The sequence below is a fragment of the Acinetobacter sp. GG23 genome, assembly GCF_057766365.1.
Genome location: NZ_JBYMDJ010000004.1, coordinates 139,614 through 254,956 on the forward strand (window position 1 = coordinate 139,614; position 115,343 = coordinate 254,956).

Sequence of the window (115,343 nt, forward strand, 5' to 3'; positions counted from 1 at the left end):
CAGCAATCAAATGGTTCAAGCGTAGTACCCAATGCATTAGGAAATGTTCAGCGTCCAGGTGAGTACTTACGTCAAATTCGAATTGCACAAAAGCGTGAATTAAATGACGCTGCCAAAGATTTGAACATGCAAGTGAAAACTTTGACAGCTTTAGAACAAGATGATTATAAAGCTTTGCCTGAAGCGACCTTTATTAAAGGTTACTACCGTATTTATGCGAAATATCTAAAGGTCGATGCAACGTCAATTATTCAGCGTTTTGATGAGATTTATCAAAATGATACAGGATTACTGCCTAACCATGCCTTAAACAATTCACCGATTAAAATCATGGGTAAATTGCCTGGTTCGAATAGTGATCGTAATAAGAAATGGTTAAAACGTATTATCATTGCTTTAGTGGTGCTGTTTGCTATCGCTGTTGCTGTGATGGCTGTGCAAAACATGTCATCAAATAAAGATGATAGCCAAGAAATTGCCCCAGCAAAATCCGATGTGGAAGTGTTGAATTTAGACAATTCAACGGCTGTATCCGGTGATCAGCTGGAACTTGACTTTAGCCGTCCAACCTCGGTTCATATTGTAGACTCAACCGGTAAAGTCCTGGCAACAGGTCGTCAGGCATCAACAGTGAAATTGAATGGTGAAACACCGTTCCAAATTCGTCTTGATGATGCATCAGCTGTAACCTTAACCTTGAATAATGAAAAGATTGCGTTGTCACCTTATACAGTGAATGGCAAGGCAGACTTCCGTTTGTCACGTTAATGGGTAAAGAGAAGAGCGATATTAATGATTGAAAATCCGATTAAGCGCCGTTCCACTCGCAAAATTCGTGTTGGTTCCGTCTATGTAGGTGGTGATGCACCGATTAGCATCCAGAGTATGACCAATACCGAAACCTGTGATGTTGCGGCAACTGTTGCACAAATTCAGCGCTGTGCTGATATCGGTGCGGACATTATGCGTGTTTCTGTACCTTCAATGGAAGCAGCAGCAGCATTCGGTGAAATCCGTAAGCAAGTCAAAGTACCCTTGGTTGCCGATATTCATTTCGATTATAAAATCGCTTTGGCTGTGGCCGATGCCGGTGCAGATTGCTTACGTATTAATCCGGGCAATATTGGTTCGGAAGCAAAAATTCGTGAAGTGGTTGCTGCGGCAAGACATAACGATATTTCAATGCGAATAGGTGTGAATGCCGGTTCGCTAGAAAAAGATATACAGAAAAAATATGGTGAGCCGACAGGTCAGGCCTTGCTTGAATCTGCGATGCGTCATATCGATATTTTAGACCGTTTGGATTTCCATGAATTCAAAATTTCGGTAAAAGCATCGAATGTGTTTTTAACCATGGATGCCTACCGTTTATTGTCAGCGCAAATTGATAATCCCCTGCATTTGGGTGTCACTGAAGCCGGTATTTACCGTACCGGTTCAGTGAAATCAGCGATTGCTCTGGGTGGTTTATTAATGGAAGGCATTGGCGATACCATGCGTATTTCCTTGGCGGCTGAACCTGAAGAAGAAGTGAAAATTGGTTTTGATATCTTGAAATCATTGGGGCTTCGTTCTAACGGGATTAACTTTATTGCCTGCCCAAGCTGTTCGCGCCAGGAATTTAACGTGATTAAAGTGATGCAATCACTGGAAGAGCGTTTAGAAGATATTCGTACCCCCATGGATGTATCGGTGATCGGGTGTAAGGTGAATGGTCCGGGCGAAGCCAAAGAAGCCGATATTGGCGTTGTAGGTGCAAGTCCGCGTTCACTGGTATATCGTAATGGCGAGAAAAGCCATTTAATCGATACCAATCAACTGGTTGATGAAATCGAAACGATGGTTCGTCAACGCGTTCTAGAGCTTGAAAAAGCTAAATCTAAAGAGATTATTCGCACAGGTTTTTCTGAGTAGATCATGAGTTCAATTGTCGCAATCAAAGGTTTTAATGACATTCTCCCAAAGCAAACTGCTGCGTGGAGACGTCTTGAGCAACATTTAGCATCACTTATGGATGCTTATGGCTACCAGCAAATCCGTTTGCCGATTGTTGAACAGACCAATCTGTTCAAACGTTCAATTGGTGATGCGACGGATATTGTTGAAAAAGAAATGTACACCTTCCTGGATAAGGGTAATCCACCTGAGTCTTTGACTTTGCGTCCTGAAGGGACTGCAGGCTGTGTACGTGCCATGCTCGAACATAATTTGCTTCGCGGTGCGACACCTCGTGTGTGGTATGTCGGACCAATGTTCCGTTATGAAAAGCCACAAAAAGGCCGTTACCGTCAGTTCCATCAATTTGGTGTGGAAACATTTGGTGTGGCTACACCGGATATGGAAGCAGAATTGATTTTGATGACTGCACGTTTGTGGAAACGCATGGGAGTTGCCGACAAGGTTCAGCTTGAATTGAATACTCTAGGTGAGTCTGATGAGCGTGCTGCATATCGTGCTGCATTGGTAGATTTCTTGGAATCGCACAAAAGCGATTTAGACGAAGATTCACAACGTCGTTTAGAAACCAACCCACTACGTATTCTCGATTCTAAAGATGCACGGACTCAAAAAATTCTTGAGAATGCACCAAAACTTCACGACTTTATGGGTGAAGAAACTTTGGCTCACTTTGCTCAATTGCAGCAGTATTTAACTGATGCAGGAGTGGAATTTGTAATTAACCAGAAACTGGTCCGTGGTCTGGATTACTACAACAAAACTGTCTTTGAATGGACAACCACACATTTGGGTTCACAAGGAACGGTATGTGCCGGTGGCCGTTATGATGGTCTGGTAGGTCAATTGAAAGGTAAGGCGGATCAGTCTGTACCTGCAGTTGGATTTGCGATGGGGATTGAGCGTTTACTTCTTTTACTTGAACAAGTTGAAGACAATACACCTGTACGTGATTGTGAAGTATTCTTGTTGTCGGATCCTGCATCACAAGGTAAAGCCTTAGTACTTGCAGAACAAATTCGTGACCAGCTGGAAGCGGCAAATAGCAATATTCGTCTGAAAGTAGGTTCACAAGGTTCGATGAAATCTCAAATGAAAAAAGCGGATCAATCAGGCGCTCTTTTTGCCGTGATTGCAGGTGAACGTGAGTGGGAAGCGCAGCAATTAACTGTGAAAGAATTGGCGACCGCTGAGCAAACTGATGTTGTTGTGGCGAATATTGTGCCATTCTTCATTGAAAAATTTTCTTCAAAATAAGCTTAAAAACATAAGGAAAAGGTAATCACATGAACGCATTGAGTGATGAAGAACAACTTGATAGCTTGAAATCTTTCACTAAGAAATATGGTTCTGCCATGATTAGTGGGATTTTAATTGCGTTGATTGCCTTTTTCGGATGGGAATATTGGCAGAAGAAAAACCTGGCTGAATCTCAAATGGAAACAGCCAAGGTTCAACAGTTGATGGATGATGCTAAAAATGCGCAAGGCAATGAAAATGCATTTAATGCCTTATCTGCAACTGCAGATAAAATTGTAAAAGAAGCGCCCGATTCTGCTCAAGCTATTCAAACGCAATTGCTAATGGCTAAACTTGCGTATGACAAAGCAGATTATGCGCATGCAGAAAGAGCATTAAAAAAAGTTGAAAATTCCAAGCTGGATGATGCAGGCTTGGTTCAGCTGGTTAAGCTGCGCCTGGGTTATGCTCAACTTGCCCAAAAGAAATATAATGAGGCATTAAAGACATTAGCGGCAGTAAACGATCCAGCTTTTAAAGCGACTGCTGATGAAGCGCTGGGTGATGTGTACGTGGCTAAAAATGATATAGAAAATGCTAAAAAGTCGTACAAGAGTGCATGGGATGCGCTGGTTGAACGTCAGCAAGAACGTCAAATTTTACAAATTAAACTCGAAAGTGTTGGCGTTTTAGTTGATGATCCTGAGGTAGAACGACCAATTTTAGAAACACAAGTGGATGAGTCATGATGGATAGAAAATACAAAATACCGTTTGCGCTGACAATTTTAACATTTGCATTGGTTGGCTGTTCAACCAATAAAATTAAAGTGGAAGAAGCCAAACCGAATCCATTACCTAAATTGGTCCAAGCCAAAAGTCTTGTTCCAGTATTTTCTCAAAGTGTTTCATCAACCTCGACAGCGGATCCATTACGTCTACGTTTAGATGCGGATAACGGTGTAATCTTTGCATTAGATCCAAAAGGTGAAGTGGCAGCTTATCAAGGTAAGCAGCGCATCTGGGAGAAAAAAGTTTCTAAACAGGGTTTAAGCTCTGGTGTAGAGGCGGGCGAAGGCACAGTGGTTGTGGGCAATCACAAAGGTCAACTGTTTGCTTTAGATCAGGCGACAGGCGAGCAAAAGTGGACTGCCCAGTTGTCGGGTGCCATTTTATCTGCTTCATTGATTCAATCAGGTCGTGTGATTACTGTCAGTAATGACGGCACTGTTTATGCGCATGATCTTGCCACTGGTCAGCAAGTTTGGACATATAACCTTCCTAATGTACAATTTAGCTTACGTGGAATGGCATCACCGGTTGCACTCGATCCGCGTACGGTATTGATTGCTTCATCCAATGCTTATGTTTATGCCCTGGATATCATCAGTGGTGTACCGCGTATGCAGCGCCGTGTTGCAGTAAGCGAAGGCCGTTCAGATATTCAACGCCTCAATGATATTGATGGCGATCCAGTTGTTGCAGGTCAGTTTCTTGTAACAACCAGTTTCCAAGGACAAGTGACTGTTACAGATTTAGCTTCACAACAAGTCGTGTGGAGTGAAGATGCAAGCAGTATTCAACGTCCAGAAGTAATGAATAATACCGTTTTTGTTGCACAAGCAGATGGCAAAATCACTGCTTATGCACTAACAACAGGTGAGCAATTATGGCAAAACGATAGTTTGCTCAATCGTCAGCTCAGTAATCCTGTTGTTCTCGGACAAGACCTTGTAGTTGGTGATCTAGATGGTGTATTACACTTAATCGATCCAACTTCCGGGCAACTCATTGGTCGATCAAAAACAAGTGGTGAAGTACGTTCACTACGCGAAATTGATGGACAACTATATGTCTCCACCAGAAAGGGCGCGTTAAGCGTTTGGCAGAACCGTTAATTTATGAAACCCGTAATTGCGCTAATTGGACGTCCGAACGTCGGTAAATCAACGTTATTTAACCAGATTACCAAGAGTCGTGATGCACTCGTTGCTGACTTTGCTGGTCTTACTCGTGACCGCAAATATGGCGATGCAGTATTCCAAAATAAATCCTTCATTGTAGTCGATACAGGCGGTATCGGTGAAAGTGAGGCAGGTATCGATTCATATATGGCTGAGCAATCAAAAACAGCCATCAATGAAGCCGATATTATTGTTTTTGTTGTTGATGCGCGTGCGGGATTACTAGCGTCAGATGAACAGATTGCACGTGAACTTCGTACTCTAGGGAAAAAAGTTTACTTGGTTGCAAACAAAGTTGACGGCGTACATGCCGAAGCTGCGGTAGTTGAGTTTTATCAACTGGGCTTTGGTGAACCGTTGCATGTTGCAGCAAGCCACGGTCGTGGTGTGGCTCAAATGCTGGAAGATGTGCTTGCAGATGTTCCTGAGGATGAAGATCCTGAATTGCATGACCAGAACACCGGTCTACGCTTAGCTGTGATTGGTCGTCCAAACGTCGGCAAATCGACTTTGGTCAACCGTTTACTCGGTGAAGAGCGTGTTGTGGTTTATGACATGCCGGGTACTACGCGTGATTCTATTTATATTCCATATGAGCGAAATGAGCAGAAATACACCCTGATTGATACTGCGGGTGTACGTCGTAAAGGTAAAGTAGATGAAATGGTTGAGAAATTCTCAATTGTGAAAACTTTACAAGCCATTAAGGACGCTCACGTTGTGGTTGTGGTATTGGATGCGCGTGAAGGCGTGGTTGAACAAGATCTACATTTGATTGGCTATGCTTTAGAAGCAGGCCGGGCAATGGTGATTGCGATTAACAAATGGGATAACATGACGGAGTACGACCGCAAGCAATGTAAGCTTGATGTCGATCGTCGTTTTGACTTTATTCCATGGGCCAAAGTGCATTTGATTTCAGCATTGCATGGGACTGGTGTCGGTGAGCTATATCCGTCCATTCACCGTGCCTTTGATTCTTCACATTTGAAAGTTTCGCCTGCGAAATTAACCCAGATTCTGAATGATGCAACCGAAGCGCATCAACCGCCAATGATTAGCGGTAAACGTATTAAAATGCGTTATGCCCACATGGGTGGTCAGAATCCACCAACGATTATTGTGCATGGTAACAAGGTCGATAAAACACCTGCGGATTATCGTCGTTATTTGGAAAATGTATTCCGTCGCGTCTATAAACTGGAAGGCACACCGGTTCGTATTGACTTTAAAACCTCTGAAAACCCGTTTGAAGGCCGCAAGTCACAAATGGACGAACGCGTGGCAGCACGTAAACGTCGTTATGTGCAAAAGTTTAAAAAGGCTGAAAAGAAATTTAAGCGTTAATTGATTTTTGTCGATGCTGATAAAAAGCCTGAAGTTTACTTTGGGCTTTTTTCTTTTAATATGTCATTATATTTTGGAATAAGGTGGTATACGTGACCAGAGCAATACGAATAGCAGTCGATAAAATTGAGCGTATTGTCCCTCTAGCTAAAGAATTGGATCGCAAGACCAAAATTCAGCAGCAAAAACAGGCTATCTATCATTATCGAAATCAATTGCTCTCCCAACAATTACACGCCACCATTCAGCAAGAAGATTTTGCTACCAATGAACATGGCAAACCATATTTAATCAAATTCCCTCAGTTTTATTTTAATCATAGCCATAGCCAAAAAAATTATGCTTTAGCCACCAGCTCTCATATGCCAGATTTAGGTGTGGATCTTGAGGATTTAGATCGGAAAGTACGCTTTGAGGCTTTGGCAGTACACGCTTTTCACCCCAATGAATTACGATACTGGAACGAACTGGAACAAGATCGTGAGTATTGGTTTAAAGTCTGGACGACTAAGGAAGCGGTATTAAAAGCATCTGGCTTGGGTATACATCTAAATTTAAATGAATTAGAAACTCGGGTGCATCCTATTTATGATGGAGGATTATGCAGTCATCCTTCAATCGGAACATTTGCGTATCAAAATTTCAATTTAGGTCATGCCATATTAACGGTTGCGTGGCGTTCAGAATCCTCCTGTAAAGGTTTTGCTTTTCCCGAAATTAAAATAATTTTTTCCTCTTAAAGAATTTTTTAAATAAAATTGATGAAGCATTGAGTGCTTTAAAGAGCCTGATCATCAGGCTCTTTTTTATTTTGATTCCGCTTGCTTTCTTTTCGCTAACGGCATATGGCTCATCCGGTTAATAAATTATTGGTTGAGATTGGAAGGCGTCTTTTAATGGTTATCTTGGTTTCAGAAAAAGCCTCTCAATTCATTCTTCACCTCCCATTCTTCTTTTGATTATGACCTGTTGGGTTCGAATCTGCTTTATTGGTCTTACCCGAGTATATTTAAAAATATTTTAAAAAATCACTAAAAACTCTGCCTGAACATAAGGTTTTTTTGTTTAGAACCTCTAAATAATAAGTTAAATATTTATAATTTGTTGAAAATAAATAAAAAATAAAATTATGTGATAGAGTTAATATTAAAATTTGTTTATTATTTGTTTGTTTTTTGTAGATTTATAAATTACGTAAAAAATAAACACAATGTAAGAGTTGCTGCACCTAAAAAACTTTAGTGAAGAAGGTATAAAAGATGAAAAAAACCGTATTGACACTTATGTGTATGTTTGCAGGACACGTTGCCAATGCAGAAATCATTAAAGTAAATGGTGAGGGTAAAGCACCTATTATCAAAAAAGATCCGAACGGTACACGTAACCAGGCTTTCAGTAATGCGAAAACAGATGCCGTCATTGCAATGATCAAAAAAATAAATGGTCCACAGGCCATGGGTGAAGCACAACAGTATTTAGATGAAATTGTGAAGCAAGTTGATCCGACTTATGTCATGAATCGTGGAAGTTCAACTCAAGGCAATAATGAATTAGTGACTCAAATTAGCTTGGAAATGGATGATCAAGAATTTCGTTCTATTCTGAATGATTTTGGTCTTTCTAAAAAGAATAGTCGTTCAAGCCCAATCATGATTGTCATGGACGAATATTTTGGTGTACCCAAAGATAATTCTAAACCGGTAAAAGAATTTACTTCTTATTTTTCCGATCGTAGCTATAGCTATGATGAAGATGCAAGCTACAAAGCCAGTGAAAGTGCCAAAGCAAGCGATAGTAGTTCTTATTCTTCTAAAGGGAAATCTGCAGCGGCCTCAGGTTATGCCTATGGCAATTATTATGGGGCGGGCGCAGGCGTTTCTGCACGTTCAGCAAGTCATAACAACTCAGGTAAATCTGCATCTTCAAGCAGTTATAACGCCAGTGAATCGGCAAATTATAGTCAGTCTGAACGTCAGAATGATATTCAGAGCTTTGTAAAATATGTGGAATATCAGACACCAAGTACTAAAGCTGAACATGACAATCAAACCTTAAATGCGATTGCAGCTGCAGCTTCCCGTTACGATTTACGCTTGTTGGATTCCGGTATTTTTCGTAGTACCTACCTCAAAGGTCGCAGCCTGACCATTCAACAGCTTTTAAGTGATACAGAGCTTGCAAAACTGGCAGTTGCGGCACGCAAGGAAAAAGCCGATTGGTTTATGGCGGGAAGTTCGTACATTTATGACCGTGGTCGTTCACCCGCAACAGGACAGTTTGTTTGCGATGGCGCAGTTAGTTTTAAAATTTATTCTGTAGATGACGGCACTTTAATGGGCGGTGAAACGCGCACTGAGTCATCGACCGGTGCGACTACAGATTCATGTCGAACCAATGTAGCAAAAAAACTGGGTGATTTAGCGATTAGCCAGGTGGGGCCACAAATTCTTGCCTACTCTAAAAATCGTTCAATGTACGGTAAAGAAATCACCATTTTTGTGAAAAGTGTTTCCGGCAATGTCTCTACACGTTTAGGGGATGATTTGTATGTGGCACTTGAAGAAATTGAAGGTGCAGAAAACATTGATGTGCGTACACAGGATGGCAGACTAGTCGAACTGACCATGACTTATAAGAGCAGTAAACCGATTACCGGAGAGTTGGCAAAAGCCCTACGTAAAGTCAATCCGACACTTTCAAGTGCAGAACGCTTGCAGGCAGGTAATACAATTACACTTTGTATTGGTGGTACACAATGCAAGTAAAAGCTAATGCACTATTGTTTGCAATGTCGATGCTTTCGATATCTGCTGTACAAGCAAATATACAAATCTATCCATCTCAAGGTGTTTTTGGGTTGGAGCAAGGTTGCCGTACAGATCTCAGCAAGTATGAAGCCAATGGTTCTTCAATTGACTGTGATTTTAGTCGGGCAATTGATAATCCTGCAATACGTAAACAAACAGAGCAAATTTTTTTACAAAGTTTAAAGCAAAATTTTGGGACTCAAATTGTCGATACCATTTCGCAAAAAACTAAAAATCGTACCTATATTGCATCGCTAGAGGTTTTACGTGCGAGTCAATATATTGTAAAAAAGGATTCGACCGCAGAAATTTTCCTGCCTGTCACCTTAAGCTTAAAGCTGACCAATGTATTGTCGGGTGAAGTCATTTATAGCGACAGTGCAACCTTATCTCAACCGATTCAAGTGCTCACTAGTGAAATTGAATCTGCTGCAACAAAAGCGGCGATTAAGCAAAAATTTCAAAGTACTTTACTGAGCTTGACGCAACAGGTCACTCAGGAATTAAAGTCGAAACTTAAAATTTCTGAAACCGAAACTCAAGTGATTGATCAATGGAAATCTTATCTGGTTCTAGATAAAGGTTTTAATCAGGGGATTGCTGCACAGGATGAGCTGAGTTCGGTAGACGGTGATTTGATTCGTGTGGTTCATGCGGACAGTGATTATGCTGTGGCTTTGCCCGTATTAATGTCTGGTAATAGTAAACGTTTTAGCAAAGTATCTACTAATACGCGTCAGGCCATGAATAAGCCAAAGGCTTTGGTGGTTGATGTACTGACTTATCAAGGTGAGTCGAAGGATCTAATCGAGCAAATCTTTTCTGATGCGGTGGGTGAGCAAGCATCTTTTACTTTAACCCCTGTCAATCGACGCTATAGTGCCATGGCGCAAAGTGTCAGTGAACAGACTGCCTTGGCGCAAAGTGAAGATATCAATCAGCGTGAATTACCTGAATTCTTTATTCGTATTAATGTTGTTCCAGTGATTGCCTATCAACAGCAGATTGGCAAAATGACTCAGCAGCAGGTTTTTCATAGCGAAGTCTTTGCTGAAATGATTGATCAATCCGGCCGTGTTATTTATTCCGCCCATGCAACAGATGATATTAAAGACGTTATTTCTGAAGGAATGGGCTTTTCTTTAGAGGCGCGTAAGGAAGTGGTACTGAAAAATGCGCTTTTAAAACTAGGTCAAAAATTTCAAAAAGGGATTCAATTTACCCGGTCTGATTTAAAAGTCTCGGGTTCAAGTGGTCAGAGCATTACCATTGATGATGCGGGTGAGCGTTTAACTACTGGCATGAAAGTTCATGTCTATCATCAAGATAAAGCAGCAGGGCGTAATATCCTGATTCCGACATGGGAAGCTACTGTACTGGAACGTCAAGGTGCGAAAGTCAAAGCGCAATTAGATTTCCCAGTCAGCAGCAACGATCGTTTACCGGTGCGTTCTGGCGACAGTATTTTGCTTGATAGTTCTGCTCCAGTCGGCGATTCAAAACAAGCCCGTGTTTTATGTCCAGGCTTGCATACCGAACAAGTCGGTGAAATTCCTTTCTATGGTTTTGGCTCTTTGATTTATCACGCCTTTACCAGTCAGTCGAAACGACCATTTTATGCTACAGGTTCAGGCTTTAAAGGCCAGACTTCGCTGAAAGATTCAGTGATTAGCATGACTGAAAATGCCGGATTTAAAAAGGATATGAAAGTCAATTTCCATATTCCGCAAAATGAATGTCTGCAACCGGTGTTTAAGATCGAAGTGAAACAAGACAGCATTAAATGCAATGCAGATAAAAGCAACTGTGATGCCACCTTGGTCATGGCGAGTGGTGCGCGCAGATTTAATGATAAAGCTGAAAAAATTGGTGCCTATGGGTTACAGCAAGAAATTGGATTGAAGGGAATCGATCACCAACATCGCCATGAAATGTACAACATCCAAATGTTTGAAGCTTTACCAAAAATTTTAAATCAAATCGTGCAAAAAGCCGATTCCACACAATAAGGGTAGTGACGTATGAAAAAAATTGCGATTGTATTGGCAGTAACTGCCTCCATGGGGGCTTCAAGCGTCTATGCAGGTTTTGGTTCACTGAGTAGTCTTGCTTCAAACTTGACTGAATCTGCAACTGGTGTATCTTCTTCAAATATGGATTTGAATGGGTTTTTTACTCAAGCCAAAGCCACTAATCAAATGTTTATAGAAAGTCGTGCTGCACTTGCTTATGTGCTCGCCAATAAACAAGATGCTGAAGAGCTAAAAACCAAATTAAATAGCTTTAAAACCACATCTGATCTCAAAGAAAAACAGGCTATTCAGCAAGAAATTACCAAGCTGTCTGCAACTGTATTAGATGCATCTAAAAAAGATGAAGAAAATACAGTGGAACAGCTTGCAGCTTTAAATAGCGAGAAAAAGCAGCTTCTATTGAAATCAATGTCTAACTTCGTAATTGCAGGTCTATCCGCGCGTGAGTTAGTGGTAAATAGCAAACAAGTATCGATGAGTTTGCTTTCTAATCCTACCGGCTTGTCCAATACAGGCTTATCTTTGGTTGATGCTAAAAGTCTATTAGGTGATGTATCGGGTATTGCTAAAAACTCTACAATGGTTATTGTGGAATATCCTAAATTATTGAAAAAAGCAGGAATTGAATTTAAAGTACCTGAATCATCCGCATCAAAAACACAGGAAATTACCCTTTAATTTTTAATATCTGAGCGATTTTCTGGACAGTATAAGATACAGTCGAGAGATGGAAAAAATGAAAAAGTCTGAAGTTTTTTCAGACTTTTTCATTTTTACGCTGAGCTAAAAACATTGTACTGATCCGGTTTACAAACTGCGGACTGACTTTAGACAAATTAAACATAATTTTGGTCTTGAACCCTACTGGTTCATGGGTTTTGGTAAATACAGAATCTTTCGCTTGCACACGTGTGTAAATTGTCTGTGCGACATCTTCAGCAGTTAAATGTACTCCCATATTTTGAATGCTGCCTGCATCCATATCTTTAACCATAGCGGTTTGAACAAATAAGGGCATGACATCCAAAACCCGAATACCATATTTCTGCCATTCAATATCTAGCCCTTCGGTAATACCGCGAACTGCAAACTTACTGGCTGAATACGAGACTAAATCAGGTTGTCCATAAATGGCGGAAGCAGAGGATAGGTTAATCACACGTGCAAAAGATGCCTGTCTTAAAAAAGGTAAAGCAGCATGGCAACCGTTTAAAACCCCGTTAACGTTGATATTGAAAGTTCGTTGATGCGCTGCAATATCGGTCTGCTCAAAAGCCCCTGAATAGAGAATACCGGCATTATTAACTAATATATTAATTTCTCCTGCCCAAGCCTGAAATTCATTTAAAGCCTGTTGCCATTGTTCATAATGACAAACATCAAGTAGACCAGCTTTAGCATTTGTTCCTAGGCGTTGGGCAAGTTTTTGCGCTTGAACAACATTGATATCATAGATGCCGACTTTATAACCATATTGATAAAACAGCGTTGCAATTGCGGCCCCAATTCCTTGTGCTGCACCACTAATAAAGATACTGTGCATATATTTTTCCCTTTCAGTTTTGTTTTTGTAGCGCTTAATTGTTAGCGATTTTAGCTTGAGCATAACAAATATTGACTGCGAAAAACGAATTTTTTCAAAATGACTGGAGTGATGAAAACATGGATAAATTATTAGCAATAATGCGTGAGTTACGTGAAAAATGTCCATGGGATCAACAGCAAACACCACAAAGCCTGACCAAATACGCCATCGAAGAAGCGTATGAGGTAGAAGCAGCGGTCAGGGAAGGAAATACAAACGAGATACGAGATGAACTTGGTGACTTGCTCCTGCAAGTGGTTTTTCAGTCGCAAATGTATAGTGAAGTTGGGGCCTTTGATTTTAATGATGTGGTAAATGCGATTACTGAAAAGTTAATTCGTCGTCATCCACATGTATTTCAAGCAGAGCAATTTTCACAACTTAGTTCTGATGATGTGGCGGTACTTTGGAAAAAAATTAAACAAAAAGAAAAACAGGGCAAAGCCCAATCCCGTTTAGATGACATCAAACATGGACCTGCAATTCAGCAAGCGCATGAAATTCAAAAAAATGCAGCACAAATTGGCTTTGACTTTCCTGATGTAGCAGGTGCTTATGGCAAGCTGAATGAAGAGTTGGCTGAATTACAGCAGGCTATCCACAATCAGAATTCCGACGAAATACTCGATGAATTTGGTGATTGTTTATTTTCACTTATCAATGTTGGACGTAAACTGGGACTTTCCAGTGAAATGGCGCTTTTAAGCACTATTCATAAATTTAGAACACGTTTTGCTTTCATTGAAGATCACGCTCAGCAACAACATAAAAAAATTGAGAAGCTGTCTTTAGAAGAAATGGATCGACTCTGGGAGCAGGCAAAACAACAATTAAAATAAAAGGCCTAGAATGAAAAAAATAATACAGATCCTAAATGCCATTTTTTATCTTGGTACATTGATGTTAGTGCTAAGTGGAACGACTGGTTATGCTCAGCAATTTGACCAGCAATACTTAAAATGGAAGGCTGAGCAGGAAGCCGAAGATGCACGCTTAAAAATACCGCATGTATCTCCGCCAAAAAATTACTATTTGGCGAAACCTGCCTTACAGGCATCTACGGGGTCTAAAATAAGTTTGAACCAAGCCAACCTGCAACAGCTACAAGAGTTGTCCGGGGTCGGTGTAAAAAAAGCGGAAGCAATTATTGCCTATCGTCAAAAAAATGGAAAATTTAAAAACATTGAGGAATTACAGCAGGTCAAGGGGATTGGACCGGCTTTATTTGCCAAGAATAAAGATCGATTAGCCTTATAATTCGTGGCTCAAGCAGTCAACAAGGGACAAACAATATATTTAGCATCGAGATAATCAAATTGCCCTTTGATTGTGTTAGATATATGATTAGCGTCATCTTAGATATTTTACGTTCAGACGTAGGAGACAGCGTCTTTTGCAAACTTTGCGCGCGTCAAAATGTGGTTTATCAACCGCTCAATTACCTTCTTCCATATTAGATGTTATCGATGCCTTAAATAAGGCAGGCTTTGAAGCTTATATCGTCGGTGGTGGTGTCCGTGACTTAATGTTGGGTCTTAATCCTAAAGATTTTGACGCAGTCACCGATGCAACACCGGCGCAAGTGAAAGAAGTTTTCGGACGGCGTTGTCGTATTATTGGACGACGTTTTGAGCTTGCTCATGTCTATTCAGGCCGAGAACTGATCGAAGTTGCGACATTCCGTGCACCGCCTAAAAAAGCAGTCACTTCTGCTTCAGGCATGATTTTACGTGACAATAATTGGGGCACGATTGAGCAAGATTTTGCCCGCCGTGATTTTTCCATTAATGCGATGTATTACCAACCGCGTAAAGGGATCGTGCTCGATTTTTGTAATGCAATTGATGATATTGAAAATAAAACTTTACGCTTATTGGGCGATCCGACTTTACGTTTTGAAGAAGACCCAGTGCGTATGCTGCGTACTTTGCGTTTCGCGGCAAAATTAAATTTCAGTATTGCACCTGAAATTTTAGAGATTTTCACTCCGGAAATGACCCAGTTGCTGCGTGATATTTCTCCGCATCGTTTGTATGACGAGTCGCAGAAATTGTTCACCATGGGGCATTTGAATCGCGTGCTGCCGATGCTGATTGATTTTGATATCTGGCGTCAGTTGTTTGCTGATATCCGGCCAGAAATTTCCACATTTATCGAACGCGCTGCCATCAATACCGACCAGCGTATTCAAATTGGTAAAACCATTAATCCTGCATTTTTCTATGCGGTGTTGCTGTGGAAACCCTTTTTAGAGCGTTGCGAATTTTATCTCAGTAAAGGTGTGGTTGCTGCAGAAGCACGTGCACAAGCGGGTCTGGATGTATTAAAACGTCAGGCCACCCGTACCATCATCCCACGTTTTGCAGAAACCTTTATTCGTGAAGTTTGGGAAATGCAAACTCGTTTGCTGAATCCAAAACCACAACAAATCCAAGCTTTATCATCCCATGCACGTTTCCGTGCCGGTTTCGATTTTCTGCTACTTCGCGAAAAGTCAGGGGATAACACTACCCAAGGTATGGGCATGTGGTGGGATTCATATCAGTTAATGAGTACCGATGAAAAAGAACGTGCCATTAGTCAATATAATCGTCAACGTGCAAAAAGTCGTCGTAAAGCTGCAACAGAAGATACAATTGAACCTAAATCCGTCTCTGTAGAAATTGAACCGTTGGTCAACGAACCTGAACCACGTCGCCGTGAGCGCAAGAGCAGAACCAGACCTGACAGACCTGTTCAAACAGTTTCTGCAGGTGGCTCAGAGATTGCATATGACCATCCAATTCTAAAACGTAAACGGGTAAAACGTGATTTAAATCACGTTGTTTTTGGGCCGACACAATGACCACAGTCACCTATATTGGCTTAGGTAGCAATTTGGGTGATTCACGCCAGATTTTGCTTGAAGCTGTGCAAAAACTGGCAACACTTGGAACCGTGAAAACATCCAGATTATATCAAAGTCCACCAATGGGCCCCCAAGATCAGCCGAATTATTTAAATGCGGTGGCGCAGCTAGAAACTGATTTAGCGCCTTTGGTCTTATTGGATGAGTTGCAACGTTTTGAACAAGAGTCGGGTCGGGTACGTTTACGCCGTTGGGGCGAGCGTACCTTGGATCTGGATTTATTGATCTATGGCCAAGAACACATTCAAAATGATCGTTTAACTGTTCCACACGTGGGACTGTTCGAACGTGATTTTGTGGTCATACCCTTGTTAGATTTAGATGTAAATATACAAATTAAAGCACAACGATTAAAAAATTTACCCGTGGTTCAACATCCGACAGTGTCTGTTTTGGATGATGAAACTTGGTCAAATATTTAATTTAGACATGTGGAAAGCATGGGTTAGAGGAATATCTTGATGATTAGTCTCAGCGACTTAAGAAAATTTAAAACTGATGGACGCAAATTTTCTTGTTTGACTTGTTATGATGCAAGCATGGCAAAAGCGATGGAAATTGCCGAAGTCGACAGTATTTTAATTGGTGATTCTTTAGGGATGTCGATTCAAGGGCGTGATTCCACGCTGCCGGTTACTGTAGAAGATATGGCTTACCATACTGCAGCGGTACGTCGTGGTAATCAGCATGCCTTTATTATGACTGATTTGCCATTTATGAGTTATGCCACTCTAAATGATGCCTTACTTAGCTCAAAAACCGTCATGCAGGCGGGCGCACAAATGGTCAAAATGGAAGGCGGGGCCTGGCTAAGTGAAACTGTCACTGTTTTGACCCGAAATGGTATCCCTGTGTGCGTCCATTTAGGTTTAACGCCTCAATCCGTACATGTCTTTGGTGGTTATAAATTACAAGCTCGTACTCGTGAAGCCGCGGATCAATTAATTGCAGATTGTAAAGCCGTGGTTGAAGCGGGTGCTGCATTATTATTATTAGAATGTGTACCTGCACAATTGGGTAAAGAAATTGCTGAACTGTTCCCGCATATTCCTGTAATTGGGATTGGGGCAGGCGCAGATACTGATGGTCAAGTACTTGTGGTTCAAGATATGCTTGGGCTGACCTTTGGTCGTGTGGCTAAATTTGTACGTAATTTTATGAAAGAACAAGCGGGGGAAACTGCAATTTTGGATGCTTTTAAAGCCTACCATGCTGCAGTACAAGAGGGTTCTTTCCCTGCCAAAGAACACACTTTTCAAGTCGAGCTGTAAACATGAAAACAGAAACCACCATTCAAGGATTAACGGCTTCACTTAGTCCAGCTCGATCGGCACGAAAAATTATTGGTTTTGTTCCAACCATGGGTAATTTACACGAAGGTCATTTAAACCTTGTACGTGAAGCGCGTAAATTATGTGATGTAGTGGTGGTCAGTGTTTTTGTCAATCCAATTCAGTTTGGTCCAAATGAAGATTTTGAAAATTATCCGCGTACTTTGGAACAGGATAGCCGTTTGTTGGCAGAGGTAGGCTGCGATATTGTTTTTGCGCCAAGCGTTGAGCAAATGTATGGTAATAAACCCCGTTTAACCAATATTAGTGTCTCTGAAATCACCAATGATTTGTGTGGTTTACAGCGTCCGGGTCATTTTGATGGCGTAGCCGTTGTTGTGACTAAACTGTTTAATATGGTGCAACCAAATTTTGCATTCTTTGGACAAAAAGATTATCAGCAATTGGCGGTGATTCGTCAGTTTGTACGTGATTTAAATATTCCATTGGAAGTGATTGGCGTACCGATTACCCGTGCTGAAGATGGTCTGGCACTGAGTTCGCGTAATGGGTATTTAAGTGAAGAACATCGTCAGATTGCACCGACCATTTACCAAAGTTTAAAAGCTGCTGAACAAGAACTTCAAAGCGGTATTGAGCTAACGGAAGTGTTGGAAAATATTAAGCAAAAGTTGACACAAGCCGGTTTTATTGTGGATTATGTGGAAGCACGTACTCTGGAATTACAGCAAATAGAAGCATTTAATCAGGATGTGGTTTTGTTTGTCGCGGCAAAATTAGGTACAACCCGACTGATTGATAACTTGCAAGTTAAGTATACTGCGTAAAATTTAGTTAAGGACAGCCTTGCCATGAAGCGTATTTTAATCGTTACAGGACAATCCGGATCAGGGAAATCATCTGCATTGCAGGTGCTTGAAGATTTGGGATATTACTGTATTGATAATTTGCCATTGGCACTGCTGCCGGAAATTGTTGCTAAACTGGACAGTGAAAATAATTTAGAACAATTGGCTTTAGGTGTAGATGTACGCAGCACTCGCGCGGACTTACAAGAGTTTGATCATGTGTTTGAACAACTGCAAACCCATGGTTCAGTCGATATCATTTATCTGACCACCCAAGATCAACAATTGATTTCCCGTTTTAGTGCTTCGCGTCGCCCTCATCCTTTGTCCAGTCGTTTTAAAAGTTTGAATCAGTGTATTCAGGAAGAAAAAACCTTATTGCTTCCGATACAATTACGTTCAACGGTACATATTGATACTACGGATAAAAGTGTGCATGATCTGAAGCACACTTTATTGTCTAAACTTGGACAATCCGATAACCTCATTTTAATTTTGCAGTCTTTTGGTTATAAGCACGGTATTCCACTGGATGCCGATTATGTGTTTGACGTACGTCATTTGCCTAATCCGCATTGGGAGCTGGAATTACGCAAATATTCAGGTTTGGATTTACCTGTGCAGCAATTTTTGCTGCAAAGTGAACAAACCAATGAAATGTTCGAAGATATTTATCATTTTTTAGATAAATGGTTGCCTGTCTTCGCAGAGGGACATCGTCACTATATGACAGTGTCGATTGGATGTACCGGAGGGCAGCACCGTTCAGTATATATAGTGGATAGACTCAAAAAAGCTCTTGAGGCAAAATGGTCTATTCAGGTCTTACACAGGGAAATGAAGCACTGGTCATGATTGACACAACTGTTGACGTAATTAATAAACTAGGTTTACATGCGCGTGCATCTGGAAAGCTAATTGAAGTTACCACCAAATTTCGTTCATCGATTCAAATTGGTAAAGGTGACAAATTAGTCGATGCAAAAAATATTATGTCCTTGCTCATGCTCGGTGCAGGCAAAGGCACAACTTTACGTTTAGTGCTTGAAGGTGCAGATGAACAACAAGCTTTATCTGAAATTCAGGCGCTATTTGCAGCAAAATTTTACGAGGCAGATTAATCGTGGCACGTCGACCGCAACAGCGTTTTACTGAAGATGACTTTGAAACTTTAGAAGGACGTGCAAGCAAAACCGAACAAAAAAAAGCAGTTCAGCGTATGGCTGCTTTAGGTGAACAACTCTCTGAATTGAGCCTTAAGCAAATTCAGAAACTCCCTGTGGAAGAGCGTTTAATTGATGCTCTGCTTGATGTGCGTAGTATTACTTCACATGAGGCACGCCGTCGTCAGTTTCTACGGATTGGTAAATTATTGCGTAATGAAGATGAGGCAGTGATTTTGTCTTATTTAACGCCGCAACAAGGTGCGAAAAAAACCGCACAATTACAGCGTTGGGTTGACCGAATGATTGCACAGGGTGATCCTGCAATCAAAGAATTCATGAAAGCACACAATGCGGCTGAGCATCATCCGATTCGTCAGCATATCTTGCGTATTCAACGTGATATCACCAAACAATTGCCTGAAGAACAAGTCGCTGCGTCTAAGCTGAAATTATTTAACTATATTCAGCAAGTGGCATTGATTTCAGATAACTGATTTTTTGTTCAGTGCAAAATCTAAAAAAGCGACTCAATTGAGTCGCTTTTTTTATTCCTTAAGATTTCTCTCTCCCTTTGGGGGATTAAAGAGAGGGTTGACCGCTATCCAAAAATATCTTCCAAACAACTCATTTTTCAAATAGCTACGTAAAATCACGTATTTCTTCGATGTATATAACCTCTCCCTACCCCTCTCCTACTAGGAGAGGGAAACTTTTGTAAGATGAAAGTTTATTCAGCATAGAAAGAAATTAATTAAACTCACCTTCAGCACGTTCTTTTGCCCAGTCACGCAAGATGAATTTCTGCAGTTTCCCGGTTGAAGTTTTAGGAATTTCGGTAATCACTAAATCTTTAGGCACTTTAAAGCGCGCTAGATGTTGTTTGCAGAATTCGATCAGTTCTTCAGGGGTGGCTGTTTTACCTTGTTTGAGTTCCACAAAGGCACACGGTACTTCCTGCCAACGTGGATCAGGTTTGGCCACCACGGCTGCAGTCAGTACAGCAGGATGTTGATATAAGACTTCTTCCACTTCAAGCGATGAAATATTTTCACCACCTGAAATAATCACGTCTTTGGAACGGTCGGTGATTTTGGCATAGCCATCTGATTGGCACACAGCAAGGTCACCGGTATGGAACCAGCCACCAGCAAATGCCTCGGCTGTTGCTTCGGGATTCTTTAAATAACCTTTCATGACAATATTGCCACGGAACATAATTTCTCCCATGGTCTGACCGTCATGCGGAACCTCTTGCATAGTTTCAGGATCAAGCACTTTCATGCCGTCTTGTAAGGGGTAAGGAACGCCTTGGCGTGAGTGTAACTGCGCTTGTTCTTGAATCGACAAATCACTCCAACCCGCTTGGGAGGCACAGAGAGCAGAAGGACCGTAGGTTTCTGTTAAGCCATAGACATGAGTGACATTAATGCCAATATTGCGCATCCCTTCAATGATCGCTGCTGGAGGCGCAGCACCCGCGACCATGACTTCAACACGGTGATCAAGCTGGGGCTTCTTCTCTTCAGGCGTGTTGATGAGCATGGACAAGACAATCGGCGCACCACAGAAGTAATCCACTTTATGTTCAGCAATTAATTTAAAGATCAGTTCAGCATCGACCTTACGTAAGCAGACATTTGTTCCACCGTTGGCAGCCATAGTCCAGGCAAAGCACCAGCCATTACAGTGGAACAGTGGCAGTGTCCATAAATAGGTGGCACGAGGCATCATGCCGCAAGCAATGATATTGCTGGCCGCGTTAATGTAGGCACCGCGGTGATGGTAAACCACACCTTTAGGATTACCGGTGGTTCCAGATGTATAACTTAAACTGATGGCATCCCATTCATCTTGGGGTAAATGCCATTCAAAATTTGCATCGCCTTGGGCAATCCAGTCTTCATATTCAACTTGACCAATTGGTGTTGACGCATTTTCATATTCTTGGTCAGCCACATCAATCACATAGATCTCTTGTGACACCAGCGAGAGTGCTTCGGTAGCAACTGCAGTAAATTCGGGATCGACCAATAACACTTTGGTTTCAGCATGCTCAAGCATAAAGGCAAGGGTCTTGGCATCCAGGCGCGTATTTAAGGTGTTGAGTACCGCACCCGCCATAGGCACGGCAAAATGTGCTTCAATCATGGCAGGGACGTTTGGCAGCAGTACTGAAACGGTATCATTTTTACCGATGCCTAATTTTTGGAGTTGGTTGGCAAACTGACGGCAACGATTGTATTTCTCACGCCAGGTAATACGACGCTTACCGTGAATAATCGCATCTTGATTTGGATAGATATACGCTGCACGATCAAGATAGCGTAAAGGTGACAACGCTACAAAATTTGCGGGGGTACGCGGTAATTCATCGTATGCGTTAACCATTTTAAAACTCCGTTATATATTTATTTTCATATCCTGTTAAAAAGATATGCACTTCTTGGGAATCTTGCATTTAGGCTTTAGTCGAGTGCGTTTTTATAATTTTTAACATATTGAATATTAATGATAATGTTTGACGATATTCAAATATTTTGAACGCCCCGGTTCCCATGTTTGATTTTTTAAGTATTTTACTCTAATTGAGCAATTAAATAATATCAGCCAAGGAAGAAGAATGAAATTTTGTACAGTATTACCAGCAAAGCAAATGTAATGATTTGGCTTTGGGTTAATGTTGATTAAACCGAGTGCTTGTGATCTGGACAATTTATCAGAACTAAAATGCACACTCTAGATTGCTATACCCGTGTTAAATTTTTTGCCTTATACCTAATTAGCCGGTTTAGAATTACTGAATTATTTTACCCATAATAATCAAGCTTAGTTTGTGTATGGGGGGATGGGCGCGCAGATGATATTCATCCTGCAAAATATTAGCCGCATATTTTATATGGATATAGCAGTAATCCGGAAATGGTACAGGTTCTCAAACGGCGCGATGTCGTTGTGGATAATTATGTGTTCTTAAAGCGGAAATAGAGCAAAGCGGTTTATTCCGCAATTTTCCAAGCTTTATGCCCATGCTCAGGCAAAATTTACAGAGCGGGATACCTTTAGAGAATAAAATAAGAAGAAAGATTCCCAGATTCTGATAAGGGTAGAGGAGTGGCAAATAAATTCAAAATGAGCCAAATCGCGAATTTTCTAGGTAAAAAGGTTTAATCCTGTGGATAAGACGTGTAAAATTCGAATCGATTTTATTTATCCACCGTTTTTATCTTTTGAGGCTTTGCCTCGATCATAATCTCGCGGTGATATGCCCCATGGTACGGGGCATCACTCCTTAAGGATTTCTTATGCCAATTATCACTTTGCCAAATGGCGATCAAAAACAGTTTGATCAAGCCGTATCTGTGATGGACGTTGCACTCAGCATTGGTCCGGGTCTTGCCAAAAATACAGTTGCTGGTCGTGTGAATGATCGTTTAGTGGATGCGTCCGATCTCATCACTGAAGATGCAACGCTACAAATCATTACGCCTAAAGACGAAGCGGGTGTCGAAATTATTCGTCACTCATGCGCACATTTGGTTGGCCATGCTGTTAAGCAATTGTTCCCAGAAGCAAAAATGGTGATTGGTCCGGTCATTGAAGAAGGTTTCTACTATGACATCTGGATGCCACGTCCATTTACATTAGACGATATGGCAGCGATTGAGGAGCGTATGAAAAAGCTCATCGATCAAGACTATGATGTGGTGAAAAAAATGACTCCACGTGACGATGTGATTGCAGAGTTCACAGCACGTGGCGAAGAATACAAATTACGCTTGATTGCGGACATGCCTAACGAGACACAAATGGGCTTGTACTACCATCAAGACTACCTGGATATGTGCCGTGGTCCGCACGTACCAAACACCAAATTCTTAAAATCATTCAAGCTGACTAAAATCTCTGGCGCTTACTGGCGCGGTGATGCGAAGAATGAACAATTACAACGTATTTACGGTACAGCGTGGGCAGACAAGAAACAGCTAGCGGCTTATGTAAAACGTATTGAAGAAGCAGAAAAACGCGATCACCGTAAAATTGGTAAAGCGCTTGATTTGTTCCATATGCAAGAAGAAGCGCCGGGTATGGTGTTCTGGCATCCAAATGGCTGGACCATTTACCAAGTGCTTGAACAATACATGCGTAAAGTTCAGCAAGACAACGGTTATGAAGAAATTCGTACTCCGCAGGTAGTGGATTTCACGTTGTGGGAAAAATCAGGACATGCTGCAAACTATGCAGACAACATGTTCACCACGCATTCTGAAAACCGCAACTATGCGGTTAAACCAATGAACTGTCCTTGTCATGTACAAGTGTTCAATCAGGGTTTAAAATCGTATCGTGATCTTCCTGTACGTTTGGCAGAATTCGGTTCATGTCACCGTAATGAACCATCGGGTTCATTACATGGCATTATGCGTGTTCGTGGCTTTACTCAAGATGACGCACATATTTTCTGTACCAAAGAACAGATTGGTCAGGAAGTTGCAGACTTTATCAAATTGACACTGGATGTATACAAAGATTTTGGCTTCGAAGAGGTACAAATGAAATTGTCGACTCGTCCAGAAAAACGTGTGGGTGAAGATGCTCTTTGGGATATGGCAGAAAAATCTTTGGCTGATGCTTTAGATGCTGCAGGTCTAGATTGGGACTTACAACCAGGTGAGGGTGCATTCTACGGTCCTAAGATTGAATTCTCATTGAAAGACTGCTTAGGTCGTATCTGGCAATGTGGTACTATTCAATGTGACTTTAACTTGCCTGAGCGTTTGGATGCTTCTTATGTCACAGAAGATAACGATCGTGATCAGCCGGTAATGTTGCATCGTGCAATTCTTGGAAGTTTTGAACGATTTATTGGTATACTTATTGAGCACTATGCGGGCTTTATGCCACCTTGGTTAGCACCAACACAAGCATGTGTAATGAATATTACAGATTCGCAGGCCGAGGCGTGTGAGTCAGTCGTCGCTAAACTTAAAGAAAGTGGAATTCGTACCATTTCTGACTTGAGAAATGAGAAAATCGGCTTTAAGATTCGTGAACGTACTTTAGAGCGTATTCCTTACTTACTGGTTCTTGGAGACCGTGAAGTAGAGGAAGGTACTGTGAATGTTCGTACCCGCTCAGGAAAAAATTTAGGTACTATGTCAATTGATGCCTTCGTTGACCTAGTGAAAGCAGCCGTAGCCGAACGCGGCCGGTACATTGTGGAGTAATAAAGATTAAACAGCCTGACCGTAACCAACAACAAGGTGCTAAAAGCAATCGTCCTGCATTAAATGACGAGATCCGTGCGAAAGAAGTACGTCTCGTTGCTGCAGATGGTGAACAAAAAGGCATCGTTTCACTTGCTGAAGCGTTGCGTGCTGCAGAAGAAGTTGAGCTTGATCTTGTTGAGATCGTTGCTAATGCAGAGCCACCTGTTTGTAAAATCATGGACTTTAACAAACATTTATTCGATCTGAAGCAAAAGCAAAAAGATGCGAAGAAAAAACAGCATCAAGTTCAGGTTAAAGAGATTAAGTTGCGTCCTGGTACAGACATTGGTGATTACAACATCAAGTTACGTGCAATTCTTCGTTTCCTAGAGGAAGGGAACAAGGTAAAAATTACCTTGCGCTTCCGTGGTCGTGAAATGGCTCACCAACAATTAGGTCTTGCTCAATTACAAAAAGTTGAAGCAGACGTAATTGAATACGGTACAGTCGAACAAGCACCAAAAATGGAAGGTCGTCAAATGGGCATGCTCATTGGACCGAAACGTAAAAAATAAGCACTTGTTGATCCATTGATAAAAAGCACTGCAAATGCAGTGCTTTTTTATGCCTGCCTTTTTTACTTATTGTTGTAGAGGGCTACTATTTTTACCTGCTTCCACAATTGGAATATTGGCTTCAGTCGGTACATAAATAATTTGCTGAATACGACCATCACGTAACGCCTCACCAAAGGCGCCAATAAACTCCTGTTTACGGTATTCAGGATAGTCTTTCGCGGCTTGACCGACTAATTTTATGGCTTCGGCACGCAATTTGGCACTTTCCAATTCTGCTTTAGCGACCTGAACCTGAATCATTTTGGATTGCTCGGCTTCTGCTAATGCTGCTTGACCATCCATACCTTGTTTCCATACTTTATAATGTGGCCAGCCAAAAAGAAATAAGCCAATCAGAATGATGAAACAGATAAAAGCGATAAAAATCGTGGCTGGACCCATATTGGCAGGTTTTGAATAATGCATATTTTGCCTATTTTTCTTTGCAAATGTTTATGATTTTTTTATGTGCTACTTGAGCAGTATATTTCATATAAGCTTTTAAATAGCATTTTATTTTTTTGAGGTGATTGTTAAATTAAAACTAGAAGAAATAGAAAAAGACCTACACTTAGGCAGGTCTTTGATACGGTTTATGCGTCAACAGTAGTGGACTCTAAGCGTTCAATTTTCTTCCCAATCGGAATTTGTCTCGGCAATTTCTCTTCTGGAATAATACGCTGTAAGTCTATTTTTAATAAACCATTTTCATAGTCGGCATGCTGTACTTCAATATGTTCATCTAGGCGTAGCGAGAGTTTGAATGAACGACGGGCAATGCCTTTATGTAAAAATTCAATCGTGTTATCGGTACTTTCTTCCGCAGGTTTACCTAAAATGGTGAGTACTTGATTTTCAAGATTAATCATCAGTTCTTCTTCGGCAAAGCCTGCGGTAGCCACCACAATGCGGTAGTGATTGTCACCCGTCTTTTCAATATTATAAGGTGGGTAATTAGGGGTATCACTTTGCATCGCATAATCAAATAGATCATTCAGACGGTCAAAACCGATACTGCGACGAAATAGTGGAGTAAGACTTACATTACTCATTGATAGAACCTCCTGAGTTCAGCAAAGTTTTATAAATAAGATTTCAAGGCTGTCATGCTGAGCATCAACAGTCAGTAAAGCTATAGCTTCACGCGATCATGGCTTTACTTTGAATAAATATAGGTCTGCAATTTGGCTTTTCAAGCATTTTAATTAAAAAAATTGAGAAAAATCTTAATCGGATAATAGGGGATAAATTAATAGGTCAAGCAGCTTAATTGTGTTTATTAAGTTTCACTAAAGATTAAGGTTTAGCGCAATAAAACATGCTATAAATATTCATATTGTTCAATAATGTTATATAGAACCAGAAAGACAAAAGGTAGAAAAAAATGATTGATCTCTATTATTGGGGAACGCCCAATGGTCATAAAATTACAATAGCTTTAGAAGAAATGGGCTTGGATTATCAAATTTTCCCCATCAATATTATGGAAAATGATCAGTTTCAACCTGACTTTTTACGTATTTCTCCAAACAATAAAATTCCGGCCATTGTCGATCAGGATGGTCCGGGTGGTGAGGCCATTTCCGTATTTGAATCTGGCGCAATTTTGCAATATTTGGGACGTAAAACCGGCTTGTACTATCCAACCGATGAACAGCAACGTGTTGAAGTTGAACAGTGGTTGATGTGGCAAATGGGTGGTTTAGGACCTATGCTCGGGCAGAATCATCATTTTGGTAAATTTGCAGCTGAAAAAATTCCTTATGCGATTGATCGTTATATCAATGAAAGTAAGCGTTTATATGGCGTGTTAAACAAACAGCTGATGGGGCAAAAATATGTCGCGGGAGAATATTCAATTGCCGATATGGCAATTCTGCCGTGGATTTTGCGTTATGAATGGCAGCAAATTCAGCTCGAATATTATCCATACGTAAAAGAATATATTGAGCGCTTAACTGCACGTCCGGCAGTGCAACGTGCATTGGCAATTCAAGTGAATCCTTGAGGATAAAAATTGCGAAAGGTTTTTGTGCTAAGATTACGCAATAATACCGCTTAAATCTCGCAAAAAATAAACCACCCGTTGCGGTGGTTTTTTATTGGACCTCATGGCTATGAAAGACTTTTTCTTAAATTTGACCCATATTGTTGAAACAAATAAGAAAATTTATTGGGCAATTATCTTTGGTATTGCAGCTTGTTTATTGCTCTTTATTGCTGAAGTCGTGCATATGCAGTCAGTTGCAGAGGCGCTAAAAGCCAATGATCCAGCCATCTCTAAAGAAATTTTTCGGGTCATTGCGCATCGTTATGATTTGGCGCGATGGGTGGTGATGGTTTTATTCATTATCTGGTCAGTTTATGAATATCAATCTACCAAGAGAAAACTTGGTCTTTAAGCTGTTATTCATCTAATGCTGTCCTACGTTTTACTTTTTATTTCCGCTTTCGGCGCAGCAACTTTATTGCCCTTACAGTCTGAAGCGGTTTTACTGGCATTGTTGGCCGAGGGTAGTCATTCAATTGGTGGACTGCTGCTTGTTGCAAGCGTGGGAAATATTTTGGGTTCCTGTGTGAATTGGTGGCTAGGCTTCCAAATCGAACACTATAAAGATAAAAAATGGTTTCCTGTCTCTGAGCAGCAAATGTTAAAGGCACAAGGGATTTATCAAAAATATGGCTACTGGTCGTTGCTGTTGAGCTGGGTGCCGATTATTGGTGATCCGATTACTTTAATTGCCGGCTTGTTAAGACAAAACTTCTGGCGGTTTTTATGGATTGTGAGTATTGCCAAAGTAGCACGGTATTTATTTATCTATGCTGCTTTTTCAATATTTTAAAAAGAGATGCAGGGCGCATCTCTTTTTATTGCCTAGACTCGTATTCAAATTACCGGCATTGATTTAAATCAAACTTGATTTCATCTTTAAGAGTCGATTTTTTATAAACCCAATATTTACGTGGTACATCTACTTTCGCGTCTGAGACTGCACGTACAATTTGTTGGTCTAAAGCGTAAATACCTGAACCGTTTTTCACTTTGACTTTTTTTACATCGCCGTGTTTATTTACTTTAAAAGTAAATTTCACCGCACGATTGTGTCCATTGAGTTGTTCAGAGTCGATATCTAAATCGGGTTGAGCACGATATGAAAAAGGTACTTTTTTATCTTGCTGCTGAGCCTGCCAGTTTTTAGAGTTAAAGTTGTATTGGCAAACTTCAGTGTCATGGTCTTGACTTAATTTCAGGCTAAAGGTTTGATAGCCAATTTGTGGAAGGGCTGTATTATTTTCGATATGCGGTTTTACACTTACCTCACGTACCGCTTTAATTAACAGATCATCTAAATAGCTTAAACCGGTGCTCTCCTGGATACTGGCTTTGCTAATCGTACCGGTCTCATCGGCATAGATCCGGATAATTGCATTTCGGTTTTGATCTTTTAAATCTTCATTTTTATAAGAAGGATGTGGAAATTTGGTCCATTGAATGCGCGTGGTTAAATGCGCCGGAAGGGCTGCGCTTTTTTGGACCGCGAGTTGTTTGGATGAATTAGCTGTAGCACTATATGTAGCGCTTAACGGTAAGCTCATGAGTAGAGAAAAACACAGTATTTGCTTCATAAATATTAAGTTCTTTAATCAAACCAGAGGTTGCGGCGGTAGCGGAGCATTTTGAGTGCGAAGTATTTCCTGAATTAGAAATACTCGCAAGTCTAAAAAGTGAATTAACGTCTTTGATCATCACCTTGAGTGATATCTACACCAAATAAATCTTTGGTTTTGATCCAGCTTATAGTCACGACAGCCATGGTCATACAGCCGCCAAAGACCGTTGCCATAATAGCACCCATGTATTTTGCCGCTAAGCCAGATTCAAACGCACCTAATTCATTGCTTGATGAGACAAACATGCCATTTACTGCCGCAACACGTCCACGCATATTCTCAGGCGGGTAAATCTGTAGAATGGTTTGACGAACCACGACTGAAATACTGTCACAGGCACCAGTCATGGCTAAAGCAAACAGGGATAGCCACATGTTGTTTGAGAAGGCAAACAGCAGCGTAAACACTCCAAAACCGGCCACTGCAAGCAACATATTGCGCCAGGCATTTTGGGTCGGTGGAAACTTGGTTAGGGCAATCATGGTAAAAAGCGCCCCAATGGAAGGAGCAGCGCGTAAATAACCCAAGCCTTCAGGACCGACTTTTAAAATATCTTCAGCGAAAATTGGCAGCAGGGCAATGACACCCCCAAATAAGACTGAAACCAGATCTAGAGAAATTGCCCACAGCACGATTTTGGTTTTCCAGATAAAGCGGAAACCATCGCCCAGACTTTCAACCAGATTATGCGTTTCGATTTTGGGAAAACTACGTTTTTGCAGCAAGTTAATTAAAATAAAGCAGATACTTAACAATACCGCGACCGATAGCAAGCTGGTTTCGCGACCTAAAAATGCCAGCATGAAACCACCGAGCATGGGTCCGATAATTACGCCACTTTGCCACCCAATTGTGGTCCAAGTTGCACCATTGGCATAGAGATCACGAGGAATCAGAAACGGCTTAAGTGAAGTAGCCGAGGGATTATAAAAACCGCGGATCGTACCCAAGCCAAAAATAACTGCATAAATTCCCCAAGAAAGGGTATTTATCCCAATTTCACCTAGACCATAACGATGAAATAGCCACCATAAAACCACAGGTAAAGGCACGGCAAAGAACAAACAGATTTTCATAATGGTCTGTTTATTAAAGCGGTCAGCAAAATAGCCACCCCATAAAGACAAGGTGATAAACGGAATCGCTTCGGCTAAACCAATCAAACCTAGGGTCAGTGGATCTTTGGTAATTTGATAAAGTGAATACGCGACAATAATTTCTTGAATTAAAATGGCGAGAGTGAGACAGAACTGATTCACCGTGACAATTGAGAAATCACGATAGCGCAGTGCAGCAAAAGCATCCTGTGCGGGAGTCATGTTAATCCAGTATTCTTATGTTGTGATAATTATAAGACCGAATAAATGATTTATTAATAAAAAAATCCTACATTTTATATTTCTTAGATTCTCAAAATAAGACTAACAGAAGCAGACGATTGGTTGGGTATTTTGAGGATATGTGCTTTTGTTTTAAGCAAAGATGCTTTAGAATACTGGCTCCCTTACCTGCAGGTCGTTTTTGCAATGGTGCAGACGTTCCGAACAGGTGTTCAAAAGAGGTTGTTATGCCTAAGATGAAAACTCGCCGTGGTGCAGCTAAACGCTTTAAAGCGACTGCTAACGGTATCAAGCGTAAACAAGCGTTCAAACGCCACATTTTGACCAAAAAATCTGCTAAGCGTATTCGTCAATTGCGCGGCTGTGTAATGGTTCACGTAAGTGACGTTGCTTCAGTTCGCCGTATGTGCCCATACCTTTAAGGAGATTTATAAATGGCTCGTGTAAAACGTGGTGTCCAGGCTCATCGCCGTCATAAAAGAATTCTTGCTCGTGCTAAAGGTTACTACGGCGCTCGTTCACGCGTATATCGCGTAGCGTTCCAGGCAGTAATTAAAGCAGGTCAATATGCTTACCGCGACCGTCGTCAGAAGAAACGTCAATTCCGCGCTTTGTGGATTGCACGTATCAATGCTGGTGCGCGTCTTAATGGTTTATCGTACAGCCGTATGATCGCTGGCTTGAAAAAGGCTCAAGTGATTATCGACCGTCGTGTACTTGCAGACATCGCTATGCATGATGCAGTTGCATTTGCTGCTATCGCCGAAAAAGCGAAAGACGCATTAGCTGCTTAATCGTCTTCGGATGATTGAAAAAAGACCGCTTTTAGCGGTCTTTTTTATTTTGCAGAAGTAGAAAACTGATTAATTAAAAAATTCCTCAGTCTTAATAAGATAGATGAATTGCATGCTAAATTACAAAGAGGCTGGCTCATCTCTCTTCATTTTTATCAAACCTGCGATTTGGAAATGTTGATAAGATAAATAAACCAATTGCAGCAAAGCCAATTGCTTGCATGACAAGAACGATTTTATGCTGGGTAGGTAAGGCTGAAATTAAAATAATTAAAGCGATCAGCGGCATAGCAAAAATTAGAATGGCGAAACCTTTTTTATAGGGATTATCGGCTACAATTTTTAAGTTCAATGCTCTTAATCCATGCAGGCCCATGCCAATAGTAATGCTGATTCCGGTAAACAGTGGCGAAAGTTGTTGTACTGTGGAACACACATAGATCATCACACAGGTAACAATACAGACCATCAGCTTGATTTGACGGCTACATTGATCTGAATACCAAAATTCCAGCATTATTTAGGTCCATTGGAAAGATCATTTTTATTTAGCAAAGACAAGGGTGAAAATAGACAGATGGCCAAAGCCATAAAGCCAATACCTTGTGCGCCTGGAATCAAAATTTCACCATCTTTCATCTGCATAAAAATAAGTGCCAGTAATAGGGCAATCGGAATCCAGGTCAACAGACGATATAACAATCCAGTGGGATTTTTTGAAGTAAAATGAATTTTACAATAACGACAAATCAGAAAAATAATACCGGTGCCTAAGAACATTAGGATTGCATCGGGTTTTAGCGGTTCCATCCAGTAAAGTATGCCGGTAACAATAGCAATAACCGCAAAGATCATGAGTTTGCGGAGGATGGACACTTTAGGATTAAACCAAAATTCGAGCATATTCTTCTGATAGATAAACGAGGACTGACTGCACTTTAGCAAAAACAAAGATAAAAAAGCGAGGCTTTTGCCTCGCTAAAAATTAAGTATTTTTTTGTGGACCCCAATCATAAATTTTCTTTTGGTAGGCGTACCACATCATCCAGAGACCGATCAAAATCATGGGTACAGTCAGGAATTGTCCTTTACTCATCCAGCCAATAAACAGCTGTCCATTGTCCGGTTCGCGGAAGAATTCCACCACAAAGCGTGCAATACCGTAGCCAATCAGGAACAAGGCTGAAACGGCCATACGTGGGCGAGGTTTTGAACTGAACCACCACAATACAATAAACAGAATCAACCCTTCAGCCAAGGCTTGATAAAGCTGTGAGGGGTGACGCACCAATTGCAGCGGATCGGTCGGGAAAATCATGCCCAAGGCAAAGTTTGGATCAGTGACTTGACGACCATACAATTCACCACCAATAAAGTTGCCGATTCGGCCAAACATCAAACCCGTTGGTACGCATGGTGCAATAAAGTCGAGCGTTTGGAACCAGGTTTTCTGGTATTTTTTACACCAGAACAGCATGGCAATCATTACGCCCAAGAAGCCCCCATGGAAGCTCATGCCGCCAGTCCAGACCTGGAATAACCAGAGTGGATTGGCCAAGAATTGCTCAAAACCGTAAAACAATACGTAGCCAAGACGCCCCCCGACCACCACACCTAAAGCCCCATAGAAAATCAGGTCAGACACCATATCGGGTGTCCAGCCATCCCTGTGCTTGGTTCGATAAGTGGCAAGTCCCCAAGCAAATAAAAATGCCAGTAAATACATCAATCCATACCAGTGGACTTGTAACGGTCCCAGCGATATAGCAACTGGGTCAATATTGGGATAGGTCAGCATTCCTGTTCCTTGTGATTCTGTTTTGCACAGATTTTAGCTGAATGTGATGAAAAATGTTGTACATTCAATGTGTAAAGATAAAGAGCATAGATTATGTGTATTGTAGCTTTAGCTTGGCAAGTCTTGGAAGATATGTCTTTGTGTCTGATTTCCAATCGGGATGAGTTCTATACCCGTCCGACGGCTGGTTTAAAAACTTGGGAAAATAGTCCGATTATTGCCGGACAAGATCTGCAGTCTGGTGGAACATGGATGGGGGTGACTGAATCAGGACGATGGGCAGTCGTGACAAACTTTCGAGATGCAACTGATAAAAAAACCTATCCGACTTCACGCGGTCATCTGATTCAAGCATTTTTAGAGTCAGATTTGACGCCAATCCGTTTTGCTCAAGCTTTGGAAAAACGGCAATGTGATTATGCCGGTTTTAATTTATTGCTCGGGGACCAAGATCAGGCAGTCTATATGAGCAACCGGGGTGAAGCGCCACAGGTTTTGGCTCAAGGGGTATATGTGGTTTCTAATGGTTTAATGACCGAACACTGGGAAAAGACCAAGCATCTACGTAAACGTTTTACCCAAGAATTTTTACCGATGTTGCAGCAGAACACGACGACTGAAGCGGATCTTGAATTTGCAGTCTGGGATATTTTAGAAGATGAACGCAAAATCATTCCTGAACTGCTTCCACAAACTGGCATAAATACAGAGATGGAAGAATTGCTCTCATCGACTTTTATTCAAAGTCCTGTATATGGCACGCGCTGTTCTAATTTTTTAAGAATGAAAAATGATGCTTGGCTATGGCAAGAAAAATCCCAGCAAGGAGCCACTCAAGGTGAAATTATTCAAATCAATTTGCCTTTAACCCCATAAAAAAATGCCGACATCATGTCGGCATTTTTTTATCTTATTTCGATCTTGAGTTAATGATTAAACTTTTGCTGGCTGGGTCTGTTCTAAAGATTCAGCGGCAATTTCTTTACCATCGGTACGGGTAATTACTACAGTTGCTGAACGTGGACGTGTTCCGATCCCTTTACTTGAGTTCAGGTTACTAGGATGATTTGAAGGCCATGTTCCACCGGGGTGTTGCACGTTTACAAAGATAGCCTTGTAGTCAGGAGTCATAGTCACGCCCGTAATTTCACAACCGCTTGGACCAGTCAGGAAGCGACGAAGTTTACTGTCATTCAAAACCGCACCTGCAGGCGTTTGCTGGGTTGCCGTGCCAGAGAGCGCTGTAGTAACCTGACCATCACCCGTTTGGCCTGGTAATGCCGCAAGCATCATACAATTGGTTTCATCAGTATAGGCACCATCATCGGTTTGTACCCAAAGCACACCGCGTGGATCGAACCACATGCCATCCGGACTAGAGAAGTCATTGGCATCGGTTAGGCCAGATAGATTCACATTCGTTAAGGAATCAGCTTCAGCACCAAACAGAAAGATATCCCAGACGAAGTTAGTCGCAGTGGTTTGGTCATTATTTTCACGTAAACGAATAATATGCCCGTTGATATTGCCTTTTAAGCTGGTTGAGCCGCTATCGTTATCAAAATAGTTACGTGGATTGGCAGCATCTGTGCCATAGGCTTTACCACGGTTCGAGTTGTTAGTTAAGGTGATATAGACTTCACCATTTTTCGGGTTCACTGCACACCACTCTGGACGGTCCATTTTGGTTGCGCCCAAAGCATCTGCGGCTAAACGTGCATTGACTAAAACATCGCCCTGATCAGCAAATTTATAGCTCGCATAATTGGCAATACGCGCATCGCTAATATTCAGCTCAACCCATTCGCCAGTCGCTTTTTGTGTGGTTTCATTAAAATCAAATTTTGCAACATACAGCTTGCCGCTATTCAGGTATTTATCTCCGGCTGTATAACCGCCATTGATATCTTTGGCATCCCATTTAGCATTCGATACATATTTATAGATGTACTCACCGGTTGAGTCATCGCCCATATAAAAGGCGAGTTGCTGTCCTTCGATGGCACGGCTGGCACGACAGTCTTCATGTGCAAAACGACCGAGTGCAGTACGTTTTACCGGGAGCTGACGACCATCAAAGGGATCAATTTCAACAATCCAGCCAAAACTGTTGGCTGAGTTGCGGAAATCTTCCGACGCTGTTGCGGCAGTGATGGATGAATTCCAGCGCTCATACATGTCTTGAGTAAGTAAGCTGGCCTGTGGGGTATTCCATTTATACTGAGAAGACTGACCTTTTTTAATTTTATAGCGGTTTAGTGCATATTCAGTTTGAGGATCACGCTCATCATTTGCATTACGGGCCAGATAACCATCAAAGTTTTCTTCAGTGGTTAGATAAGTGCCCCAAGGCGTATAACCGTTACCGCAGTTATTATGTGTACCGAAGGTAAATAAACCTTCAGGACTTATTTTGCTTTTAACCAGTGCATGACCTTTGACGGGACCTGAAAATTCAATTTTCGATGCTGCAGTAATGCGGCGGTTAAAGATTGAATTTTTATCAATCTTCACTTCTTGGGTACTTGGATCTTTGGTCACATGCAAAATCGAAACACCATGTGAATTGACCTCGCGAATCACTTCATCTTCTGAACGAATAGCATCTTTAATCGTGTTAATAGTTGGATGTAAGTAACCTTGATTGATGTATTCATGATTAAGCACCAACAAACCTTCATTGGATGCTTTCGGATCATAATTGCCTTTGGATTTATTCATTCCAAAAAAGGTCATGCCATCATGGTTGTCACCTGAACGCATGCTAAATGTTGGACCAGTTGGAATATTGTTGTCATCCCATTCCGGCATACCTGCAGCGAGCGGATCACCCAAAGCAAATAAGATACGCGCTTGATAACCTTCTGGAACGGTAAAGGCATTTAAGGTGTTTTTATCTACGGTTTTAAAAGTTAATGAAGTCGGTGTTTTTACCTCTTCAACCGGTGTAGTCGGAGTGCTACCGTTATTTGAACTGTTATTGTCATCATCATTACAGCCGGTTAAAGTCGCGGCTAAAGTTAAAGCAACGGCACCACCTGCAGATTTTGTAATAAGATCACGACGGGTAATATTTTTATTAAACAGATCTTTAAATTCAGAATTTCCGGATTCATTGCTGTCGTAAACATTATCTTCATGATGAGGTGTAAAGTCTGTCATGATATTTTTCCAAATGTATGGTTGTTATAAAGTTGTACTAAACTTAGGTGAAAAATATGACAGCGCGCTGACGTTTGAATGACAGTCTGGTGAAGAAAATAAGTCAGATTGATGAAAATGTCTGAATAAAAAAGCAGACCAAAGTCTGCCTAAAAAATTTTGTTTGAGGTCTTTAAACTGCTCGGCGTTTTTCAATCAATTTGCCAAAGAACAGCCCCATTTCAAATAACAACCACATGGGGATGGCCAGCATGATCATCGAAATTGCATCTGGTGGGGTCACGAACATCGCGACAAAGAAACAGCCCACCACAATAAAACGCCGTTTTTCGACTAATTGTTGCGTAGAAACCAGTCCGATTAAAATCAGCACTAAGGTAATAATCGGAATTTCAAAGGTAAAGCCAAATACCAAGAACAGTTTTAAGCAAAAAGCCAAGTAACTGTTAATGTCGGTCATTGGGGCGACCGTTTCTGGTGAAACACTGATGAAAAAATGCAGAATAGAAGGCAGGGCAACAAAATAGGCGAAAGCAATCCCTGCATAAAACAAGCTGATGCTACCTAGCAGCAGAGGCATGGCTAAGGTCTTTTCTTTTTCATAGAGTGCAGGCTTTACAAAGCGCCAAAGTTGATAAATGATGAAAGGCATGGCTAACATCAAGGCAACGAAGAAATTCAACTTAAACGGTGCCATGAATGTCGCCGTAACATCGGTGGCAATCATGGATGAGCTAACAGGGAGCTGTGCACGTAAAGGTTCAGACAAAAGCTGATAGGTTTGATTGGCAAAAGGCAATAAGCAAAAAAATAGTGCCAGTAGTAAACCGACAATTTTAAACAGATGCTGACGCAAGACCATCAGATGTCGAGTAATCGGCATTTCTTCAAGATCTGAGGGTTGTGGATCTGCAAAGGAAATCGGCAACTGGTTTTCTATCGGAGTGTTCATACAGCCACCTTGAATTCATTTAATTGTGAAATTGGAGGTATGCTGTTTAAAGACTTTTCTGTTGACGGCATAATGCTACACACATTTCGTATGCTCAAATAAACGCACAAAGGCTGAGGTTGTTTAATAAAACTATAAATAGGGGGAGCATTTTTATTATGGGGCACTGCGTTTTGTAATACTGGTGATTTTGCAGGTTGTGATTGTTTTTTTAGTTCATGCATTTGAGCTTGCATCTTTTGTTCGAGCTCTTGAATCCGCTGCATTTCATTTTGCATCTGTTCACGTAATTCAGACAAACGCAGTTCGCGGTCAATATCATTCTGTACATTGCTGATCGTGCGTTTGATTTTAGCGTACCATTTCCCCGCGAAACGTGCAGCTTCGGGAAGCTTATCTGGCCCAAGCACCAATAAACTAATAATGCCAAAAGCCAGCAGTTCAGTCATACCAATATTGAGCATAAGGTTTTAGCCTGAGTGGGTTTTTGCTGGAGAATTGACATCAGAATGGCTGGTTTGATGTTCAATTATTTTAGGTTCATTTAATGACGAAGGAGCTACGTCATCTTCCTTGATCGACTTTTTAAAGTCTTTGACTGCACCACCGACATCTTTGCCTAAATTTTTTAGTTTTGATGTTCCGAACAATAAAATCACCACAATTGCAAAAATTACAACGTGCCAAATCGATAATCCTGCCATGTTCTTTACTCATTTTTTATTTAGAACCATCTGAACATGTTGCGATGACAGCAATGTGACTGAAAAATTGCAGTTTAAAGACAAAAGTCATTTAATCTGCTGTTGTGCTTGATTCGGTGCTAGCATATTTATACTGAGTACTGGGAATGATGTTGTGACCTTGCTGTTACCGCTTTTTGGCTTTTTATGTGGCTGGGGACTTGCTACAAGCCAATTTTCAACACGTTTAAAATCACTTTTTTCGAGCCTATTGGCACGAGTTTTTATTCCCATCGTGATTATTTACAACATGGTGTTTTATCAAGCGGGCAGCTTGAGTTTGATGCTCTTTAGCTTTGTGGTTGCGGTGCTGCTGTTCTATTTTTCCCTTGTCCTGTTTAAAGACCAATTGCGGGCTTTATGTTTTAGCTATGTGAATATGGCATGGCTGGGCTTTCCTTTTGCAATTGCTTTATTCGGTCCTAAAATCAGTGCACCGATGGTGGCTTTATATGTGGGCGGTTCTATTTTTGGTAATATTTGGGCCGTCACTTCCGTCAGTTCAGACAAACAAGCGCTCTCTGATATTGCGAAAAAAGTCATGCAATCTCCCCCCATAATGGCATTGAGTTTGGCACTGATCTGTCGAATATTAGACGTGCAGCATTTGGAATTACATCAAACGATTGATCTGATCTATAGCCTAGCTAAAACTGGAATGAGCTTTACAGGAATGTGCATATTGGGGATGTGGTTACAGCAGACCAAAGTGTATAAAAAAGATTTACTGCAGAGTAGTCGTGTAGCCGTATTAAAACTTGGTTGTGGTGTAGTGCTGTGTGGACTGACATATTGGATGATTCCAATACCGAATATTGAACAATACATTGGGGTAATGTTCTTATTGTTCTGTTTACCGCCAGCGGCCAACATTGTGGCATTAGAAACTCACTATCAAGGTACTGGCACTTCTGCCAGATATATCGCTTCGGGAACAATTGTGAGTTGTGGGGTGGTGATGCTATATGGAGTGATGTTGCATTTTATTTAAAGCTGAATCCTCCTGTTGCACAATATATTCCCTATCTTTTTGAAGAGGGGCTTTTGTTGCCTTTATTAGAGGCAGATAAAAAAGGATTTATTCAACCAGAATTGAAATTTCCTCTCCTGAGTCAAGTATGGCGCAAGAGAGGGGGCTTTCTTTGAGAGCGAAAATTACTTCTCCAAACTCGCCTTAAACAGTTTCATCGCCTGACCACGATGGCTGATCTTATTTTTATCTTCCTTGCTCATCTCGGCACTGGAAATACCCAGTTCAGGTAACCAGAACAGCGGGTCGTAACCAAAACCATTTTCGCCACGCGCTGTTTCCAGGACTTCACCTGTCCAGATGCCCTGAAAAATTTGTGGAAGCGGATCTTCTGCATGTTGAACTAGAGCAAGGACGCAGACAAACATGCCTTCAATCACTTGACCGTCTTTACGTAACGGTTTTAAGTCCGCTAACAGTTTTTCATTATTCGCGGCATCATTGCCATGTTCACCGGCATAACGTGCAGAAAAGATTCCAGGGGCGCCGCCCAAGATCGGTACACAAATCCCGGAATCATCGGCAATGGCCGGTTTGCCTGAAATTTTAGCCGCATGACGGGCTTTAATAATTGCATTTTCGACAAAGCTTAAGCCGTCCTCGACTGCATCTTCAATGTTGAGTTTGCCCTGAGCAACCACTTCGACAGGTAGATTCAGTTCAGCAAACAGTTTTTCAAATTCGGCAATTTTGCCTTTGTTGTTGCTTGCAAGTACTAGTGTGCCTTGGGATAACCAATCTGTAGAAGCCATGATCTCGATCTTTATTTGAAAATAATTGTGCGTATTTTAGCAAACTTAGCTAAATAATTTAGCCAATAAAAAAGCACCCGCAGGTGCTGTTTAGAGTCAGGCAAACATTTTCTAAATTACTGAGCCTGAATCCATTTGTCGGCACGGTCACGCGCCATACGAATTTGCTCTTGAGTTAAGTTGGCAGCCAAAGCTGTTTTCTTGCCTTCAGACAATGAAATCACTTTGTTGTCGAGCATGCCATCACGGGTAGATAGCTCATACCATTGATATGCACCCACGTAATTTTTCTTTTGCTCTTCCATCATTGCTAGATTAAAGCTGGCACGGTTGTCACCATGACTTGCAGCTTTTTCAAAGTATTTACGCGCTAAAGTTTCGTCTTTTTTGGTGCCCATCCCATCAGCCAGCATGCGACCGACATTCAACTGGGCAGCAGTCAGACCTTGGTCCGCAGCGGCTTTGTACCATGCAAAAGCTTGCTGTATATCTTTTTGAATATCTTTGCCGAGTTGATATTTGGTTGCCAAATAAAACTGTGCAGCAGCTTGACCAGATTTTGCCGCCTTAATCAGGCTATTAATATCCATAACAGAATATTGTGCTGCCTGAGTGGAAATAGACGGTACTGGTGCAACATAATCCGCATGGGCTTGAATGCTAAAAAAACCAACCAATAGTGTGCTTAGTAATATTTTTTTCATAGTGCGCTCACTCGATAGATAGCGACTTCACCAAACAGATTCGGGACATGTTTACTGAGTAAACTACCTTGTTGATCCCCATTCACGGCGAGTCGATTAATAATCCGGATATCATTTTCAGCACACAGTGCTTCAAAATCACGGAAAGTACATAAGTGGATATTAGGCGTGTTATACCACATATACGGTAAAGCTTCCGAAACAGGCATCATTCCTTTCAAAGCCAAGAAAGAACGCGTCTTCCAATGAGCAAAGTTTGGAAAGGTAATAATCGCTTGTTTCCCCACACGCACCATATCACGCAATAATACGTCTGGTGCATCTACTGCTTGCAAAGCCTGTGCCATCACAACATAGTCAAATGACTGGTCTGCAAAGCGGCTTAAACCGAGGTTCAAGTCTTGTTGGATAATATTTAACCCTCGACTGACCGCAATTGCAATCTTTTCCTGATCAATTTCTAATCCATAGGCACGAATATTGTGTTTTTTGCCCATATGCGCCAGCAGTTCACCATCACCACAACCTAAATCGAGTACGCTTGAGTCGGGTTTAATCCATGTTTCTGCCAATTGATGGTCGATACGCATTACACAGTCTCCTGAGGTGTTGCTTCAAGGTGTTCTGCGCCACCTAAAAATGCACGTAATGATTTAACGTAAAGCGGAATAGGGAACAGGAACGAGTCATGTCCTTGTTCTGCATCAATATCGACATAGCTGACAGGTTTATGATTGGTGATGAGGGCATCCACAATTTCTTGTGAACGCTGCGGGGTAAAACGCCAATCCGTGGTGAATGAAACCACCAGAAAACGGCATTGGGTATTGGCCATTGCCTTGGTTAAAGACAATTCATATTCACGTGCAGGATCAAAATAGTCCAGCGCTTTGGTCATAATCAGGTAAGTGTTGGCATCAAAGTTACGGCTGAACTGTTCACCTTGATAACGCAAATAGCTTTCAACCTGGAATTCCACGTCAAAACCATACATAAACTTGCCCGACTTCAAGTCGCGGCCAAATTTCTGTTTCATTGCTTCTTCAGATAAATAGGTAATATGACCGACCATACGTGCCAGAATCAGGCCACGTTTGGGATAGCTGTCATTTTCCAGATAGCGGCCGTTATGGAAATCTGGATCCGATAAAATCGACTGACGCGCGACTTCATTAAAGGCAATATTCTGTGCCGACAGTTTGGGTGCACTGGCAATAATCACACAATTTTTTAGACGGTCAGGATAATCCACCGACCATTGCAAAGCTTGCATACCGCCGAGTGATCCGCCAATTACCGAATACCAGACCTCAATCCCTAAACGGTCAGACAACATGGCTTGGGTTTTCACCCAGTCACGAACGGTGACCAAGGGAAAGTCTGGACCATAAGGGCGGTTGTCATTTTCAGGATTTGGCGAGATAGGACCGGTAGAGCCACTGCAACCCCCAATATTATTTAAGGCAACCACGAAAAATTTAGAAGTATCAATCGCTTTGCCGGGACCAATACATGCATCCCACCAGCCTGGCTTTTTATCATCTTCATGATGATAGCCTGCCGCATGATGATGCCCAGACAACGCATGGCAAATCAGAATCGCATTGGATTTATCTGCATTAAGCGTACCGTAAGTTTCAACCATGATTTCGAAACGTGGGAGAATGCGACCACATTCAAGCTCTAACGGCTCTTCGAATGAGAACTTTTGTGGGGTAACTAGACCCACTGAGTCAGTTGGAAAAGACACAGGAATAATTCGCCTTAAATCTTTAGGATGTATAAACAAAAGGATACCACTTGAGGGTATCCTTCTAAAGTCATTTTAGTGCTAAATATTATTGCTAATACTTATACGGCGGCCACAGCAACCTGTTCTGTGCTGAGTACACCTTGCTCGATTAAACGGTTGGTGCAGGCAATGATCGCTTCGATTGAAGCAGTCACAATATTGTCGTGAACACCCGCACCGAATGCGGATTTTCCGGTACCTTTCACTTGAAGCTCAATTAAGGCCAAGGCTTTGGCATGCGCACCTGAGCCAATGCTACGTTCTTCATAGTTCAACACATCAATTGGCAATTGTAATGCATTCAAGATGGCAGAAATCGGACCGTTACCTTCACCACGTAATTGCTGGGTTTCACCGTTAATGTCGATATCTAGCTCAATCACTTGATTGCCATTTTCATCAGACAATTTGTAGTTCTTGGTAGAATAGTGTCCATCTTTAGTTGCAACATAATTCTGTTTGAACAAAGCCCAAATCTCTTGTGCTGAAATTTCTTTGGCTTGTTCATCTGTTACTTGTTGAACTGCTTGCGAGAATTCAATTTGTAAACGGCGTGGTAATACCACGTTGTAATTTGATTCTAACAAGTAAGAAATACCGCCTTTACCTGACTGTGAATTGACACGAATCACCGCATCATAGTCACGACCTAAATCTTTAGGGTCAATTGGCAAGTAAGGCATATCCCACATTTCTTGGTTTTTCTGGAACTCGAAACCTTTCTTGATCGCATCCTGATGCGAACCAGAGAATGCGGTGAACACCAAGTCGCCTGCATACGGATGACGCGGATGTACTGGTAAACCGGTACATTCTTCAATTGTGGCAATAATGTCGTTAATGTTGGAGAAGTCCAAGTTTGGCGCCACACCCTGGGTGTACATGTTCAAGGCAATTGCTGCAACGTCCACGTTACCGGTACGTTCGCCGTTCCCAAATACACAACCTTCAACACGGTCTGCACCCGCCATAATCGCCAATTCAGAAGCGGCGATACCACAGCCACGGTCATTGTGACAGTGCACAGAAATGATTACGCCATCACGACGCTGAATATTGCGGTGCATCCATTCAATTTGGTCGGCATAAACGTTAGGACCGGAAACTTCAACCGTTGCAGGCAAGTTCAAGATCACTTTATTGTCTGGTGACGCTTCCCAGATTTCAGTCACCGCATCGCAGACATCTTTGGCGACTTCCAATTCGGTTGCAGTAAAACATTCTGGACTATATTGGAACACCCATTCAGTTTCAGGGTATTGCGCTGCATATTCTTTAACTTTAGTTGCAGCATTTACCGCTAACTGTTTTGCGCCAGCAACATCCACATTCAAGACTTTTTCACGGAAAGTCGGAGAATTGGAGTTGTAAATATGTACGATCGCACGTTTCGCACCTTCCAAAGATTCAAAAGTACGTTGAATCAAATGATCACGTGCCTGAACCAAAACTTCAATATACACGTCATCCGGAATATGATTTTCTTCAATCAATTTACGCGTAAAGTCAAAGTCAATTTGCGATGCAGAAGGGAAACCAATTTCAATATGCTTAAAGCCAATTTTCACCAACATCTGGAACATTTTAAATTTCTGTTCCATATCCATGGGTTCGAAAATTGCTTGGTTACCGTCACGAAGGTCGGTGCTCATCCAAATAGGCGCTTGATTGATTTCTTTATTTGGCCATTGGCGGTCTGGCAAGTCTACACGTTGATACATGCGACGGTATTTTTTACTTGGATCAGCCAACATCATGAGGTAACTCCTTGTGTAGCATGTATTGCTTAAGTCGTGGATAACGGCAACGTACTACAAATATAGATTGTGTCTATTCTAGCAATTTACAAGTCTGTCACTGGAAGACATTAGTCGAAAGTTGTAATAAAACCAAGGCATTCTTATGATTTAGCTGAAGCGCAGATCTTGCAAATCTATAACTAAATATTAGTGCACTTATTCCGAAAATAATTTTCTATTTTTGCGTTTACAGCAGTTTTATAGGAAATATTTTCCTTAATATTAATTATTTTTGAAAAATATAATCGGAAGTGATCTGGTTTAATGTCGCCGTTCCCGCTAAAGCCATCGTTATCTCAAATTCTTCCTTCAAGATTTTAATCACATGCGCAACCCCTAAAGCACCTGCAACGGCTAAACCATGAATATAGGGACGACCCATACAGACCGCTGAAGCACCTAAAGCCAGCGCCTTAAATACATCGCTTCCACGACGAATTCCACCATCAACAATTAAAGGGAAATCCTGAGGCACAACTGCTTTAATATGCTGCAGGGCGGTCAGGGGTGAAATGCAGCTATCTAAGACCCGCCCGCCATGATTGGATATAATGAGTCCCTGAACACCGCATTGAATCGCCATTTCTGTATCTTGGGGATGAACCACACCTTTTAAAATTACCGGAAGTGAGGTGTTTTTAATTAGCCATTGGATGTCGTCCCATCTCGGGGCAATCTGCATTAGACCATTAAACACAGGATGTTGATCTTCGCTAATTTCAGGTAAGGGAATATGCGTAGGCGTATGCGGATGTTGCATGCCTTCAGGTAACTGGAAAAACACCCGACGTTCACGATCCCGAATACCGCTATGCGGTGAGTCTATCGTTATGACCAAAGCTTTAAAGTTGTGCTGCTCTGCAATTTTAACTAATGCTAAAGATTTTTCACGGTCACCCTGCCAGTAGAGTTGAAACCATTTATAAGGATTTTCAGCTTTAAGGCTACGCATATCGGTATTGCTGAAAGTACTTAAAATCAGGTTGCTCTGTAGTACTTCAGCCGCTAAAGCCGTCGCCAGTTCAGCATCGGGGTGAAACAGCTGTTGATGGCCAATCGGTGCCAAAAAAATAGGATGTGGAAAGGTTTGACCCAGAATTTCACAGGTAGTATTGCCTTGAGTCAGGTCATTTAAATGTCTGGGAATCAGCTGGATTTTTTTAAACTGATCCAAGTTTTCCTGAACGCTGACTTCATCCATCGCTCCGCCTTGCAAGTAATGCCAGGTACTTTCTGGAAGGTGTTTTTCTGCTTGCCGTTCATAATCGGCAAGGGTTTGCAAATGTGCTGGAATTTGGCTGAATGGGTCAAGCGGTGTCACCGGTTTCATAAATCACCCCATTGGCGCAATAAATTATGATAATGACTAGTCAAACTGATTATTTCTTCCGAATCGCCGAGGTCTTGGCGTAGTTTCATAATGGTCATATCCAGATTGAATAACATACTGCGTTGCCAGTCATCTTTCACCATGCTTTGTAACCAGGTGAACGCTGCAACCCGTTTGCCATGAGTCACCGGTTCAACCCGATGCAAGCTGGTCGCAGGGTAGAGAATGGCATCACCTGCATCCAGTTTTACTTCATGGCTGCCATAATTGTCTTCAATAATCAGTTCACCACCTTCATATTCATCCGGTTCAGATAAAAACAGGGTAATCGAAACATCGGTACGAATTGCATGTCCTGTCGCATCTGAATATTGCACCGCACTATCGACATGATTGCCATAATTGCCCTCATCTTGATAGCAGTTAAACAAAGGCGAGAGTATGTGTTTGGGCAGTGCCGCAGATTTGACCTGAGCATTTCGTTGTAAGGCTTGCAAGATTTTGGGAGATAAGGATTGATAGATAATACTGTTCACATCGATTTGCAGATTGTTTTTTATTTTTTTGGCCTGAAAGCCTGCGCTCTGCTGCCCCTGAATCCAGGCATGGCTGACATCCAGTTGCTGGCGTAATTCAATAATCTGCTGTTTGGTTAAAATTTCAGGAATATGTAACATCATCAGCTTTATGCATCCCTTGAATGGATTGGGCTCAAAAATAAATAATGTAGTGCATAGGGTCTGTTGATACTTCATAAATGATTTGCGCTGTAGGCTAAAATTGAGCAGAACCACAGCCCTACGGGACAAGCATATTTTTTGCTGTTATATCGTTATGAAGTGGTCATTTAGAATGACTAAATTTCCTACTCCATGCCTCATCAGCTAAAAATATGCGTCGTCGCAAACATAGAGGAAGTGTCAACAGCCCCTGGCTCTAACACACTACATTTATACTCAATCTGCTAAGACTTAGCGAATTGCTTAAAATTTATAATTAAAGGTCAGGGCTGCTGAGCGTGGTTGACCCAATATCACACGGCCGCCACCATTGTTTAAGGTGCTGATATATTCTTTATCTGCCAGATTATAGACATTTAGGTTCACAGAGGCATTTTTATTGAGGGTATAACCGGCCATGGCGTCAAATACCACATAGCTCGGAATACTTGGCATATTTGCTGCTGCAGTGCTGTCCGTAATCACACGTTTTTGGTCATCGACATAACGTGCGCCCAGGCCCAGTTTAAAACCGGCAATGTCATAGGTAGACCATAAACTTGCTGTCCATTCCGGTGACCAGCGTACATTGTTGGTTCGGGTAATTGCTCCGGTGGTTGCATTAACACTTAACTGGTCTTCTTGCTCGGTTTTCATATGGGCAATACCCGCAGAGACATTCCATGCATCGGTGATTTTACCTACAGCACTGAGTTCTACACCTTTGACGGTTGTTTTACCTTCCTGAATAGATTCTCTGGTAATCGCATCCTGAGTAAACTGGTTTTCATTTTCAGTGTAATAAGCAGCAGCATTGATAGCCAATTGATCATTGAGCAGATCCCACTTGGTTCCAATTTCATAGTGGTTGGTTTCCTGTGGTTTTGCAGCTGCACTGTTAATCCCTTCTGCTGAAAGATTAAAGTTGGCACTTCCCGGAGGAGTCAAGGATTTGGCATAAGAAGCATATACGCTACTTTTAGAAGTAGGTTTATATAAGCCACCGAGTTTCCAGCTGAACAAAGTATCGTGTGCAGCAAAACTGGCAGGCACTAAGCTGCTGCTGCCTGATGGCAGGGTTAAAGCATCATATTCGGTGTCGTAATAGTCGATACGCACCCCACCATTCAGCTGGAAACGTTCACCAAACTTCAGAGTATCAAATAAATACGCTGCGGCAGTATCAGTTTCGCCATTGGTATAACCACCTGTATAAACTAAGCCTGGTAGAACTTGATTGCGATCAGGATGATATAAATTCGCCGGTGTAGGAGTAACAGGGGTTTGCCCCGGCATTTGCGTCGCTAGGGTTTTGTTATATTGCTGTTCTTTTAAAAACTCTAAACCCGCAACTACATCATGTTCAATCGCACCGGTTTTTAAATTCAGGTTCAAAGTCGTTTGGTTGGCAAGAATCTTATTTTCCTGATCCACCCCTTGGCGAGAGCGGCTCACGGTCCAGTCATTCGGATTGGCCGAACCGTTGGTACTCAGGCTATTAATCCCGGTTAATACCCGTTGCATGTTGGTTTTGCCTGCACGGGTAATATTGGTCAGTTTCAGGTTTTCTGCCAAATCACTTTCAATTTTTGCCGTGTACATGTCTGCATCGACATCTTCATGGTCATTCGCTTGGCCATAATAATTTTCACGGCTGACTTTAGGTGCTGAAGCTAAAGCGGAATCTGCATTATAAAAACCTTCCAGACCAACAGTCGGAATACCGCCATCCGGAATATTACGTTGACGAATATGCTGTGAATAGAGATACAGGCGTGTATCGCTATCTAGACCGAAAGCAATTGAAGGGGCAATGGCCCAGCTATTGTTTTCAATAAAATCGCGGCCTTCAACACGGCCGTCTTGTCCCATCGCATTTAAACGAAAAGCAGTACCGCCATTGATGACTTGATTCATATCGGCAGTAAGACGGGTATGTTCAGCCGTATTATAAGTGGCAGAAACTTCACGGCTATTTTCAGTCTGAGGAAGTTTGCTAGCCAAGTTAATATAACCTGATGCCGATCCACGTCCTGCTTCTGCCCCAGAAGGACCTTTGACTACTTCAATCTGTTCCAGATTAAATACATCCCGAGTAACAGCACCCAGATCACGAATACCATCGACATAAGTGGATGTTTGAGTGGAAAACCCACGCATTTGAAAAGCATCCCCTGCACTGGTATTGCCATTTTCACCCAGTTGCAGGGTAATTCCTGGCGTATTTCTTAAGGCTTCAACCAGGGAGGTTGCCCCTTGTTCTTTTAATAATTCTTTTTTAATCACTGAGACTGTTTGCGGGGTATCGACCAGAGGTTGAGTATATTTAGGTGAACTCACCTTATTGGCTTTGTATTTATTTTCTGCATCTGATTTTACTGTAATGGTTGGAAGCTGAGTGACATCTTGTGTATTCGCTGCATGAGCCATGAGCGGGAGAGAGGCCGCTAAAGCAACCAGTTGAACGTTTCGATTGTGTTTGCGGCTTTTAATCTGTGCCATTGTAGCTAATCCCTAATATCGTATATGACAAAATTCCATTACTGCCTTGCAACTTTTAAAGTCGGCAAAATAGCAGCAAAAGCGGAGATATTGTTATGGCCTGTAACAATTGATGCGAATTCTAATGATAATTATTATCATTAACAATAGTGATAAGTATTTAATGATGATGAAACTGGATGGAAATATGACTTAATTCGCGCTTATTTATTAGATAAAGCAATCATGCTTAAAGGGAAAAACGATGCCAAAGAAGTTAAATTTGACTAAAAGATAAAATAATTAAGTATTCAGATACTTGTAAGTTATTGGCTAGGCTGCCTGATATTAAGTTTCAGCAGCCTTTTTTATTTTGGCGTTATAAAGCTTAAAGTTCAGCCCATTTACGCATTAAATTATGATAAAGATTGGTCAGCTTGATCACTTCATCATGTTGATCACCCAACTGCATACGCAGGTTCTGAATGCTCTGATCAAGATTAAATAACATATGACGTTCTGCTTCATCACGAATCATACTTTGCACCCAAAAGAATGATGCCATACGGCAACCTGAGGTCACAGGTGTTACCTCGTGCAAACTGGTCGATGGATAGAGAATCATATCGCCGGCCGGAAGTTTAACTTCATGGTAGCCATATGTATCTTCGATGACTAAATCGCCACCTTCATATTCATCTGGTTCGCTCAAAAAAACCGTACAGGACAAATCGGTTCTTAAGCGCTCATTGGTTCCCCGGATTCGACGAATTGAATTATCAACATGAAAACCAAAGGCTTCATTGTTTTCATAACGGTTAAACAGGGGAGGAATGATGTCTAAAGGAATTGCAGCAGACAGGAATAATGGATGTTGTCCGAGTGACTCTAAAATAATCGTACTTAAATGATGGGTCAGCGGAAGGTCTTCCGGAAGCTGTTGGTTTTGTTTGACTGTAGCTGAAAGTGTACCCGCAGTGACTTTACCATTGACCCATTCAATTTTATTCATTTCTTCGCGGAAATATTGAACTTGTTCTTTAGTCAGGACGTTAGGAATATGATGAATCACGGCAATACACCTTTGGAAGAATGAATTTTGTATAGCTATAAAAATAGCCTCATTATGAGGCTATTTAAAATCAAATCCCATAAATAATTTATGGGGTTCTGACTGGGTTTTAGTATTTGAAGTTTAGAGACAATACTGCACTACGACCTTCTGCTTCAGTTGCATAGTGTGATGCATAAGCTTTCGTGAAGTAACGTTCATCTGACAGGTTGTTGACGTTTAACTGCAGGTCAACATTTTTGTTAACGTTATAACGCGCCATGGCATCGTAACGTACGTAACCTGGAACGTATTTGGTATTAGCAGCATCGCCATAGACTTTGTCCATAGCGGTTGCACCAGCACCTAAAGTAAATTGTGGTAATACTTGGTAAGTTGTCCAGAGTGTTGCTGAGTTTTTCGCAACATTTTGAACTTGATTACCATCATTAGTACCAGCACCATCATCGATAATTTCACTGTCTAAATAGGTGTAACCAGCAGAAACTGCCCATTTATCCGTAATGTTACCGTTTGCACCAAGCTCAATACCATCTACACGAGTTTCACCAATGTTTCGTGTAAAACCATCAGTATCAGTAGCTCGTGTATTTGTTTTTTCAGTACGGAAAATAGCAGCTGTTAAGTTTAATTTATCATTAAATAAATCCCACTTTGTGCCAAGTTCCATGGTACGAACTTCCTCTGGTTTGAGGTTGTTGATTGCTTCAGCTTGTGCTTCGGTAGTATTACGTCCAGGAACAGAAATTCCTTCTGAGCCATCAGCAGCATCCACCCCAACTGGGTTGGCTGAAGTTGCGTAACTTGCATAGATAGAACCATTTTCTAATGGTTTATAAGTCACACCTGCTTGATAGTTAAAGAAATCACTGTCACTTACATATTTTTTGCCCGAAGCATGAATGTTTTGTTCAGTTTCAAATTTATCCCAACGAACACCAAGGTCTAATAACCATTGTGAATTTAATTCGATGTTATCTAACAAATAAACAGAAGTACTTTCGGTTTCTGTTGTACTTGCTTTTGGTGCCGCTGTAATAATGTCATTAAAGCGATCATGAGGGTTAGGATTATAAGCATCCGTACACCAACCGTTAGATGCTACTCCCGTACCTAAAACACAAGCATTTTCATTAACATTAGTTGTAGCAGCATCATCAGAACCGCCAATAGGCTGGCCAGTACGAGAAGTAACGTTATAGCTACCTTTATCTGATTCTTGTTTACTGTATTCTGCACCCGTATTAAAGCTATGTTTAAGAGCACCAGTATTAAATTTACCCGTCAATGCAAGTTGATCAGTAAATGTATTTGTATCGCTAATACGAGAATTTACTCGACGCCACACTTCATTATTTGCAATATTGCCTTTAGAGTCATCTGGTTGTGTCCAAATATAATCATTCTTCGAATTACTATAAACAGCTGTATTACTAATCGTTAAATTATCAGTTAGATCATGTTCTAACTTAATTGTACCAATCTGATTTTCTTGTTTTTGGAAATCACGATCCAACCAACCATAGTAAATACCTTGTTTTGCATTTAATGGTTTACCAGTTGTTACACCAGTATTAGGACCAGTTGAAGTCCAATATGGAACACCCGAATCTGGAGTATCGTCAGATTTTAAGTAGTAATAGCTTAAAGTTGCACGAGTAGGGGTGTCCAAACCAAAAGTAATACTTGGCGCAATACCAGCACGTGCATATTCAGCACCATCGGCTTGACCGGCTTTTTCATTTTTGTGGCCCAATACCGCAACACGGGCTGCAATACCATTACCAAAATCTTTGTTGCCATCCAAAGTAATACGTTGGTAATTGTCTGTACCTGCGCCAACAGAACCTTCTAGGAAGTCACCTTGTTTCGCAACTTTAGAAATCATGTTAATGCTACCGCCAGTGGTACCTGCACCACCCATTGCAGATGCAGAACCTTTAGTAACTTCCACTTGTTCTACGGCAAACATTTCACGGTTTTGCGAAGTAGCGCTACGCACACCATCGACATACATTGAACTTTCAGAGTTATAACCACGAATAAATGGACGGTCGCCATTTGGGTTACCACCTTCACCAGCACCTAAAGTAATACCAGGTACAGTACGCAAAGCATCGCTTAAAGTTGTCACTTGAGTATCTGCAATCAGCTGTTTAGAAATCACAGAAACTGATTTTGGCGTATCGAGCAGCGGAGCCACAAACTTGGAATTCGCAGATTTATCTACTTTTAGTGTTTGTTCTGATTCTGCTTGCGTACGGATAGTATCAAGTTGAGCAACTTGATCTTGTGCAATTGCATTCCCTGCCATGACTGAAAGTGATGACACAATCGCAGAAGATACGATTTTTTTGCGTGTTTTAATGAAGGCCATTTCTAACTCAAAATGTGTACTGTGAAAATGTATGAGAATAATAATGATTCTTATTTTTTATCACTATTAAGTTGAATTGGAATTGACGATTCTTAAGTTAGACTAAAACGGGATATTAAATGAAATAATGTAACAAATTGTGATTAAGTAATTGATTATGTTGTTATATAGAAAAACCCTGTCTATACAGGGTTTTTTATGGGGATTTTGAATATTAGAATTTAAAGGTGGTGCTCAATTGGACGCGGCGACCTTCTTGAGTATTGCTATAACGATTGTAATAACTTCCGTCGACTAACTCGTAGTCAGTAAAATTTTTGTCGAATACATTATATAAGGCAACACCAATATCCCAATTGTCATTCACATTAAAATTAGATCCAAGATGTAATAATGCATAGCCTTTAAAATCGCCTAAATCATTATAAACCTTTTGATTCTCAGCAGTTAAATTGTCGTAAGTAGAAGTAAAGCGCGCTCTTTCACTACGATATTCACCACGTGCCCATAAGTTAAGATGATCGGATGCCTGCCATTTTAAAGAGGTATTTACAATATGCTCTGGTGTATCGTTAAGAGGCGGATTACCTAAAGTACTATCTTTAATTTCAGTTTCAGTCCATGTGTAATTAACACCCAACTTCCAAGTGGGTGCAAATTCCCAGTTGAAACCTGTTTCTATCCCATATACTTCAGCTTTTTCAGCATTAGTTGGACGTACTACATTCCATGAGTCAGGTCGTCCATTTGTTGGATGGTAGCCCATAACCCAAGATGTTCCAACAGAAGCCATATAGGCTTCACAATCTGCTTTAGACCAATTACTGTCTGAAGTAGTAGTGGTATTTGTATTACAACTAAATTCGGTATTTCCGTTTACAATTTTATCTTCAATCTGGCTGTAAAAAGCCGTGATATTGGCATCAAAATTAGAATTGTTATTAAAATAAGTCCCAAACTCTAAATTTTTACTGGTTTCAGGTTTCAACTCCGGATTACCAAATAATGGGGTACGACCCTGTCCACTCACATTATAAATACCATTAGTTAAGCGTTCTAAACGTGGTGCTTTGTAACCCTCTGAATAGCCACCTTTGAGTGTCCAATTATCATTGGTATTCCAGACTAAATAAGCACGGGGCGTCCAAAAATCACCAAAGGTACTATTATCGTCGAAACGTAATCCCAGAGTTAAAGCTAAGCTGTCTGTTAATGCCCAGGTATCTTCTGCAAATAAACCTAACTGATCAAATGAAACTTCTTTATTAACACGTAAGCCATCTTTAATGCTCGCGTCCCACCATTGACCGCCCAGCGTAACATTGTGTCCATCAAAATGTTGCGTGGTAAATTTTGTATCAAAAATTGTATCTTCACTTTCTAAAAGACGCGGGGTTACCACAGTTGAGCCACCTTGCGCTCGGGAAGGAATTAATCGTCCAATTGTTTCTGTCTGAGTGTTGCTAACACTTGATTCCAGTGTTCCTAGGCTGTTGCGCCAAGTATGAGCAAGAATCATTTTTTCACGATTATATTCTTGTGAAGAGTTATAGCCCCCATTTGCACCTAAAGTACCGAGCTGTCCTTTACTGTTGTCATACCATTGCTCAGTCTGTTCATATTCTGCAGAAATATCATGATGATCCGTCGGGGTCAAAGTAAGACGAACCCCCATAGTTTCCAAATCAGACTTTGTCGGACTATTACCTTGAGATAATTCAGTATCTGAATTGGCATCTGGAGTTAAATGTGATTGGTCTCGTTCAGCTTTACGTCCACGAAGTTGAATACCCAGTAAATTTTGAATTAAAGGACCAGATACGAAAGCATCTACAGCACGTTGATTACCGAAGTCAGAGTAATTAGGGTTAAGCGTCCCTTCTAGGGTGACAGCACCTGTCCATTCAGGTGAAACTTTTTTAGTAATAATATTGATTACACCACCAATAGCATCGGAACCATAAAGCGTAGATGCAGGTCCACGAATCACTTCAATTCGTTCAATTGCTGAAATTGGAGGTATAAAACTGTTATTGGATTCACCAAAGCCATTTGGGGCGATATCACCTGTACTATTTTGACGGCGTCCATCAATTAAAACGAGTGTATATTCTGAATCCATACCACGAATACGAATATTTAGCCCGCCAGTTTTACCTGCGGTAGGGCTAATGTCGACACCTTCCACATCCACCAAAGCATCTGCAATGGAATTAATTCTTTTATTTTTAAAATCTTCTGCAGTAATCACTGTAATAGAAGCAGGCGCATCTTTTATTTTTTGTTCATAGCCCGTAGCTGAAACCACAATTGTTGAAAGTTGATGGGGAGCAGATGCGGTTTCAGTATTTGCAAAAATAGAAGTAGACGTAATTCCTAGAATAGCAAGACTAAGCGGACGAAGGTTGAACTGACTCATAAAATAGAATTCCAAAGATGGACGAGATAAATAATTGAAAATAAAATAAATAAAAACAAACGCAGTAATATTAATGATAAGGCTTATCATTTGCAATAAAAAACAAACAAAAGTGTCGACAAGAAGTAAAGATAGGAGGTTTTTTTACATAAAATTTAAATTTAATTGTAGAACAGCACAAAATTAGTGGTTAACTCATCCTGTTTTGTATATCTTCCAATGTTGTCATATAATATGGCACTTTCAAAATTGCAATTACTATTTCTATATCGAGGAAGCCATGCAAGTAACTTCTGAAGCGGTTTCGGGCGTTGCCCGTCGTTTAAATGTATCTGTACCGACGAGCCGTGTGAACGAGCAATTTGAAGCTCGTTTAAAACGCACTGCTAAAACTGTGAAGATCAACGGCTTCCGTCCAGGTAAAGTGCCTTTAAATGTTGTACGTCGTGAATATGGCGCGGGTATTTATCAAGAAGTTGTCAACGATGTAATTCGTGACACAGTATTCGAAGCAATTCAGCAAGAAAAAATCAATGCTGTTGGCATGCCAAACATTGATAAAGTTGAAAATAAAGAAGATGCTCTTGTTTATGAAGCAACTGTAGAAGTTTATCCAGAAGTTGAAGTGAAAGCTTTTGATGCTTTGGAAGTTGAACGTAAAACAACTGAAGTTAACGACAAAGACGTTGACCAAATGATTGAAAACCTTCAAAAACAGCGTCAAACTTGGGCTGAAACCAAAGGCATGGCTAAAAAAGACATGCAAGTAACTTTCGATTTCGAAGGTACTGTTGACGGTGAGAAGTTTGAAGGCGGTACTGCTGAAGACTTTAAACTTGTTTTAGGTTCTGGTCGTATGATTCCCGGCTTCGAAGACGGTATCGTTGGTATGAAGAAAGGCGAAGAGAAAGTTATTGATGTAACTTTCCCTGAAGACTATCAAGCTGAAAACCTTGCTGGTAAAGCTGCACAGTTCAAAATCACTGTAAAGCTTGTTGAAAAATCAAAACTTCCAGAAATTGATGCTGAATTCTTGAAAATCTTTGGTTTAACTGAAGAAGAAGGCGTTGAAAAATTAAAAGCTGACGTTCGCAAAAATATGGATCGTGAAGTGAAGAATGGTCTTCGTAACCAAGTTAAAGCGGCAACTTTTGATGCGCTTGTAGCTGCAAACGAAGTTGAAGTTCCTGAGTCAATGTTGGCTCAAGAGATTGACCGTCAACGTCAACAAATGATTCAACAATTCACTCAACAGTTTGGTGCTCAAGGCGCGCAAGCATTTGACAGCAGCATGCTTCCAGATGACTTGTTCAAAGAACAAGCTGAAAAAGCCGTTAAACTAGGTGTATTGGTCAGCAAAGTTTTAGCTGATGCTAAAATTGAAGTTGATCCTGCTCGCGTTGAAGCTTACATCGACGACATGGCTTCTTCTTACGAAGACCCGACTGAAGTGATTGAATACTTCAAAAATGACAAACAGCAACGTGCTCAAATCGAAGCAGTTGTGTTAGAAGATCAAATTGTTGATCACATTTTAGCGTCTGCTAAAGTAACTGATACAGCGGTAAGCTACGAAGAATTGTTGAAAGAGCAACAAGCTCGTCAACAAGGCTAAGCTTAGCTGATCGGAAAAAGGCGCATCATGCGCCTTTTTTTATATATTCAGCTTATCTTGAGCGTGCCTTGTATTAATAATGCGCATGCAAAAAATATCTGTTATTTAATTGGGAATATTTTGCAATTTCGACAATTATCCCTCATATTGTGAATATGAGTTGAGTAACAAAAAATTTAGGAATAAATAACGTATGTATGTTCCAACAATTAATAGCGCTTTAGTACCAATGGTCGTAGAGCAATCGTCTCGTGGCGAGCGTTCTTTTGATATTTTTTCACGTCTTTTACGTGAGCGTGTCATCTTTATGAGTGGTGAAGTTGAAGACAACATGGCCAACTTAATTGTTGCGCAGATGTTGTTTTTAGAAGCAGAGAACCCAGATAAAGATATACACCTTTATATTAATTCACCAGGTGGCTCGGTGACTGCAGGTATGGCCATTTATGACACCATGCAGTTTATCAAACCGGATGTAGTAACTTACTGTATGGGTCAGGCAGCATCTATGGGTGCGTTCTTATTGAATGCAGGTGCAAAAGGCAAACGTTATTGCTTGGAAAATGCCCGTGTCATGATTCACCAACCACTAGGTGGTTTCCGTGGTCAAGCATCGGATATTGAAATTCACGCACGTGAAATTCTATTCATTAAAGAACGTTTAAACCGTTTAATGGCAGAGCATAGTGGTCAAGACTATGAAACTGTGGCAAGAGATACTGACCGTGACAACTTTATGACAGCTCAAGCTGCTAAAGAATACGGTCTCGTGGATGAAGTGTTAAGTAAACGTCCATAATTTTCAGATTTTAATATTGGAGTAAATATGTCCGAACATCCTCAAGGACAAAAGCATTGTTCATTTTGCGGTAAAACGCAGTCTGAAGTCGGGAAACTGATTGCAGGTGAAGACGCTTACATCTGCAATGAGTGTGTGGACGTATGCTTAGATTTAGTCCAGACCAGTCAACAAGTAGAATCGGGTGATTGGGCAACTAAGCCTTTGCCAAAACCACATGAAATTCGTGCTGCATTAGATCAATATGTCATTGGTCAAGATGTTGCCAAAAAAACGCTTTCAGTTGCAGTGTATAACCACTACAAACGTTTAAAAGTTACCCATTCAGGTCATAAATCTGATGAGGCGGTAGAACTTGCGAAAAGTAATATTTTGCTGGTTGGACCAACAGGTTCAGGTAAAACTTTACTTGCACAAACTCTAGCACGTCTTCTCGATGTTCCATTTGCCATGGCAGATGCAACGACTTTAACCGAAGCCGGTTATGTGGGTGAAGATGTTGAAAATATCGTACAAAAACTTCTTCAAAAAGCGGATTACGATGTAGAGAAAGCGCAAAAAGGGATTATCTATATCGATGAAATCGACAAGATTACCCGCAAGTCTGAAAACCCATCGATTACCCGTGATGTATCGGGTGAAGGTGTTCAGCAAGCATTATTAAAAATGATTGAAGGTACGGTTGCTTCAATACCACCCCAAGGTGGCCGTAAGCATCCGCAACAAGAGTTCATTCAGATTGATACCTCAAATATCTTGTTTATTTGTGGTGGTGCATTTTCAGGTTTAGAGAAAATTGTACAACAACGTCAAGAAAAAGGCGGGATTGGTTTCACAGCAGATGTGAAGAAAAAAGACGAAAGTAAAAAATTGTCTGATTTATTCCGTCAAGTAGAAGCAAATGACTTGGTGAAATTTGGTTTAATTCCAGAATTCATTGGTCGTCTACCAGTTATTGCAACTTTGGAAGAGCTGGATGAAGAAGCGCTTATGCAGATTCTGACTGAGCCAAAAAATGCCTTAACACGCCAATACCAATATTTATTCGATATGGAAAATGTTGACTTGGTGTTTGAAGATTCTGCATTGCGTGCTATTGCGAAAAAAGCCTTAGAACATAATACAGGGGCACGTGGTCTGCGTTCAATCCTGGAAAACTCTTTACTTGAAACTATGTATGATTTACCAAGCCGTACCGATGTTGGTACCGTGATTGTAAATGATGCGGTAATTAGTGGTGAAGGAAAGCCAGAGTTAAAGGCAGAGCGTCAAGCTAAAACAGAGACTGAAACTGCGCCTAAAGTAGATTTGAAAGTTATAAATTCTAAATCTGCTTAATTCGCTATTCGTCTGAAACGTGCGGAAAACTGGTGTTTTCGCACGTTTTTTATTTCCAAAAATAAACTGCAATGTTAATCTCAAATACTAGGCGCGGACGTCTAAATAAGATCAACTAACTCAGATCAATGTCGCGATCCATCTAGCGAAAAATTAAGTGTTTAATTGAGTACAAAAATAAAAAATACGCGGTGAGGGAAAATCATGCGTGGAGTCTGTATTGCGGTCTGTGCAAGTATTATTTTAATGGGTTGTCATGGCAAATCTGCTTTTGAACATGCTCAAGCAACATCAACCTTAAAACCTGTAAATACTGAACATGAACCGGGTCTATTGGAGCAATACCGTTTTGGTATGTTTACTATTGGAGGTTGGGTCAATCAAAAAGTAGGACAGCGCTTTCAACCGGTACAAGCCCAAAGTGAGCAAGCGGCCCTTGTGTATATGTATCGTCCTGATAGTAAATGGAATCGTCAAGAAATTGTGGCATCCAGTCTTTTTATTAACAGTGAGCGTATTCCGAGTTTGTTAAATAATCATTATTATTGGATTGAATTGCCTGCAGGAACGTATCGCTTGTCGACCAGCCGGCCTGTAGGTGTACAGCATTTTCAAAAGCCTAAATATCTAGATTTTACTGTGGAAGCAGGGCAGTCTTATTTTATTAAATATGATGAAGAAAATTTAAGCACTCGTCATGAAATTTCTGGACCATTGATACTTGTATCTGAAAAAGCAGGTTTAAACGAAATCGCATTTACCCAGTTAAAGTCGGAAAGTTTTAACTTTGTAGCCCAAGATTCAAATACAGGTAAGGTACGTAAAAAAGCTCAGAAGCTTAAGCCTGCTAAATATGACCCTGCGGAAGATGTACAACTGACTACACCCTTTAAGCCGTGGGATCCAAGGACGTGGTAAATACACATTTCTCAGTTTGAAACTGAAGACCAGCGATCTTCTGGTAAGTAAGAAATACTTGTTTATAGAAATAAAAAAGCACCCATTCGGGTGCTTTTTTAGCTTAGAAAATTAAACTGCAGCAGCATCTACTACTGGGATTTTACCAATTTTAGCTTGCCAGATTTTAGGTGCAGTCGCGTGAATAGAAGTACCATTCACGTCTACCGCTACAGATACTGGCATATCTTCAACAACAAATTTGTAGATTGCTTCCATACCCAAGTCAGCAAAAGCTACAACTTCGGCTTCACGAACAGCTTTAGATACGAGGTAAGCAGCGCCACCTACAGCCATCAAATATGTCGCTTTGTTGTCTTTAATTGCTTCGATAGCCGTCGGACCACGGTCTGCTTTACCAATCATGCCATACAAGCCAGTTGCTTCTAGAACTTGACGCGTGAATTTATCCATACGTGTTGCAGTTGTCGGGCCTGCAGGACCAACCACTTCATCACCAATCGGATCGACTGGACCCACGTAGTAAATGAATTTACCTTTAAGATCGACTGGAAGTTCTTCACCGTTATCTAACATTTCACACATACGTTTGTGCGCAGCGTCACGGCCTGTATAGATTGTACCGTTAAGCAATAAGGTATCGCCCGGTTGCCAAGAATTCATTTCTTCTTGTGTAATGGTGTCTAAGTTTACACGCTTAGATGTCGATGAATCCCAAGTTACAGCAGGATAATCATCCAATTTTGGTGCTTGAATATGAGCAATGCCTGAACCATCTAACTGGAAATGTGCATGACGCGTTGCAGCACAGTTCGGAATCATACCGACTGGTTTACCGGCAGCATGACATGGATAGTCTTTGATTTTGATATCAAGAACAGTGGTTAAACCACCAAGACCTTGAGCACCAATACCTAGAGCATTTACTTTTTCGAAGATCTCGATACGGAGTTCTTCCATTTTGCTCTGTGGACCACGACGAAGTAATTCGTCCATGTTGATTTCTTCCATCAAGGCTTCTTTGGCAAGCATCATGGCTTTTTCGGCAGTACCACCAATCCCGATACCGAGCATACCAGGAGGACACCAGCCTGCACCCATAGTTGGAACAGTTTTAAGTACCCAATCCACGATTGAGTCAGATGGGTTCAACATGGCAAGCTTAGATTTGTTTTCTGAACCGCCACCCTTAGCAGCCACAGTAATGTCTACTTTGTCACCCGGTACGAGTTTGTAGTGGATCACAGCAGGAGTATTGTCTTTGGTGTTTTTACGACCAAAAGCAGGGTCCGCTAAAACTGATGCGCGAAGAATGTTTGAGTTTTCAAGATAACCCTGACGTACACCTTCGTTAATCGCGTCATCTAGGCTCATGGTTAAATCAAATTTAACGTCTAGGCCCACTTCAAGAAATACGTTAACAATTCCTGTATCTTGACAGATAGGGCGATGACCTTCTGCACACATACGAGAGTTAATTAAGATTTGTGCAATTGCATCTTTTGCGGCTTTGTTCTCTTCTCGATCATAGGCACGGCTCATCGCTTGGATGAAGTCTTGTGGATGATAGTAAGAAATGAACTGAAGCGCATCTTTCACCGATGTGATCAAGTCATCTTGCTTGATAATAGTTGTCATATCAAATATCTCTTGAGCGGGCTGTTAGCTAGCGGGCTAAATTATAAGATAAAAAGCAAGTTCTGTGGGCGTTTTGAATGATTTTTGGCCGAAAGTTTAATAGCGAATTAGCAAGTCAAGGTAACTGTCATTTTTGTGGAGATTTCTGTCATAAATATGACAAAAGGCTGTCATAGTTCAGTTGAAATCTGTCATTTAAAGCAGAAATTGGAATAATTTAAATCTATTTAATAACCTAACTTATTGAAAATTATTAATTAATACAATTATTTTAAGTTATATTAAATATGACAGCATTGTCATAAATTTGTCATAAAAATTTTACATAATAAGCTCATCAAATTTAGAGCGTAACAAGCATATGATTACTGCAGTTGTTTCAGTTGTTGGTTTTTCTTTATATATCGCAGTGACATGGATTTACGGTCAAAAAGAAGATCAGGCTTAAGCTCTATCTTCTTTTTTTTTGCTTTAATTTTTTCATTCTAATAAATTCCTACAACTTCAAATCTTCAAATTTCGATCTAAATCTGCGTATACTATTTTAAAAATATGAAAACTTCTCTGATGAAAGATCATTCGGAATTTGCACACAATATAATTGAAATCTATAAAAAACATGCTCGTGCATGGACGGAATTACGCGGCAATTTTCTGTATGAAAAAGCATGGCTCGATCATTTTCTAGCACTGATTCCTCAACATTCTAAAATACTGGATTTAGGTTGCGGTTCGGGAAAACCGATAGCAGATTATTTGATTCAGCATGATCATAAAATAACGGGTGTCGATAGTTCAAATGTGATGATTGAAATGGCACAACAAAATTTTCCTGAACAATACTGGCTTCAAGCAGACATGCGAACTGTTGAACTCGATCAAAAATTTAATGCGATTTTGGCGTGGGACAGTTTTTTTCATCTGACTCCTGATGATCAAGGGGCGATGTTTCAGAACTTTCAAAAACATGCCAAGCTGGGAGCGGCATTGATGTTTAGCAGTGGGCCAAGCCATGGGGAAGCGATTGGAGATATGTTTGGCAATGCTTTGTATCATGCCAGTTTGTCGCAAGATGAATATCGACAATTATTGAAAGATCATGGTTTTGAAGTCGTGAAAATGGTTGTTCAAGATCAGGCCTGTGCCGGGCATACGGTGTGGTTGGCCAGAAAACTTTAATAAAAAATTCTAAAGAGAATATAAAATCGATTAAATAAAATGGCAGAGCAGTGTAAAAAGCCCATTCGAGGGGGGTAGGCTTTTTACACTGATCTATCTTAATGATTTTAAATGATAAATTAATTAAATTTATTTAAGTTATATTATATTTATTTTAGAAAATCTTAAAATAAGTAAATCTATTCACGCTCCTAGTCAGACTTTTATAGGAGGAATAATAGTTTAAAGGATAATGCGGTAGTAACGGATATTGCAGGTGACTACAGGATGCTCAAAATTAAAAACCATACTCTTCTTTTCAATTCATTAAACTTGGTTTCAAATTGAATGAACGTGGTAGCGTGGAAAAAACTAAATCCAGAAGATGGTTTAAAAATATAAACTATTTAATGAGTATTAATTTACTTTTTTCTGCGGTTTAAGACTGGAGTCCTGAAAAATTATTGGGTTTTTATAAAGAACAGAGACTTTTGAATGAAATGTAGGCGGTTGTTTCTTGGAAAGAAAGAGATCATGTTAAAATAAGAAGAGGTGAATAAAACAGCTAAAATTAATTCCATTTAACCTCATCGTCATTCTAAGAAATTCACAAAAAAAACCACCCAATTTTTCAATCAGATGGCTTGGAAAACTTGGATTTAAGATTATTGAGTAGCCTGTTGCTCTGCCTGAATTGCAGTTAGAGCAATGGTAAATACAATATCATCTACCAGTGCACCACGTGACAAGTCATTCACAGGTTTATTTAAACCTTGCAGCATTGGACCTACACTGACTACATTTGCCGAGCGTTGTACAGCTTTATAAGTCGTATTGCCTGTGTTCAAATCAGGGAAAATAAATACATTGGCACGACCAGCAACTTGTGAATCTGGCGCTTTTGAACGTCCCACACTTTCAACCGAAGCTGCATCATATTGTAATGGGCCATCAATGAGTAAGTCAGGACGACGCTCTTTAGCAATTCGGGTAGCTTCAGCCACTTTCTCTACATCTGCACCGGTACCAGAAGTACCGGTTGAATAAGAAATCATGGCTATACGTGGGTCAATACCAAAAGCTTTTGCTGAATCTGCCGATTGAATGGCAATTTCAGCCAGCTGTTCAGCATCCGGGTCAGGATTGATTGCGCAGTCGCCATATACATAGACCTCATCAGGTAACAACATAAAGAATACCGAAGATACCAGTGAATAATCCGGTGCAGTCTTAATCAGTTGGAATGCAGGGCGAACTGTATTGGCGGTGGTGTGTACTGCACCTGATACCAATCCATCGACTTGATCGAGGGCAAGCATCATGGTGCCGAGTACAACGGTATCTTGCAGTTGTTCACGTGCTTGTAATTCGTTAATTTTACCTTTACGCAATTCCACCATTTTCGGCACATAGTTTTCACGAATTAAGTCAGGATCGATAATTTCAAGATCATGCGGCAATTCGATATTTCGTGCTTTAGCCACTTCAATTACCGCTTCCGGTTTCGCCAATAGAATGCAATTGGCAATTCCACGTGATTGGCAAATTGCAGCTGCCTGAATGGTCCGAGGTTCGTCACCTTCCGGTAAAACAATCCGTTTTTTTGCTGTAATGGATTTTTGAACCAACTCATGACGAAACGCAGACGGCGATAAACGAGGCTTGTAAGAACCATTGAGCAGTAGGGCAATCCAGTCTGCATTCAGATGGCTGGATACGAAACGGCTGACTTGCTCGGCGCGTTCAGTATCATCGACTGGAATTTCATTGCTTAAATTGGAAAGGCTCTGTGCAGTCTCAAAGGTGCTGAGCGGTGTGTGCAGAATCGGTAAGCCATTTTTAATAGCAGTCTGGCAGAAAGCTAAAACTGAAGCATTTGGCTCATGGTGTTCAGTTAACACCAAGCCGGCTAGTGGAATGCCGTTGCTGCTAGCGAGGCTACTTGCCAGTAAAACATCAATACGGTCAGAGGCACTAATAATCAGTTCACCGGCCACAAATTTATTCAGTTCATGTTCAATATTCGAAGCAATCAGGCTGCTATGTAATACTCGGCGCTGCGTGGCTTCACCCCGGTTAATCCATTCTGCTGAAATATGCGCAGCCAGATCGGAAATTCGTGGCACACTTAAAGTATCACTGAAGGGCACTAAGCCAATCACTGGAAGTTTTTCAGAACCAAGATGGGCATGAGTTTTTTGAATTGCTCTAACAAATTTTTCAGTCTCACCAATCAGGCGTAAACAGGGATCAAATGTGACCGGAACCTGAGCAGAATCTTCATGCAAGCCTTTGGTACGCATAAACAAGATGCCGGCCATACGGGTAGAAGATGCACCGCCAAAATAGCGTAACTGATTTTCGACTTTTTCCGCACTCAATTCCGGCGTATTAATATCGGCATTGCTGACAATAATGACTTTGGCATCGAGTGCCTGCGCCAAGGTGGCATTCATTTCAGAGGCGAAAGCATCACGACTGTTCGGGAATAAGCCTTCAACAATAATCAGATCATGATTCTTGGCAATCTGACGATGCAGACGTACTGCTTCTTCGAGTAGCTCATCACTTTCATCTTGATTAATTTGCTGAATCAATTTGGTATAAGGAATCGGTTCAACTGTTTCACTATTTGATAAATGACGATACAGGGCGGTTGTACCATCTACGGGTTGATTTTTTTCTTGTGAAAAAGGTTTAAGAAAACCGGCTTTCACACCTTGGCATTCCAAGGCATAGACTAAACCCAGGCTGGCTGAAGTTAATCCTACGCCTTCCCCAGTTGGAACTAATAAAATTGTTTTCATAGCTTGATTCTAAATAAAAGGATTCAGTGATGAGCATTATAAAATGTGCGATGGCTTAAGCCGTCTCAACATCTGCTTCAAACTTTTTTGCAGCTGCTTGATTAACCTCATTCACAACATTTTCAGTTTCTTGTGCAATGCGACCTTCTTCATCAGTAGGAACAACCCAAATTTGAGGACCAATACCTGCGTCTATACGGCCTTCTGTTCCGCGCTTCAAGTTATCGTTTTGTTCTTTGCTTAAGTTGAAACCGAAGTGAGGGAGGTAGGCCAATGTTTTTTCACGGATATAGGCAGAATTTTCCCCGATACCACCTGTGAAGAACAGACCGTTAATACGCGGCAAGCCACAGCTTAAGGCTGCAAGTGATTTAGCTAAACGGTAGCAGAATACTTCAATCGCAATGCTTGCATCTTCATTGCCCTGTTCAGAGGCTTCAATCAGGGTACGCATATCATTCGAAAGATTCGAAAGACCCAGCAAACCACTTTGATTGTTCAGCATTTTATCGATTTTATAAATATCCCAACCCAAGTTGCTTGCCAGAAAGCTATGAATGCTTGGGTCAACATCCCCACTACGGGTACCCATAACCACGCCTTCTAATGGTGTCAGACCCATAGAAGTATCCACACTTTGGCCATTCCAAATGGCACAAGTCGAGCTACCATTGCCGAGGTGAGCCGTTAACCAGCCACCTTGTTTAAAGCTGCCTGCCAGTTCTGAACCGCGTTCAGATACATAGGCATGACTGGTGCCATGGAAACCGTAACGGCGGACATTGTGCTCGGTATATAAGAATTTTGGCAAGGCATAACGAAAAGCATGTTCCGGCATAGTTTGGTGGAAGGCTGTATCAAATACCGCGACTTGTGGTAACTGTGGAAACAAACGCATGGTTGCGTCAATACCGACTAAATGTGCAGGATTATGTAAGGGTGCAAGCGGTGTAGCTTCACGAATACGTTCTACGATTTCTTTAGTGAGTAATTCTGCTTTAGTCAAGGTACCGCCATGTACTACACGGTGGCCAATGGCTTGAGGATTATATTGTGATAAGCGTTCTAAAATGGTTTCCAGTGCTTTTTCATGATCGGCATAGGGAATAGAAAGTTCGAGTCGCTCACCGCCAACAGTGATGCCTTTAATGCGTGCATCAGCAGAACCTAGATTCTCTGCCAAACCAAAGATACGATCTTCACGGTGCTCAGAAACTAAAGCATATTTGATAGAAGAAGATCCGCAGTTAATCACTAATACTGATGTAGTCACGTTTATATACCCGAATTCTAATTGAAATAATTATCCCTTATTGATCACGATGCAATGTTGTTGTGATGCAATCTTGATCAGTATGAATGTTTTATCATGGGTTTTTTATTGCTCCTAGATAGACTTTAGCAGATTAGACTTAAGCATTATCGACCTGCTGCATAATAATAATTAAAATTTATCGTTTGATAGATTTCATTTATTAATAAAATAGTACTCAATCCTATATTAATAAAATAGTACTCAATCCTAGTATGTGGCTTGTATGAATTATAACCATAGCATGAGTGATTTATTTTGAGCATCAAATCATGTTGTTTTAATATTATTTTCGATATTTTATTTCTGACCAGCGCACGATCACATAAGCAATCAGTGCAACCATGAAAAAAACCAGCATCATCCAGGCCAAGCCCTGTAGTGTTTCAATAATGGTCCGATAAATCTCGAGTACCCATCTTTCACGGGTCAGTTCAATGACAATTTTTTTGTCATTATCGGTATAGGTGAGTGGCGTGATATATTTTTCCATATCGTAAATACGAATACCGGAAGATGTGCCCACGACCATGCCGGCAAATTTGGTGTATTTTGCCCATGCTTCATGAATGGGATCGTTAATTATTCGCGCCAGAATTTGATTGATAGAGTGAGAAAAAATTTTCATTACGGCAAAAGAGACCAGTAATGCCAATACGAATGTACAGATCATTAAATAATAAAACATTGCATATTCCCTTTTATGGTTATTTTTATCATCTTGTGAAATTTAGCTTAGAGATATTGTAGTGGCTATGTTCAGCCTCATTTTTGAAGCTGAACATGGAATGATTCTGTTAAGCGCTGTATTTATTGACGAATTTGACCATCACCAAACACCACCCATTTTTGCGAAGTCAGACCTTCAAGACCAACAGGGCCACGGGCATGAATCTTGTCAGTTGAGATACCAATTTCTGCACCTAAACCATATTCAAAGCCATCTGCAAAACGGGTAGAGGCATTGATCATCACTGAGCTCGAATCTACCCGGGCTAAAAATTGACGAGCATGACTATAGTTTTCAGTAATAATGGCATCGGTATGGTGTGAGCCATATTTATTAATATGCTCAATTGCTTCCTCAATACCGCTGACCACTTTAATCGCCAAAATTGGACCTAAATATTCGGTGTACCAATCTTCTTCGCTGGCAGGTTTAACATTTGAGCCTAAAATGCGCTGCGTTTCGCGGCAGCCACGCAGTTCAACCTGTTTCTCGGCATAAAGTTCAGCAATATTAGGCAGAAATTCTTCAGCAACTTTTTCATCGACCAATAAAGTTTCCATCGCATTACATACGCCATAACGATGGGTTTTGGCATTTAGCGAGATCGGTAAAGCTTTTTGCAAATCGGCCTGTGCTTCAACAAAGACATGACAATTACCATCTAGGTGTTTAATCACCGGAATACGCGCTTCATTACTCACGCGCTCAATCAGCCCTTTGCCTCCACGTGGAACAATGACATCTACATATTCAGACATGGTAATCAGATGACCGACTGCCGAACGGTCAGCCGTGTTAATAACTTGCACGGAAGTTTCCGGTAAACCCGAAGCTTTTAAACCATGCTGGATGGCTTGAGCAATGGCTTGATTAGATTGTAGTGCTTCAGAACCGCCACGCAAAATAATGGCATTTCCAGACTTCAGCGCAAGTGACGCTGCTTCAAGGGTCACATTCGGCCGTGATTCGTAAATCATGCCGACTACACCTAAAGGTACACGCATTTTACCAAGCTGGATTCCCGAAGGACGGTAAGCGAGGTCAGTGATTTCCCCAATAGGGTCAATCAGGCTCATGACATCTTTTAAGCCATGCAACATAGCTTTAAAGCGTGTGGGGGTAAGTTCTAAGCGATCAAGTAATGCACTGTCCAAATTGCTGTTACGACCTTTGGTCATATCAATTTGGTTCGCAGCTAAAATTGCAGCTTCACTGTCTTGTAAAGCAGTGTAAATTGCAGATAAGGCATTGTTTTTTGTTTCAGTAGAAGCGCTTGCCAACACGCGCGAAGCTTGGCGTGCTTGTTGTCCTACCGTTTGCATATATTGTTCAATTGAATCTTGCATAGCGGTTGATCACTTAGAAATTACACCTTCGATAGTAACAGTCTGGCACAAGACAATGAAGCATCTATCGGCAAAAAATCTCTGAAACTTTTCAAGCTATTTATATTTTGAAATTCTTTTGTTTGTAAATTTAGATGAGTGGTCGGGGAATAAGTTGCGTGTTAAATGATCCTATGTATAGAATAAAAAATAATGACATTGATGTCTGATAATTAAAGCAAATGAATGGATGCTGCGCAGAAATTCGATATTTATTTTCTTGCAAAATAACAATAAGGCAAGAATGGAGGAAGGGATATGAATTCCATGATCCAAATGGACTCGGCACTACAAGAATCGAACATGAGTTTTGGCTTTTTTGATCTTTACCATAGAAACAGTTTTAAAGAGCCTGCACGTACAACGTGGATCAAAGGCTGGAAAATTGAATATATGGCAATTGCTCAACCTGAAACGATTCACAACACTCCAATTGTTATTGTTGGCGGTGCATTTCAAAATTTCAATTCTTATAAATATTGTGTTGAACAGTTGCTCAGTGCAGGCCCGATTATCCTGATTGATTTACCTTCTATGGGCGCGAATCAACAAATTACCAATCGTGATACCGGGGTTTCTGCAGGAACTTTGGAATTGCCAGATTTGGCACGTATGCTCGGTGAATGGCTGGATATAGAAAATTTGTCCAAAGTTTCAGTAATGGGAATGTCTCTGGGTTCAGTCGTGGCGTCAGACTTGGCCCATCAACGTCCTGAATTGATTGACCGCATGATTTTAATGGGCGTGATGCAAAAAACCCGTAAAAGCTGGCGCATGTTGCTGGAAGAGTCTTTGCATCTAATGAAAGAACAACGCATGGATGAGTTTGGTCAGGCGGTAATTTTGTATTTGGTCAATCATGCCAAAATTGATAAAACTCGCATGTCACCTACTGCAAAACGTTTGTTTTTTAAACAGATGGCTGAATTTACTGCAACCGAACAAGATCGCTATGAAATCAACTGTAGTCGTTTACTGCGTTTAACGGACGTGCCGATTCCGCAATGTAAAGTACTGGTCGCGTGTGGGCAATATGACAGTTTCACCTTGCCACATGAAAATGCAAATTTTGCTTTGCAATGTCCCAACATGGAATTTGCCATGATTGCCAATGCAGATCATGTACCGCAATTACAGCGCCGTAAAGAAACCATGAGTTTGTTTGCAACATTCTTACAGAGTCAATCGATTGACATTGTAGAAGGGATTATCCCGATGACCCGTGCACAGTTGCTGACTTTAGAACGTCGTGGAGAAGAACGGATTGCAGTACAGAATCCAATGACTGTATTGACCCATCGTCATTCAGAATTGCGACTGCCAACACATATTATTGATCTAAACTTCTTTGGGGTTTTACTTGAATTTGCAGAAGGGTTAACAGTAAAAGCGGAGCAATATCCACGTGATTTGGCTTTGCATTTAGAAGATGATGAAGGTCAATTTAAAATTGAATGTTTAATTTTTGCCGTAGATTCAACACAAATCCGTGCCCTGTTTAAACATGGCAGTTTTGAGGTGGCAGAACGTTTATTGCGTTATGTGCAGCGACAAAAAGAAGCAATCCAGATGCTGGAATCAGTGAGTTAAGCAATTTTCTTCTGAAGATAAAAAAACAGCGTATTTAACGCTGTTTTTTTATGCTTGCATGGATCATCCAGACCAGATCTCCCAAGTGTTCGTCACTCGGTGATTGGGTGTTTGTCTGATTCTGAAAATAATGCTGAGGTTGAACAACAGTCGTTTTTTCAAAACCTGCTTGCTGGAAAAAGTCTTGTACTTGTTGAGGATGAGTAAAATGAAAACTAAATGCACTCTTGGACATCCATTTCAGTAATTTACTGCTGACCCAAATAAAATTGGCCAATTTATTCTTGACCGGTTCCGGATAAATATCAGTCAGGTAATGCAGTTCTTTAAAGTCCTGACCGTAGTGTGTAATCGCCTGCAACAATTGCAATAGCAGATCTTTATTAAAGTAGTTTATTAAACCTTCACTAATCACCACCAAGGGACGATTCAGATCAAATACGTGAAAAGCTTGCTCAAAATCTGCAGTGAATAAATCTACTGATAAAACTTCCGGACTATTGAGATCAATTTGTTTTAGTGCCTGAGTTTTGACTTTTGCCATACCCGGTAAATCAAGTTCACGATAATCAATGTGGGGATATTTTTGTCGAAAGTTCCAGCCACGTGGCGATAGACCACTTGCGATTTCAAGCACTTGTAAGTCGGGGAGTTGCTCAATCAGTTGGGTGAGATGCTGATCAATCATGCGATGGCGTTGTTTGAGCGTGGTACGCATACTGCCACCGACAAATTTTTCAGCCCAGCTTTCTAGAGGGTGTACCAGTCTAGCCAGCATTTTGCCTTTAGATGTCGCAAAAACCGGGTGTGAAATTCCCATGGTATACCAAATATAGCCGGTGTAATGCGCAGTAAATGAAATGTGTCGATGTTCTGAAAGCTGTTGTGTCATGTCATCCTGACCTGTATGTTTTTGTAGTTTTAAATATATAATTGAGTGTTTGATAGGCTTCTTCTATAACTGATTGGTATCTTTTAAAAGTTGATATCAGCAGATATAGGCAAGTAGTCTCTGGCTTTATTTTTGATTATCATAATGAAAAAGGAACACCTTGTCGTGTTCCTTTTGTCGCATTAATTAAATGAATTTTTAAAGTTTTCGACAGTGTCTCGAACTTTTTCCCATTCGGTACCTAGATTCAGGGTTTCACTCACGCTGATCTCTGGGATTTTACCGCGCATACGCTCTAAACGTTCTTGATTCGGTAAAGGTAAATCGCTAATACCTTCTAGTGCTGTACATGCTGCTGAACGGTCATTACACACTAGGCCCATATCACAGCCGGCTTTGAGTGCAGCCTGAATGCGGGCATCTGCGCCGCCGACTACGCAAGCTGCTTGCATGGTTAAGTCATCCGAGAACAGCACACCATCAAATTTCAATTTTTGACGTAAAATATTTTGAATCCAGTAGGGTGAGAAGCCGGCAGGGTTCAGATCGACCTGATCATAAATCACATGCGCGGGCATGAGTGCATCCAGTTGCGGCATGAGCTGAATAAAGGTCTGCATATCCTTGTTGTAGATTTCGTCATAAGACCGTGAATCGACAGGCGCTGCCACATGTGAATCTGCTTTGACTGAACCATGACCCGGGAAATGCTTGCCTGTATTGGCCATGCCTGCTCGCTTCATTCCTTTTAAAAAGGCACTTGCAAGAGGAACAATATCTTGAATATTTTTGGCAAAGCCACGATCGCCAATCACATCGCTGACATCATTTAAGTCCAATACCGGTGCAAAACTAAAATCAATCCCGACGGCAAGAACTTCAGTTGCCATGAGCCAACCGCATTGTTCAGCCAAATCAACTGCCTTTTCAGGTTCGCTTAAATAGAGTTCACCCAAACGACCCATTGCAGGAAGTAAGGTAAAACCCTGTTTCAAGCGTTGTACGCGACCACCTTCTTGGTCTACGGCAATTAAAATCTCGGGTCTTATATGACGCATATGATCTGTTAAAGCACGAACTTGTTGTGGTGATTTTATATTTCGCGAAAATAAAATCATGCCACCCACTTGCGGTGTTCGTAATAGTTGAATATCTTCTTGAGTAAGTTCTGTGCCAGCGATGTCTAGTATCAATGCGCCAATCATATCGGTGTCCGTGTTAGGATTTTATAAAGAAAAAACAATACCCGAATTCTGCAATGATTTGCTACATTTTGACAGTACAGAATATGATAAAACTACACGTCATACATATATTAAGTTGTTTAAGATTTTGAATATACTGCATTCATGTTGAAAAACGACGTTGCAATATTGGTCAAAGACCAAGGAATTATGAATTATTTATGAAACTTCAAACATTAGCTTGTGCAGTTGCAATTGCGACTGGTGGATTTTTCTTTTCCCATGTAGTGAACGAGGCCATTGCAGCTAATGATACAGTTGCAGTTTCTCAAGCTATTCAACCCACGCAAGAACAAGCGCTTGTATCACGTCAATTGGCGACGTTGGTTGACCGTCAGCATTATTTAAATCAGCGCTTAGATGCCGCTACTTCTAATCGTATTCTTGATTTTTATTTAGATAGCCTAGATGCAGATCATTCATTATTTTTGGCACCGGAAGTCGAACAATATAAGAAAAATTATGGTGCAAATTTTGGTGCTGCGTTAAAAGCAGGGGATTTATCGGGTCCTTATTTGATTCATGCGCAATATCGTGAACGTTTAAAACAGTTTTATGAGTTTATGTTGGCCGAATTGAAAAAGCCGCAAAACTTGAAACAAGCCAATGTGTATATTGATACCGATCGCGAAAAAGCACCTTATTTCAAATCTGCAGCAGAACAACGTGCCCATTGGCAAAAAATGTTGGTGTCGCAGCTCATTAACTTAACTATTAGTAAAGAAGAAGAGTCTGCCAAACAAAAAGCATTAAAAGATGATCCAGCTTTAGCCAATGGTCAGGATCTAGCCAGCCCAGAAGATTTAACTCCAGTCCAAACCTTGACCAAGCGTTATACCCGTCAACTTGAACGAATTAGCCGTGTTAAAAGTGATGATGTTTTAGACAAAACTTTAAATGCGATGATGTTGACCTATGATCCGCATAGTAACTATTTCCCGCCTGTAGATGCGATGGAATTGAACCGTCAAACCACCTTGCAATTAGAGGGGATTGGGGTTTCAATTCGTCCAGAACGCGGTAATGAAGATTACACCAAGATTGAAACCATTGTTGAAGGTGGTCCGGCCAGTAAATCCGGTCAGATAAAATCGGGTGATCGCATTATTGGTGTAGCACAAGACGGCGACAAAATGGTCGATGTTGTTGGTTGGGCAAGTAATGAAGTGGTGGGCTTAATCCGCGGTAAACGTGGCACCAAGGTTAGCTTGCGTTTACTGGGTCCTGGTGCATCGATGGGTCAGGCGCGTACCGTAAGTCTGGTTCGTGATGTGATTCAGGAAGAAGATGCCGGTGTACGTTCTCGTACAGTTGATATTAAGCGTGATGGTAAGAACTACACTTTTGGTGTGATTGAAATTCCGTCGTTCTATTTGAACTATCGTGCGCGCCGTGCAGGCACAGATTATCGCTCGGTTTCTGAAGACACCAACAATGCTTTAAAAGCTTTGGCTGCGAAAAATGTATCCGGGATTATTATTGATTTACGTAACAATCCAGGCGGGTCACTTGAAGAAGTGGCACGCATGCTGGGTCAAGTGATTAAGTCAGGCCCTGTGGTGCAAATTCGTGATGGCAATGGCAATGTCAGCGTATTTGAAGATAATGATGGCGGTGCACAAACCTATGCAGGCCCACTTGCAGTCATGGTCAACTTGGCATCAGCATCAGCCAGTGAAATTTATTCTGCTGCCATTCAGGACTATGAACGCGGTATCGTGATTGGTAGTACAACCACCGGTAAGGGTACAGCGCAAGTTCAACTGGATACTTTGGCGCATGGTCAAGCGACCTTGACACAACGTAAGTTCTATCGTGTGACGGGTGGTAGTACCCAGAATAAAGGCGTAGTGCCTGATATTAAACTGGTGGATATCTACAATGAAGAATTTGGTGAGCGTAAAGCCAAGAATGCCTTGAAATGGGATACCATTCCAACTGCTCCATTTAAGCGTGAAGGTTCTATACAACCTTATGTACAAAATCTGGCTCAAATGTCGCAACAGCGCGTAGTTGCTGATCCGCAATTTAAATATCTGGAACAACGCAAAGCGATTGCCAAAAAAACCGAAGAGCAAAAGCGTGTAGTTCTGGATATTGATCAGCGTAAAGCAGAATTGAATGCGCTGGAACAAAAAACTTTAGAGTCAGAGAATCAGCGTCGTGCGGTAACCGGTCAAAAGCCTTATGCCAATTGGGAAAGTTACCAGGCTGCTATGGATGCGTTGATTGAGTCACGTTCAAAAATGAAGGCAACCCAACGGCCTGCTTTACCTGAAGAAGAAGTGTTTGTCACAGAGTCGGCCAATATTTTATTGGATTACGCGAAATTACAATCGGGTAAGACTATTACAAACTAAACTTACTGTTTAGACATTACTCCTTTTAATATCCAAAAACCAGTCAGTTCATCTGACTGGTTTTTATTTGCCTGCATATCGGTAGTTTTGAATTACCTAGCCCTTGTTCAAATAAAAGAATAGGCAGCGAGATGCAATCAATCTGGTTGTGCTTTTATCATCCTTGCAACCAGATTTTTTTATCAGTGCTAAGTTGTATAGAAACAACCGAATGCCTTGAATCATAGGGAATATGAATGGTGTAAGAATAATGACCAAAAGTTTGATCTATATTTCTTTAATTACATAAATAAATTAGTAATAAAAATGAATAGAGTAATGATCACTTGACTAAAATAGAATAGTATTAGATGTTTGTTTTAATTGATGGTTTTAATACGTACTCTTTAATGAATGACAAGCTTTTGTTAAACAATAAATGATATTAATAACGTGGAATAAAACAAGAATGATAACCTGTACGGAAGCTTGATATGGTTCATATATATTATGATTTTAGCCTGGTGATAGGTTCAGTTATTGTTGCCATTTTGGCCTGTTATTTTGCAGTGTCAATTGAACAATCATTATTCCGTGGCTTACGTCAGCAATATGAGAAAATTCTTCTTGTTATAAGTGGATGTATGTTGAGTGCTGCAATTTGGTCTATACACTTTGTAGGTATGCTGGCTTGTCGTTTACCTGCTGATTATTCTTTTGATTACGGCCTTACCTTCCTGTCTTATGTGATCGCGTTTATTGCTTCTATCTTTGCCGTTTGGCTCACCACGCGAGCAACCTTGCCATTTTTGCGCCTGGTTTTAGGTGCGGTCCTGACGGGTATGGGCATCGCGGGGATGCACTATACCGGAATAATGGGTTTAGTCATTGATCAACATGAAATTTATTATGATCCATTGTTAGTCGCCTTTTCAGTCTTGATTGCCATTGTTGGGTCAGGTTTATCCTTTTGGCTCACTTTCAAATATAAAAATGCAGTACATAAAATGCTGCATATTAAAGCTTTGATCGCTTTAATAATGGCACTGACTCTGGTCGGCATGCATTATATGGGGATGGCTTCTGCCGCTTTTTACTCGATTGATGCGAATCAGCTGGTTTCAAATTATAAAAATGCACAAGGGTTAATTTTATTTAGCATTATTTTTGTAATCAGTTCAATTCTGGTTGCTGCATTTACTGTGGCGATCTTGGAACAACGCCTGGAAGCGCGTAATAAACAGCTTTCTGCAGCCAATCGTGAACTTGCCAGCCAAGCAGTTCAGGATAACCTAACCCGGTTGCCCAACCGTTTATTTTTGGCTGAATATTCACATTTGCTCTTTACTCAGCATCGTTATCGAGATGAAAAAATTGCATTTCTTTATATTAATTTAGATCGTTTTAAGGCAGTCAATGATGTATTTGGACATCATGTTGGTGACCAATTATTGGTTCAACTCGCTGCGCGCATTCAAAGCATACTCGCAGAAAATGAAAAATTGTTGCGTATTGGTAGTGATGAATTTTTGATGGTACTTGAAAGCGCAAGCATTGAACACGCTGTCGAAAAGTCAGAACAAGTATTGCGGTTGATTCAGGACAGTTTTTTGATTGCCGGCAAAGAAATTAATATTTCGAGCAGTATCGGAATTGCGATGTATCCAGACCATGGCAATAATTTACAAGATTTGCTGATCAATGCCGATGCTGCAATGTTAATGTCTAAATATCAAGGTAGAAATACCTATTCAGTGTTTAATTATAGTGTAGGTCAACAAGAAGCAAAAAGCCAAACTAAACTAATCAATGATTTATATAAGGCTGTTGAAGAAAAACAATTTATTCTATTTTATCAACCTAAATTCACCACCAAAAGCCGTAAAATTTGTGGTGTGGAAGCACTGATTCGTTGGAATCATCCCCGCTTGGGACTATTAACCCCGAATATGTTTATCGAGGGAGCAGAAAAAACTGGACTCATTATTCAAATGGGCTATTGGGCTTTGGAGCAAGCCTTTAAACAAATTCAAATTTGGGAACAAAGTAATTCGAATTATTTTCCCTTAGCTGTGAATTTGTCGGCAGTGCAATTTGAACATAAACATTTATTTTCAACGTTGGAGAGCTTATTTGATAAGTATCAAATTAATCCAAATCATTTAGGCATTGAAATTACCGAATCTACCGCGATGCATCATATTGATGCCAGTATTCGCAGTTTTGAGCGCCTGCGTCAGATGGGCATAAAACTTGCCATTGATGACTTTGGGACAGGACATTCCAGTTTCTTGTATTTAAAGAACTTGCCGGTGGATGAACTAAAAATAGATCGAGAGTTTATTCGTGATCTGTCTGTCGGTTCAAAAGATGAAATGATTTTAGAAAGTATTATCCAGTTAGCGACCAAACTGGGTTTGGTGGTTACCGCGGAAGGGGTGGAAACGCCATCACAAGCCGATATCTTGACCCGTTTAGGTTGTCAGCAACTGCAAGGATACCTGTTAGGTATGCCAGTAAATGTTGATCGCCTGGAAGAGAGCAAATACGCGCTGCCTATTTAAGATTAGTCAATTTTGAACAAGTTTAGTTCATTTCAAAAGTTGGATGATCTGCTACAATATCGCCAAATTTTTATATTGATCAGTTCTGATCTTTTACACTGCGATTCTGCAGTAGGTATCTTTCATGAGTTTTAAAGACGAATTAGCGGCACAGGTCGCGCAGCGACGGACGTTCGCGATTATTTCCCACCCCGATGCTGGTAAAACCACCATGACAGAAAAACTGTTGTTATGGGGTAAAGCGATTCAGGTTGCCGGGATGGTCAAAAGCCGAAAGTCAGACCGTGCTGCAACGTCTGACTGGATGGAAATGGAAAAAGAACGGGGTATTTCCATCACCACATCGGTTATGCAGTTTCCCTATAAAAAGCATGTGATTAACTTACTCGACACTCCGGGACATGAAGATTTCTCGGAAGATACTTACCGTACTTTAACCGCAGTTGACTCTGCACTAATGGTGATTGACGGTGCAAAAGGGGTCGAAGACCGTACCATTAAGTTGATGGAAGTGTGTCGTATGCGCGACACGCCGATCATTTCTTTCGTCAACAAAATGGACCGTGAAATCCGCGAGCCATTAGAGCTGCTTGACGAAATTGAAAACGTGTTGAAAATCCGTTGTGTGCCCCTTACTTGGCCAATGGGCACTGGCCGTGATTTTGCCGGTGTGTATAATCTGCTCGAAGAAAAATTTTACGTCTACAAAGCCGGTTTTGGTTCGACTATTACCGACATTGAAATTCGTGACGGTTATGATTATCCGGACTTGCGTGAAAAAGTTGGTGATCTTGCTTTTGCTGCTTTTGAAGAGTCTTTAGAGCTTGTTCAAATGGCTAACGATCCGATTGATCGTGAGCTATTCTTGCAAGGTAAACAAACACCGGTGTTATTCGGTACTGCTTTAGGTAACTTTGCGGTAGATCATGTTTTAGATGCTTTCATTAATTTAGCGCCTGAGCCAAAAGCACACCCAACCAAAGAACGTACTGTAGAGGCGACTGAAGAAGGTTTCACTGGCTTCGTATTTAAAATTCAGGCCAATATGGATCCAAAACATCGTGACCGTATTGCATTCATGCGGATCTGTTCAGGCAAGTATGAGAAAGGTTTAAAAATGAATCATGTACGTCTGGGTAAGGATGTACGGATCAGCGATGCATTGACCTTTTTGGCGGGTGAACGTGAACAGCTAGAAGAAGCATGGCCAGGCGATATCATTGGTTTACACAACCACGGGACGATTCAAATCGGCGATGCTTTTTCCTCGGGTGAGGATATTCACTTCACCGGCATTCCACACTTTGCCCCAGAAATGTTCCGCCGTGTACGTCTTAAAGATCCGCTAAAATCCAAGCAACTTCAAAAAGGCTTGAAAGAGCTTTCTGAAGAGGGTGCAACTCAGGTCTTCATGCCGCAAATCAATAATGACTTGATTGTGGGCGCAGTCGGTGTACTTCAGTTTGAAGTGGTGGCGTACCGCTTGAAAGAAGAATACAAGGTTGACTGTGTTTATGAGCCGGTAAACATTAATACGGTTCGTTGGGTAACATGTGATGATGAAAAGAAATTCAACGAGTTTAAGAAAAAAGCGCATGACCAATTGTCGGTTGATGGTGGGGGTCATTTGACTTATCTGGCACCGAGTCGTGTGAACTTGCAACTCATGCAAGAGCGTTATCCAGATATTCAATTCCGTGCTACACGCGAACACTAAACATAACGAAAAATAAAACAGCTTCTTTATGAAGCTGTTTTATTAAGGGGCTATTAACGCTTCATAAATAGTTTGCACTGTGTGCTAAAATTAAGCAGATAAGGCATGAAATGCAAAGAATAGCGAGACTATTTTTAAGTTTTATAACGAAATCTGAGAAAATTTTAGCCACGGCCTTTCAGGACTAGTATATTTTTTTTTGCTGCTATATCTTTACAAAGCAGTTATTTAGAATGACTAAATTTCCTGCTTCCTGCCTCATATCAGCAAAAAATATGTATCGTCGCAAACATAGATGAAGTGTTAACAGACCCCATTAGAATTATTGAGATACATTCATATAGATTAGTCACTTTAGAAAAAAGAGTTGTAAGCATGAACGGGAAAATAATGGGTGCATCAGTGATCGCCATTGGTCTGATGCTGAGTGCTTGCGATGCTTCGAAAAAAGAACAAACAGATCAATCATATGACAAGCCTGAAACTTCAGGACTAAAAACTGAGCACGCAGAGGTATTGCCATATTTAAATATTCAAGAGCAAGATGCAAAAATTGCTTTGCCTTTTTGTGAAACCAAGAATTGTATTGATGTAAGTATTCAAAGCGTACATACCGCAGATACCTGGTTAAATGACTGGATTAACAAGAGCCAAGCATTGGTGATTCAAGATCAAATTGGGCTTAAACAGGACATGAGTTTACAGCAGGCGATCAATGCGTATGTGAAAAAGTCAGATGCTTGGCAAGCTGAATTTTCCAAAAATAAAGCCTATGAATTGGCGATGTATACACGAATTGCCTACCAGCGTAATCAATATGTCTTGATGCAATTGGGCGTGGATACCAATCAAGAAGGTATTAAAGTTAAAGAGCGCTATTACTTTTTTGTGGCCGATCGCAAAAAACAGAAAGCAGTGACTTTATTGGAGTTAATTGACCCTAAGCAGCAAAATACCATGAATAACCTTGTGCAGCAGGCTTATCAAAAATGGTTAAAAGAACAAACCACCGAAGTGAAAAAGCATGCACCTAAAAAACTGTATTGGGGACAAGCGGACTGGTTTTTTGATCAAGAAGGAGTGGGTTTACATTATCGTACCCATGAAATTGTTAAAGACGGAACACAACTGGACATCTATTTAACTAAACAACAAACCAAGCAGATATTGAAAGCTGATGCGTATCAGCATATGTTCTAGTAATCCCGTAATAAATATGTACATCTAACAGAAGTCCATTTACCCGATTAAACTGATAGGTCAGATGATGCTAAAAAATAAAACAATTTTTACCATGAGTATTCTTGCAGCAGCAATTGCATTGAGTGCCTGCCAGCCTAAGCAAACCGAACCGAAACAGGAGGATACAGCGGCATCTCAAGCTGTGGCCCAACCTGAAGTTTTAAAACTGGCAGGGGATTCTGAAAAGTTAAGCTTGGATTTGCCTGAATGTGATGGGAATAGCTGTCCAGAGATTTCTATAGAACGTTTGTCTAGTAACCAGGCCTTTATTGATGAGTATATTGATCAGCAAATTTTGAAACAGCTGGATCAAATTTTAGATATTTCCCCGAAGTTGGTGAAAGAAAACCAGCAAGCAACTGCTGAAAATCCAAAAGATTCTAAAGCCCAAGAGCAAGCTACAGAACAGGCCGCGTCCGTAGCGATTGAAACACCAAAGCAAAAACTGGAACAGCAAGTTGCACCTTATTTAGTGAATTTCTTGTCTTTGGATAAAGAATTGAAGGCCTTAAGTGCCAATCATCAAATTAGCCTAATGATTAAGCCGAAAATCCTAAATGCAGGCACGCCTTTAGCAACTGTGGTTTTAAATTCAAGTAGTTATTTGGGTGGAGCGCATGGTTCATCATCACAGCGCTACTATAACTTTGACTTGGAAAAGAAAAAACAAGTTGAACTGAATGATATTTTAGTCCCAAATCAAAAAGCAGCTTTAGAAAAGAAAGCACATGAAGTGTTTAAAAACTGGGTGGTCGAGTCCAAGTTGGCGAATAGCGTTGAAGAATATGAACAGGCATGGAAATTTACTTTATCGGATAATTTTTATTTATCCACCCAAGGTTTGATTTTACAATATAGTGAATATGAAATTGGGCCTTATGTGGTGGGATTGCCGCGTTTAACCATTCCTTATGATCAATTGCAAACTGTACTGAAGAAACAGTATCTACCTCAGGTTGAAGCAAAGCAGGCAGCCGCACCTGCAAGTACAGCTGCGGTAAATAAAGCCAAACCTTAATGTCTTATCCACTGTTTGATACTCATACCCATTTTGATGTTGCTGATTTTGATCATGATCGGGAACAACTGGCGCGTGCTGCAAAAGCAGTGGGGGTTGAACGGTTAATTTTGATTGGTTTTGTGCAATCCCGCTTTAAAGACTTAGTTCAAACCCAGCATTTTTTAAATCAATTGCCAGATGCACCCCAAAGCTATCTAGCTCCCGGGCTGCATCCTTTTTATATTGAACAGCATCAAAGCTCACACCTTAGGGATTTAGAGCAGCTTTTAAAAAATGAAGAATGTGTCGCGATTGGCGAAATTGGTTTGGATACTTTTTCAAAACAGCATAAACAAGCTGAAGCTTTTCAAAAGCAAAAAGAGTTTTTCTCTGCGCAACTTGAATTGGCGCAACAGTTTGATAAACCAGTTTTACTGCATATTCGGAAATCGCATGCTGAAACATTGGCTATATTGAAGCAGCATCAATTCAAATTAGGCGGTATTGCACATGCTTTTAGTGGTGGAATAGAAGAAGCAAAAGCCTTTATTAAGCTTGGTTTTAAAATTGGTGTCACTGGGCAAATTACCAATCCCAATGCAAAAAAATTACATGCTGTGGTTCAGGCCATTGGTGCTGAGCATGTGGTTTTGGAAACAGACTGTCCTGATATGACGCCATTATGCTGTCAAAGTTCAACAGAACACCGAACCCGAAATACCCCGGCCAATTTACCTTATGTTTTAGCTGGATTAGCACAATCTCTTCATCTTGCACCTGATAGTCTTGCCTTGCAACTATGGCAAAACTCACTCCATGCCTTAAAAATTGATATCTAAAAAACATTATAAAATAGCCTTTTATCCATAAATATTCGTATTTCATTGCGTATTTTGTTATGAATATAGAGGATTGGGGCGTGCTGTTTTGTGGAATATTGAAAAGATCCATCTTGTATGGTTAAAACCTGTCTATACTATTTTAAAAATCTAAATCAAAAATAATGAGTGAATTATGCAAAGTAATAACCCTATTTTAACCCGGGTAGAAACCCAGAGTGATTTTAACCACACCATGACTGTACAAGGTGCAATTCAAAAATCAGTGTTATTGACGGTCATTGCAGCTACAGTAGGTTTGTTACTATTTTTTTATAGCTTTATGACCCTAAACTTGTCACTTGCCTATGCCGGTGCAATAGTCGGTGCAATTGGTGGGTTGGTCTTGGCACTCGTCGCCACCTTCAAGCCAAAGACTGCACCGGTGTTGGCTATTCCTTATGCCTTGTTTGAAGGCGCATTTTTAGGTGGAATTTCGGTGATCTTCCAGCTGAAATTTCCAGGTGTACCTTTACAAGCTTTACTGGCCACCTTTATCACCACCTTGGTGATGTTTGCTTTATATCGCTTTCAAATTATTCGTGCCACAGAAAAATTTAAAGCAGTCGTTTTGTCAGCCTCCATCGCTATTGCAATTGTCTTTGTGGTGCAAATTGTCATGCGTTTGGCTTTTGGCTCAAGTGTTCCTTACATCTTTGAAAGCAATTGGCTCGGGATTGGTTTTGCGGCATTTGTTGCAGTGATTGCTTCTTTAAATCTGATCCTCGACTTTGACCTGATTGAATCCTCTGCTGCGCAGTACGCGCCGAAAGCGATGGAGTGGTTATGTGGTATTGCTTTGTTAGCGACTTTGGTCTGGATGTACTACTCATTCCTGCGCTTGCTCAGTCTATTACAGGGTGATGATTAAGTATCCAAAAAGTAAAATGTAGCTAAATAAAAATGCTCCCAGATAAAAGGAGCATTTTTTTATGATTTTTACAGAACACGTTAAAAAAGGTGCATTATGCAATTTCGCAAATGCTCCAGAGTTGGCATTATGTTTGTAAATTAATTTGAGTGAGATTCACATGGCACAAGGACTATTGGCGGGCAAGCGCTTTCTAATCGCGGGTATTGCAAGTAAGTTATCCATTGCATTTGGTATTGCTCAAGCTTTACACCGTGAAGGTGCAGAACTTGCATTTACTTATCCAAATGAAAAATTAAAAAAACGTGTTGATGATTTTGCTGCACAATTTGGTTCAACTTTAGTTTTCCCTTGTGATGTGGCTGTTGATGCTGAAATTGACCAGGCTTTTGTGGAACTGGCAAAACATTGGGATGGTTTGGATGGCGTAGTTCATTCAATCGGTTTCGCACCAGCACATACTTTAGATGGCGACTTTACCGATATTACTGACCGTGAAGGTTTCAATATTGCGCATGACATCAGTGCTTATAGCTTTGTTGCTATGGCACGTGCTGCAAAACCTTTACTTAAAGTACGCCAAGGTTGCTTGCTGACTTTGACTTATCAAGGTTCTGAACGTGTGATGCCAAACTACAATGTGATGGGTATGGCGAAAGCATCATTAGAAGCAGGCGTACGTTATTTGGCATCCAGCTTGGGTAGCGAAGGTATCCGCGTAAATGCGATTTCAGCAGGTCCAATTCGTACCCTTGCTGCATCAGGCATTAAATCTTTCCGTAAAATGCTCGATTTAAATGAAAAAGTTGCACCGCTTAAACGTAATGTAACGATTGAAGATGTGGGTAATGCAGCATTATTCCTATGCTCGCCTTGGGCAAATGGTATTACTGGCGAAATTATGTATGTTGATGCTGGCTTTAATACCGTTGGGATGAGCGCAGATTTGATGATGGATGGTGAATAAGAGTCTTTTTAAATTACTCTTTGAAAGATGAAATTCCCTCTCCCTATGGGATGAGCAGCACTGCTGCGCAAGGGGGATGAGGGAATTAATAAATAATCTCTCCCCCTTGCGCAACAGTGTTGCTCATCTCCTCTCAGGAGAGGAAATAAACTGAGAATAAAAAAGACCGCATATGCGGTCTTTTTTATATGAGGTTGGCTTAAACGATTAAGCTTGACCTTCAGCAGCGGCAACTTGAGCACGTTGCATATTCGCTTCGAATTCAGCATCAAAGTTAATTGGGGTAAGAAGCAATTGCGGGAAGCTTCCTTTAATCACCATGTCATTTACAGCTTCGCGTAAGAATGGGAACAAGATATTTGGGCAATATGCACCCAGAATATAAGGAAGGCGTTCTTCTTCAACGCTATCTACCAAGAAAATTCCTGATTGTGTTACATCAACGATGAAGGCTGTTTCACCGGCATTATTCGCTTGAACAACCACTTGTAAGGCAACTTCATAATGGGTCGCATCAATTTTTTCTGCAGAAGAAGACAGATTGATGTTTAATTCAGGCTGCCATTCTTTGGTAAATACTTGAGCCCCAGGGACTTCAAAAGAAATATCTTTAGTATAAATACGTTCAAGTGCTAATTGCGGTTGAGCTTGTTGTTCACTCATTTTTTAATCCTTAATATGAGGGTGACTTAATGAAAGTATTAAGCCAATAATTCGTTGAGTTTTCCTTCACGCTCTAAAGCATAAAGTTGATCAAAACCACCGATAAATTGGTCGTTAATAAAAATTTGCGGAACAGTACGGTGATTGGTGCGTTGCATCAATTCAATACGTACTTCAGGCGCTTCTTTAGATAAATTAATTTCTTTATATGCAACGCCTTTACGCTCAAGAAGTTGTTTTGCGCGAACGCAGTAAGGGCATACAGTCGTTGAATAAATTGTTACTTCAGCCATTAGAATATCTCCTTAAGCGAATTACTTGCTTTTAATGAGGGGTAAGCCTTGGACTTTCCAATTGTTCACACCACCATCTAAACGGTAGCTATCAGCATGACCCACTTGTTGTAAAGCTGTACCTGCGATTTGACCGAGGTTGCAAATGAACACCAGTGGACGATCCGAAGATTTTAACTCTTCAAGATGGCTTGTAATTTGGCTATACGGAATATTACGGCTGCCGCTGATATGACCTTCACGGAAGTCTTTGGCATCACGTAAATCAATCAGCATGGCATTTTTAGCTTTGACTAAAATACCCAAAGATTGTGGTGAAATCTTACGACCATTGCGTTGTCCTTCTAAAACGAAGAACAAGACAATCAATACCCCAAGTGAGCCAAACAAGAAGGGGTGATTCCCCATAAATTCCAACCAACGTTCCACAAATCACCTAATTACAATTTTAAATTGCGTAGAGTATAGCTCATAAATATGGCGATCAAAATCGCCGCTTCAAGGGCTAAGCGTTAAGAAATATTAATTTTTTTGCTGTGCTTCAGTAATTTCGTCGGTTAAACGCAAATAACTGTCTAAACGACGCTGCAAAATTTCGCCCGACTGTGCTGCCAGACGTAAAGCACATTGTTTTTCGTGCTTATGGGTACAGTTACGGAACTGGCAATGTCCAAGCAGATTTTCAATTTCAGGAAAACCTTGCTGAACTTTGTCTGGGTTTAAATGCCATAAGCCAAATTCACGGATTCCAGGCGAATCAATCAGGGCTGCGCCTTCACCAAAAGCAATTAAACGCGTAGAGGTGGTGGTATGCTGACCCAGTGCAGAGTTTTCTGAAATAATATTGGTCTTTTGTGCAGCATCAGGAACCATGGCATTAATCAACGAGCTTTTCCCGACCCCTGACTGCCCCACAAAAGCGACAGTTTCACCAGCCAAACGATTTGCCAGTTCAGTTAAATCACCATCAGATTGAGTCTGAATCACTTCATAACCTAATGCCTGATATTCCTGCATTAAGTTCAAAATCGGATCATTTTCTTTGATTAAATCGGCTTTATTCAGTACTAACAGCGCAGGAATTTGCGCATCGGCACACGCTACGATATAACGGTCAATCAGGCTTGGCGCAACTTCAGGGAAAGATGCAAATACAATCACAATCAAGCTGACATTGGCAGCCACCGGTTTTACTTTATGGTAGCGGTCAGGGCGAGTTAACAGGGATTGGCGTGGATGAATCGCGGTAATAATGCCGAGTCCGGTATTTGGATCTGCTTGCCATTTTACCCGGTCACCGGTGACCAAGGCTTCTAAATTGGTACGGGTATGACAGCGCCAGACACTGCCGAGCTCAATCGGCTTCCAAAACGGGTCCGGTTCGCCTGCTTTGACTTCAGGTTTGATCGGATGCTCATCAGGCGTTGATAGGGCTTGAACCTCAAGTTGACGACCATAGTGCTGTACCACCAAGCCTTCTAGGTCACTTGAAGTGTCTATTTCTTCTTGACGTGTTTGATGTTGTTTCTGAATGCGACGTTGTTGCTGTTCAGTTAAACGACGTTTACGAATTAAAGCCATTCATATCCTAAAAAAACCATGAACTAAGGCTGTCAAAAATAGCATGAAGCGGGGTGCGAGTTACAGCATCGATGCAATAAATTTGCTACTATAGCGGTTTTTCAGCCCAATAAGATTGCACATTTATGAGCAGCACTCCTGATACCCGCCTCATTTGGATTGACCTTGAAATGACAGGTCTGGATACAGATAACGACCAAATTATTGAAGTTGCAACCATTGTGACAGATGATAACCTGAATATTTTGGCGGAAGGTCCTGTGCTTGCTATTCACCAGCCCGATCGCGTACTCAATGCGATGGATGAATGGAATACCCGTCAACATGGACAGTCGGGTCTGATTGAACGTGTACGTCGCAGTAAATTGACTGCACAAGATGCCGAACAACAAACACTGGAATTTCTGAAAAAATGGGTCACCCCGAAATCCTCACCAATGTGTGGTAATTCTATTTGCCAAGACCGTCGTTTTTTGCATCGTTTAATGCCGGAAATGGAACAATTTTTCCATTATCGTAATCTTGATGTATCTTCAGTGAAAGAGCTGGCGAAACGCTGGCGTCCAGAAATCATGAGTGGCTTGAAAAAGAATGCCTCACATTTAGCGATGGATGATATTCGTGATTCCATTGTGGAACTCAAATATTATCGTCAGTATTTCTTTATCATGAATAAAGACTGATTCTAAAGGATCAATAAAAGAGGCGAAAGCCTCTTTTTTTATCGTTAAAAATTCTCTTTATTTCGTTTTTGATCAGGGTTATTGAATAGACTTAAAGATATAGATTATCGAATTGGGATGGAGTTTGGTAAAATGCGCCGGTGTTTTTTAGATACCTGATGACGAATGACTGATCTTCCTGAAGATGATGAATATGAGCGCCGCTTTGCAGGTGTGGAAAAAATTTATGGAGATGAAGCTTTTCGTCAGTATGAACACAGCCATGTGATGGTAATTGGCATTGGCGGTGTTGGTTCTTGGGCAGTTGAAGCTTTGGCGCGTACCGGTATTGGGAAGCTGACTATTATTGATATGGATGTGGTTGCGGCATCCAATATTAACCGTCAATTACCGGCCATGAGCTCGACTTTAGGACGTGAAAAAATTGAAGTGATGGCAGAGCGCTGTTATTCGATTAACCCACGGATCAAGATTAATCTGGTGGATGACTATTTAACGCCTGACAATGTCAAAGAACTGTTAGAAAACAAACCTGATGTGGTGCTAGATTGTATTGATGATGTCAAAGCCAAATTGGCCTTAATGCTGCATTGCCGATTTAATAAAATTCCGTTAATTGTGTCGGGCGGAGCAGGCGGCAAGCTGGATCCCTTAAAAATTCGGGTTGCAGATTTAGCTAAAACTGAACAGGATCCGATGTTGGCCAAGTTACGTAGTCAGTTACGTGCGAAGGGAATTTGTAAAAAACCCAAAGAGAAATTTGGTATCACCTGTGTCTATTCGATTGATAATCCGTTTTCGAGTGCCGAGGTTTGCCCAAGTGCCGGCTTGCGCTGTGGCGGTTATGGTTCCGCGGTCGTAGTTACTTCAAGTTTTGCCATGATTGCAGTGTCAGAAGTATTAAAAAAACTGGCTTTAAAAAAAGCGAAAGCCTAAGCATCGAAATTTGTATGAAATTCAAGGTCTGTTAATGTTTTTTAACGTTTATCTTTTAATATCAACAGACCTCCATACAATCAATTGAAAATTAAAACAATTAACACGCAGTAATTTAACTGTGCTGAACATAGCTCACATGCTTTAAGCGCTCTAGAATTTATATCTATTTATATTGAACTTAATCATTTGGCTCATTATTTTCCTGTTCTCTTTTTCTCATTCAGTGACGTTAACCTGTTTCCAAATTCTCAAGATAGAACAGCTTTTTAACTTTATTTTTAAACAAAATATTTTTCGTTATTTCTTAGGAGGATTAAGCGAATTTTTTATTATTCAAATGTATAAATTAAGTAAGGTGGCATATTCAAAGTAAAAAATATCACTAATCTAGAAAATAGGCGAATGCATAAAATTAAATAATTTCTTATTTCTAAGGTTTAGCTTCAGGAGAAAAGTAATGACGGATAATCATAATCGCGAAAAATTATGGGAACTGATCAAGGAAGTACGCTATGCGATGATCAGTCACACCACTGAAACGCAAGAATTACATTCACAACCTATGACTATGCTGAATTCCGACAAGACTGAACAGATCAGTGAAGGTCATAATCTTTATTTTATCTTGAAGGATACTAACGATCTGGTCAGCGCTGTGAATTCTGGGCGTAATCAGATTGGATTGTCTTTTACCAAACCTTCAGATGGCATTTATGTTTCGATCAGCGCCCATGCACATCTCAGTACCGATCCAGCCTTGATTGATCTGCTTTGGAACCCTTGGGCTGAGAACTGGTTTACAGGTAAGGATGATCCGAGTGTGCGCGTATTGGTTGCTGAAGGTGTCAGCGCAGAATACTGGAACGTGACTGACAATAAAGTAACTCAGCTATTTAAATTAATTAAAGGCAGTGTGACTGGCCATGCTGGCGAAGTAGGTTCGGATCACAAAAAGCTCGATTTATAATCTGTCAGTATTTCAGGCCGACAAATATAGCTTAAGCGTTTTAGGCTAAGTATGAAGAACACGTATAGAGCAAAATACGTGTTCTTCTTTTTATATCCATTGAGCTGAATTTTTTAGCATCTTTATAAAAATTAAAGTCCAAAGTAATAAGCCAAGAGACAAATCACAATAGTTAATAAAATCAGTTTAATCACACCCGATGCACCGACTTTATGATGGGTAGGGGCTTTATGGGTTTTTAAATGAGGGGAGGTAAGTGGCGTTGTAGGAGTACCATCTAAAGGATTGGCAATTTCTACTTTGGTCAGTTTTGCAGACTGATAATGATTGGCGACTTTAACAATAAATTTTGTCATTAAATCATCCAGCTTTTGCGAAAAGTGACGCAGATTCAGCTGTTCTTCAGGTGTCAGTTCACTGCCGTCAGCATGATAAGGGTGCTGCTGTCGGTGTTTAATATAGGTCGATAGTGCTTCTAAACGATGTAATGTGGTATGAGCATAATCCGCCTGATATTCGCTTGGAAGTAAAGGCAGATATTTACTCTCCAGCAAAGGCGAGCCATCAGCATTTTCCGTCGCAGTTTGAGTCATCCCATAATAAGGGAAATCCCGGTTTGCCGGTTCGCTCATGCCTTGTGCAAACTTGCTATCGAATAATTCATTATCGGTATAAGTTTGAATATCATCCCAATTCGGCTGTTGCAAATCGGCATCTAGACGTTTTGCAAGTTTGGGATTGAGCTCGAAACGCCAAAATGTTTCCTGACGGCATTGTTCTTGTTGGGGCTCAGGCGCTTCATAGTCATTGTCAGCGCTATACCATTCGGGTAGTTCTTTACCAAAAATCCAGGCGGTTTTTTTATGATGTTCATGGCTGACAATAAAATGTGGAATGGCTAAAAGCTCTACATTGGCATTTGGGTTTTTTTCGTCAACCAAAAGACTTGAGCTATGTAAGCTAATACGGTGACTGCCTTGTTTTTTCAGACCTTCAAGCCAAATTTGAAAATGTTGCGCAAGTAAATGTTGTGACATGAGATCACGGAAACGCAAGTTATGCTGGTTAAAAATGGAATGCTGTACCCAGTGATTAAAGCTTAAATTCTGGCTGAGATACTCATTACCATAGGTGACCAAAGTTAATTGTTGTTTCCAAATCGGATCGAGTGCCATTTTTTATTGATCTCACGAATAATGCCTTTATCTTATACTTTTTATAAATCTGGATGCCAATCTAATTTTCCTCTATACGGAACTTCATCAATACGCTCAAAAACTGTTAGAATATGGGGTTTTATTATATTTTTAAATTGTTGCTTTGAGAGTTACTATGTCACTGGAAGCCCTGACCACTGAAGCGCTCGCTGCGATTGCAGCAGCTCAAGACCTTGCTACACTCGATCAAGTACGAGTTCAATTTACAGGGAAGAAAAGCCAGCTTGCGGAACAATCGAAGGCACTGGGTAAAATGGACCCTGAAGAACGTAAAGTTTTTGGGGCGAAAATTCACGCTGTACGTGAAGCCATTACTGGTGCATTAACGACACGCCAGGCGGAATTACAAAAAGCTGCATTAGAACAAAAACTTGCTAGCGAAATGATCGATATTACCTTGCCGGGTCGTGGTCAAAGCGTGGGGAGCATCCACCCTGTGACTCAAGTGCAAGAGCGTATTTGCCAGTTCTTTACCAAAGCAGGTTTTACGGTTGCGACAGGTCCTGAAGTTGAAGATGATTATCACAACTTTGAAGCATTGAATATTCCGGGTCATCACCCTGCACGTGCCATGCATGACACGTTCTATTTTGATGTCAATCATTTACTGCGTACGCATACTTCTGGTGTGCAGATTCGTACCATGGAAACTCAGCAACCGCCAATTCGTATTGTGTGTCCTGGCCGTGTATACCGTTGTGACTCGGATCAAACCCATTCGCCAATGTTCCATCAAATTGAAGGCTTATACATTGCGGAAAATACCAGTTTTGCGGAACTGAAAGGCTTGTTGATTAACCTGTTAAATGAATTCTTCGAAAAAGATTTAACCGTTCGTTTCCGTCCATCGTACTTTCCGTTCACTGAACCAAGTGCGGAAGTGGACATTATGGATGAGCGCGGTCGTTGGTTAGAGGTTTTGGGCTGCGGTATGGTGCATCCGAATGTACTTCAAGCTGCCGGCATTGATCCTGAAAAGTATAAAGGTTTTGCTTTTGGTCTGGGTGTGGAACGTTTTGCAATGCTTCGCTACGGTGTAAATGATTTGCGTATGTTCTTCCAAAATGATGTGCGTTTCTTACGCCAATTTGCTTAAACGAATTTATTAACCTCTCCCTGACCTCTCCTAAAAGGAAAGGGGTTTTCAATATGAAACAGGGGTCTTGCTTTGAAAAAAGAGAGAGTCAGAGGGGATTCAAGAAATTAGATTTATAGGTTTTTATAGAAATGAAAATTAGCGAAAATTGGTTACGCACATGGGTAAACCCAGCCATTGATAGTGAAAAACTATCTGACCAACTCACCATGCTTGGTCTAGAAGTTGATGAGTTGGCGCCAGCAGCAAAACCATTTACAGGTGTGGTGGTAGGCGAAGTTCTGACTGTAGAACAACATCCCGATGCAGATCGTTTGCGTGTAACTACTGTGAATATTGGTTCAGGTGAGCCTTTACAGATTGTATGCGGTGCGCCAAATGTACGCGCAGGTATGAAAGCTCCAGTGGCAACGGTTGGTGCGGTTTTACCAGGTGATTTCAAAATTAAGAAAGGTAAGCTTCGTGGTATTGAATCACAAGGCATGCTGTGCGGTGCTTCTGAAATTGACCTTGAAGATAAAATTGATGGTCTTTTAGAGCTTCCTGCGGATGCGCCTGTAGGGGTAAATGTACGTGAATATCTAAATCTAGATGATCACGTGATTGATATCAGCATCACCCCAAACCGTGGTGACTGTTTCAGTATTCGGGGTATTGCACGCGAAATTGGTGTGATTAACCAACTTCCTGTGACTACGCCTGAGATTGTTGAAGTTGCTGCAACTATCGCTGATGAGAAAAAAGTTGTTATTTCAACTGAAGGTTGTCCACGCTATTTGGGTCGTGTGATTAAAAACGTTAATACCAAAGCATCCACCCCAGAGTGGATGGAGCGCGCACTTGCCCGTTCAGGTATCCGTCAGCACAGCATTTTAGTTGATATTACCAACTACGTCTTAATGGAACTGGGTCAACCACTACATGCATTTGATGGTGCCAAAGTTCAAGGTGCAGTACATGTGCGTCAGGCCACTGCTCAAGAGAAACTGGTACTGTTAAATGAACAAGAAGTCGAGCTCACTGAAGATGTGATGGTGATTGCGGATGATGAAAAAGCATTGGCAATTGCCGGGATCATGGGTGGACTATCTTCATCTGTAACCGATGAAACCACGGAAATTTTCCTGGAATCTGCTTTCTTCGCACCATTACATATCGCAGGTCGTGCACGTCGTTATGGTTTACATACCGATGCATCGCAACGTTATGAACGTGGCGTAGACTTTGAATTGCCAAGCATTGCCATGAACCGTGTATCACAGCTTATTGCTGAGTTGGCGGGCGGTGATTTTGGTCCAATTACGGTTACAGAACAAACCGAATTTTTACCAATACGTGACGCGATTGAATTGAACCAAGCTCAAGTGGATCAATTGTTGGGTTATCGCGTTGAAAGTGACTTTATTACGGATGCGCTACAACGTCTCGGTTGTATCGTGACGGTGAAAGCACAAGGCGAGTGGACTGTTGTTCCGCCTTCACATCGCTATGACATGGCCATTTATCAAGACCTGATTGAAGAAGTTGCCCGTATTCACGGTTATGACAATATTCAGATCAGTTTGCCTGTGATCGATGTCAAATTTGCAAAGTATCAAGATCAGTTTGAATTACCTCAACTTCGTCAAACCTTGGTGACTTTAGGCTATCAAGAAGCAATCAGCTTTAGCTTTGCCGATGCCAAACTTGAAAAGCAGTTGAATCCATACGTTAATCCATTGATGTTGGCAAATCCGATCTCAAGTGACTTGGCTGCGATGCGTTCGACTTTGTTATCAAGTTTGATTCCATGTGTGCAGTACAATATTAACCGTCAACAAAGCCGCGTACGTTTCTTTGAGCTGGGTTTACGCTTTGATTATCAAGATGCAAAAAGCATTCATGATCTGAAGCAAATCCCGACTTTGGCACTAATCGCTGTGGGTGCGAAAACTGCTGAATCTTGGCATGCTAAAGCACAGCCGATGGATTTCTTTGACCTTAAAGGTGAAGTTGAAGAGATTTTCGCTGCTGGACGTGTAAAAGTTGAATATGTACGCTCAGAACGAGTATGGTTACATCCAGGGCAATCTGCTGAAATTTTAGTAGATGGAAAATCAGTAGGTTATCTCGGTCGTCTACATCCATCTTTAGAAGATGAACTCGATTTGGGCATCACTTGGGTGGCAGAGATCGACCAACAGGCTGTTTTGCAAACTTATGTATCTAATTTTACAGAATTATCACGATTTCCATCGGTTAGACGTGATATTGCGCTTTTAATTAGTGATAAGATTAATGTTAGTGAAATTCAGCAACTTATCGAAAAAACGGGTGGAGAGTTATTAGGCTCGACTTGGTTGTTCGATGTGTACACTGGACAAGGGGTCGAAGAGGGTAAACGCTCATTAGCATTTGCACTTTTATGGCAACATCCATCACGTACACTTGAAGATGCTGAAATTAAATCGGGTATGGATCAAATAATCGAAGTGTTGCAAAACACTTATCAGGCGACATTGAGGGCTTCATGACAGCATTAACAAAAGCAGAAATGGCTGATCATTTAAGTGAGCTCACGAGTTTAAACCGTCGTGAAGCAAAACAAATGGTTGAGTTGTTCTTCGATGAGATTAGCCAAGCGCTAATCTCAGGCGAGCAGGTAAAACTTTCAGGTTTCGGTAACTTTGAGTTGCGTGATAAACGCCAACGTCCAGGTCGAAACCCGAAAACGGGTGAAGAAATTCCAATTTCTGCACGCCGTGTAGTCACATTCCGTGCAGGGCAGAAATTCCGCCAGCGCGTAGGAAATGAGCAGATCGATTGATCTGCTTTTTTTATTTTAAATTTACATAGTTCCTCTCACTTGAGTAAGAAGGAAGTAGGACTATGACAGGAAGTAATATTTTATTTGAAAATAAGATTGGATAATTCTTATTATATTGATCTTGATTTTTGCCATAAAAAAAGAGAGCCAAAGGCTCTCTTTTTTACTTAATAATCGTAAAGATTATTGAGCTTTAGGTGCAGCTTCAGAAGCAGCAGTAGCATCAGCAGCAGCATCAACAGCTACAGAAGCAGCAGCAGCAGCTTGAGACGCAGCAGCGTCAGCAGCAGGAGCAGCTTCAACAGTAGCAGCAGAAGCAGCAGCTTCAGCTTCAGATGCAGCTTCTACAGCTTCAGATGCAGCAGAGTTAGCGTCAGCAGCAGCTTCTTCAGTTTTTTTAGCACAACCAACGAAAGCTAAAGTAGTAGCAACTGCAGCAGCAATAGCGATTTTTTTGAATAACATGGCATCACTCTCTAAAATATGAGATTAAAAAAAACCTATGTTAGCCTGTTGAGTGCTTTTATTCTTCCTAATATCTGTTAGGCAGTAACAATGCAAAGGCAGTCTAACTGGTCTGCAAATATGCTATCACTGCGCATTTTGAATTACTACTAGGACATAGCCAAAAAATGCAAAAAATGATGAAAAATGAGCAATTTATTAACAGAAAATAACAATCAACTGTAGGGTTTATATTGGATAAGTACTAAATAACCTGCTAAAAAATATCGTTTTTTTATATTGATTATTTTAATAATCAGAAACTTGCATAAAAGTTTACAAAGAAAATAGTCAATTGTAGCTTTATGTAAGTAAAGTCAACCAAATAAAAAGGCTATCGTTATAGATAGCCTTTTAAATGAATATAAACGTAATAAGTATTAATTAGCGGCTTTACGTTTCATTTGATCAAAGAAATCGTCATTAGTTTTGGTTTCTTTCATGCGATCAAGCAAGAATTCCATTGATGCCAATTCATCTTGAGTGTGAAGTAATTTACGTAAAATCCAAACCTTACGTAAGTTATCTTCAGACATTAGGCGTTCTTCACGACGTGTCCCCGATTTTTTGATGTTCATCGCAGGGAATACACGTTTTTCAGCAATCCGGCGATCAAGCGTAATTTCTTGGTTACCTGTACCTTTGAATTCTTCGTAAATCACTTCATCCATCTTGCTGCCTGTTTCAATTAAAGCAGTAGAGATGATGGTTAATGAGCCGCCTTCTTCAATATTACGTGCTGCGCCGAAGAAGCGTTTTGGACGTTCCAGTGCATGTGCATCCAAACCACCGGTAAGTACCTTGCCTGAAGATGGAATCACTGTGTTGTAGGCACGTGCTAAACGAGTGATTGAGTCAAGCAGAATCACTACATCTTTCTTGTGTTCAACCAAGCGTTTTGCTTTTTCAATCACCATTTCTGCAACTTGAACGTGACGAGCGGGTGCTTCATCAAATGTTGATGCAACTACTTCACCACGTACCGTACGTTCCATTTCTGTTACCTCTTCTGGACGTTCATCAATGAGAAGAACAATCAGGAAGACTTCAGGGTTGTTACGAACAATGGATTGAGCAATGTTTTGTAGCAACATGGTTTTACCGGCTTTCGGCGGCGCCACAATAATAGAACGTTGACCTTTACCAATCGGTGCCACCAAGTCAACCACACGTGCAGTCAAATCTTCAGTTGTACCATTACCTAACTCCATAATTAATTGTTCGGTTGGGAACAAGGGGGTCAGGTTTTCAAATAAGATTTTGTTTCTTGAGTTTTCAGGCGTGTCATAGTTAATTTGATTTACTTTTAATAAAGCAAAATAACGTTCGCCTTCTTTAGGCGGGCGAATTGTACCGGTAATAGTATCGCCCGTGCGTAAGTTAAAGCGACGAATTTGAGAAGGACTGATATAAATATCGTCAGGGCCTGCAAGATAAGAACCAGCTGCAGAGCGTAGGAAACCAAAACCATCAGATAGAATTTCTAGAACACCATCACCAAAAATCTCTTCACCATTCATTGCATGGCGCTTTAAGATGGCAAAAATGATGTCTTGCTTACGGTTACGTGCCATTCCTTCTAGGCCCATAAACTCCGCAATCTTGATGAGTTCGCCAATCGGTTTTTTCTTGAGTTCAGTTAAATTCATAGGGGGTCAGATAGGATCAAAATTCTGGAATACAGATGAGGAAAGGGAGCAACATTCAGCCGCTTGCACGCAATAAAAGTAACGTAATTGTATTTGCACAATAACAATTCAGAGGTCTGATTCATTGTTTTGAAGAAAAAAGTGTAAAAACAATTTCTGTTGCCGAGCGGCGATCTTATGTGTTGTGTCTTGTAAGAAAATTGCGGATTGAAAATCCTTTATTCCTTGAACATGTAATATAAGAGAGAATAAAGCTTTTGTCAATTTATAGACGAAAAAAATACGCTATCCAGAGATAGCGTATTGAATCAAATTGGACTGTTTTTGAATTAGATGTTTTCTTCAATAAATGCAGTCAATTTAGATTTTGGTGCTGCGCCGACTTGTTGAGCGACCACTTCACCATTTTTGAACATTAATAGGGCAGGAATGTTACGGATATTGTAATTCACGGCAGTTGCTTCACAAGCAGTTACGTCAACTTTAACAACTTTAACTTTACCTTCGAATTCTGTAGACAGTACTTCTAATACAGGTGCAATGGCTTTACATGGTGCACACCAGCCTGCCCAGAAATCGACAAGTACAGGAACGTCAGATTGTAAAACGTCAGCTTCGAAGTTTGCATCAGTTGTGTTTACGATATTGCCAGACATGGATATGCTCCAAATAAAATTTTAAGATAGTTTTATAACTATAAGTATTACATAGCCTCGTTTAACTATGTAGTGCGATATGTAAATTTTCAGTCATTATGTTGGGTTTGTCTAATTGATGCTCACGATATTGATGATCGTGTCATGCAATTGCGGCATCACTTAAAAAAATAAAAAACTCATCTATTTGCTTTGATAAATGGCTTTTAAATTGGATGGAGGTGAATTACTCTAAGCATAATTCTTATAGGTTCGTTGAATAATGTCGGATTTTTTGATTGATGAAGAGTTACTTGCTGCCATCGATATGGGGTCGAACAGTTTTCATCTTGCTATTGCACGTGTAGATCATGGCGAAGTGAAAAAAGTGGCTTCAATGTCAGAAAAAGTACAATTGGCTGCAGGTCTGGATGAAAATAAAAACTTGACTGAAGCTGCACAGCAACGGGGCTTAGCCTGTTTGGCACGCTTTGTCGGACGTTTAAGTTCGGTACAGGCAAACCGGATGCGAATTGTAGCCACCAATGCTTTGCGCCAGGCCAAGAATGGTCATGAATTTATTCAAAAAGCGGCTGAAATTCTCCCTAAACCGATTGAAATTATTGCCGGTCGTGAAGAAGCACGTCTGATTTATTTGGGTGTCTCGCATACCATGGCCAATAGTGGTCGTCGTTTGGTGATTGACATTGGTGGGGGTTCTACTGAGCTGATTATTGGCGAAGAATTTGAGCCTATCCATACCGAATCTTTACAAATGGGCTGCGTCGCCTTTACCAAAGCTTATTTTAGCGATGGTGAGATCAATCAGAAAAATTTTGATAAAGCCGTGGTGGCTGCGCGTAAAGAACTTTCAGGTATTGCCAACACCTATAAAACAGCGGGTTGGGATACAGTGGTCGGTTCAAGCGGTACCATTAAAGCCTGTCGTCAAATTACCGTAAACATGGGCTGGAGTGATGTACAAGAAAACTTGACTCGCGAAGGTTTAGAAAAACTCAAAGAAAAATTACTCAAATTTAAACATATTTCAGAAGTTGATTTTGATGGTTTAAAAGAAGACCGCCGAGCAGTTTTGCCAGCAGGGGTTGCCATTTTATATGCGGTGTTCGATGTGCTTGAATTGAACAAATTGGTGTATTCCGATGGCGCATTACGTGAAGGGGTGATGTATGACTTACTCGGGCGTTTCCAGCATGAAGATATCCGCGACCGAAGTGTGCAAGCTTTAATGGGACGCTATAACGCAGATCCTAAACAGGCTGAACGTGTAGTGGCAACTGCGCAGCATTTGTTTGAGGGTGTGGCTAAGTCGCTGAATTTAAACAGTGAAGATAGTGACCTGTTGCGTCGTGCTGCCTATTTACATGAAATTGGTTTGGCGATTAGTCATGGGGGTTATCACCGTCATGGGGCATATCTACTCCAACATTCAGACATTGCAGGCTTCTCTCAAATTGACCAAAATCATCTTTCACACTTAGTTGCACATCATCGTCGTAAGCTACGTAATGATAGCCGCGTAGATGTAATGAGAGTAGGTGGTAGCAAATTAGTTTACTTAAGTCTATTGCTTCGTCTTGCAGTTTTACTTAATCATAGTCGTAGCGATGAGATGCTTCCTGCCATTGAATTAAGTGTCGACAATGAGCAACAATGGCAACTAAGCGTTTCTGGCGATGCCAAACAATGGCCTTTGCTTGTAGCAGACTTGCATGATGAACAGGTGCAGTTTAAGCATTGGGATATTGAATTGAATATTCAGTCGGAACAATTTATCTATTAACAAGTTATTGGTTAACAAGCTATTGTTAGTTTTGGGATAATGGTCGACCTATGAAAAATAAAGCTGCTAAATCTAAGGCATGGACAACGGTTCAAATTGCACGTCATCCGGAACGTCCGCAATTTTTGGATTATGTTGGTGAAATTTTCACTGAATTCGATGCTTTACATGGTGATCGGTTATTTGGTGATGATGGTGCAATGATCGGTGGTTTGGCACGTTTTAATGGTCAGGCAGTGATGATTGTTGGACAGCATCGTGGCCGTAGCACACGTGAAAAATTGCAACATAACTTTGGAATGAGTAACCCTGAAGGTTATCGTAAATCACAGCGCTTGCTGGATATGGCTGAACGTTTTAAACTGCCGGTATTTACTTTTATCGACACCATGGGTGCATATCCAGGTGTAGGTGCAGAAGAACGCGGTCAGGCAGAAGCGATTGCCACCAGCCTTGCACAACTTTCAAGTTTGAAAGTTCCTGTGATTGCCACAGTATTGGGTGAAGGCGGTTCAGGTGGTGCGTTGGGTATTGGTGTAGCAGATCGTGTGGTGATGCTGTCTCACAGTATTTATTCAGTGATTTCACCTGAAGGCTGTGCATCCATTTTGTGGAAAACAGCAGAGAAAGCTGAACAAGCCAGTGACGCATTGGCACTCACTGCTGAAAAACTCAAAAAAATGGGTATTGTTGAATATGTGGTGGATGAAGGTGAGGGCGCACATTTGCAGCCTGAACAAGTCATGCAAGACCTTAAAGATGTGTTACAACAGGCTTTAGAAGAATTGCAGTCGATGGATGCGAATGAGAGATGCGAAGCACGTTACCAGCGTTTAATGAAGTTTGGCAGCGACAATTTAGGTCTGGCGTCTTAAATCAAATCCAAGGTTTTCCTCCCGATAGTACCTTTTTAATTGGATGTAGTGGCGGCATGGATTCCATGCTGCTTTTGCATTTAATCTCTTATTTGTCTCCTGAAAAAATTCGTGCGATCTATATAGATCACCAGCTGCAAGCAATGAGTGCAGATTGGGGCCAGTTTGTGTCTGATCAATGTGCTGCGCTGAATATTCCTTGTATCGTTGAACCTGTCGAGGTACAAGCAGGAAACTTGGAACATCAGGCACGTACGGCACGTTATCAAGCCTACTTAAAACATCTAAAACCGAATGAAATTTTAGTTCTGGCGCATCATCAGCAAGACCAGGCTGAAACCTTAATGTTGCGTTTGCTCTCAGGTGCAGGTGTGCAGGGTTTAGCGGCCATGAAATCGGTCGATACGCGTAAGCAATTCACCATTTGGCGACCATTACTCGATATCTCGCGTGAGCAGATTTGCCAATGGGCCGTCCAACTGAATGTGCAAAATATTCACGATCCCACCAATTTAGATATCCATTATGATCGCGCCTGGTGCCGTCATGAATTATGGTCAGTCTTACAAAATCGCTATCCTAAAATGCAGCAGGCACTCAGTCGCACCAGCTATTTAATGCAAGATGCTGACGAAATTCTGCAACAAGTATTACAGCAGGATTTAGAACTTTGCGGAACAGCAACTGAACTTGATTTAAAAAAACTGGCGCAACTCTCTACTGCCCGGCAAAGACAACTGTTATCTGCCTGGATGAAAGGGCAGGATATTTATCGCCCCAGTTTTGAAATGGTGAAACGCTTGTTGCATGAAGTGATTACATCCAAATCAGATGCCCAAGCAGCGTTGCACTGGAATCAATACTATTATGTGCGGTATCAGCAAAAGCTTTATCGTTTAAGTCCTGAAGAATATCTGGCTGAAAAAAATCAAAGCCATATTTCCGAACAAACCGTCTGTCTGGAATTGGGTCAAAAAATTACTCTACTTTCAGGAAAGTATCTGGCTGAAACTGCAAAAATAGGTTTATCAGCCTCATTACTGGCTAAAAAACTGAATTTGGTGATGCGCGAAGGAGGTGAGAAAATTCATTTATATGGACGGGTGGGAGCTTGGCCATTAAAAAAAGCCATTCAGGAAGCACAAATTTTTCCTTGGCAGCGTTATAGAATTCAAATATTAAGCATAGATAATGTTATGCTTGGTGTTTTTACACCGAAAGGGTTTTGGTTAGCTCAATCTGAATATTGTGAAGTCGGTGGTTGGCAACCAAATTTGATCTCTTAGTTAAAAAATTCTAATTTGAGTATGATTCATGAATGCAGCTTTAAATTGTAATATTTGTTTTATTGGTGGCGGCAATATGGCTCAGGCCTTAATTGGCGGGCTGATTTCGCGTGGTTTGCCCCCAACACGTATTACAGTTTCTGACCCGGTCGAAAAAGTACGTCTTTTATTAGAAGAAAAAGATGTGCATGTGACCGATGATAATATTGCTGCCATTCGTGATGCCGATATCGTCCTTTTTGCGGTAAAGCCACAGGTGTTGGCAAACGTATTAAAACCACTCAAAGGTTTATTTGACGGTAAATTGGTGATGTCGATTGTTGCGGGGGCTGAAATTGCCACAATTGCAAATCTGCTTGAAACTGATCGAATTGTTCGGATCATGCCGAATACACCTGCTTTGGTACACACAGGGGCACATGGTTTGTATGCGACTGATGCGGTGGATACAAAAGATCGTGAGCTTGCAAGCCAGGTTTTGGCTGCAACGGGTTTAACCCTTTGGGTGAATTCCGAAGCACAGATTGATGCAGTTACTGCAGTGTCTGGTTCAGGTCCAGCATATTTCTTTTATATGATGGAAAGCATGATTCGTGCAGGAAAAAACTTAGGTCTAGATGAGAAAGTGGCGACAGCCCTGACTCTGCAAACGGCTTTAGGTGCTGCACAAATGGCCATTACCAGTGCAAATTCACCTGCAGAATTACGCAAAAATGTGACCTCTCCAAACGGTACAACTCAAGCTGCACTTGAAGTCTTTGATCGTGCACAAATCTCTCAAAATATTCAGGCCGCTTTGGCTGCTGCACAAAAGCGCAGTCAAGAACTTGCTCAAGAGCTAAGTGAAAGTAGCAAATAACTCGTTTTTATTTAGGAAAGTTCCAGTATGGGTGCAAACTCTGCGCTAATTTTTGGCATTATCATTAACGTAGCGATTTTGCTCGTATTCTTCCGTTTTCTCATGCAATTGGCAGCGGTGAATGCTTATAATCCAGTGGTAATGTCTACAGTAAAAGCCACGAAAATCGTTGATGTCTTTGGTCGTATTTTTCCCACTGTCGCTAAAGGTCGTGTCAATTTAGCGGCTTTGGCCTTGGTGGTGATTTTATATTTACTCAAAATTTTTGGGGTAATGTATCTTTCTGGTGCCATGCCGAATAGTCCGGTGCATTTGGTGATTTTGACTTTTGTCACCATGATTCAGGACTTGATTCGTTTCTGTCGTTATTTAATTTTTGCGACCATTATTTTAAGTTGGGTGGTGATGTTTACACAGTCCCGTTCACCTTATATTGAAGTAATTCAAGAACTGGCAGAACCTTTACTGGCTCCGTTCCGTCGTATTTTACCGAATATGGGGATGATTGACTTATCACCAATTATTGCATTTTTGACTTTGTATATTGCTGAAATCATTATGAATCAAGTAGCAATTGTGCTTTTAACTGGTTTATAAAATTGGCGAAATAAAAAAAGGACTCGATGGAGTCCTTTTTTTATTGTCTATTGAAATACTATATGAAAAGTATTGACAGTTCCTCTCTCTGAGCAAACTTGAAAGTACGGCTTTCAAGTAAAGCGCAAAATAGCCTAGGAAGGACGGTCTCTTTTAATAACCCTCATCCCAGCCTTCTTCCTGAGCAACATATTGCGCAAGAGAAAGAGCTTTAAAAGTGAGAAGAAACTTAAGACAAGATTAATGTGCTTCATCCCAGTTCATACCTTTACCGACTTCCACAATCAGAGGTACGGAAAGTTTCACCACCGATTGCATCACTTCAGCCAGTTTTGGTGCCAGTTCATCAGCAATGTCGGCATCGACTTCAAACACCAATTCATCGTGTACTTGCAACAGCATTTTAGCCTGATCTTTCGGCAACATTTTATCCACTTCAACCATCGCCATTTTAATGATGTCGGCTGCACTGCCTTGGAGTGGTGCATTGATGGCGGCACGTTCAGCACCTTTACGTACCATCATATTGCGGGCATCTATATCAGGGGTATAGAGACGACGTCCAAAAATGGTTTCCACAAAACCTTGTTCCAAGGCAATCTGACGTGTACGTTGCATGTATTCGTAAATGCCCGGATAACGGTGGAAATATTGTTTGATATAGTCTTGTGACTCTTGGCGGGTAAAGCCCAGCTGACGAATCAGACCAAATTCCGACATACCGTATAACAGACCAAAATTGACTGCTTTGGCTTGACGACGTTGGTCATTGGTCACATCTTCCAGGACAATGCCCAATACTTCCGCTGCTGTACGGCGATGCACGTCTTGACCATGATTAAAGGCATCGACCAAGGCTTCATCTTGAGAAAGATGCGCCATTAAACGCAGTTCAATTTGTGAATAATCGGCTGCCAGCAACACTCGACCTGCAGGTGCTACAAAGGCTTTACGAATTTGACGACCAATTTCGGCACGAATCGGAATGTTTTGCAGGTTGGGATCGGTTGAGGATAAACGCCCGGTTGCGGTTAGCGCCTGATGATAACTGGTATGTACGCGTCCGCTGTCATTATTGGCCTGTTTTTGCAAGCCATCGGTATAGGTGCTTTTCAGTTTGGACAGACCGCGGTATTCCAGAATTAAAGCGGTAATTGGATGGTCAATTTTTTCTAAAATACTTTCACTGGTGCTGTATTGTCCAGTCGCCGTTTTTTTACCGCCTTTGATGCCCAGTTTATCAAATAACACCTCACCGACTTGTTTTGGTGAGCTGACATTAAAGGATTGTCCTGCCATTTCTATAATCTGGCTTTCCAGATTTTGAATGGTATTGGAAAAATCGACACTCAATTGATCCAGGAATTTCAGATCAAGCTCAATGCCGTTTTCTTCCATGATGGTGAGTACACGTGCCACCGGCATTTCAATATTATGCAAAATGCTATCAAGTTCAGGTACGGCTTTTAATTTTTTAGACAGTACTTCATAAAGACGATAGGTGACATGCGCATCTTCAGCGGCATAATGTGCAGCTGTCTCAATCTCGATTTGATTAAAGGTTTTTTGTTTAACCCCTTTACCGGCCACCTGTTCATAGGTGGTGGTCAAATGACTCAGATAAACACGGGCCACATCATCCATACCGTGACGGGTTGCCACAGAATTTAAAACATAAGAGGCCAGCATGGTGTCGAAATACCAGCCTTGTAATTCAATCCCGTGATTGTGCAAGATGTGGGCATCATATTTTAGATGGTGCCCAATTTTTTCAACGCTCACATCTTCTAAAATCGGTTTGATTTGCGCAAGGATGGTTTCACGATTCAGCTGTTCAGGTGCGCCTTCATAATCATGCGCAAGCGGAATGTAATAGGCATCATTTGCATCAAATGCCACTGAAAAACCAACCATCTCGGCAATACGATAATCCAGACTGGTGGTTTCGGTATCAAAGGCAAAGCGTTTTTCAGTACTGAAACGAGTAAACAGGTTGTCCCAGTCAGCCTGAGTTAAAATGGTATGATAATTGGCTTTTCCGAGTTGATCATCAACACTGGTCAGCTCTGCTTCATCTTCGGTATTAATCACCACTGCAGTATCTACAGCGCTTTCAATTCCTTTGGAAGTCTGCTTATAAACTGAATTATTCGGATTATTGGGATGATCGAGCGACTGTAACTGGTTACGGAATTCAAGTTCGGTATACAAGCGGCGCAGTTCTTCGACATTCGGATCACGCAGTTTAAGATCTTCATAGGTCAGTCCCATATCCAGATCACAGACGATACTTGCCAACTGGTGGTCTAGGGTAATGCCTTCGACATTGTCTTTAATACTTTGACCAACTTTACCTTTAATCTTATCGACATTTTCTAAAATGCCACCAATGGAGCCATATTCGGTCAAAAGTTTAGCCGCAGTTTTAGCCCCCACACCCGGTACGCCACGAATGCCGTCCGACGCATCGCCCATCAGGGTTAAATAGTCGATAATTTGATTCGGCCACACCCCGAATTTTTCAAATACGCCATCCACATCCATTGGCTTGTCTTTAAAGCTGTCTTCCAAAGTCACTTTGTCGGTGACCAATTGAGCCATGTCTTTATCGCCAGTTGAAATCAATACCTGATAGCCGGCTTTTTCAGCACGTTTCGCCAAGGTGCCAATCACGTCATCCGCTTCAGCGCCAGGCAGGGTGTGCAAAGGAATACCCAAAGCGCGAATCAGGTTGTGAAGATAGGGGATCTGTTGCGACAGTTCATCCGGCATGCTCGGACGGTCACCTTTATAGATTGATGAAAGCGCATGACGGAAAGTTGGCTCAGGGGTATCAAAAATCACCGCCATATGCGTCGGCTGGATACGGCGCATCAATTTTTGAATCGCAGAAATGGCACCACGAATTGCGTTGGTCTGTAAACCAGTCGAAGTGGTTAGTGGTGGCAGTGCATGGTACGCACGAAATAAAAAATATGAGCCATCGACCAAAACAAATGGTGGCATTGAAAGATTCCTAATTCAAATATCGGGCTTATTGTACGTGATTTTGCACATGAACATAGATACATGATGAAAGTCGTGTGTTACCTAATATCTGATGAATGCTTAAAAATCAAAGTCCGAGCTGTTGTATGATCAGATTAATAAGAATTGAGAACGAGATAAGATGCACAAAGGGCAGAGCGAAATCCGGATGATTTGGCTGATGGTATTGATTATTGTCGGTGTGGGATCTTGGTTTTTAGATGTACACATATTTACATATTTATGTGGCTTAGCCTTTGTCATGAGTGTGATGCAATATGTCGATGCCATTCAAAAACCGGCAGCACAAATTGTTCTAGAAAAAAATTCTTCTTACCCAGAAACGTCTAAAGTACCTTTATATCTTTCTTCAATTGTTGCCGTTGTCGGGGGCATTCTCGATTGGAAGTTTATTGTAGGGTTGGGTATTACCACGTGGATTTTTTTCTTTCTGAGATGGTTGCGCCGTGTAGAAGGTCTATTAACTCAAATTCAAACGCGATTACAGCAAACGTCAATAAACTTATCTTCTAATGCCGAAAACCCACCCGCTCAACGTTCTCACTCTCCAACTGCTCCCCATTCATTAGAATTGATTGACCAGTTAAAGCAGTGGATCTTTCAAGGAAATCCTGTTTTAAAAGCAGCAATATTGGTGCTGGTGATGGGCATCGTATTATTACTACGCTTTGCCACCGAGCATTGGCAACTCAGTCTTGCACTAAAACTGGCGATTGTGGCCGGTGTCAGTACTGCAGTAACTGGACTAGGCTATTGGTTACAGGCTAAAAACCGCAGTTTTGCATTGGCTTTGGAAGGCTTGGGTTTGGCCGCATTATTTCTAACCTTATTTTTTGCCTATTACAATACCGTGATTCCGACCTTGGAAATCGCAGCAGTGTGTTTTGCGGCAATTATGTCCGTGACACTGGCCCTAAGTTTAAAACAACAATCGATTGAACTGGCCTTAATGGCGATGATCATTGCCTATATCGCACCATTTACCCTGCCGGTTCGCAATGCGACTGCGATCGAATTGATTGCCTATTATGTGGTGATCAATCTGGCTGTTGCGGTATTAAGTACCTTACGACCCTGGAAAATCCTCAATCAGATTGCTTTTTTAATGACGGTGATTGTAGGAGGCGGTTATGCCTTTTATCAGGGGCAAGAATTTGAGAAAAATACTTTAACTTTCTTGGTTGCAGTGCATACAACAATATTTGTCTGGCTGAGTTTTCGTTTTAGTCAGCTGATTGCCAAAGAAGACCTTGCGCAGTTCAAGCTGAAACCTGCTTTAGATATTGCCCTGATTTTTGGTGCACCGATTATTGGATATATTTTTATTTACTTAATGCATTTTGAAGAGATGTTTTGGCAAGCTGGAGCAAGTCTGATCTTTGCAGCCGTTTATGCAGGCTTGTATCTACTTTCAAAACGTAATCAGGCAGTGCAGCTGATTTCACAAAGTTATTTTAGTTTAATGCTGATTTTCTTGGCTTTAATTCCGCCCATTTTGCTTGCTGAACAATGGAGCGTGATTGGCTGGGCGGTTGAAGGGCTGCTCATTTTTAGCTATGCCCTATATCGAAAATCGCAGATCAGTCGTTATCTGGCCATGGGATTACTGATCGTGGCTGGCTTATCCAGTCTTTATTATCTTGTTGAGCTGAGTGAATTTCCACGTGAAATGTATTGGGGACTATGTCTGAGTTATTTTGCCGTGGTATTGGTCGCCAATAGCCGGGAGACATTTAGAAATCAATTAAGCAACTCTACCATCGCTTTTCACTGTTTGCAGATGCTGTCTGCAACCACGATGTTGATTGTACTATTGCTGGATGAAATTGAGGGTCCTCATCAGCAGGTGATGAGCCTGTTGATTGTCAGTGGATTGTATCTGCTGATGAACGAGGTCATGCTACGCTGCAAATCGACCTGGTCTTGGTTATTTCCGAAATGGCTCGGTCTAATTCCCGTCTTTGTTTTTGCACTGATTATTGTGATTAATCAAAGCAAGCACGGGATCATTGTTTGGGAAACTATATTCAATCGGGTGGGTTTTGCACTTTCCGGTTTAATGTTGATCGTGTTATGGCTGCGCCCGATGTTGGGTGTGCGAACTGAAAAAGAATGGGTCAGTTTCGGGGCTTTGATCAGTCTTGCCATGACCAGTCTAACCTTGCTTCCGAGTATGCCTTATATCAGTGTCGTGATTTTGCCTTTGCTGTTCTGTGCTTGGTGTTATTGGCAGATAGATAATCCGGATTGGAAAATGTTCTGGCAAGCGCGCAGTACTTTGCTGCTGATGGCAACCTGGATTGTCTGCTCACAACTGTTTACCGAGCAAGCATTCCAAGGCTATTTCTTGCCCATTTTGAATCCATTTGACCTGGTGAGTATTGCCATGCTGGCCGGCTTTATCTGGATGTTGTCCTTGCAGCTTAACTCAGGTCTGGATAAAGGCATCGTCGCGGTGTTGATGGTGCTCAGTCTGCTTTGGCTCAGCAGTTATATTGTGCTACGTGCATTACACATGTATTTGGGTACGCCGTTTAACGAACTGGCTTTATGGGGAAATGGCACGGTCCAGCTTAGTCTGACTTTACTTTGGGTGAGCTTGGCCTTTATGACTATGAGCCTCGCCAGTCGTAAACAATTGCGTTCGGTCTGGATTCTGGGTGGCAGTATTTTGGTGATGGTGACCTTGAAATTGGTGCTGTTTGATTTGTCTTACATCGGCACTTTGAGTCGGGTAATTTCATTCTTGGGCGCAGGTTTTGTCATGTTAGTGATTGCTTATATCGCGCCGATTCCGGAAGGGGAAAAAATAAATCCCTCATCCAGACCTTCTCCCTGAGGGAGAAGGAGAATTTCCCTCTCCTCTATAGTAGAGGGTTAGGGAGAGGTAAAAATAAATCGGATTGAGATGAACGAGAAAATCTATTTTAAATCCGCCTCTCGTTTCGCTTCCTTAGCATTGGCATATTGATCAATATCTTCTTCAGTTAAAGGCTGCACAGTTGCAGGTCGGTCGACAAAGCCCATTTTTGGTACCGGGATTTCAATTTGATTGTCCAAGAAACCATTACGGATGCGTTCCTGGATTTCATCACGAACTTTTAAAAAGTTTTCATGATCACACCAGATCGCAAATAACAGTTCAATGGAGGATTCACGGAAAGCGGTTACTGTCACTGCCGGCTTGGGGTCAGCTAAAACCAGTGAATATTTGTTGGCCACATCCAGCAGGACTTCACGTACTTTAATGATGTCTTCATGAAAGTTGATGGCCAGAGTAATCGGAATACGCCGGATTGGGAACTTGGACAAGTTGTAAACGGGCGCACGAATCAACTGTTCATTCGGTACACGCACATAAACATTGTCTTGAGTCAGCAGTTTCACCGAAAGCAAGTCAATGGAAATTACTTCACCTTCGATGGTATGACCACGAATCAGGGTCATTTGTACCGTATCGCCAATTTCGAAAGAACCCTCTCCAATCAAAAATAAGCCACTGATTAAGTTTGAGGCAGAGGTTTGTGAAGCAAAACCCAAGGCTACCGTTAAAATACCGGCCGCGCCTAAAAAGACACTCAGTTTAAAACCGGCTTCTTTAAGGCTTGCCATCACAAAAATCAAGAAGATGAAATAGAAAATGCCACGTCGCCAGACCAGACTTTGATGTGCATTAAAACGTGAACCAATGGTGCGGATAAAGGCATTTGATATAAAGCGGGCAATCAGAAAACCAATCAGCGACAAAATTACAGCCACTAAAATTTCAGTCAGGCGTTCAGTATTGATGTTGGTGAAAATGCCTTTCACGCTTTGAGTAATTTCTTTTGGAATATTGGAATCTGCCATAGTGCTCCCTAGAAAAATGAATCAAACATATTAAACAAGGCAATCGCGGGAGCACGAGGCGGATGTACATACATCACTTCACCTGCATGCGGCGGTGTGCGGTTTTCAATACGAATGCGCGGGGGACGATCCAGCCCTTCATGCAACACTTTAATTTGTGAAGTCCATAATCTTCCGGTACTTTCACTATAAAAGAGCGGCAAGGCGGAAACAGGCACATTCATCCGGTCAAAACGTAACTGTTGATGGCTGGTGTTATGAAATTCAATCGGAGTCACAGCACGAAAGGCGCGAGGTTTTAATTGATGCAGCTCTGTACGCCCATCCACTGCTGTGGCATAGCAAATTTCCCCCGTACGATGATTTGGACCAAACCAGGTATCTTTAGGCAGAATTACCGGAATATCAAATAACGGTTCGCGTTGTCCCTCGACAAAACCGGCAATCCATAACGGGGTACTAATATATAGCGTACCGCGTTGTCCGGCAGGAATATAAATCGGATCCACCGGTTTAATCACCACCGAGCGGTCGGCTAAACGCGGCATCAATTGAATTTTATTTTTGGTCGATTTGAACATATAGCGTTCCACTTTGACAGGTTGTGGAAAACCAAAATTTGGATCTTCAATTTCATGCCAACTTTGCTCATAGTCATATTGAACTTGGGGACGATGAATCTCCATGCGCCATTCTTGCAGACTGCGGGTCAGACGAAACAGCAGTGAACCAAACTGCCAAGCTTTAGGCTGATTGAGTTCAAAGGTGTATTCACCCCACCATTTTAAATTCGGATATTCCGGTTCGATCAATTCATTGCTTTCAGACAACGGCATATTTCCTTTCTTGCTTAATCGGTAAAAACAGACTTCACGCTGTCTTATGCTTAGAGTACACTCAAATCAATTTATCCATCATTATAAACTTTGATGCAAATACTTAAACAATTACAAATACCCTATAGTTTTGCCAAACGTCACGGCATATTGCTTCGTTACGAAGGCGATCAGGCTTTTATTGTACGCCGTGAAAATACTTCCATGCTGGCGATACAGGAAGCGCGCCGCTATTTAGGTCATCCAGCACAGCATCAATTATGCAGCGAACAAGAATTTCACCAATTGCTCAGTTCCAGCTTTGCCGGAGATACCGGTGAATCGCAACAAGTGGCAGCCGGTCTGGAAGATCATCCTGATTTACTCAGTTTGGCGGATTCGGTACCTGAAACCGAAGATTTAATGGATCAGGAAGATGATGCACCCATTGTGCGACTGATTAATGCGCTTTTATCTGAAGCGATTCGCGTCGGTGCATCCGATATTCATATCGAATCATTTGAGAAGAAATTATCGGTACGTTTACGGGTCGATGGTCAGCTACGAGAAATTGTCCAACCACGCCGTGAACTGGCACCGTTATTGGTATCGCGGATTAAAGTCATGGCCAAACTGGATATTGCTGAAAAGCGCGTTCCGCAAGATGGCCGTATCTCTTTAAGACTGGCTGGGCGTGAAGTTGATGTTCGTGTATCCACCTTGCCATCGTCACATGGTGAACGTGTGGTGATGCGTTTGCTGGACAAGCAAGCCGGACGTTTGAATATGACGCATTTGGGCCTGATGCAGCCTGATTATGAGCGTTTAACCCATTTAGTGCATCGTCCACATGGCATTATCTTGGTGACCGGACCAACCGGTTCAGGTAAAACCACAACCTTATATGCCGCATTATCTGACCTGAATGATGGCTCAAAGAATATTTTAACTGCCGAAGATCCGATTGAATATCAGCTGGAAGGCATTGGACAAACCCAGGTGAATACCAAAGTGGATATGACCTTTGCCCGTGCTTTAAAAGCGATGTTGCGTCAGGACCCTGATGTGGTGATGGTCGGTGAGATTCGTGATCTGGAAACTGCCGAAATTGCGGTTCAGGCCTCCCTTACAGGTCATTTGGTTTTGTCTACACTGCATACCAATACTGCCATTGGCGCAGTCACGCGTTTGAAAGATATGGGTATTGAACCATTCCTGCTGGCCAGTTCTCTGATTGGGGTAATTGCCCAGCGTCTTGTACGCACTTTATGTCCACGTTGTGCAACATGGCATGATGCCGATGCATTTGAAACCGAAATTTTTCGGCATTTAGATGTGTCAACTGAACTTAAACTGCCTCAACCGAAAGGTTGTGACCACTGCTCGCATACCGGATTTATGGGACGTACGGCTATTTATGAAATTGTCCCTGTAGATGATCAAATGCGCCGTTTAGTGCATGGTAATGCTGCAGAATATGAACTGGAAGCTTATGCACGTAAGCAGTCAGGCTCGATTCGTGATGATGGTTTACGCAAAGTACTGGCAGGCAAAACCACTCTGGAAGAAGTATTGCGCGTCACCAATGAAGCAGCCGATTAACACGAAATACTTTTGCCTTTCATTTTTTGATCAATTGCCGAACTTACCAAAGCTCGGCAATTTTTTTCATCAGTTGTGCACGAAATGGAGCAGCGGGATTAGCCGCATTGCGCCGAGTTTCATTTTCATAAAATTTCTGCCAAGTTTGCACCATCTCTAAAGTCACCTCTTGGATTTTAAGTTTTTCGACATCTTCTTTGTTTATGTTATTTAGTCGCTTTTCTGCACCCATAGGGCCAGTTCCCCAGCCAATAATCCCTTGTCCAAATTCAGGTAATTTCATGTTGTTCGGTGTAGGAGGAATTTCTAAACGCTGAATGTCTGGATTGACTAGAGATTTGACTGAAGGGCTTATGTTTTCAGAAATACTGATCTCTGCAAAAGATGTGCTTGCGGTAGAAAGCAGGAGGGAGCTTATCAGAAGATATTTAAACATGAAAAAAACCCATTATTGCAAATAAGAATCATTATATATTTTAAGCTGAGTTTTTTATATTTTTTAATTATGAATTGAGGGATAAATCCTATCCTAAAATGATCAGTTCGATTTTAGGATAGGATTAAATTTTACTTAAGTAATCACATTGCGAGTCACATCAATATTGCCACGTGTCGCGTTGGAATAAGGGCAAACAATATGCGCGGCATCGACCAGTTTTTGCGCTTCTGTCTGATCCATACCTTCTAAATGAATATTCAAGGTTACTTCAATTCCGAAACCTGTCGGAATTGGGCCAATTCCAACTTCCCCTTCAATATAAGCATCTTTGCTGATATTAAGTTTATCGCGGTTGGCAACAAATTTCATCGCACCGAGAAAACAGGCTGAATAACCTGCTGCAAAAAGCTGTTCAGGATTGGTACCACCACCTGCACCGCCCATTTCCTTCGGTACAGCTAATTTTACATCTAAAATTCCATCGGAAGAGGTTGCACGTCCATCACGTCCGCCAGTTGCTTTGGCTTTTGCTGTATAGACCACTTTTTCTAAAGACATTTTTATAATCTCTGTAACTTTTATAGGAGTTGTTATCGTGTGGGATTTTGATTGAAGAATAAGCAGTTGTTTTGTAATTTTATACAGGAAAACTTTAAATTTAACGCTAAATAGAATTAAAAATTAATTATTTTACGATGCTGAATCAAAGGCATGGATGTTCGTACAGTTTCTTGTTCATCCAGATCAAAAGGCACTGTAATTAAGCTCGCACCTTCACTCTGGATGATGTCTAAAATTTGACCGCGACTATTGCTGGCACCTGCATGACCCCAGGTTTGACGTTTTGTTCCATGCCAACCTTGTTGTGCGGCACCTAAAACATAGCATTGGCTATCCATTGCACGTGCCTGAAGGAGCAATTGCCAATGCATTTGACCGGTAGTGTAGGTGAATGCCGCAGGTGCCGTCAGGATATGGGCATCTTGACTACGTAAAGTGAGTGCGAGCTCAGGAAAACGCAAGTCATAGCACACCATTAAACCAATATTGCCGAAAGGTGTTTTGGCAACGACGACATCTGTACCGGGTTCAAAGAATTTCGATTCCTGATATCCACCCACAGCATCACCGACTTGCACATCAAACAAATGAATCTTGTCATAACGCACTTCAGTGCGTTCAGGACTAATACATAAACTCACCGTACGTACACGACCATCAGTAATAACAGAGCCATCTGGACGGAACGGGCATGGGAGAGTGCCCGCCACAATCCAGATTTGATATTGATGCGCAAGTTTTTCCAGGCGATGTTGAAGGGCTTCAAACTGCATTGCTGTTTCACGCTGTTTTCCACCTGCAAAACAAATAAAGTTTTCAGGGAAAACAATCAGCTCTGCACCATCTGCTTTACTCTGTTGTATTAGTGATTCGATCACGACGAAATTGGCTTCAATATCATCTTGGGAATTCATTTGTACAACAGAGAGTAAAGTCATGTGATGGCTCTAAATAATAATTTTTATACGATTTGTTGAGACACTTTTTCTATGGTGTCTTGTTCTTTTTGCAATTGCTTAACCAAAGGCTCGAACATATTTTGGTTATTTTCGTTCAACTTCATCAGGGTTTTATGCGCATCTAAAACAGTGGTTAACATTACATTATGAGTAATGTGTTCTTCCATTAATTCGAGAGTGCATACTTTCGGATCACCGCAGTAATTCAGGATCACAAAAACCTGACCCAAGCCCATGCTATTGGCTAAGGTGGTAATATCCGGATTGGTAGATAGCATGACTGCCTGAATTTGGTGAGTTTGCTTCAACTTTAAACCAAGCTTGGCAAGTATGCCTAAAACAGTACTATCAATGAACGTGGTTTGGGTTAAGTCTACGATTGCCCCAACGACATTTGATTGCTGTTCAATTTTACTAAGGAGTTTGTCTAGACTGATACAAGATTGGGCACGCACTTCGCCAATAAGCTTAAAAATATGCGTTCCATTCAAGCTTGCATATTCAACATGACCTGTTGACATATAAATGCCATTTGCAGAGAAGGATTCTAAAATTATCACATAGGGCCACTACAGACTCAAGTAGTCTAGGGTCGTATATCGCTTACTTGAAAGTTAACGTATTGATTATATAGTTAATTCATTCGGCGTAAACTTAGGATCGCAATATCATCTGCAACATGTTCCGGTGCCTGGAAGGATTGATTCTGTAAGTGGAAGACTAATTTTTCAAATTGTTCATTCAGTCCACCATCAAAAGGTTCAAGAGCGCCATCTGAACAAATAATAAACCGGGCATGACGATTCAACACGCATTCAAACTCTTCAACTTCAAGATCTTCAGTAAGTCCCAGAGGAAAACTGCTGGTATTTAAAATTTGCGGTGGTTGGTTCGGTTCAAAGATGATTGCAGGGGGATAGTGTCCGGCACTTGACCAACGCAGCTGATGCGTTTCTAAATTTAAAACCCCTGCAATCATAGTAATATGCTTTTCGATATTTTCTTGAACCAGCATTCCGTTGAGCTTTTTAATCAACTCCCGCGGGGTTTTAGAGCGGCCATGAAAGGCAGCCATCCAAGAAGTCAATAAACTACTGGTGACGCCATGTCCAGAAACATCCGCCAGATAAAACATAATTTCTTTATCGCTGATTTTCCAGTAGTCATACCAATCACCTGATAGATATGCAGAAGGTTGAAACAAGGTTTCAACTTTATAATTTATCAATTCAATGGGATTGGGAAGCAAGCACTGTTGTAAGTATGCCGCTGAAGGGAGGTCGCGACTATCTTGATTCCGCTTGTATTGCGCATCAATTTTAAGTAAAGCTTCTTCTGGATCACTCGGCAATTTATTCCAGATCCAGCCCGCTAAAGCACCCAGCTCCCAAGCTTGGGCTAAAGGGGTGCCTTCATTTTCAAAAGCCAGCACAATTGTGGGTAGCGACCACTGATGCGTCAAATAGTCTTGTACATCCGCAATGGCTAAAATTGTGGGATCATACAAATCAATATCATCTATGTGAATCATTTGCACACCGGGAAGCGTACTTAGAACCTGATCTAAATAAGGAATATTGCGAGTCGGTTGAATGAAATACATAAAGAAATTGTATGTTCCTTAGGGTGATAACGAATAGCTTTACTATAACAATCTAATCATCAGCAGAGAAAGATGCTCTGCTGATTATATGCCAATAAATAAAAAGACTTATTTGGTTGTTGGATCTACATCTTGTTGTGGTACTTCATCTTCAGGGGTGTCTAGATCATCTTCAATGAACATGGTTTCAGGATCGAGTCCTTTCTTTTCAGCAATAGCAAAATTTTTACGTTGCAGATAAATATCACGAATTGCCGCATATTTATCACCTTGTAAAACATCTTCTATATCTAAAAGTTGTGACCGGGCATCAATCCCACGTAAAGATTGCTCTGCCCAATAAAGACCATCATGATCTTCCAGAAGGTATTTTTGTGGGCGTGCTTGACCATCTACAACTAAACCAGCAGTATCGCGGAAAGTACTTGGACCGAAAACAGGCAAGACTAAATATGCCCCAGAAGGGATTCCATAATAGCCTAATGTTGTACCAAAATTTTCTTCTTCAGTAGATAGGCCAAGACGTCGAGCAGGGTCGGCAAAGCCTAAAGTTGTGAGGGTATTAATAGTAAAGCGTCCTAAAGATTCAGCAGCACGAAGAGGGCGACCTTGAATCAGTTGATTTACTACATTCCAAGGTTCACCTAAATTTTTGCGGAACTGGCGATATGAGCCTCGAACGTCAGTGGGTACTTTATTCTTGTATTGAACGGCTAAAGGACGAGCCAAATGACGATCCAGAACATCATTAAAAGCAAAAATTTGTCTATTTAAAGGTTGTAAAGGATCTTTTTGGCTTTCCGGTTGAGTAGCATTGGCATTTACTTTCAAATCTTTTGCAGTAACATTTTTTAATTCTTTTAAGGCTTCAAGACGTGGATGCTGAACAGATTGTATTTGTTGTGTAGAAGAAGATTCTAAATCTGTTGGAGTAGAAGATTCAGAATTATCAAGTGAATCATTTGCAAATACCGGAGCAATCAATCCAAAAGAGAACAGGCTAGCCCAAAAAAAACGAGTGTGACGCATAAAAAATCCTAGAGCTCGATAATAAGCCGGTGCTTAAAGCTAAAAATACGTAATAAAGTATATTAACAGTTCTTTG

General features: G+C 41.2%; 103 protein-coding genes (1 of these 103 only partly in view). 55 read left to right on the top strand and 48 right to left on the bottom strand.

The window, feature by feature from the left end; genetic code table 11:
- From AC3CAU_RS09015 to AC3CAU_RS09060, 10 genes are all read left to right on the top strand, one after another.
- Nucleotides 1-768, top strand: partial view of a helix-turn-helix domain-containing protein gene (locus AC3CAU_RS09015; protein WP_131216560.1) — the 3' portion only. It extends 21 nt beyond the left edge of the window; the window shows 768 of its 789 coding nt (coding positions 22-789); the start codon falls outside the window, past its left edge; the stop codon is at nt 766-768.
- Between the two features lie 24 nt (nt 769-792).
- Entirely contained in the window at nt 793-1,914 is a 1,122-nt protein-coding gene (gene ispG / locus AC3CAU_RS09020; protein ID WP_131216558.1) for a flavodoxin-dependent (E)-4-hydroxy-3-methylbut-2-enyl-diphosphate synthase, read from the top strand.
- A gap of 3 nt (nt 1,915-1,917) precedes the next feature.
- Nucleotides 1,918-3,213 (top strand): histidine--tRNA ligase, encoded by a 1,296-nt coding sequence (gene hisS / locus AC3CAU_RS09025; protein WP_447053995.1) that lies wholly within the window; start codon nt 1,918-1,920, stop codon nt 3,211-3,213.
- A gap of 29 nt (nt 3,214-3,242) precedes the next feature.
- On the top strand, nt 3,243-3,944 hold the full coding sequence (locus AC3CAU_RS09030; RefSeq protein ID WP_131216554.1) for a YfgM family protein: 702 nt from the start codon (nt 3,243-3,245) through the stop codon (nt 3,942-3,944).
- Nucleotides 3,944-5,092 carry an outer membrane protein assembly factor BamB gene (gene bamB, locus AC3CAU_RS09035; protein WP_447054362.1) on the top strand — a complete coding sequence of 383 codons (1,149 nt, stop codon included), beginning with the start codon at nt 3,944-3,946 and terminating at the stop codon, nt 5,090-5,092. Before AC3CAU_RS09030 ends, bamB begins: the two co-directional genes overlap by 1 nt.
- A 3-nt stretch (nt 5,093-5,095) precedes the next feature.
- A complete protein-coding gene (gene der / locus AC3CAU_RS09040; protein WP_447053996.1) occupies nt 5,096-6,505 on the top strand; it encodes a ribosome biogenesis GTPase Der in 1,410 nt (469 codons plus the stop codon).
- A 92-nt stretch (nt 6,506-6,597) separates the two neighbouring features.
- Nucleotides 6,598-7,245: a 4'-phosphopantetheinyl transferase family protein gene (locus AC3CAU_RS09045; protein WP_447053997.1), complete on the top strand. Its 648-nt coding sequence runs from the start codon at nt 6,598-6,600 to the stop codon at nt 7,243-7,245.
- Nucleotides 7,246-7,764: 519 nt separating this feature from the next.
- Nucleotides 7,765-9,270 carry a hypothetical protein gene (locus AC3CAU_RS09050; protein WP_447053998.1) on the top strand — a complete coding sequence of 502 codons (1,506 nt, stop codon included), beginning with the start codon at nt 7,765-7,767 and terminating at the stop codon, nt 9,268-9,270.
- Complete coding sequence (locus AC3CAU_RS09055; protein ID WP_447053999.1) at nt 9,261-11,321, top strand: hypothetical protein; 2,061 nt, start codon at nt 9,261-9,263, stop codon at nt 11,319-11,321. Before AC3CAU_RS09050 ends, AC3CAU_RS09055 begins: the two co-directional genes overlap by 10 nt.
- Before the next feature lie 12 nt (nt 11,322-11,333).
- Nucleotides 11,334-12,023 (top strand): hypothetical protein, encoded by a 690-nt coding sequence (locus AC3CAU_RS09060; protein WP_447054000.1) that lies wholly within the window; start codon nt 11,334-11,336, stop codon nt 12,021-12,023.
- Between the two features lie 79 nt (nt 12,024-12,102).
- On the opposite strand, the gene AC3CAU_RS09065 is transcribed toward AC3CAU_RS09060, so the two are convergent.
- Entirely contained in the window at nt 12,103-12,888 is a 786-nt protein-coding gene (locus AC3CAU_RS09065) for an SDR family oxidoreductase (RefSeq protein WP_447054001.1), read from the bottom strand.
- 119 nt (nt 12,889-13,007) lie between these two features.
- Between AC3CAU_RS09065 and mazG the strand changes: the two genes are divergently transcribed.
- The 9 genes from mazG to yjgA all read left to right on the top strand — a co-directional run bounded on the left by mazG (nt 13,008) and on the right by yjgA (nt 19,638).
- Nucleotides 13,008-13,769, top strand: a complete 762-nt coding sequence (gene mazG, locus AC3CAU_RS09070; protein ID WP_131216546.1) for a nucleoside triphosphate pyrophosphohydrolase — start codon at nt 13,008-13,010, stop codon at nt 13,767-13,769.
- A gap of 61 nt (nt 13,770-13,830) precedes the next feature.
- Nucleotides 13,831-14,187, top strand: a complete 357-nt coding sequence (locus AC3CAU_RS09075; protein ID WP_447054002.1) for a ComEA family DNA-binding protein — start codon at nt 13,831-13,833, stop codon at nt 14,185-14,187.
- Nucleotides 14,188-14,323: 136 nt separating this feature from the next.
- Nucleotides 14,324-15,775, top strand: coding sequence for a polynucleotide adenylyltransferase PcnB (gene pcnB, locus AC3CAU_RS09080; RefSeq protein ID WP_447054003.1), 1,452 nt, complete (start codon nt 14,324-14,326; stop codon nt 15,773-15,775).
- Nucleotides 15,772-16,260 carry a 2-amino-4-hydroxy-6-hydroxymethyldihydropteridine diphosphokinase gene (folK, locus tag AC3CAU_RS09085; RefSeq protein WP_131216539.1) on the top strand — a complete coding sequence of 163 codons (489 nt, stop codon included), beginning with the start codon at nt 15,772-15,774 and terminating at the stop codon, nt 16,258-16,260. Before pcnB ends, folK begins: the two co-directional genes overlap by 4 nt.
- A 39-nt stretch (nt 16,261-16,299) precedes the next feature.
- Entirely contained in the window at nt 16,300-17,109 is an 810-nt protein-coding gene (gene panB, locus AC3CAU_RS09090) for a 3-methyl-2-oxobutanoate hydroxymethyltransferase (RefSeq protein WP_424619324.1), read from the top strand.
- A 2-nt stretch (nt 17,110-17,111) separates the two neighbouring features.
- Nucleotides 17,112-17,957: a pantoate--beta-alanine ligase gene (gene panC, locus AC3CAU_RS09095; protein WP_424619322.1), complete on the top strand. Its 846-nt coding sequence runs from the start codon at nt 17,112-17,114 to the stop codon at nt 17,955-17,957.
- Nucleotides 17,958-17,981: 24 nt separating this feature from the next.
- Nucleotides 17,982-18,833: an RNase adapter RapZ gene (rapZ, locus tag AC3CAU_RS09100; RefSeq protein WP_131216533.1), complete on the top strand. Its 852-nt coding sequence runs from the start codon at nt 17,982-17,984 to the stop codon at nt 18,831-18,833.
- Nucleotides 18,830-19,099, top strand: coding sequence for an HPr family phosphocarrier protein (locus AC3CAU_RS09105; protein ID WP_131216531.1), 270 nt, complete (start codon nt 18,830-18,832; stop codon nt 19,097-19,099). The genes rapZ and AC3CAU_RS09105 overlap by 4 nt, the downstream gene beginning before the upstream one ends.
- Before the next feature lie 2 nt (nt 19,100-19,101).
- Complete coding sequence (gene yjgA, locus AC3CAU_RS09110) at nt 19,102-19,638, top strand: ribosome biogenesis factor YjgA (RefSeq protein WP_131216529.1); 537 nt, start codon at nt 19,102-19,104, stop codon at nt 19,636-19,638.
- A gap of 253 nt (nt 19,639-19,891) precedes the next feature.
- On the opposite strand, the gene AC3CAU_RS09115 is transcribed toward yjgA, so the two are convergent.
- The gene (locus tag AC3CAU_RS09115; protein WP_447054004.1) at nt 19,892-21,532 is read right to left on the bottom strand and encodes an acyl-CoA synthetase; all 1,641 of its coding nucleotides are present in this window, start codon (nt 21,530-21,532) and stop codon (nt 19,892-19,894) included.
- 914 nt (nt 21,533-22,446) lie between these two features.
- Here AC3CAU_RS09115 and thrS point away from each other — a divergent pair.
- Nucleotides 22,447-24,369 carry a threonine--tRNA ligase gene (gene thrS, locus AC3CAU_RS09120; protein ID WP_424619315.1) on the top strand — a complete coding sequence of 641 codons (1,923 nt, stop codon included), beginning with the start codon at nt 22,447-22,449 and terminating at the stop codon, nt 24,367-24,369.
- Between the two features lie 5 nt (nt 24,370-24,374).
- A complete protein-coding gene (infC, locus tag AC3CAU_RS09125; RefSeq protein WP_131385910.1) occupies nt 24,375-24,926 on the top strand; it encodes a translation initiation factor IF-3 in 552 nt (183 codons plus the stop codon).
- A gap of 66 nt (nt 24,927-24,992) precedes the next feature.
- Here infC and AC3CAU_RS09130 read toward each other — a convergent pair whose 3' ends face one another.
- Nucleotides 24,993-25,370: an SPFH domain-containing protein gene (locus AC3CAU_RS09130; protein WP_092718520.1), complete on the bottom strand. Its 378-nt coding sequence runs from the start codon at nt 25,368-25,370 to the stop codon at nt 24,993-24,995.
- 191 nt (nt 25,371-25,561) lie between these two features.
- Nucleotides 25,562-26,020: an Hsp20 family protein gene (locus AC3CAU_RS09135; protein ID WP_131216522.1), complete on the bottom strand. Its 459-nt coding sequence runs from the start codon at nt 26,018-26,020 to the stop codon at nt 25,562-25,564.
- A gap of 332 nt (nt 26,021-26,352) precedes the next feature.
- Here AC3CAU_RS09135 and AC3CAU_RS09140 point away from each other — a divergent pair, with 332 nt between their 5' ends.
- The 3 genes from AC3CAU_RS09140 (at nt 26,353) to AC3CAU_RS09150 (ending at nt 27,811) form a co-directional block, all read left to right on the top strand.
- The gene (locus AC3CAU_RS09140) at nt 26,353-26,976 is read left to right on the top strand and encodes a glutathione S-transferase N-terminal domain-containing protein (RefSeq protein WP_447054005.1); all 624 of its coding nucleotides are present in this window, start codon (nt 26,353-26,355) and stop codon (nt 26,974-26,976) included.
- 109 nt (nt 26,977-27,085) lie between these two features.
- Entirely contained in the window at nt 27,086-27,370 is a 285-nt protein-coding gene (locus tag AC3CAU_RS09145; RefSeq protein WP_447054006.1) for a hypothetical protein, read from the top strand.
- 15 nt (nt 27,371-27,385) lie between these two features.
- Nucleotides 27,386-27,811 carry a YqaA family protein gene (locus AC3CAU_RS09150; RefSeq protein WP_447054007.1) on the top strand — a complete coding sequence of 142 codons (426 nt, stop codon included), beginning with the start codon at nt 27,386-27,388 and terminating at the stop codon, nt 27,809-27,811.
- A gap of 49 nt (nt 27,812-27,860) precedes the next feature.
- On the opposite strand, the gene AC3CAU_RS09155 is transcribed toward AC3CAU_RS09150, so the two are convergent.
- A complete protein-coding gene (locus tag AC3CAU_RS09155; RefSeq protein ID WP_447054008.1) occupies nt 27,861-28,595 on the bottom strand; it encodes a TonB family protein in 735 nt (244 codons plus the stop codon).
- Between the two features lie 104 nt (nt 28,596-28,699).
- On the bottom strand, nt 28,700-29,959 hold the full coding sequence (locus AC3CAU_RS09160) for an MFS transporter (protein WP_171537560.1): 1,260 nt from the start codon (nt 29,957-29,959) through the stop codon (nt 28,700-28,702).
- Nucleotides 29,960-30,207: 248 nt separating this feature from the next.
- On the opposite strand from AC3CAU_RS09160, the gene rpmI reads away from it, so the two are divergent.
- On the top strand, nt 30,208-30,402 hold the full coding sequence (rpmI, locus tag AC3CAU_RS09165) for a 50S ribosomal protein L35 (RefSeq protein ID WP_067721945.1): 195 nt from the start codon (nt 30,208-30,210) through the stop codon (nt 30,400-30,402).
- A 12-nt stretch (nt 30,403-30,414) separates the two neighbouring features.
- Nucleotides 30,415-30,774, top strand: a complete 360-nt coding sequence (rplT, locus tag AC3CAU_RS09170; RefSeq protein WP_131216512.1) for a 50S ribosomal protein L20 — start codon at nt 30,415-30,417, stop codon at nt 30,772-30,774.
- Nucleotides 30,775-30,910: 136 nt separating this feature from the next.
- On the opposite strand, the gene AC3CAU_RS09175 is transcribed toward rplT, so the two are convergent.
- The 3 genes from AC3CAU_RS09175 to lgt form a co-directional block, all read right to left on the bottom strand.
- On the bottom strand, nt 30,911-31,291 hold the full coding sequence (locus tag AC3CAU_RS09175) for a hypothetical protein (RefSeq protein WP_447054010.1): 381 nt from the start codon (nt 31,289-31,291) through the stop codon (nt 30,911-30,913).
- Nucleotides 31,291-31,677 carry an AzlD domain-containing protein gene (locus tag AC3CAU_RS09180; protein ID WP_447054012.1) on the bottom strand — a complete coding sequence of 129 codons (387 nt, stop codon included), beginning with the start codon at nt 31,675-31,677 and terminating at the stop codon, nt 31,291-31,293. Before AC3CAU_RS09180 ends, AC3CAU_RS09175 begins: the two co-directional genes overlap by 1 nt.
- Nucleotides 31,678-31,759: 82 nt before the next feature.
- Entirely contained in the window at nt 31,760-32,572 is an 813-nt protein-coding gene (lgt, locus tag AC3CAU_RS09185; RefSeq protein ID WP_447054013.1) for a prolipoprotein diacylglyceryl transferase, read from the bottom strand.
- Nucleotides 32,573-32,665: 93 nt separating this feature from the next.
- Here lgt and AC3CAU_RS09190 point away from each other — a divergent pair, with 93 nt between their 5' ends.
- Nucleotides 32,666-33,448, top strand: a complete 783-nt coding sequence (locus tag AC3CAU_RS09190) for an NRDE family protein (RefSeq protein WP_447054014.1) — start codon at nt 32,666-32,668, stop codon at nt 33,446-33,448.
- A gap of 57 nt (nt 33,449-33,505) precedes the next feature.
- On the opposite strand, the gene AC3CAU_RS09195 is transcribed toward AC3CAU_RS09190, so the two are convergent.
- From AC3CAU_RS09195 to tatA, 4 genes are all read right to left on the bottom strand, one after another.
- Entirely contained in the window at nt 33,506-35,734 is a 2,229-nt protein-coding gene (locus AC3CAU_RS09195; protein ID WP_447054015.1) for a PhoX family protein, read from the bottom strand.
- A 172-nt stretch (nt 35,735-35,906) separates the two neighbouring features.
- Nucleotides 35,907-36,686 carry a twin-arginine translocase subunit TatC gene (tatC, locus tag AC3CAU_RS09200; RefSeq protein WP_447054017.1) on the bottom strand — a complete coding sequence of 260 codons (780 nt, stop codon included), beginning with the start codon at nt 36,684-36,686 and terminating at the stop codon, nt 35,907-35,909.
- Nucleotides 36,683-37,150, bottom strand: a complete 468-nt coding sequence (gene tatB / locus AC3CAU_RS09205) for a Sec-independent protein translocase protein TatB (protein ID WP_447054019.1) — start codon at nt 37,148-37,150, stop codon at nt 36,683-36,685. Before tatB ends, tatC begins: the two co-directional genes overlap by 4 nt.
- A gap of 6 nt (nt 37,151-37,156) precedes the next feature.
- Nucleotides 37,157-37,390, bottom strand: a complete 234-nt coding sequence (gene tatA / locus AC3CAU_RS09210) for a twin-arginine translocase TatA/TatE family subunit (RefSeq protein ID WP_447054021.1) — start codon at nt 37,388-37,390, stop codon at nt 37,157-37,159.
- A gap of 154 nt (nt 37,391-37,544) precedes the next feature.
- On the opposite strand from tatA, the gene AC3CAU_RS09215 reads away from it, so the two are divergent.
- Complete coding sequence (locus AC3CAU_RS09215) at nt 37,545-38,420, top strand: AEC family transporter (protein WP_447054023.1); 876 nt, start codon at nt 37,545-37,547, stop codon at nt 38,418-38,420.
- A gap of 164 nt (nt 38,421-38,584) precedes the next feature.
- Here AC3CAU_RS09215 and rdgB read toward each other — a convergent pair whose 3' ends face one another.
- The 11 genes from rdgB to AC3CAU_RS09270 all read right to left on the bottom strand — a co-directional run bounded on the left by rdgB (nt 38,585) and on the right by AC3CAU_RS09270 (nt 53,904).
- Nucleotides 38,585-39,211: an RdgB/HAM1 family non-canonical purine NTP pyrophosphatase gene (rdgB, locus tag AC3CAU_RS09220; protein WP_447054025.1), complete on the bottom strand. Its 627-nt coding sequence runs from the start codon at nt 39,209-39,211 to the stop codon at nt 38,585-38,587.
- Between the two features lie 116 nt (nt 39,212-39,327).
- Entirely contained in the window at nt 39,328-39,915 is a 588-nt protein-coding gene (locus AC3CAU_RS09225; RefSeq protein ID WP_447054026.1) for a tetratricopeptide repeat protein, read from the bottom strand.
- Nucleotides 39,912-40,505: a methionine biosynthesis protein MetW gene (metW, locus tag AC3CAU_RS09230; RefSeq protein ID WP_131216490.1), complete on the bottom strand. Its 594-nt coding sequence runs from the start codon at nt 40,503-40,505 to the stop codon at nt 39,912-39,914. Before metW ends, AC3CAU_RS09225 begins: the two co-directional genes overlap by 4 nt.
- Nucleotides 40,505-41,665, bottom strand: coding sequence for a homoserine O-succinyltransferase MetX (gene metX, locus AC3CAU_RS09235; protein ID WP_131216488.1), 1,161 nt, complete (start codon nt 41,663-41,665; stop codon nt 40,505-40,507). The genes metW and metX overlap by 1 nt, the downstream gene beginning before the upstream one ends.
- Before the next feature lie 101 nt (nt 41,666-41,766).
- A complete protein-coding gene (gene leuA / locus AC3CAU_RS09240) occupies nt 41,767-43,464 on the bottom strand; it encodes a 2-isopropylmalate synthase (protein WP_131216486.1) in 1,698 nt (565 codons plus the stop codon).
- A gap of 268 nt (nt 43,465-43,732) precedes the next feature.
- Nucleotides 43,733-44,836, bottom strand: coding sequence for an alpha-hydroxy acid oxidase (locus AC3CAU_RS09245; RefSeq protein ID WP_447054027.1), 1,104 nt, complete (start codon nt 44,834-44,836; stop codon nt 43,733-43,735).
- Entirely contained in the window at nt 44,833-45,516 is a 684-nt protein-coding gene (locus AC3CAU_RS09250; RefSeq protein ID WP_424620499.1) for a Fe2+-dependent dioxygenase, read from the bottom strand. Before AC3CAU_RS09250 ends, AC3CAU_RS09245 begins: the two co-directional genes overlap by 4 nt.
- 303 nt (nt 45,517-45,819) lie before the next feature.
- Nucleotides 45,820-48,057 (bottom strand): catecholate siderophore receptor Fiu, encoded by a 2,238-nt coding sequence (locus AC3CAU_RS09255; RefSeq protein WP_447054028.1) that lies wholly within the window; start codon nt 48,055-48,057, stop codon nt 45,820-45,822.
- A gap of 367 nt (nt 48,058-48,424) precedes the next feature.
- Entirely contained in the window at nt 48,425-49,108 is a 684-nt protein-coding gene (locus tag AC3CAU_RS09260) for a Fe2+-dependent dioxygenase (protein WP_171528142.1), read from the bottom strand.
- A gap of 109 nt (nt 49,109-49,217) precedes the next feature.
- Entirely contained in the window at nt 49,218-51,485 is a 2,268-nt protein-coding gene (locus AC3CAU_RS09265) for a TonB-dependent receptor (RefSeq protein WP_447054029.1), read from the bottom strand.
- Between the two features lie 214 nt (nt 51,486-51,699).
- The gene (locus tag AC3CAU_RS09270; protein ID WP_447054030.1) at nt 51,700-53,904 is read right to left on the bottom strand and encodes a TonB-dependent receptor domain-containing protein; all 2,205 of its coding nucleotides are present in this window, start codon (nt 53,902-53,904) and stop codon (nt 51,700-51,702) included.
- A 280-nt stretch (nt 53,905-54,184) separates the two neighbouring features.
- On the opposite strand from AC3CAU_RS09270, the gene tig reads away from it, so the two are divergent.
- The 4 genes from tig to AC3CAU_RS09290 all read left to right on the top strand — a co-directional run bounded on the left by tig (nt 54,185) and on the right by AC3CAU_RS09290 (nt 58,574).
- Nucleotides 54,185-55,519 (top strand): trigger factor, encoded by a 1,335-nt coding sequence (gene tig / locus AC3CAU_RS09275; protein ID WP_131216472.1) that lies wholly within the window; start codon nt 54,185-54,187, stop codon nt 55,517-55,519.
- A 193-nt stretch (nt 55,520-55,712) separates the two neighbouring features.
- A complete protein-coding gene (gene clpP / locus AC3CAU_RS09280) occupies nt 55,713-56,318 on the top strand; it encodes an ATP-dependent Clp endopeptidase proteolytic subunit ClpP (RefSeq protein ID WP_067866498.1) in 606 nt (201 codons plus the stop codon).
- 27 nt (nt 56,319-56,345) lie between these two features.
- Entirely contained in the window at nt 56,346-57,656 is a 1,311-nt protein-coding gene (clpX, locus tag AC3CAU_RS09285) for an ATP-dependent protease ATP-binding subunit ClpX (RefSeq protein WP_131216470.1), read from the top strand.
- Between the two features lie 204 nt (nt 57,657-57,860).
- Entirely contained in the window at nt 57,861-58,574 is a 714-nt protein-coding gene (locus tag AC3CAU_RS09290) for a DUF2846 domain-containing protein (RefSeq protein ID WP_131216468.1), read from the top strand.
- Nucleotides 58,575-58,685: 111 nt separating this feature from the next.
- On the opposite strand, the gene AC3CAU_RS09295 is transcribed toward AC3CAU_RS09290, so the two are convergent.
- Nucleotides 58,686-60,212, bottom strand: coding sequence for a fumarate hydratase (locus AC3CAU_RS09295; protein ID WP_131216467.1), 1,527 nt, complete (start codon nt 60,210-60,212; stop codon nt 58,686-58,688).
- A 567-nt stretch (nt 60,213-60,779) separates the two neighbouring features.
- Between AC3CAU_RS09295 and AC3CAU_RS09300 the strand changes: the two genes are divergently transcribed.
- The gene (locus AC3CAU_RS09300; protein WP_447054031.1) at nt 60,780-61,391 is read left to right on the top strand and encodes a class I SAM-dependent methyltransferase; all 612 of its coding nucleotides are present in this window, start codon (nt 60,780-60,782) and stop codon (nt 61,389-61,391) included.
- Between the two features lie 644 nt (nt 61,392-62,035).
- Here AC3CAU_RS09300 and pta read toward each other — a convergent pair.
- The 4 genes from pta to AC3CAU_RS09320 all read right to left on the bottom strand — a co-directional run bounded on the left by pta (nt 62,036) and on the right by AC3CAU_RS09320 (nt 67,565).
- Nucleotides 62,036-64,177, bottom strand: a complete 2,142-nt coding sequence (gene pta / locus AC3CAU_RS09305; RefSeq protein ID WP_447054032.1) for a phosphate acetyltransferase — start codon at nt 64,175-64,177, stop codon at nt 62,036-62,038.
- Between the two features lie 55 nt (nt 64,178-64,232).
- Nucleotides 64,233-65,450, bottom strand: a complete 1,218-nt coding sequence (locus AC3CAU_RS09310; protein ID WP_447054033.1) for an acetate/propionate family kinase — start codon at nt 65,448-65,450, stop codon at nt 64,233-64,235.
- Nucleotides 65,451-65,775: 325 nt separating this feature from the next.
- The gene (locus AC3CAU_RS09315) at nt 65,776-66,177 is read right to left on the bottom strand and encodes a hypothetical protein (RefSeq protein ID WP_131216458.1); all 402 of its coding nucleotides are present in this window, start codon (nt 66,175-66,177) and stop codon (nt 65,776-65,778) included.
- A gap of 122 nt (nt 66,178-66,299) precedes the next feature.
- Nucleotides 66,300-67,565 carry a glutamate-5-semialdehyde dehydrogenase gene (locus AC3CAU_RS09320; RefSeq protein ID WP_447054034.1) on the bottom strand — a complete coding sequence of 422 codons (1,266 nt, stop codon included), beginning with the start codon at nt 67,563-67,565 and terminating at the stop codon, nt 66,300-66,302.
- Nucleotides 67,566-67,862: 297 nt separating this feature from the next.
- Between AC3CAU_RS09320 and AC3CAU_RS09325 the strand changes: the two genes are divergently transcribed.
- Nucleotides 67,863-69,194, top strand: a complete 1,332-nt coding sequence (locus AC3CAU_RS09325) for an alpha/beta fold hydrolase (protein WP_447054035.1) — start codon at nt 67,863-67,865, stop codon at nt 69,192-69,194.
- Between the two features lie 34 nt (nt 69,195-69,228).
- On the opposite strand, the gene AC3CAU_RS09330 is transcribed toward AC3CAU_RS09325, so the two are convergent.
- Together AC3CAU_RS09330 and nagZ are read right to left on the bottom strand one after the other, a co-directional pair.
- Nucleotides 69,229-70,086: a class I SAM-dependent methyltransferase gene (locus AC3CAU_RS09330; RefSeq protein ID WP_447054036.1), complete on the bottom strand. Its 858-nt coding sequence runs from the start codon at nt 70,084-70,086 to the stop codon at nt 69,229-69,231.
- A gap of 182 nt (nt 70,087-70,268) precedes the next feature.
- Entirely contained in the window at nt 70,269-71,291 is a 1,023-nt protein-coding gene (nagZ, locus tag AC3CAU_RS09335) for a beta-N-acetylhexosaminidase (protein ID WP_447054037.1), read from the bottom strand.
- 200 nt (nt 71,292-71,491) lie between these two features.
- Here nagZ and AC3CAU_RS09340 point away from each other — a divergent pair, with 200 nt between their 5' ends.
- The 8 genes from AC3CAU_RS09340 (at nt 71,492) to AC3CAU_RS09375 (ending at nt 82,908) form a co-directional block, all read left to right on the top strand.
- Nucleotides 71,492-73,690: a carboxy terminal-processing peptidase gene (locus AC3CAU_RS09340; RefSeq protein WP_447054038.1), complete on the top strand. Its 2,199-nt coding sequence runs from the start codon at nt 71,492-71,494 to the stop codon at nt 73,688-73,690.
- A 473-nt stretch (nt 73,691-74,163) separates the two neighbouring features.
- Complete coding sequence (locus AC3CAU_RS09345) at nt 74,164-76,233, top strand: putative bifunctional diguanylate cyclase/phosphodiesterase (protein ID WP_447054039.1); 2,070 nt, start codon at nt 74,164-74,166, stop codon at nt 76,231-76,233.
- A gap of 124 nt (nt 76,234-76,357) precedes the next feature.
- Nucleotides 76,358-77,950 (top strand): peptide chain release factor 3, encoded by a 1,593-nt coding sequence (locus tag AC3CAU_RS09350; protein ID WP_131216444.1) that lies wholly within the window; start codon nt 76,358-76,360, stop codon nt 77,948-77,950.
- Nucleotides 77,951-78,325: 375 nt separating this feature from the next.
- Nucleotides 78,326-79,150 carry a hypothetical protein gene (locus AC3CAU_RS09355; protein ID WP_447054040.1) on the top strand — a complete coding sequence of 275 codons (825 nt, stop codon included), beginning with the start codon at nt 78,326-78,328 and terminating at the stop codon, nt 79,148-79,150.
- A 67-nt stretch (nt 79,151-79,217) separates the two neighbouring features.
- Nucleotides 79,218-80,210, top strand: coding sequence for an RsiV family protein (locus AC3CAU_RS09360; RefSeq protein WP_447054041.1), 993 nt, complete (start codon nt 79,218-79,220; stop codon nt 80,208-80,210).
- Complete coding sequence (locus AC3CAU_RS09365; RefSeq protein WP_447054042.1) at nt 80,210-81,031, top strand: TatD family hydrolase; 822 nt, start codon at nt 80,210-80,212, stop codon at nt 81,029-81,031. Before AC3CAU_RS09360 ends, AC3CAU_RS09365 begins: the two co-directional genes overlap by 1 nt.
- A gap of 175 nt (nt 81,032-81,206) precedes the next feature.
- Nucleotides 81,207-81,941 carry a Bax inhibitor-1/YccA family protein gene (locus AC3CAU_RS09370; protein WP_447054043.1) on the top strand — a complete coding sequence of 245 codons (735 nt, stop codon included), beginning with the start codon at nt 81,207-81,209 and terminating at the stop codon, nt 81,939-81,941.
- A 160-nt stretch (nt 81,942-82,101) separates the two neighbouring features.
- Nucleotides 82,102-82,908 (top strand): enoyl-ACP reductase FabI, encoded by an 807-nt coding sequence (locus tag AC3CAU_RS09375; RefSeq protein ID WP_131216436.1) that lies wholly within the window; start codon nt 82,102-82,104, stop codon nt 82,906-82,908.
- Nucleotides 82,909-83,115: 207 nt separating this feature from the next.
- Here the strand turns inward: AC3CAU_RS09375 and secB are convergent, their stop codons facing one another.
- The 4 genes from secB to rsgA all read right to left on the bottom strand — a co-directional run bounded on the left by secB (nt 83,116) and on the right by rsgA (nt 85,445).
- The gene (secB, locus tag AC3CAU_RS09380; RefSeq protein WP_447054044.1) at nt 83,116-83,571 is read right to left on the bottom strand and encodes a protein-export chaperone SecB; all 456 of its coding nucleotides are present in this window, start codon (nt 83,569-83,571) and stop codon (nt 83,116-83,118) included.
- Nucleotides 83,572-83,609: 38 nt separating this feature from the next.
- Complete coding sequence (gene grxC / locus AC3CAU_RS09385; protein WP_131216432.1) at nt 83,610-83,864, bottom strand: glutaredoxin 3; 255 nt, start codon at nt 83,862-83,864, stop codon at nt 83,610-83,612.
- A gap of 21 nt (nt 83,865-83,885) precedes the next feature.
- A complete protein-coding gene (locus AC3CAU_RS09390) occupies nt 83,886-84,293 on the bottom strand; it encodes a rhodanese-like domain-containing protein (protein ID WP_131216430.1) in 408 nt (135 codons plus the stop codon).
- 93 nt (nt 84,294-84,386) lie between these two features.
- Nucleotides 84,387-85,445 carry a small ribosomal subunit biogenesis GTPase RsgA gene (gene rsgA / locus AC3CAU_RS09395; RefSeq protein ID WP_447054045.1) on the bottom strand — a complete coding sequence of 353 codons (1,059 nt, stop codon included), beginning with the start codon at nt 85,443-85,445 and terminating at the stop codon, nt 84,387-84,389.
- Between the two features lie 125 nt (nt 85,446-85,570).
- Here rsgA and orn point away from each other — a divergent pair, with 125 nt between their 5' ends.
- The 3 genes from orn (at nt 85,571) to AC3CAU_RS09410 (ending at nt 88,034) form a co-directional block, all read left to right on the top strand.
- Complete coding sequence (orn, locus tag AC3CAU_RS09400; RefSeq protein ID WP_131216426.1) at nt 85,571-86,128, top strand: oligoribonuclease; 558 nt, start codon at nt 85,571-85,573, stop codon at nt 86,126-86,128.
- A 165-nt stretch (nt 86,129-86,293) separates the two neighbouring features.
- A complete protein-coding gene (locus AC3CAU_RS09405) occupies nt 86,294-87,064 on the top strand; it encodes a tRNA threonylcarbamoyladenosine dehydratase (protein WP_447054046.1) in 771 nt (256 codons plus the stop codon).
- 460 nt (nt 87,065-87,524) lie between these two features.
- Nucleotides 87,525-88,034 (top strand): pyridoxamine 5'-phosphate oxidase family protein, encoded by a 510-nt coding sequence (locus AC3CAU_RS09410; RefSeq protein WP_447054047.1) that lies wholly within the window; start codon nt 87,525-87,527, stop codon nt 88,032-88,034.
- 131 nt (nt 88,035-88,165) lie between these two features.
- On the opposite strand, the gene AC3CAU_RS09415 is transcribed toward AC3CAU_RS09410, so the two are convergent.
- Nucleotides 88,166-89,209: a hypothetical protein gene (locus AC3CAU_RS09415; RefSeq protein ID WP_131216421.1), complete on the bottom strand. Its 1,044-nt coding sequence runs from the start codon at nt 89,207-89,209 to the stop codon at nt 88,166-88,168.
- 157 nt (nt 89,210-89,366) lie between these two features.
- Here AC3CAU_RS09415 and pheS point away from each other — a divergent pair, with 157 nt between their 5' ends.
- From pheS to AC3CAU_RS09430, 3 genes are all read left to right on the top strand, one after another.
- Complete coding sequence (gene pheS, locus AC3CAU_RS09420; protein ID WP_086175782.1) at nt 89,367-90,347, top strand: phenylalanine--tRNA ligase subunit alpha; 981 nt, start codon at nt 89,367-89,369, stop codon at nt 90,345-90,347.
- A 131-nt stretch (nt 90,348-90,478) separates the two neighbouring features.
- The gene (gene pheT, locus AC3CAU_RS09425; RefSeq protein ID WP_447054048.1) at nt 90,479-92,860 is read left to right on the top strand and encodes a phenylalanine--tRNA ligase subunit beta; all 2,382 of its coding nucleotides are present in this window, start codon (nt 90,479-90,481) and stop codon (nt 92,858-92,860) included.
- Nucleotides 92,857-93,153, top strand: a complete 297-nt coding sequence (locus AC3CAU_RS09430; RefSeq protein WP_004649746.1) for an integration host factor subunit alpha — start codon at nt 92,857-92,859, stop codon at nt 93,151-93,153. The genes pheT and AC3CAU_RS09430 overlap by 4 nt, the downstream gene beginning before the upstream one ends.
- Nucleotides 93,154-93,336: 183 nt before the next feature.
- Here the strand turns inward: AC3CAU_RS09430 and AC3CAU_RS09435 are convergent, their stop codons facing one another.
- From AC3CAU_RS09435 to trxA, 3 genes are all read right to left on the bottom strand, one after another.
- Complete coding sequence (locus tag AC3CAU_RS09435) at nt 93,337-93,618, bottom strand: hypothetical protein (RefSeq protein WP_447054049.1); 282 nt, start codon at nt 93,616-93,618, stop codon at nt 93,337-93,339.
- Nucleotides 93,619-94,037: 419 nt separating this feature from the next.
- The gene (gene rho, locus AC3CAU_RS09440) at nt 94,038-95,306 is read right to left on the bottom strand and encodes a transcription termination factor Rho (RefSeq protein ID WP_131216413.1); all 1,269 of its coding nucleotides are present in this window, start codon (nt 95,304-95,306) and stop codon (nt 94,038-94,040) included.
- Between the two features lie 329 nt (nt 95,307-95,635).
- On the bottom strand, nt 95,636-95,962 hold the full coding sequence (trxA, locus tag AC3CAU_RS09445) for a thioredoxin (protein WP_086175779.1): 327 nt from the start codon (nt 95,960-95,962) through the stop codon (nt 95,636-95,638).
- Nucleotides 95,963-96,224: 262 nt separating this feature from the next.
- On the opposite strand from trxA, the gene ppx reads away from it, so the two are divergent.
- Genes ppx through AC3CAU_RS09470 form a run of 5 tightly spaced genes read left to right on the top strand, consistent with a single transcriptional unit; the run spans nt 96,225 to nt 101,362 of the window.
- On the top strand, nt 96,225-97,745 hold the full coding sequence (gene ppx / locus AC3CAU_RS09450; RefSeq protein ID WP_424621937.1) for an exopolyphosphatase: 1,521 nt from the start codon (nt 96,225-96,227) through the stop codon (nt 97,743-97,745).
- 50 nt (nt 97,746-97,795) lie between these two features.
- The gene (locus AC3CAU_RS09455; RefSeq protein ID WP_131216407.1) at nt 97,796-98,620 is read left to right on the top strand and encodes an acetyl-CoA carboxylase carboxyltransferase subunit alpha; all 825 of its coding nucleotides are present in this window, start codon (nt 97,796-97,798) and stop codon (nt 98,618-98,620) included.
- On the top strand, nt 98,557-99,906 hold the full coding sequence (gene tilS, locus AC3CAU_RS09460) for a tRNA lysidine(34) synthetase TilS (RefSeq protein ID WP_447054050.1): 1,350 nt from the start codon (nt 98,557-98,559) through the stop codon (nt 99,904-99,906). The genes AC3CAU_RS09455 and tilS overlap by 64 nt, the downstream gene beginning before the upstream one ends.
- Nucleotides 99,907-99,934: 28 nt before the next feature.
- Nucleotides 99,935-100,765: a pyrroline-5-carboxylate reductase gene (proC, locus tag AC3CAU_RS09465; RefSeq protein WP_424621932.1), complete on the top strand. Its 831-nt coding sequence runs from the start codon at nt 99,935-99,937 to the stop codon at nt 100,763-100,765.
- A 27-nt stretch (nt 100,766-100,792) separates the two neighbouring features.
- The gene (locus tag AC3CAU_RS09470) at nt 100,793-101,362 is read left to right on the top strand and encodes a YggT family protein (protein WP_131216401.1); all 570 of its coding nucleotides are present in this window, start codon (nt 100,793-100,795) and stop codon (nt 101,360-101,362) included.
- A gap of 240 nt (nt 101,363-101,602) precedes the next feature.
- Here AC3CAU_RS09470 and polA read toward each other — a convergent pair whose 3' ends face one another.
- Nucleotides 101,603-104,368 (bottom strand): DNA polymerase I, encoded by a 2,766-nt coding sequence (gene polA, locus AC3CAU_RS09475; RefSeq protein WP_447054051.1) that lies wholly within the window; start codon nt 104,366-104,368, stop codon nt 101,603-101,605.
- Between the two features lie 163 nt (nt 104,369-104,531).
- On the opposite strand from polA, the gene AC3CAU_RS09480 reads away from it, so the two are divergent.
- On the top strand, nt 104,532-107,249 hold the full coding sequence (locus tag AC3CAU_RS09480; protein ID WP_447054052.1) for a DUF2339 domain-containing protein: 2,718 nt from the start codon (nt 104,532-104,534) through the stop codon (nt 107,247-107,249).
- 83 nt (nt 107,250-107,332) lie between these two features.
- Here the strand turns inward: AC3CAU_RS09480 and AC3CAU_RS09485 are convergent, their stop codons facing one another.
- Together AC3CAU_RS09485 and AC3CAU_RS09490 are read right to left on the bottom strand one after the other, a co-directional pair.
- A complete protein-coding gene (locus tag AC3CAU_RS09485) occupies nt 107,333-108,259 on the bottom strand; it encodes a mechanosensitive ion channel family protein (RefSeq protein ID WP_425915609.1) in 927 nt (308 codons plus the stop codon).
- Nucleotides 108,260-108,267: 8 nt separating this feature from the next.
- Entirely contained in the window at nt 108,268-109,089 is an 822-nt protein-coding gene (locus AC3CAU_RS09490) for a DUF432 domain-containing protein (protein WP_447054053.1), read from the bottom strand.
- Between the two features lie 99 nt (nt 109,090-109,188).
- Here AC3CAU_RS09490 and gspE point away from each other — a divergent pair, with 99 nt between their 5' ends.
- Nucleotides 109,189-110,676, top strand: coding sequence for a type II secretion system ATPase GspE (gspE, locus tag AC3CAU_RS09495; protein ID WP_447054054.1), 1,488 nt, complete (start codon nt 109,189-109,191; stop codon nt 110,674-110,676).
- Between the two features lie 43 nt (nt 110,677-110,719).
- On the opposite strand, the gene AC3CAU_RS09500 is transcribed toward gspE, so the two are convergent.
- The 6 genes from AC3CAU_RS09500 to AC3CAU_RS09525 form a co-directional block, all read right to left on the bottom strand.
- Nucleotides 110,720-111,112, bottom strand: a complete 393-nt coding sequence (locus AC3CAU_RS09500; protein WP_447054055.1) for a DUF4951 domain-containing protein — start codon at nt 111,110-111,112, stop codon at nt 110,720-110,722.
- Between the two features lie 135 nt (nt 111,113-111,247).
- Nucleotides 111,248-111,673: an organic hydroperoxide resistance protein gene (locus tag AC3CAU_RS09505; protein ID WP_447054056.1), complete on the bottom strand. Its 426-nt coding sequence runs from the start codon at nt 111,671-111,673 to the stop codon at nt 111,248-111,250.
- A gap of 116 nt (nt 111,674-111,789) precedes the next feature.
- Nucleotides 111,790-112,614: a carbon-nitrogen hydrolase family protein gene (locus tag AC3CAU_RS09510; protein ID WP_447054057.1), complete on the bottom strand. Its 825-nt coding sequence runs from the start codon at nt 112,612-112,614 to the stop codon at nt 111,790-111,792.
- Nucleotides 112,615-112,637: 23 nt separating this feature from the next.
- Entirely contained in the window at nt 112,638-113,156 is a 519-nt protein-coding gene (gene gigB, locus AC3CAU_RS09515) for an anti-anti-sigma factor GigB (protein ID WP_447054058.1), read from the bottom strand.
- Between the two features lie 113 nt (nt 113,157-113,269).
- A complete protein-coding gene (gene gigA, locus AC3CAU_RS09520) occupies nt 113,270-114,238 on the bottom strand; it encodes an RsbU family protein phosphatase GigA (protein WP_131216383.1) in 969 nt (322 codons plus the stop codon).
- A 108-nt stretch (nt 114,239-114,346) separates the two neighbouring features.
- Nucleotides 114,347-115,267, bottom strand: a complete 921-nt coding sequence (locus AC3CAU_RS09525) for an MlaA family lipoprotein (RefSeq protein ID WP_447054059.1) — start codon at nt 115,265-115,267, stop codon at nt 114,347-114,349.
- Nucleotides 115,268-115,343 lie beyond the last annotated feature (76 nt).

Bases quoted from the DNA above. Each gene is read 5' to 3' on its own strand.
- ispG (WP_131216558.1), top strand. From the start codon at position 793: ATGATTGAAAATCCGATTAAGCGCCGTTCCACTCGCAAAATTCGTGTT.
- hisS (WP_447053995.1), top strand. From the start codon at position 1,918: ATGAGTTCAATTGTCGCAATCAAAGGTTTTAATGACATTCTCCCAAAG.
- AC3CAU_RS09030 (WP_131216554.1), top strand. From the start codon at position 3,243: ATGAACGCATTGAGTGATGAAGAACAACTTGATAGCTTGAAATCTTTC.
- bamB (WP_447054362.1), top strand. From the start codon at position 3,944: ATGGATAGAAAATACAAAATACCGTTTGCGCTGACAATTTTAACATTT.
- der (WP_447053996.1), top strand. From the start codon at position 5,096: ATGAAACCCGTAATTGCGCTAATTGGACGTCCGAACGTCGGTAAATCA.
- AC3CAU_RS09050 (WP_447053998.1), top strand. From the start codon at position 7,765: ATGAAAAAAACCGTATTGACACTTATGTGTATGTTTGCAGGACACGTT.
- AC3CAU_RS09055 (WP_447053999.1), top strand. From the start codon at position 9,261: ATGCAAGTAAAAGCTAATGCACTATTGTTTGCAATGTCGATGCTTTCG.
- AC3CAU_RS09060 (WP_447054000.1), top strand. From the start codon at position 11,334: ATGAAAAAAATTGCGATTGTATTGGCAGTAACTGCCTCCATGGGGGCT.
- AC3CAU_RS09065 (WP_447054001.1), bottom strand. From the start codon at position 12,888: ATGCACAGTATCTTTATTAGTGGTGCAGCACAAGGAATTGGGGCCGCA.
- mazG (WP_131216546.1), top strand. From the start codon at position 13,008: ATGGATAAATTATTAGCAATAATGCGTGAGTTACGTGAAAAATGTCCA.
- AC3CAU_RS09075 (WP_447054002.1), top strand. From the start codon at position 13,831: ATGTTAGTGCTAAGTGGAACGACTGGTTATGCTCAGCAATTTGACCAG.
- folK (WP_131216539.1), top strand. From the start codon at position 15,772: ATGACCACAGTCACCTATATTGGCTTAGGTAGCAATTTGGGTGATTCA.
- panB (WP_424619324.1), top strand. From the start codon at position 16,300: ATGATTAGTCTCAGCGACTTAAGAAAATTTAAAACTGATGGACGCAAA.
- panC (WP_424619322.1), top strand. From the start codon at position 17,112: ATGAAAACAGAAACCACCATTCAAGGATTAACGGCTTCACTTAGTCCA.
- rapZ (WP_131216533.1), top strand. From the start codon at position 17,982: ATGAAGCGTATTTTAATCGTTACAGGACAATCCGGATCAGGGAAATCA.
- AC3CAU_RS09105 (WP_131216531.1), top strand. From the start codon at position 18,830: ATGATTGACACAACTGTTGACGTAATTAATAAACTAGGTTTACATGCG.
- AC3CAU_RS09115 (WP_447054004.1), bottom strand. From the start codon at position 21,532: ATGGTTAACGCATACGATGAATTACCGCGTACCCCCGCAAATTTTGTA.
- thrS (WP_424619315.1), top strand. From the start codon at position 22,447: ATGCCAATTATCACTTTGCCAAATGGCGATCAAAAACAGTTTGATCAA.
- AC3CAU_RS09130 (WP_092718520.1), bottom strand. From the start codon at position 25,370: ATGGGTCCAGCCACGATTTTTATCGCTTTTATCTGTTTCATCATTCTG.
- AC3CAU_RS09135 (WP_131216522.1), bottom strand. From the start codon at position 26,020: ATGAGTAATGTAAGTCTTACTCCACTATTTCGTCGCAGTATCGGTTTT.
- AC3CAU_RS09140 (WP_447054005.1), top strand. From the start codon at position 26,353: ATGATTGATCTCTATTATTGGGGAACGCCCAATGGTCATAAAATTACA.
- AC3CAU_RS09145 (WP_447054006.1), top strand. From the start codon at position 27,086: ATGAAAGACTTTTTCTTAAATTTGACCCATATTGTTGAAACAAATAAG.
- AC3CAU_RS09150 (WP_447054007.1), top strand. From the start codon at position 27,386: ATGCTGTCCTACGTTTTACTTTTTATTTCCGCTTTCGGCGCAGCAACT.
- AC3CAU_RS09155 (WP_447054008.1), bottom strand. From the start codon at position 28,595: ATGAAGCAAATACTGTGTTTTTCTCTACTCATGAGCTTACCGTTAAGC.
- AC3CAU_RS09160 (WP_171537560.1), bottom strand. From the start codon at position 29,959: ATGACTCCCGCACAGGATGCTTTTGCTGCACTGCGCTATCGTGATTTC.
- rpmI (WP_067721945.1), top strand. From the start codon at position 30,208: ATGCCTAAGATGAAAACTCGCCGTGGTGCAGCTAAACGCTTTAAAGCG.
- rplT (WP_131216512.1), top strand. From the start codon at position 30,415: ATGGCTCGTGTAAAACGTGGTGTCCAGGCTCATCGCCGTCATAAAAGA.
- AC3CAU_RS09175 (WP_447054010.1), bottom strand. From the start codon at position 31,291: ATGCTGGAATTTTGGTATTCAGATCAATGTAGCCGTCAAATCAAGCTG.
- AC3CAU_RS09180 (WP_447054012.1), bottom strand. From the start codon at position 31,677: ATGCTCGAATTTTGGTTTAATCCTAAAGTGTCCATCCTCCGCAAACTC.
- lgt (WP_447054013.1), bottom strand. From the start codon at position 32,572: ATGCTGACCTATCCCAATATTGACCCAGTTGCTATATCGCTGGGACCG.
- AC3CAU_RS09190 (WP_447054014.1), top strand. From the start codon at position 32,666: ATGTGTATTGTAGCTTTAGCTTGGCAAGTCTTGGAAGATATGTCTTTG.
- AC3CAU_RS09195 (WP_447054015.1), bottom strand. From the start codon at position 35,734: ATGACAGACTTTACACCTCATCATGAAGATAATGTTTACGACAGCAAT.
- tatC (WP_447054017.1), bottom strand. From the start codon at position 36,686: ATGAACACTCCGATAGAAAACCAGTTGCCGATTTCCTTTGCAGATCCA.
- tatB (WP_447054019.1), bottom strand. From the start codon at position 37,150: ATGCTCAATATTGGTATGACTGAACTGCTGGCTTTTGGCATTATTAGT.
- tatA (WP_447054021.1), bottom strand. From the start codon at position 37,390: ATGGCAGGATTATCGATTTGGCACGTTGTAATTTTTGCAATTGTGGTG.
- rdgB (WP_447054025.1), bottom strand. From the start codon at position 39,211: ATGGCTTCTACAGATTGGTTATCCCAAGGCACACTAGTACTTGCAAGC.
- AC3CAU_RS09225 (WP_447054026.1), bottom strand. From the start codon at position 39,915: ATGAAAAAAATATTACTAAGCACACTATTGGTTGGTTTTTTTAGCATT.
- metW (WP_131216490.1), bottom strand. From the start codon at position 40,505: ATGCGTATCGACCATCAATTGGCAGAAACATGGATTAAACCCGACTCA.
- leuA (WP_131216486.1), bottom strand. From the start codon at position 43,464: ATGATGTTGGCTGATCCAAGTAAAAAATACCGTCGCATGTATCAACGT.
- AC3CAU_RS09245 (WP_447054027.1), bottom strand. From the start codon at position 44,836: ATGAAACCGGTGACACCGCTTGACCCATTCAGCCAAATTCCAGCACAT.
- AC3CAU_RS09250 (WP_424620499.1), bottom strand. From the start codon at position 45,516: ATGATGTTACATATTCCTGAAATTTTAACCAAACAGCAGATTATTGAA.
- AC3CAU_RS09255 (WP_447054028.1), bottom strand. From the start codon at position 48,057: ATGGCACAGATTAAAAGCCGCAAACACAATCGAAACGTTCAACTGGTT.
- AC3CAU_RS09265 (WP_447054029.1), bottom strand. From the start codon at position 51,485: ATGGCCTTCATTAAAACACGCAAAAAAATCGTATCTTCTGCGATTGTG.
- AC3CAU_RS09270 (WP_447054030.1), bottom strand. From the start codon at position 53,904: ATGAGTCAGTTCAACCTTCGTCCGCTTAGTCTTGCTATTCTAGGAATT.
- tig (WP_131216472.1), top strand. From the start codon at position 54,185: ATGCAAGTAACTTCTGAAGCGGTTTCGGGCGTTGCCCGTCGTTTAAAT.
- clpP (WP_067866498.1), top strand. From the start codon at position 55,713: ATGTATGTTCCAACAATTAATAGCGCTTTAGTACCAATGGTCGTAGAG.
- clpX (WP_131216470.1), top strand. From the start codon at position 56,346: ATGTCCGAACATCCTCAAGGACAAAAGCATTGTTCATTTTGCGGTAAA.
- AC3CAU_RS09290 (WP_131216468.1), top strand. From the start codon at position 57,861: ATGCGTGGAGTCTGTATTGCGGTCTGTGCAAGTATTATTTTAATGGGT.
- AC3CAU_RS09295 (WP_131216467.1), bottom strand. From the start codon at position 60,212: ATGACAACTATTATCAAGCAAGATGACTTGATCACATCGGTGAAAGAT.
- AC3CAU_RS09300 (WP_447054031.1), top strand. From the start codon at position 60,780: ATGAAAGATCATTCGGAATTTGCACACAATATAATTGAAATCTATAAA.
- pta (WP_447054032.1), bottom strand. From the start codon at position 64,177: ATGAAAACAATTTTATTAGTTCCAACTGGGGAAGGCGTAGGATTAACT.
- AC3CAU_RS09315 (WP_131216458.1), bottom strand. From the start codon at position 66,177: ATGTTTTATTATTTAATGATCTGTACATTCGTATTGGCATTACTGGTC.
- AC3CAU_RS09320 (WP_447054034.1), bottom strand. From the start codon at position 67,565: ATGCAAGATTCAATTGAACAATATATGCAAACGGTAGGACAACAAGCA.
- AC3CAU_RS09325 (WP_447054035.1), top strand. From the start codon at position 67,863: ATGAATTCCATGATCCAAATGGACTCGGCACTACAAGAATCGAACATG.
- AC3CAU_RS09330 (WP_447054036.1), bottom strand. From the start codon at position 70,086: ATGACACAACAGCTTTCAGAACATCGACACATTTCATTTACTGCGCAT.
- nagZ (WP_447054037.1), bottom strand. From the start codon at position 71,291: ATGATTGGCGCATTGATACTAGACATCGCTGGCACAGAACTTACTCAA.
- AC3CAU_RS09340 (WP_447054038.1), top strand. From the start codon at position 71,492: ATGAAACTTCAAACATTAGCTTGTGCAGTTGCAATTGCGACTGGTGGA.
- AC3CAU_RS09345 (WP_447054039.1), top strand. From the start codon at position 74,164: ATGGTTCATATATATTATGATTTTAGCCTGGTGATAGGTTCAGTTATT.
- AC3CAU_RS09350 (WP_131216444.1), top strand. From the start codon at position 76,358: ATGAGTTTTAAAGACGAATTAGCGGCACAGGTCGCGCAGCGACGGACG.
- AC3CAU_RS09355 (WP_447054040.1), top strand. From the start codon at position 78,326: ATGAACGGGAAAATAATGGGTGCATCAGTGATCGCCATTGGTCTGATG.
- AC3CAU_RS09360 (WP_447054041.1), top strand. From the start codon at position 79,218: ATGCTAAAAAATAAAACAATTTTTACCATGAGTATTCTTGCAGCAGCA.
- AC3CAU_RS09365 (WP_447054042.1), top strand. From the start codon at position 80,210: ATGTCTTATCCACTGTTTGATACTCATACCCATTTTGATGTTGCTGAT.
- AC3CAU_RS09370 (WP_447054043.1), top strand. From the start codon at position 81,207: ATGCAAAGTAATAACCCTATTTTAACCCGGGTAGAAACCCAGAGTGAT.
- AC3CAU_RS09375 (WP_131216436.1), top strand. From the start codon at position 82,102: ATGGCACAAGGACTATTGGCGGGCAAGCGCTTTCTAATCGCGGGTATT.
- secB (WP_447054044.1), bottom strand. From the start codon at position 83,571: ATGAGTGAACAACAAGCTCAACCGCAATTAGCACTTGAACGTATTTAT.
- grxC (WP_131216432.1), bottom strand. From the start codon at position 83,864: ATGGCTGAAGTAACAATTTATTCAACGACTGTATGCCCTTACTGCGTT.
- rsgA (WP_447054045.1), bottom strand. From the start codon at position 85,445: ATGGCTTTAATTCGTAAACGTCGTTTAACTGAACAGCAACAACGTCGC.
- orn (WP_131216426.1), top strand. From the start codon at position 85,571: ATGAGCAGCACTCCTGATACCCGCCTCATTTGGATTGACCTTGAAATG.
- AC3CAU_RS09405 (WP_447054046.1), top strand. From the start codon at position 86,294: ATGACTGATCTTCCTGAAGATGATGAATATGAGCGCCGCTTTGCAGGT.
- AC3CAU_RS09410 (WP_447054047.1), top strand. From the start codon at position 87,525: ATGACGGATAATCATAATCGCGAAAAATTATGGGAACTGATCAAGGAA.
- AC3CAU_RS09415 (WP_131216421.1), bottom strand. From the start codon at position 89,209: ATGGCACTCGATCCGATTTGGAAACAACAATTAACTTTGGTCACCTAT.
- pheS (WP_086175782.1), top strand. From the start codon at position 89,367: ATGTCACTGGAAGCCCTGACCACTGAAGCGCTCGCTGCGATTGCAGCA.
- pheT (WP_447054048.1), top strand. From the start codon at position 90,479: ATGAAAATTAGCGAAAATTGGTTACGCACATGGGTAAACCCAGCCATT.
- AC3CAU_RS09430 (WP_004649746.1), top strand. From the start codon at position 92,857: ATGACAGCATTAACAAAAGCAGAAATGGCTGATCATTTAAGTGAGCTC.
- AC3CAU_RS09435 (WP_447054049.1), bottom strand. From the start codon at position 93,618: ATGTTATTCAAAAAAATCGCTATTGCTGCTGCAGTTGCTACTACTTTA.
- rho (WP_131216413.1), bottom strand. From the start codon at position 95,306: ATGAATTTAACTGAACTCAAGAAAAAACCGATTGGCGAACTCATCAAG.
- trxA (WP_086175779.1), bottom strand. From the start codon at position 95,962: ATGTCTGGCAATATCGTAAACACAACTGATGCAAACTTCGAAGCTGAC.
- ppx (WP_424621937.1), top strand. From the start codon at position 96,225: ATGTCGGATTTTTTGATTGATGAAGAGTTACTTGCTGCCATCGATATG.
- AC3CAU_RS09455 (WP_131216407.1), top strand. From the start codon at position 97,796: ATGAAAAATAAAGCTGCTAAATCTAAGGCATGGACAACGGTTCAAATT.
- tilS (WP_447054050.1), top strand. From the start codon at position 98,557: ATGCGAAGCACGTTACCAGCGTTTAATGAAGTTTGGCAGCGACAATTT.
- proC (WP_424621932.1), top strand. From the start codon at position 99,935: ATGAATGCAGCTTTAAATTGTAATATTTGTTTTATTGGTGGCGGCAAT.
- AC3CAU_RS09470 (WP_131216401.1), top strand. From the start codon at position 100,793: ATGGGTGCAAACTCTGCGCTAATTTTTGGCATTATCATTAACGTAGCG.
- polA (WP_447054051.1), bottom strand. From the start codon at position 104,368: ATGCCACCATTTGTTTTGGTCGATGGCTCATATTTTTTATTTCGTGCG.
- AC3CAU_RS09480 (WP_447054052.1), top strand. From the start codon at position 104,532: ATGCACAAAGGGCAGAGCGAAATCCGGATGATTTGGCTGATGGTATTG.
- AC3CAU_RS09485 (WP_425915609.1), bottom strand. From the start codon at position 108,259: ATGGCAGATTCCAATATTCCAAAAGAAATTACTCAAAGCGTGAAAGGC.
- gspE (WP_447054054.1), top strand. From the start codon at position 109,189: ATGCAAATACTTAAACAATTACAAATACCCTATAGTTTTGCCAAACGT.
- AC3CAU_RS09500 (WP_447054055.1), bottom strand. From the start codon at position 111,112: ATGTTTAAATATCTTCTGATAAGCTCCCTCCTGCTTTCTACCGCAAGC.
- AC3CAU_RS09505 (WP_447054056.1), bottom strand. From the start codon at position 111,673: ATGTCTTTAGAAAAAGTGGTCTATACAGCAAAAGCCAAAGCAACTGGC.
- AC3CAU_RS09510 (WP_447054057.1), bottom strand. From the start codon at position 112,614: ATGACTTTACTCTCTGTTGTACAAATGAATTCCCAAGATGATATTGAA.
- gigB (WP_447054058.1), bottom strand. From the start codon at position 113,156: ATGTCAACAGGTCATGTTGAATATGCAAGCTTGAATGGAACGCATATT.
- gigA (WP_131216383.1), bottom strand. From the start codon at position 114,238: ATGTATTTCATTCAACCGACTCGCAATATTCCTTATTTAGATCAGGTT.
- AC3CAU_RS09525 (WP_447054059.1), bottom strand. From the start codon at position 115,267: ATGCGTCACACTCGTTTTTTTTGGGCTAGCCTGTTCTCTTTTGGATTG.